This is a genomic window from Pseudomonas sp. B6(2017), assembly GCF_002112765.1.
Classification (GTDB): domain Bacteria; phylum Pseudomonadota; class Gammaproteobacteria; order Pseudomonadales; family Pseudomonadaceae; genus Aquipseudomonas; species Aquipseudomonas piscis.
On record NZ_NEIQ01000005.1, the window covers coordinates 1 to 115343 of the forward strand.

The 115343-nt window shown below is 63.3% G+C and carries 103 protein-coding genes and 1 pseudogene (1 of these 104 running past the window's edge); 29 read left to right on the forward strand and 75 right to left on the reverse strand.

Going from position 1 to position 115343, the window contains the following annotated elements:
- The 11 genes and pseudogenes from CAG11_RS34025 to CAG11_RS09555 form a co-directional block, all read right to left on the reverse strand.
- Window positions 1-156: pseudogene (locus tag CAG11_RS34025) on the reverse strand (phage tail sheath family protein); the annotation flags it as partial.
- A gap of 256 nt (window positions 157-412) precedes the next feature.
- The gene (locus CAG11_RS09510; protein WP_085596133.1) at window positions 413-775 is read right to left on the reverse strand and encodes a tail fiber assembly protein; all 363 of its coding nucleotides are present in this window, start codon (window positions 773-775) and stop codon (window positions 413-415) included.
- Window positions 775-2862: a phage tail protein gene (locus CAG11_RS34030; RefSeq protein ID WP_256578555.1), complete on the reverse strand. Its 2088-nt coding sequence runs from the start codon at window positions 2860-2862 to the stop codon at window positions 775-777. Before CAG11_RS34030 ends, CAG11_RS09510 begins: the two co-directional genes overlap by 1 nt.
- On the reverse strand, window positions 2859-3464 hold the full coding sequence (locus CAG11_RS09520) for a phage tail protein I (RefSeq protein WP_085596134.1): 606 nt from the start codon (window positions 3462-3464) through the stop codon (window positions 2859-2861). The genes CAG11_RS34030 and CAG11_RS09520 overlap by 4 nt, the downstream gene beginning before the upstream one ends.
- A gap of 1 nt (window position 3465) precedes the next feature.
- Window positions 3466-4347: a baseplate J/gp47 family protein gene (locus CAG11_RS09525; protein WP_085596135.1), complete on the reverse strand. Its 882-nt coding sequence runs from the start codon at window positions 4345-4347 to the stop codon at window positions 3466-3468.
- Window positions 4344-4670: a GPW/gp25 family protein gene (locus CAG11_RS09530; protein ID WP_022643382.1), complete on the reverse strand. Its 327-nt coding sequence runs from the start codon at window positions 4668-4670 to the stop codon at window positions 4344-4346. The genes CAG11_RS09525 and CAG11_RS09530 overlap by 4 nt, the downstream gene beginning before the upstream one ends.
- Before the next feature lie 10 nt (window positions 4671-4680).
- Window positions 4681-4860, reverse strand: a complete 180-nt coding sequence (locus CAG11_RS09535; RefSeq protein ID WP_085596136.1) for a hypothetical protein — start codon at window positions 4858-4860, stop codon at window positions 4681-4683.
- Between the two features lie 43 nt (window positions 4861-4903).
- Window positions 4904-5494, reverse strand: a complete 591-nt coding sequence (locus CAG11_RS09540; protein WP_085596137.1) for a phage baseplate assembly protein V — start codon at window positions 5492-5494, stop codon at window positions 4904-4906.
- On the reverse strand, window positions 5491-6102 hold the full coding sequence (locus tag CAG11_RS09545; protein ID WP_256578556.1) for a hypothetical protein: 612 nt from the start codon (window positions 6100-6102) through the stop codon (window positions 5491-5493). Before CAG11_RS09545 ends, CAG11_RS09540 begins: the two co-directional genes overlap by 4 nt.
- Window positions 6103-6197: 95 nt before the next feature.
- Window positions 6198-6548, reverse strand: a complete 351-nt coding sequence (locus CAG11_RS09550; protein ID WP_085596139.1) for a phage holin family protein — start codon at window positions 6546-6548, stop codon at window positions 6198-6200.
- A 520-nt stretch (window positions 6549-7068) separates the two neighbouring features.
- A complete protein-coding gene (locus CAG11_RS09555) occupies window positions 7069-7812 on the reverse strand; it encodes an XRE family transcriptional regulator (RefSeq protein ID WP_083456938.1) in 744 nt (247 codons plus the stop codon).
- Between the two features lie 185 nt (window positions 7813-7997).
- On the opposite strand from CAG11_RS09555, the gene mutS reads away from it, so the two are divergent.
- Together mutS and fdxA are read left to right on the forward strand one after the other, a co-directional pair.
- Complete coding sequence (gene mutS / locus CAG11_RS09560; protein ID WP_085596140.1) at window positions 7998-10577, forward strand: DNA mismatch repair protein MutS; 2580 nt, start codon at window positions 7998-8000, stop codon at window positions 10575-10577.
- Window positions 10578-10720: 143 nt separating this feature from the next.
- On the forward strand, window positions 10721-11044 hold the full coding sequence (fdxA, locus tag CAG11_RS09565; protein ID WP_038442978.1) for a ferredoxin FdxA: 324 nt from the start codon (window positions 10721-10723) through the stop codon (window positions 11042-11044).
- A gap of 514 nt (window positions 11045-11558) precedes the next feature.
- On the opposite strand, the gene rpoS is transcribed toward fdxA, so the two are convergent.
- From rpoS to CAG11_RS09605, 8 genes are all read right to left on the reverse strand, one after another.
- Window positions 11559-12566, reverse strand: a complete 1008-nt coding sequence (gene rpoS, locus CAG11_RS09570) for an RNA polymerase sigma factor RpoS (RefSeq protein WP_031320993.1) — start codon at window positions 12564-12566, stop codon at window positions 11559-11561.
- A gap of 110 nt (window positions 12567-12676) precedes the next feature.
- Window positions 12677-13552, reverse strand: coding sequence for a peptidoglycan DD-metalloendopeptidase family protein (locus CAG11_RS09575; protein ID WP_085596141.1), 876 nt, complete (start codon window positions 13550-13552; stop codon window positions 12677-12679).
- Between the two features lie 208 nt (window positions 13553-13760).
- Entirely contained in the window at window positions 13761-14396 is a 636-nt protein-coding gene (locus tag CAG11_RS09580) for a protein-L-isoaspartate(D-aspartate) O-methyltransferase (RefSeq protein ID WP_172681667.1), read from the reverse strand.
- 41 nt (window positions 14397-14437) lie between these two features.
- Window positions 14438-15187, reverse strand: a complete 750-nt coding sequence (gene surE, locus CAG11_RS09585) for a 5'/3'-nucleotidase SurE (RefSeq protein WP_085596142.1) — start codon at window positions 15185-15187, stop codon at window positions 14438-14440.
- Window positions 15175-16233, reverse strand: a complete 1059-nt coding sequence (gene truD / locus CAG11_RS09590) for a tRNA pseudouridine(13) synthase TruD (protein ID WP_085596143.1) — start codon at window positions 16231-16233, stop codon at window positions 15175-15177. The genes surE and truD overlap by 13 nt, the downstream gene beginning before the upstream one ends.
- Window positions 16230-16703 (reverse strand): 2-C-methyl-D-erythritol 2,4-cyclodiphosphate synthase, encoded by a 474-nt coding sequence (ispF, locus tag CAG11_RS09595; protein WP_053134494.1) that lies wholly within the window; start codon window positions 16701-16703, stop codon window positions 16230-16232. Before ispF ends, truD begins: the two co-directional genes overlap by 4 nt.
- A 102-nt stretch (window positions 16704-16805) precedes the next feature.
- The gene (gene fghA, locus CAG11_RS09600) at window positions 16806-17651 is read right to left on the reverse strand and encodes an S-formylglutathione hydrolase (RefSeq protein WP_085596144.1); all 846 of its coding nucleotides are present in this window, start codon (window positions 17649-17651) and stop codon (window positions 16806-16808) included.
- Window positions 17652-17742: 91 nt separating this feature from the next.
- The gene (locus CAG11_RS09605; protein ID WP_022642596.1) at window positions 17743-18855 is read right to left on the reverse strand and encodes an S-(hydroxymethyl)glutathione dehydrogenase/class III alcohol dehydrogenase; all 1113 of its coding nucleotides are present in this window, start codon (window positions 18853-18855) and stop codon (window positions 17743-17745) included.
- 106 nt (window positions 18856-18961) lie between these two features.
- Between CAG11_RS09605 and CAG11_RS09610 the strand changes: the two genes are divergently transcribed.
- Window positions 18962-19861 carry a LysR family transcriptional regulator gene (locus CAG11_RS09610; RefSeq protein WP_022642595.1) on the forward strand — a complete coding sequence of 300 codons (900 nt, stop codon included), beginning with the start codon at window positions 18962-18964 and terminating at the stop codon, window positions 19859-19861.
- 37 nt (window positions 19862-19898) lie between these two features.
- Here the strand turns inward: CAG11_RS09610 and ispD are convergent, their stop codons facing one another.
- From ispD to rpsB, 23 genes are all read right to left on the reverse strand, one after another.
- A complete protein-coding gene (gene ispD, locus CAG11_RS09615) occupies window positions 19899-20606 on the reverse strand; it encodes a 2-C-methyl-D-erythritol 4-phosphate cytidylyltransferase (protein ID WP_085596145.1) in 708 nt (235 codons plus the stop codon).
- Complete coding sequence (ftsB, locus tag CAG11_RS09620) at window positions 20603-20881, reverse strand: cell division protein FtsB (protein ID WP_022642593.1); 279 nt, start codon at window positions 20879-20881, stop codon at window positions 20603-20605. The genes ispD and ftsB overlap by 4 nt, the downstream gene beginning before the upstream one ends.
- Before the next feature lie 172 nt (window positions 20882-21053).
- Complete coding sequence (gene eno, locus CAG11_RS09625) at window positions 21054-22343, reverse strand: phosphopyruvate hydratase (RefSeq protein ID WP_022642592.1); 1290 nt, start codon at window positions 22341-22343, stop codon at window positions 21054-21056.
- 155 nt (window positions 22344-22498) lie between these two features.
- Window positions 22499-23344: a 3-deoxy-8-phosphooctulonate synthase gene (gene kdsA / locus CAG11_RS09630; RefSeq protein WP_031320992.1), complete on the reverse strand. Its 846-nt coding sequence runs from the start codon at window positions 23342-23344 to the stop codon at window positions 22499-22501.
- Between the two features lie 5 nt (window positions 23345-23349).
- Window positions 23350-24981 (reverse strand): CTP synthase, encoded by a 1632-nt coding sequence (locus tag CAG11_RS09635; RefSeq protein ID WP_031320990.1) that lies wholly within the window; start codon window positions 24979-24981, stop codon window positions 23350-23352.
- Window positions 24982-25255: 274 nt separating this feature from the next.
- On the reverse strand, window positions 25256-26572 hold the full coding sequence (gene tilS / locus CAG11_RS09640) for a tRNA lysidine(34) synthetase TilS (RefSeq protein WP_085596352.1): 1317 nt from the start codon (window positions 26570-26572) through the stop codon (window positions 25256-25258).
- A gap of 132 nt (window positions 26573-26704) precedes the next feature.
- Entirely contained in the window at window positions 26705-27652 is a 948-nt protein-coding gene (locus tag CAG11_RS09645) for an acetyl-CoA carboxylase carboxyltransferase subunit alpha (RefSeq protein WP_022642588.1), read from the reverse strand.
- A 137-nt stretch (window positions 27653-27789) separates the two neighbouring features.
- Window positions 27790-31317 (reverse strand): DNA polymerase III subunit alpha, encoded by a 3528-nt coding sequence (dnaE, locus tag CAG11_RS09650; protein ID WP_085596146.1) that lies wholly within the window; start codon window positions 31315-31317, stop codon window positions 27790-27792.
- Window positions 31318-31524: 207 nt separating this feature from the next.
- On the reverse strand, window positions 31525-32172 hold the full coding sequence (gene rnhB / locus CAG11_RS09655) for a ribonuclease HII (protein WP_177409104.1): 648 nt from the start codon (window positions 32170-32172) through the stop codon (window positions 31525-31527).
- Window positions 32169-33299 (reverse strand): lipid-A-disaccharide synthase, encoded by a 1131-nt coding sequence (lpxB, locus tag CAG11_RS09660; RefSeq protein ID WP_085596147.1) that lies wholly within the window; start codon window positions 33297-33299, stop codon window positions 32169-32171. Before lpxB ends, rnhB begins: the two co-directional genes overlap by 4 nt.
- Before the next feature lie 2 nt (window positions 33300-33301).
- Window positions 33302-34078: an acyl-ACP--UDP-N-acetylglucosamine O-acyltransferase gene (lpxA, locus tag CAG11_RS09665; protein WP_085596148.1), complete on the reverse strand. Its 777-nt coding sequence runs from the start codon at window positions 34076-34078 to the stop codon at window positions 33302-33304.
- Window positions 34075-34515: a 3-hydroxyacyl-ACP dehydratase FabZ gene (gene fabZ, locus CAG11_RS09670; RefSeq protein WP_007924058.1), complete on the reverse strand. Its 441-nt coding sequence runs from the start codon at window positions 34513-34515 to the stop codon at window positions 34075-34077. Before fabZ ends, lpxA begins: the two co-directional genes overlap by 4 nt.
- Before the next feature lie 113 nt (window positions 34516-34628).
- A complete protein-coding gene (gene lpxD / locus CAG11_RS09675; RefSeq protein ID WP_085596149.1) occupies window positions 34629-35684 on the reverse strand; it encodes a UDP-3-O-(3-hydroxymyristoyl)glucosamine N-acyltransferase in 1056 nt (351 codons plus the stop codon).
- Between the two features lie 3 nt (window positions 35685-35687).
- Window positions 35688-36191, reverse strand: a complete 504-nt coding sequence (locus CAG11_RS09680; RefSeq protein ID WP_031320985.1) for an OmpH family outer membrane protein — start codon at window positions 36189-36191, stop codon at window positions 35688-35690.
- Window positions 36192-36236: 45 nt separating this feature from the next.
- Window positions 36237-38627 (reverse strand): outer membrane protein assembly factor BamA, encoded by a 2391-nt coding sequence (gene bamA / locus CAG11_RS09685; protein ID WP_031320983.1) that lies wholly within the window; start codon window positions 38625-38627, stop codon window positions 36237-36239.
- A gap of 74 nt (window positions 38628-38701) precedes the next feature.
- Window positions 38702-40054, reverse strand: coding sequence for a sigma E protease regulator RseP (rseP, locus tag CAG11_RS09690; RefSeq protein WP_085596150.1), 1353 nt, complete (start codon window positions 40052-40054; stop codon window positions 38702-38704).
- Between the two features lie 49 nt (window positions 40055-40103).
- Entirely contained in the window at window positions 40104-41294 is a 1191-nt protein-coding gene (gene ispC, locus CAG11_RS09695) for a 1-deoxy-D-xylulose-5-phosphate reductoisomerase (protein ID WP_085596151.1), read from the reverse strand.
- Complete coding sequence (locus tag CAG11_RS09700; protein WP_085596152.1) at window positions 41291-42097, reverse strand: phosphatidate cytidylyltransferase; 807 nt, start codon at window positions 42095-42097, stop codon at window positions 41291-41293. The genes ispC and CAG11_RS09700 overlap by 4 nt, the downstream gene beginning before the upstream one ends.
- Entirely contained in the window at window positions 42097-42852 is a 756-nt protein-coding gene (uppS, locus tag CAG11_RS09705; RefSeq protein WP_085596153.1) for a polyprenyl diphosphate synthase, read from the reverse strand. Before uppS ends, CAG11_RS09700 begins: the two co-directional genes overlap by 1 nt.
- Window positions 42853-42868: 16 nt before the next feature.
- Window positions 42869-43426, reverse strand: a complete 558-nt coding sequence (gene frr / locus CAG11_RS09710; protein WP_022642578.1) for a ribosome recycling factor — start codon at window positions 43424-43426, stop codon at window positions 42869-42871.
- Window positions 43423-44166, reverse strand: coding sequence for a UMP kinase (pyrH, locus tag CAG11_RS09715; RefSeq protein ID WP_007924076.1), 744 nt, complete (start codon window positions 44164-44166; stop codon window positions 43423-43425). The genes frr and pyrH overlap by 4 nt, the downstream gene beginning before the upstream one ends.
- 207 nt (window positions 44167-44373) lie before the next feature.
- Complete coding sequence (gene tsf / locus CAG11_RS09720; protein ID WP_022642576.1) at window positions 44374-45240, reverse strand: translation elongation factor Ts; 867 nt, start codon at window positions 45238-45240, stop codon at window positions 44374-44376.
- 202 nt (window positions 45241-45442) lie between these two features.
- A complete protein-coding gene (gene rpsB / locus CAG11_RS09725) occupies window positions 45443-46180 on the reverse strand; it encodes a 30S ribosomal protein S2 (RefSeq protein WP_011059524.1) in 738 nt (245 codons plus the stop codon).
- Window positions 46181-46588: 408 nt separating this feature from the next.
- On the opposite strand from rpsB, the gene map reads away from it, so the two are divergent.
- The 3 genes from map to dapC are packed head-to-tail and all read left to right on the forward strand — an operon-like array spanning window position 46589 to window position 51360.
- Window positions 46589-47371, forward strand: coding sequence for a type I methionyl aminopeptidase (map, locus tag CAG11_RS09730; RefSeq protein ID WP_022642573.1), 783 nt, complete (start codon window positions 46589-46591; stop codon window positions 47369-47371).
- Window positions 47372-47418: 47 nt separating this feature from the next.
- A complete protein-coding gene (locus tag CAG11_RS09735) occupies window positions 47419-50121 on the forward strand; it encodes a [protein-PII] uridylyltransferase (protein WP_085596154.1) in 2703 nt (900 codons plus the stop codon).
- 39 nt (window positions 50122-50160) lie between these two features.
- Complete coding sequence (gene dapC / locus CAG11_RS09740; protein WP_085596155.1) at window positions 50161-51360, forward strand: succinyldiaminopimelate transaminase; 1200 nt, start codon at window positions 50161-50163, stop codon at window positions 51358-51360.
- 121 nt (window positions 51361-51481) lie between these two features.
- Here dapC and CAG11_RS09745 read toward each other — a convergent pair whose 3' ends face one another.
- On the reverse strand, window positions 51482-53128 hold the full coding sequence (locus tag CAG11_RS09745; RefSeq protein ID WP_085596156.1) for a Na+/H+ antiporter: 1647 nt from the start codon (window positions 53126-53128) through the stop codon (window positions 51482-51484).
- A 288-nt stretch (window positions 53129-53416) separates the two neighbouring features.
- Here CAG11_RS09745 and CAG11_RS09750 point away from each other — a divergent pair, with 288 nt between their 5' ends.
- The 4 genes from CAG11_RS09750 to CAG11_RS09765 all read left to right on the forward strand — a co-directional run bounded on the left by CAG11_RS09750 (window position 53417) and on the right by CAG11_RS09765 (window position 56484).
- The gene (locus CAG11_RS09750; RefSeq protein ID WP_235777349.1) at window positions 53417-53725 is read left to right on the forward strand and encodes an arsenate reductase; all 309 of its coding nucleotides are present in this window, start codon (window positions 53417-53419) and stop codon (window positions 53723-53725) included.
- 33 nt (window positions 53726-53758) lie between these two features.
- Window positions 53759-54793, forward strand: coding sequence for a 2,3,4,5-tetrahydropyridine-2,6-dicarboxylate N-succinyltransferase (gene dapD, locus CAG11_RS09755; RefSeq protein ID WP_085596157.1), 1035 nt, complete (start codon window positions 53759-53761; stop codon window positions 54791-54793).
- 81 nt (window positions 54794-54874) lie between these two features.
- Window positions 54875-56080, forward strand: a complete 1206-nt coding sequence (locus CAG11_RS09760) for an aminotransferase class V-fold PLP-dependent enzyme (RefSeq protein WP_022642568.1) — start codon at window positions 54875-54877, stop codon at window positions 56078-56080.
- Window positions 56077-56484, forward strand: a complete 408-nt coding sequence (locus CAG11_RS09765) for a SufE family protein (RefSeq protein WP_085596158.1) — start codon at window positions 56077-56079, stop codon at window positions 56482-56484. The genes CAG11_RS09760 and CAG11_RS09765 overlap by 4 nt, the downstream gene beginning before the upstream one ends.
- 126 nt (window positions 56485-56610) lie before the next feature.
- Here the strand turns inward: CAG11_RS09765 and tcdA are convergent, their stop codons facing one another.
- Window positions 56611-57420 carry a tRNA cyclic N6-threonylcarbamoyladenosine(37) synthase TcdA gene (gene tcdA / locus CAG11_RS09770; protein WP_177409105.1) on the reverse strand — a complete coding sequence of 270 codons (810 nt, stop codon included), beginning with the start codon at window positions 57418-57420 and terminating at the stop codon, window positions 56611-56613.
- 225 nt (window positions 57421-57645) lie between these two features.
- Between tcdA and CAG11_RS09775 the strand changes: the two genes are divergently transcribed.
- From CAG11_RS09775 to CAG11_RS09790, 4 genes are all read left to right on the forward strand, one after another.
- Complete coding sequence (locus tag CAG11_RS09775) at window positions 57646-60237, forward strand: glycosyltransferase (RefSeq protein WP_085596160.1); 2592 nt, start codon at window positions 57646-57648, stop codon at window positions 60235-60237.
- A 196-nt stretch (window positions 60238-60433) separates the two neighbouring features.
- Window positions 60434-61585 (forward strand): succinyl-diaminopimelate desuccinylase, encoded by a 1152-nt coding sequence (dapE, locus tag CAG11_RS09780; RefSeq protein WP_053134448.1) that lies wholly within the window; start codon window positions 60434-60436, stop codon window positions 61583-61585.
- Window positions 61585-62394 carry a putative RNA methyltransferase gene (locus CAG11_RS09785; RefSeq protein WP_085596161.1) on the forward strand — a complete coding sequence of 270 codons (810 nt, stop codon included), beginning with the start codon at window positions 61585-61587 and terminating at the stop codon, window positions 62392-62394. Before dapE ends, CAG11_RS09785 begins: the two co-directional genes overlap by 1 nt.
- Window positions 62395-62479: 85 nt before the next feature.
- Window positions 62480-62857 carry a hypothetical protein gene (locus CAG11_RS09790; RefSeq protein WP_085596162.1) on the forward strand — a complete coding sequence of 126 codons (378 nt, stop codon included), beginning with the start codon at window positions 62480-62482 and terminating at the stop codon, window positions 62855-62857.
- 110 nt (window positions 62858-62967) lie between these two features.
- On the opposite strand, the gene CAG11_RS09795 is transcribed toward CAG11_RS09790, so the two are convergent.
- Window positions 62968-63177, reverse strand: coding sequence for a cold-shock protein (locus tag CAG11_RS09795; protein ID WP_022642562.1), 210 nt, complete (start codon window positions 63175-63177; stop codon window positions 62968-62970).
- A gap of 387 nt (window positions 63178-63564) precedes the next feature.
- Between CAG11_RS09795 and plsB the strand changes: the two genes are divergently transcribed.
- Genes plsB through CAG11_RS09810 form a run of 3 tightly spaced genes read left to right on the forward strand, consistent with a single transcriptional unit; the run spans window position 63565 to window position 67234 of the window.
- Window positions 63565-66069, forward strand: coding sequence for a glycerol-3-phosphate 1-O-acyltransferase PlsB (gene plsB / locus CAG11_RS09800; RefSeq protein ID WP_085596163.1), 2505 nt, complete (start codon window positions 63565-63567; stop codon window positions 66067-66069).
- Window positions 66070-66121: 52 nt separating this feature from the next.
- Window positions 66122-66520: a YbaY family lipoprotein gene (locus CAG11_RS09805; RefSeq protein ID WP_022642561.1), complete on the forward strand. Its 399-nt coding sequence runs from the start codon at window positions 66122-66124 to the stop codon at window positions 66518-66520.
- A gap of 24 nt (window positions 66521-66544) precedes the next feature.
- Window positions 66545-67234 carry a DUF4197 domain-containing protein gene (locus tag CAG11_RS09810; RefSeq protein WP_085596164.1) on the forward strand — a complete coding sequence of 230 codons (690 nt, stop codon included), beginning with the start codon at window positions 66545-66547 and terminating at the stop codon, window positions 67232-67234.
- Window positions 67235-67289: 55 nt separating this feature from the next.
- Here the strand turns inward: CAG11_RS09810 and CAG11_RS09815 are convergent, their stop codons facing one another.
- Window positions 67290-70346, reverse strand: a complete 3057-nt coding sequence (locus tag CAG11_RS09815; RefSeq protein WP_085596165.1) for an efflux RND transporter permease subunit — start codon at window positions 70344-70346, stop codon at window positions 67290-67292.
- 6 nt (window positions 70347-70352) lie between these two features.
- Window positions 70353-71441, reverse strand: coding sequence for an efflux RND transporter periplasmic adaptor subunit (locus CAG11_RS09820; protein ID WP_053134433.1), 1089 nt, complete (start codon window positions 71439-71441; stop codon window positions 70353-70355).
- 94 nt (window positions 71442-71535) lie between these two features.
- Here CAG11_RS09820 and CAG11_RS09825 point away from each other — a divergent pair, with 94 nt between their 5' ends.
- A complete protein-coding gene (locus CAG11_RS09825) occupies window positions 71536-72180 on the forward strand; it encodes a TetR/AcrR family transcriptional regulator (protein WP_085596166.1) in 645 nt (214 codons plus the stop codon).
- A 16-nt stretch (window positions 72181-72196) separates the two neighbouring features.
- Here the strand turns inward: CAG11_RS09825 and CAG11_RS09830 are convergent, their stop codons facing one another.
- Entirely contained in the window at window positions 72197-72979 is a 783-nt protein-coding gene (locus tag CAG11_RS09830; RefSeq protein WP_022642556.1) for a class I SAM-dependent methyltransferase, read from the reverse strand.
- 93 nt (window positions 72980-73072) lie between these two features.
- Here CAG11_RS09830 and CAG11_RS09835 point away from each other — a divergent pair, with 93 nt between their 5' ends.
- On the forward strand, window positions 73073-73690 hold the full coding sequence (locus tag CAG11_RS09835) for an energy transducer TonB (RefSeq protein ID WP_085596167.1): 618 nt from the start codon (window positions 73073-73075) through the stop codon (window positions 73688-73690).
- Between the two features lie 9 nt (window positions 73691-73699).
- On the opposite strand, the gene CAG11_RS09840 is transcribed toward CAG11_RS09835, so the two are convergent.
- From CAG11_RS09840 to ppc, 7 genes are all read right to left on the reverse strand, one after another.
- On the reverse strand, window positions 73700-74380 hold the full coding sequence (locus tag CAG11_RS09840) for an extensin family protein (RefSeq protein ID WP_371857887.1): 681 nt from the start codon (window positions 74378-74380) through the stop codon (window positions 73700-73702).
- 30 nt (window positions 74381-74410) lie between these two features.
- Complete coding sequence (locus CAG11_RS09845) at window positions 74411-75244, reverse strand: oxaloacetate decarboxylase (protein WP_085596169.1); 834 nt, start codon at window positions 75242-75244, stop codon at window positions 74411-74413.
- 30 nt (window positions 75245-75274) lie between these two features.
- Window positions 75275-76135: a DUF72 domain-containing protein gene (locus CAG11_RS09850; protein ID WP_177409109.1), complete on the reverse strand. Its 861-nt coding sequence runs from the start codon at window positions 76133-76135 to the stop codon at window positions 75275-75277.
- On the reverse strand, window positions 76132-76431 hold the full coding sequence (locus CAG11_RS09855) for a hypothetical protein (protein ID WP_085596171.1): 300 nt from the start codon (window positions 76429-76431) through the stop codon (window positions 76132-76134). The genes CAG11_RS09850 and CAG11_RS09855 overlap by 4 nt, the downstream gene beginning before the upstream one ends.
- A gap of 187 nt (window positions 76432-76618) precedes the next feature.
- Window positions 76619-77293 carry a tRNA (adenosine(37)-N6)-threonylcarbamoyltransferase complex dimerization subunit type 1 TsaB gene (tsaB, locus tag CAG11_RS09860; RefSeq protein ID WP_085596172.1) on the reverse strand — a complete coding sequence of 225 codons (675 nt, stop codon included), beginning with the start codon at window positions 77291-77293 and terminating at the stop codon, window positions 76619-76621.
- Between the two features lie 89 nt (window positions 77294-77382).
- Window positions 77383-78030 carry an adenylate kinase gene (gene adk / locus CAG11_RS09865; protein WP_085596173.1) on the reverse strand — a complete coding sequence of 216 codons (648 nt, stop codon included), beginning with the start codon at window positions 78028-78030 and terminating at the stop codon, window positions 77383-77385.
- Between the two features lie 289 nt (window positions 78031-78319).
- Complete coding sequence (gene ppc / locus CAG11_RS09870) at window positions 78320-80950, reverse strand: phosphoenolpyruvate carboxylase (RefSeq protein WP_085596354.1); 2631 nt, start codon at window positions 80948-80950, stop codon at window positions 78320-78322.
- A gap of 203 nt (window positions 80951-81153) precedes the next feature.
- Between ppc and CAG11_RS09875 the strand changes: the two genes are divergently transcribed.
- From CAG11_RS09875 to CAG11_RS09885, 3 genes are all read left to right on the forward strand, one after another.
- Entirely contained in the window at window positions 81154-81498 is a 345-nt protein-coding gene (locus CAG11_RS09875; protein WP_022642548.1) for a hypothetical protein, read from the forward strand.
- 262 nt (window positions 81499-81760) lie between these two features.
- Window positions 81761-82174, forward strand: a complete 414-nt coding sequence (locus CAG11_RS09880; RefSeq protein ID WP_022642547.1) for a DUF4398 domain-containing protein — start codon at window positions 81761-81763, stop codon at window positions 82172-82174.
- Window positions 82175-82223: 49 nt separating this feature from the next.
- The gene (locus tag CAG11_RS09885) at window positions 82224-83006 is read left to right on the forward strand and encodes an OmpA family protein (protein WP_085596174.1); all 783 of its coding nucleotides are present in this window, start codon (window positions 82224-82226) and stop codon (window positions 83004-83006) included.
- A 103-nt stretch (window positions 83007-83109) separates the two neighbouring features.
- Here CAG11_RS09885 and CAG11_RS09890 read toward each other — a convergent pair whose 3' ends face one another.
- From CAG11_RS09890 to prfB, 6 genes are all read right to left on the reverse strand, one after another.
- Window positions 83110-83436, reverse strand: a complete 327-nt coding sequence (locus tag CAG11_RS09890) for a hypothetical protein (protein WP_031320969.1) — start codon at window positions 83434-83436, stop codon at window positions 83110-83112.
- Window positions 83433-84359 (reverse strand): alpha/beta hydrolase, encoded by a 927-nt coding sequence (locus tag CAG11_RS09895; RefSeq protein ID WP_256578557.1) that lies wholly within the window; start codon window positions 84357-84359, stop codon window positions 83433-83435. Before CAG11_RS09895 ends, CAG11_RS09890 begins: the two co-directional genes overlap by 4 nt.
- Before the next feature lie 123 nt (window positions 84360-84482).
- Window positions 84483-85760, reverse strand: a complete 1278-nt coding sequence (locus CAG11_RS09900) for a flavohemoglobin expression-modulating QEGLA motif protein (protein ID WP_053134418.1) — start codon at window positions 85758-85760, stop codon at window positions 84483-84485.
- Window positions 85761-85894: 134 nt separating this feature from the next.
- Window positions 85895-86611: a TetR/AcrR family transcriptional regulator gene (locus CAG11_RS09905; RefSeq protein WP_085596176.1), complete on the reverse strand. Its 717-nt coding sequence runs from the start codon at window positions 86609-86611 to the stop codon at window positions 85895-85897.
- Window positions 86612-86716: 105 nt separating this feature from the next.
- A complete protein-coding gene (gene lysS, locus CAG11_RS09910; RefSeq protein WP_022642542.1) occupies window positions 86717-88219 on the reverse strand; it encodes a lysine--tRNA ligase in 1503 nt (500 codons plus the stop codon).
- A gap of 91 nt (window positions 88220-88310) precedes the next feature.
- A protein-coding gene (gene prfB, locus CAG11_RS33135; protein WP_103324112.1) for a peptide chain release factor 2 occupies window positions 88311-89406 on the reverse strand; the annotation gives its coding sequence in 2 pieces (ribosomal slippage) (window positions 88311-89333 and window positions 89335-89406; 1095 coding nt in all).
- Between the two features lie 186 nt (window positions 89407-89592).
- Here prfB and CAG11_RS09915 point away from each other — a divergent pair.
- A complete protein-coding gene (locus CAG11_RS09915) occupies window positions 89593-90096 on the forward strand; it encodes a hypothetical protein (RefSeq protein WP_085596177.1) in 504 nt (167 codons plus the stop codon).
- A 5-nt stretch (window positions 90097-90101) separates the two neighbouring features.
- Here CAG11_RS09915 and CAG11_RS09920 read toward each other — a convergent pair whose 3' ends face one another.
- The 8 genes from CAG11_RS09920 to CAG11_RS09955 all read right to left on the reverse strand — a co-directional run bounded on the left by CAG11_RS09920 (window position 90102) and on the right by CAG11_RS09955 (window position 99534).
- Window positions 90102-91103: a PleD family two-component system response regulator gene (locus tag CAG11_RS09920; protein ID WP_085596178.1), complete on the reverse strand. Its 1002-nt coding sequence runs from the start codon at window positions 91101-91103 to the stop codon at window positions 90102-90104.
- 48 nt (window positions 91104-91151) lie between these two features.
- Window positions 91152-92162: a chemotaxis response regulator protein-glutamate methylesterase gene (locus CAG11_RS09925; RefSeq protein WP_085596179.1), complete on the reverse strand. Its 1011-nt coding sequence runs from the start codon at window positions 92160-92162 to the stop codon at window positions 91152-91154.
- Window positions 92159-94501, reverse strand: coding sequence for a hybrid sensor histidine kinase/response regulator (locus CAG11_RS09930; protein ID WP_085596180.1), 2343 nt, complete (start codon window positions 94499-94501; stop codon window positions 92159-92161). The genes CAG11_RS09925 and CAG11_RS09930 overlap by 4 nt, the downstream gene beginning before the upstream one ends.
- Entirely contained in the window at window positions 94498-95184 is a 687-nt protein-coding gene (locus CAG11_RS09935; RefSeq protein WP_085596181.1) for a chemotaxis protein CheW, read from the reverse strand. Before CAG11_RS09935 ends, CAG11_RS09930 begins: the two co-directional genes overlap by 4 nt.
- The gene (locus CAG11_RS09940; RefSeq protein ID WP_085596182.1) at window positions 95181-96449 is read right to left on the reverse strand and encodes a protein-glutamate O-methyltransferase CheR; all 1269 of its coding nucleotides are present in this window, start codon (window positions 96447-96449) and stop codon (window positions 95181-95183) included. Before CAG11_RS09940 ends, CAG11_RS09935 begins: the two co-directional genes overlap by 4 nt.
- Entirely contained in the window at window positions 96446-96982 is a 537-nt protein-coding gene (locus CAG11_RS09945; RefSeq protein WP_085596183.1) for a chemotaxis protein CheW, read from the reverse strand. The genes CAG11_RS09940 and CAG11_RS09945 overlap by 4 nt, the downstream gene beginning before the upstream one ends.
- Window positions 96982-98604 carry a methyl-accepting chemotaxis protein gene (locus tag CAG11_RS09950; RefSeq protein WP_085596184.1) on the reverse strand — a complete coding sequence of 541 codons (1623 nt, stop codon included), beginning with the start codon at window positions 98602-98604 and terminating at the stop codon, window positions 96982-96984. The genes CAG11_RS09945 and CAG11_RS09950 overlap by 1 nt, the downstream gene beginning before the upstream one ends.
- Window positions 98605-98808: 204 nt before the next feature.
- Window positions 98809-99534 (reverse strand): tellurite resistance TerB family protein, encoded by a 726-nt coding sequence (locus CAG11_RS09955; RefSeq protein WP_085596185.1) that lies wholly within the window; start codon window positions 99532-99534, stop codon window positions 98809-98811.
- A gap of 232 nt (window positions 99535-99766) precedes the next feature.
- Between CAG11_RS09955 and CAG11_RS09960 the strand changes: the two genes are divergently transcribed.
- The 4 genes from CAG11_RS09960 to CAG11_RS09975 all read left to right on the forward strand — a co-directional run bounded on the left by CAG11_RS09960 (window position 99767) and on the right by CAG11_RS09975 (window position 103152).
- Window positions 99767-100216, forward strand: a complete 450-nt coding sequence (locus CAG11_RS09960) for a hypothetical protein (RefSeq protein ID WP_256578558.1) — start codon at window positions 99767-99769, stop codon at window positions 100214-100216.
- On the forward strand, window positions 100209-101225 hold the full coding sequence (locus CAG11_RS09965; RefSeq protein ID WP_085596186.1) for a hypothetical protein: 1017 nt from the start codon (window positions 100209-100211) through the stop codon (window positions 101223-101225). The genes CAG11_RS09960 and CAG11_RS09965 overlap by 8 nt, the downstream gene beginning before the upstream one ends.
- A 134-nt stretch (window positions 101226-101359) precedes the next feature.
- Complete coding sequence (locus tag CAG11_RS09970) at window positions 101360-101956, forward strand: TetR/AcrR family transcriptional regulator (RefSeq protein ID WP_085596187.1); 597 nt, start codon at window positions 101360-101362, stop codon at window positions 101954-101956.
- Window positions 101957-101958: 2 nt separating this feature from the next.
- Entirely contained in the window at window positions 101959-103152 is a 1194-nt protein-coding gene (locus CAG11_RS09975) for a DUF418 domain-containing protein (protein ID WP_085596188.1), read from the forward strand.
- Here the strand turns inward: CAG11_RS09975 and CAG11_RS09980 are convergent.
- Window positions 103149-103682 (reverse strand): GNAT family N-acetyltransferase, encoded by a 534-nt coding sequence (locus CAG11_RS09980; protein WP_085596189.1) that lies wholly within the window; start codon window positions 103680-103682, stop codon window positions 103149-103151. The genes CAG11_RS09975 and CAG11_RS09980 overlap by 4 nt on opposite strands.
- Window positions 103683-103882: 200 nt before the next feature.
- Here CAG11_RS09980 and CAG11_RS09985 point away from each other — a divergent pair, with 200 nt between their 5' ends.
- Window positions 103883-105508 (forward strand): glucan biosynthesis protein D, encoded by a 1626-nt coding sequence (locus CAG11_RS09985; protein ID WP_085596190.1) that lies wholly within the window; start codon window positions 103883-103885, stop codon window positions 105506-105508.
- Between the two features lie 66 nt (window positions 105509-105574).
- Here the strand turns inward: CAG11_RS09985 and CAG11_RS09990 are convergent, their stop codons facing one another.
- The 3 genes from CAG11_RS09990 to CAG11_RS10000 form a co-directional block, all read right to left on the reverse strand.
- Complete coding sequence (locus tag CAG11_RS09990; RefSeq protein WP_085596191.1) at window positions 105575-106681, reverse strand: NADH:flavin oxidoreductase/NADH oxidase; 1107 nt, start codon at window positions 106679-106681, stop codon at window positions 105575-105577.
- A 314-nt stretch (window positions 106682-106995) separates the two neighbouring features.
- The gene (gene recJ, locus CAG11_RS09995; protein WP_022642524.1) at window positions 106996-108705 is read right to left on the reverse strand and encodes a single-stranded-DNA-specific exonuclease RecJ; all 1710 of its coding nucleotides are present in this window, start codon (window positions 108703-108705) and stop codon (window positions 106996-106998) included.
- A gap of 217 nt (window positions 108706-108922) precedes the next feature.
- The gene (locus CAG11_RS10000; RefSeq protein WP_085596192.1) at window positions 108923-109465 is read right to left on the reverse strand and encodes a YaeQ family protein; all 543 of its coding nucleotides are present in this window, start codon (window positions 109463-109465) and stop codon (window positions 108923-108925) included.
- Window positions 109466-109687: 222 nt separating this feature from the next.
- Here CAG11_RS10000 and CAG11_RS10005 point away from each other — a divergent pair, with 222 nt between their 5' ends.
- Window positions 109688-111421 carry a hypothetical protein gene (locus CAG11_RS10005; RefSeq protein ID WP_085596193.1) on the forward strand — a complete coding sequence of 578 codons (1734 nt, stop codon included), beginning with the start codon at window positions 109688-109690 and terminating at the stop codon, window positions 111419-111421.
- A 24-nt stretch (window positions 111422-111445) separates the two neighbouring features.
- Here the strand turns inward: CAG11_RS10005 and CAG11_RS10010 are convergent, their stop codons facing one another.
- Both CAG11_RS10010 and CAG11_RS10015 read right to left on the reverse strand, forming a co-directional pair.
- Complete coding sequence (locus tag CAG11_RS10010) at window positions 111446-112135, reverse strand: phospholipase D-like domain-containing protein (protein ID WP_085596194.1); 690 nt, start codon at window positions 112133-112135, stop codon at window positions 111446-111448.
- A 45-nt stretch (window positions 112136-112180) separates the two neighbouring features.
- Window positions 112181-115343, reverse strand: the 3' portion of a protein-coding gene (locus CAG11_RS10015) for a DNA repair ATPase (protein WP_085596195.1). The gene runs 1985 nt beyond the window's last position; only the last 3163 of its 5148 coding nucleotides appear in the window; the start codon falls outside the window, past its right edge; it ends in the stop codon at window positions 112181-112183.

Here is a 115343-nt window from a genome sequence, read left to right on the forward strand (position 1 = left end):
GCTGGTGATCAACAACAGGTCGTTGGCCTTGGCGCTGACGCCCGGCCCCTCGGTGAAGGTGTCCACCAGGCCGATGATCGAGGACGTGGGCAGCGCGATGGTGCGTGCGCCGGTGTCCACGTTGGTGACGGTGACGCCGTGGAAAAAACCACTCATGGATAAGCTCCAGACATGAAAAAGCCCCGGGTGGCGGGGCTGGAAGAGAAGACGGTGCGCTAAGGCGCGGATATGAAAACGCCCCGGATGGCGGGGCGTTTAGGCGAGCAGGCCGGATAGCTACTCGGGGGCCGGTGGTCGATGTTGGCTCAGTGATGATGCCGAGCGCGATAAATCGACACCGTAATGTGAGATAAATGGCTTCAGAATTTTTTGCAGCTACTGCAACAGAATATCCAAATAGACTGAATCGACTTCAGGGGGCTGACGGCCATTCAATCGATGTCGGGAATCCTTTCTGCTGCTCGATGCGACCCAGATCAATTCGGTAATCCTTCCATCGATTGAGCAGATCAACCTCGGCCGCCGTGGCCTTCTTGCGGTCTACCGCGTCTTGCAGCGGATCTATGCGCAGGGTCGCAATTTTTAGAAGGTCATCCCGCGTAGCTTTCGCCAGGGTCAGCACCTCGGCTTCTGATGGCATCGGCAGCGGCGGCTGCTCAACTGAATAGACTTCAAAGTCGGGGTCCGGAAAGCTCTTACTCGGGTCCAACTTGTCAGGTTTCGGCCCGTCAACTGCTCGCCAGGCACTGCCATCTTTTCGCAATGCATATCCCATTACAGATTATCCTCAAAACCAAGACATATTAAAAAGGCTCGCGCCGTGTTATTTGCCCAATAGATATTGGACGATTCAATCGTCATTAGCGTCGAAGTTGCATAAGCGCCGCCCGACACACTGACGGACTGCGTAATCTGCGGAGGATTAGTTCGATGATCGTAACCGCCACAGTACGGGTTAGGGTGTGCTATCAAAAAAGCCGCAGTTGTCAGAGAGTTAGCAATAACGAATATCTGGCTGGCTGTCGGTGGTACAGCGTGAGAAATTGAAACCGCAACTAGAGTCGGTACATGAGGATCACCTGCGACGCCTGCCGCAAGGGTTGGAGCGACTGCGTTATCCTTATTCCCGAACGACTTATACCGCCAGCTATTGCCCGTTTGAGTGTAACTAACAATGTTCCTGTTTCCGTCAGTTCGCACCCACCCTACCCTGGCCAAATGCGTATAACCGCCCGGCAAAGTGGGGGCCGTGGCATCAAGGGAAAACAGACCCGCCGCCCCGCTCCCATTCCAAATTACCCAGACGCTGTACCAGGCGTTAGGCACCGATACGCCAACGTCTAGGCCATTCGCACCAGCCCCCGCAAGCGACGGCGAAACGTTTACCGGGCGGAGCGTTCGATAAGTGCCGGCCGCGTTTCCGACGATCAGTTCATCAGCGGTATAAGTTGCAACTGTATTTGTACCGTTCGCCCTCCCGATCAGGTTTTTGGATGCGCCCTGAATACCGACCCGACCTTGGTAGGTGTTCGGGTCAAAGTTTCCCGAGTGAAAAATAGTATGAGCAACAGCCCCCATCGATCCGCCACCGATTTTGAGCTGGTTGTCTGTATCAAGGCCCAAGTACGTTATAAAACGACTCGGCCGATGCAGGGCGAGTACCGCCGCGCCGCTTCCGCTTCCACGAGCCTCAAGCCCGCCAGAGTAATTCGGTGTTGCACTAATCGAGCCCGTATCAGAGTTCATGAATACAGGACTACCCCCAGGCTCCAGCACCTGGCCTTTTTTTACGCATGTTGTCAGCTCGGCCTTGTCTGCCTTGTCGCCGGGATTGAAATTCCCGGCGTGCCAAGCATTGTTTCCAAAAATAGAAACAGATCTATTTAGTACATCGAGCACTAGCGGAAAGGTTGTTACTCCATCATTAACTGCGAAGAACCTTAAGCCCTTGCCCACGGCATCAGCACGGATGTCAAATCCCGGTGTTTGCCATGAAATTTCGGGGGAATCTGTACTCCCATTGTTAAGAACTATTGAGCCTGAGACCGTCCCGCCAGCCTTGGGCAACAAGTTGCTGACAGCGGTGTTCAGTTCGCCTTTGCTCGCTTTCGTCGCGATGGCGTTGGTCATGGTGGTAGCAAAATTCGGGTCATTGCCCAGCGCGTCGGCAAGCTCCTTCAGGGTATCGAGAGCGCCAGGAGCGGACGCAACCAGCGCAGCCACCGCCTCCTGAATCGCCGCCGTAGTTTCCGGCTTGGTGTACGCATCGGTAATGCCATAACCGGCCACTGTCGTCGGGTTGGTCCCGCTGAGTACGACACCGCGTTTATCGATGGTGACCTGCCGATAAGTGCCTGCTGCTTTGTTCGCTGGCAGCGCTGTGGCCAACGAGTCATCCACATATTGCCGGGTGGCCAGCACCACCGACGGATCGATCTTGAGTACGATCTGCGCGGTGTTCGACACGATGAAGTTCATGCGGATGATCTGGGTCTTGCCGGTGCCCTGGGCCAGCAAGGGCTTGAAGGTGGGAGCGCAGTTGGCCACCGCCACCAGGTCACCGTCGGCATCGAACAGGCCGATTTCACGAATCCAATGCCCACCGACATCAGGGGGGATCACCTGCTCGGTGATGATGACATTCGGGTTGGCGGGGTCGGTTCGCACTTGGTTGACCGGCGCCCGACGCCATTCGTTGATCAGCTTGGTCTGCGTCTTGTCCGGTACGGGGTCGGTGCCATTGGCATCCCCCACCGCCATCTCCTTGAAGGTCCAGGGAATGCCCAGGGCGGTGGCGTTGGCCTGCTTCGCCTCGCCCACCGCGGTGAGGGTGGCGAAGAACTGACTGTTGGAATCGATCATGGGTACACATCCAGGGTGTCTATTTCGTCAATGCACACGACCGGCGCCAAACGGCCGATCACTTCGATATCGCGAGATGCCGGGGGATACACGTCGAGCTCTTCGCCCTGCTCCAGGAAGACGCCGTAACCGATAGTCCCGGCGGTTTCCAGGCTGATGGCCAAGCCACTCATATGGCGGCTGACCGGCTTGGCGTCGTCGATCAGTTGAGTCAGCTCCTGGTAGGTCGCGTCGGAGATACCGGTCTGCATCACTCCAATTTTCAGGGCGAAGGTGCCCGGCTCGCCTTGGGGCACCATCTGCCACCACTCGACCACTTCGATCAGGTAACCCAGAGGTTCCACCACCCGGCGCAGCGCACCGATGGTGCCTTTGCGGGCATGGATGAAGAACGAGGCCTTGATGGCGTTGCGCTTGACCGTCTCGGACCAGCTCGGGTCCCAGCGATCCACCGACCAGGCCCAGGCCAGTTGCGAGAGCAGGTGCGCCGGGCAGGTGTCGGGGTTGTACAAGGTGCGCAGGACGACGGCGGTGTCGCCGGTACTGGCGGCGGCCAGGGCGCGCTCCAGCGGGGTGGCGTTGATCGGCAGCAGGCTGCTCATGTCAGCCTCCCAGCGTGATGCTGTAGCCGGTGCAGTAGGCTGCCTGGGCCGGGGTCGGGGCGATGTCCTGCCAGTTGGCCAGGTCGACCCTGGAGACCCCGGCGACGTGCAACTGGGCATCGATGGCCGAGCGCGGCACTTCCAGCCCGAGGCGCCGGCGCGGATTGATCCAGGCCGCCAGCTTGCGCCGGGCCTCGGTCAGCGCGGCATCGCTTTCCGGCCCGGGGCCTTTCATGTGCAACACCGCATCGATGCGGTAGGGCAGCACCTGGGCGCTCTGTACCGTGACCCTATCGCCCAGGGGCCGCACGTCCTCGTCATTGAGGGCGGTGGCCACCGTCGCCAGTAGTTCGGGGGCGACACTGCCATCGCCCTCCAGCCCCAGTACGGTAACGGTGACGCAGGCCGGCGACGGGCTCTGGGCCGCGGCATCGGCCACCAGGGCCGAAGCGTTGCGGGCATGCAGGATGTAGCTGTTGCGCGGGCCGGCGGTGGTCAGGCCTTCGTAGGCCAGCTGGATGCGTTCGCGCAGGGCGTCGTCGGTCTCCTTGACCTCCGGCGTGGGCGGCAGCGCCTGCGGGTCGGCCGGGCGGATGACCAGGCGCTTGAGCTTGACGTTGGCCGCCAGCTGGTCGAGGTCGCTGCCCTGGGCGTGGGCCAGCAGCAGGGCCTTGGCCGCATCGTTGACCCGGGCGCGCAATTGCAGGTCGCGGTAGGCCGCCAGTTCCAGCAGCTTGACCACCGGGTCGCTCTCCAGGGCGGCGCTCCAGTTGCCGCCCATGTGCTGGCGGAAGGTCGCCAGCTTGTCTTGGTACAGCGCTTCGAAATCCAGGGCTTCCAGCACCTGTGGCGCCGGTAGCGCCGATAAATCCAGGGTGCTCATGCCGTCACCTCCAAAATCGCACTATTGCCCAGGTATTGGCCCGTCAGTTGAAAGGTGATCTGGCCCGCCACCACCGAAACCACCTGCACGTGCTCCAGCTTCAGCCGCGGCTCCCAGCGCAACAGCGCCCGGGCGACTTCGGCCTGTACCGCGCTTTTCCAGCCACCGGTCACTGGCAGGTCGACGAAGCGCCGCAGGTTGCTGCCGTATTCCGGGCGCATGCGCCGGCTGCCCAGGGGCGTGCTCAGGATGTCCTCGATGGACTGGCGCACATGGGCGATGCCCGACAACGACTGGCCGGTGCGGCGATCCATTCCGATCATCGCGTCACTCCTACGCTTGCAGATCCGGGTGCTGGCCCAGGTAATCCCGGGCGAGGTTGTCGCTGGCCTCGACCGCGACCTGGCCATTGGCGACGTTCAGCATCCGCTCATCGGGCAGGACCAGGACGCGGGAGGTGTAGACCGTGTCGCGGAACACGACCGGGCCGGTGTTCTTTTTCTTGCTGCTCATGGTTGCTCCAGGCATAAAAAAGCCCGCGGTGGCGGGCGGGTGGTCATTGCGGCGTGGCAGTCGAGCCACCGCCGGGCATCACGCCCGGATGGGTATGGGTGGAACCGACGTTCACCCCGTTGTGCTGCAAGCTGGCGCCGTTGACCTGCACATCACCGTTCAAGGTGATCTGCCCGGTCAGGCTGATGGTGTCGGCCTTGGCCGTGATCGCGCTATCGGTGATCACCGCCGAGCTGCCGGCCACCTGGATGGTCACGGTGCCGCTGGGCAGGCTGATGCTGTAGCTCTTGGCCTGCCAGTCGTAGACCAGCGAGCCACCATCGTCGAAGCGCCAGACTTCGACGTGGTCGCGGTTGTCCGGCTGGGTCCCGGCGTTGCCATACAGCCCCGGGACGAAGGTGCCCTGGGCCGGCTCGCCGCTGGGGCTGATCAAGGCCCCCTGCTCGCCCAGGCTCGGCGCCCGCCAGTGCCGGGCCTTGCCGGCGGCCTGGCTGTGCCAGCGCACCCAGGCGCTGGTCCAGCCGGCGCCGTCGGATACGCGCACCATGGCGGCGGCCAGGTCGACCCCGACCACGCTGCAGGGAATGATCAGGCCGGCGAGCATGCGGTCATGGGTAGCGGCGACAAAGCTCATGCCAGCTGCTCCGGGGAGAAGTAGCCGTCTTCGTGGCCAGCCCCGGTATCAGGAGCGAAACCGAGCAGCAGCGACCCCGGGCCCTGGTTGGCCCAGGGCCACTGTTCCTGGCCGAGGTACACCAACTGCTGCCATTGCACGGTCCAGGCCTTCTTGCGCCACGACTCGCTGGTGGCGTCGGCAGGCTTGGCCCGCACGCTGCTGGTGCCCTCGACGAAATCGAGCTTCCAGTGCTGGCAATGCAGCAGGTCGGCCATTTGGGCCGCCAGTTCGACCGCTTGCAAAGCTGCCCCTGGCAGGTTGGCGTCCACCAGCATGCTGGCCTCGAACGTCGCCCTCACACAGCTGCGACCATCGCCCGGATCGACAGCTGGATCCATGGCGGTGATGGCAAAGACGATCGCCGGCCTGGCCAGGCCATCGGGTGTCTCGGGAAACGCCTCCACCGCTCGGACAGCGGGCATCGCCGCCTTGATCGTGGCGGCGATAGCGTCGTGCAATATCGTCAGTTCGCTCATTGTCCAGTCCTGGAATCGGGTCGGCGGCGATACCAGCGAGGCCCTGGCCCGCAGGCCGGCGCGCTGGTACCACTGTCGATCAAGACGCATGAAAAGCGCTGGCCAGCGCTCCACCGGCCAGGCACAGGCAAGGTGCACCCGCCCGGCCTTGCCGGCAGGTGCAAATGGGGTTGATGAAAGGCCGTTCAGGATCGATCGGAGTGCGAGTCACGCTCGGGCACCTCGCACACACCGATGCGCTTGGCCGCCCAGCGCTCGTAGAGGCCGATGGCGACGTCGGCGCCGGCCATGGCGGTCAGGCAACCGAAGGCGCAGGCGGTCCAGATCGAGACGCCGGCGGCATACAGCAGCATGATCGCCGAGACACCGCAGACCACACAGGCCCCGGAGCGCAGCGCCAGGCGTCGCAGCAGTGCCCAGCCACGGGCGCCCTCCTTGTCGGCACGCCACATTTCACCGGACACGCCGCCCAGCAGCGCCAGGACGATGACCATCCAGATCGGCATATCCAGCAACGCTTGTTGCTCGTTTGTCATTCAGGTCTCCCGTGTGGATTGGGGCCAAAGAAGCGGCCGGTTGATGAAAAACTCGAAACGATGATTCAAGGGGTCCCTGTCTATTGGCGGCCCACGTTAGGCAGGCATTCCAAAAAGCCCGGTCGCCCGGGCTTTTCAGTAATGCAATCCTTGGTCTTTCGGCACTACTGGTGCGGTACGGACCCATTCAAATTGTTCCTCCGACCGCGACCCCTGTCCGCCGGATAACTGCTTCTGGTGCTTTACGCTGCACACCTGGGTCAGTTGCCAACCCTCTGAACCGTCGAGGCCGATTCATCGCTGCCTTTTGCTTGTGCCACTAAAGAGCGGTGTTGCAGCCGTTTTCGAACGGCTTGAGACGAATATTATGCATTCATGCATATGTAGTCAATGCGTTAATGCATTTATTTATGCGCATTTTTTGCTCCCGTGCATGGAGGCCGCATAGGCGCTGGGGGTGAAGGGGTTTTGCAGGACAAAAAAAGCCCGCTCAGGGCGGGCTTGGTTTGCGGGTGGCGGGTTAGCGGGCGTACATGCCCCACCAGAAGACGTGACCGAGGATGCTGATCTGCTCTTCCTGGATGTCCTGGAAGCTGTAGTCCTCGTCAGGATGCTCATCGCGGTTGAAGCTGCGCAGGCGGATACCGGTGGGCAGGCGGTACAACTGCTTCACCCGCAACTGGCCATTGTGGTTAATGGCGTACAGGTCGCCATCGACGATATCGCCAATGGCGCACTTGCCGGCATTGACCCCGACCGTGGCGCCATCACGCAGTACCGGCAACATGCTGTTGCCGCGCACCGTGACGCACTTGGCCTGGTCGAACTGCACGCCGTTATGCCGCAGGCTGCGCTTGCCGAAGCGCAGGCTGGCGCGCTCGCTCTCCTCGATGACGAATCTTCCTGATCCAGCAGCCAATTCAACCTCACGCAGAAAGGGAACCGACACCTCGTCGTCATCGACGGGGGTATCGTCGTCCCACAGGCTTATGTCCTTGAGTTCCGAATGAATCTCGTCGCGCACGGCACTGCGGGCCGGGGCGATATCCACGCGCCCGCGCAGTTGGTCGGTGCTCACCTGGAAGTACTCGGCGATCTTGGAAATGTGCTTGTCCGAAGGATCGACGATCTTCCCGCTGAGGATCCGCGAGAGGGTGGATTGAGGCACACCGGTGCGACGGTGAAGCTCCGTGGGGGAGATTCCATCGCGATCCAGCAGCTCTCTTAAGACGGTAGAAACGTTGCGTATTTGCATAAAGCGCATATTGCTCGAACTTTATCGGGATGACAAATGCTGTTTTGCATATTTAATGCATTTGCCCGACAAGCATAGCTTCCCCTGGCGCCTGCGAGGCCGCGGGAACCCGTGGTAACCTTGCCGCCATCAGCAAGAAGCCGGGCCTGTGCGCCCCTTTGCATCAGCCATTCAACGAATCCGCCTATATATCAATGAGTAAAAATACCTCCGATCTGTCTTCCCATACGCCGATGATGCAGCAGTACTGGCGGCTCAAGAACCAACACCCCGACCAGCTGATGTTCTATCGCATGGGCGACTTCTACGAGATCTTCTACGAAGACGCGAAGAAGGCCGCCAAGCTGCTGGACATCACCCTGACCGCACGGGGACAGTCGGCAGGCCAGGCCATTCCCATGTGCGGCATCCCCTACCATGCCGCCGAGGGCTACCTGGCCAAGCTGGTCAAGCTTGGCGAGTCGGTGGTGATCTGCGAACAGGTGGGCGACCCGGCCACCAGCAAGGGCCCGGTGGAACGCCAGGTCGTGCGGATCATCACGCCTGGGACCGTGAGTGACGAGGCGTTGCTGGACGAGCGTCGGGACAACCTGATCGCTGCGGTACTGGGTGACGAGCGCCTGTTCGGCCTGGCCGTGCTGGATATCACCAGCGGCAACTTCAGCGTCCTGGAGATCAAGGGCTGGGAAAACCTGCTGGCGGAGCTGGAGCGCATCAATCCGGTTGAGTTGCTGATCCCGGATGACTGGCCACAGGGCCTGCCAGCGGAAAAGCGCCGTGGCACAAGGCGGCGAGCCCCCTGGGACTTCGAGCGCGACTCGGCGCACAAGAGCCTGTGCCAGCAATTCTCCACCCAGGACCTCAAGGGTTTCGGCTGCGAAACCCTGACCCTGGCCATCGGCGCCGCCGGCTGCCTGCTCAGCTATGCCAAGGAAACCCAGCGCACCGCCTTGCCCCATTTGCGCAGCCTGCGCCACGAACGCCTGGACGATACCGTGGTGCTGGACGGCGCCAGCCGACGCAACCTGGAGCTGGACACCAACCTGGCGGGCGGTCGCGACAATACCCTGCAATCGGTGGTCGATCGCTGCCAGACCGCCATGGGCAGCCGTTTGCTTACCCGCTGGCTGAACCGACCGCTGCGTGACCTGAAGGTCCTGGAGGCACGCCAGTCCTCCATTACCTGCCTGCTCGACGGCTACCGCTTCGAACGCCTGCAACCGCAATTGAAGGAAATCGGCGACATCGAGCGGATCCTCGCGCGGATCGGCTTGCGCAACGCCCGGCCACGGGACCTGGCACGCCTGCGGGACGCCCTGGCGGCATTGCCTGAACTGCAAGTGGCGATGACCGAGCTGGAAGCGCCGCACCTCAAACAGCTGGCCATCACCACCGCTACCTATCCGGAACTGGCGGCGCTGCTGGAGAAAGCCATCATCGACAACCCGCCAGCGGTGATCCGCGACGGCGGTGTGCTCAAGACCGGCTACGACAGCGAACTCGACGAGCTGCAATCGCTGAGCGAGAACGCCGGCCAGTTCCTGATCGACCTGGAAGCGCGGGAAAAAGCCCGGACCGGACTGTCCAACCTCAAGGTCGGCTACAACCGCATCCACGGTTACTTCATCGAATTGCCTAGCAAGCAGGCCGAACAGGCCCCTGCGGACTACATCCGGCGCCAGACCCTCAAGGGTGCCGAGCGCTTCATCACTCCTGAGCTCAAGGCTTTCGAAGACAAGGCACTGTCGGCCAAAAGCCGTGCCCTGGCCCGCGAGAAGATGCTCTACGATGCGCTACTGGAAACCCTGATCAGCCACTTGCCTCCCTTGCAGGACACCGCAGGGGCCCTGGCCGAGCTGGATGTGCTGAGCAACCTGGCCGAACGGGCGCTGAACCTGGATCTCAACTGCCCGCGCTTCGTCAGCGAGCCTTGCATGCGCATCAGCCAGGGCCGTCATCCGGTGGTGGAACAAGTGCTGACCACGCCGTTCGTGGCCAACGACCTGAGCCTGGACGACAGCACCCGGATGCTGGTGATCACGGGGCCGAACATGGGCGGTAAATCCACCTACATGCGACAAACCGCGCTGATCGTGCTGCTGGCCCATATCGGCAGCTTCGTGCCGGCGGCAAGCTGCGAGCTGTCCCTGGTGGACCGGATCTTCACCCGGATCGGCTCCAGCGACGACCTGGCCGGCGGGCGCTCGACCTTCATGGTGGAAATGAGCGAAACCGCGAACATCTTGCACAACGCCACCGAGCGCAGCCTGGTACTGATGGACGAAGTGGGGCGTGGCACCAGCACTTTCGACGGTCTTTCCCTGGCCTGGGCTGCGGCAGAACGTCTCGCCCACCTGCGGGCCTATACCCTGTTCGCCACCCACTACTTCGAACTGACGGTACTGCCGGAAAGCGAACCGCTGGTGGCCAACGTGCATCTCAATGCCACCGAGCACAATGAACGGATCGTCTTCCTGCACCATGTCCTGCCCGGGCCTGCCAGCCAGAGCTATGGCCTGGCCGTAGCCCAGCTGGCCGGGGTTCCGAGCGCTGTGATCGTCCGCGCACGGGAGCATTTGAGCCGCCTGGAAACCACCAGCCTGCCCCATGAAGCAGCCAAACCGGCACCGGGAAAAACCTCGGTTCCGCAGCAAAGCGACCTGTTCGCCAGCCTGCCACACCCGGTTCTGGACGAGTTGGCCAAGCTGGAACTGGACGACATGACCCCTCGTCGGGCACTGGAAATGCTTTACACATTGAAGACACGCATCTAACGCGAACGCCTTCAAGCTGTTAGAATCTCGCGCGGTTTGGGATGCTGTGGACTATTAGCCTGGTCCACAGACTATCGCTCCCAAACCTGGCGACCCCAATCCTGTAGGGGCTCCGCTGCCGCCGCCTGAGGAGAAAATTAGAAATGACCTTCGTCGTCACCGACAACTGCATCAAGTGCAAGTACACCGACTGCGTAGAAGTCTGTCCGGTGGACTGCTTTTACGAAGGCCCGAACTTCCTGGTAATTCACCCGGATGAGTGCATCGATTGCGCGCTGTGCGAGCCTGAATGCCCTGCTGTAGCCATTTTCTCCGAGGATGAAGTCCCGGACGAGATGCAAGAATTCATTCAGTTGAACGTCGAGCTGGCAGAAATCTGGCCGAACATCACTGAAAAGAAAGATTCGTTGCCCGATGCCGCAGAGTGGGATGGCGTCAAAGGCAAGATCAAGGATCTCGAACGCTGATACTTCGGCGTTCCTTGAAAAGGCCCCTTGCGGGCCTTTTTGCGTTTATGGACTCAGGGACTTGCGACTGCACTTTTCGACAGGCAAAAAAAGGGGCGGTATGACCCGCCCACATTTTTTCCCTAGTCCCTGTGTTCCTTGTCATCATCCTGATGAATCGCTTCTTGCGATGTCCTGACCATCATCCTTGATGGCTGTGTCTATCCGTCGACACAGAGTTGATATTAGAGATTTCCCAGATAACGGCAATCGCACTATCAGCGGGAAATTCTGTCCAACCTAATCCAGCAATAAATAAAAAACCTTTTAAATCAGTTAGATAAAAAATTACCTAAGCTGATTTAGGCAACTCAGAAGTCATCGGGCCCCAATAGATTACGAAAAAGTAATCTTTGGCTTACATGGGAATTAAGAACAGTTCCGCTTCTCCTACGTGCCCCTCCAAATCAAGACTTTTCGTCCCCCCATGAAAAAGCCCCGAACCAGTCGGGGCTTTTTATAGGCAGGTCAGCGGCTACTGAAACAGCGACTCACTGGACAAGCCATTCTTCTCGAGGATCTCCCGCAGGCGCTTGAGGCCCTCAACCTGGATCTGCCGCACCCGCTCACGGGTCAGGCCAATTTCCAGGCCAACGTCTTCCAGGGTGCTGCTCTCATGCCCTCGCAGGCCAAACCGGCGTACGACCACCTCACGCTGTTTTTCGGTCAGCTCGGAAAGCCATTGATCGATGCTTTGCGAAAGGTCGTCGTCCTGCAACAGTTCACAAGGATCCGTCGGACGCTCATCGGTCAGGGTGTCCAGCAGAGTCTTGTCCGAATCCGGGCCCAGCGAGACATCCACCGAAGAAACGCGCTCGTTCAGGCCGAGCATGCGTTTGACTTCCGCCACCGGCTTCTCGAGCAGGTTGGCGATTTCCTCGGGAGAGGGTTCATGATCGAGTTTCTGCGTCAGTTCGCGGGCAGCGCGCAAGTAGACGTTGAGTTCCTTGACCACATGGATCGGCAACCGGATGGTCCGGGTCTGATTCATGATTGCACGCTCGATGGTCTGGCGGATCCACCAGGTAGCGTAGGTCGAGAAACGGAAACCACGTTCGGGATCGAATTTTTCCACCGCTCGGATCAAGCCGAGGTTGCCCTCTTCGATCAGGTCCAGCAGCGATAACCCACGATTGACATAGCGTCGGGCGATTTTCACCACCAGCCGCAAGTTGCTTTCAATCATGCGTTTACGCCCAGCCGGGTCGCCACTTTGCGATAGACGCGCAAAGTGCACTTCCTCTTCGGGAGAGAGCAATGGAGAAAAACCGATTTCATTGAGGTACAACTGCGTCGCATCGAGCGCGCGAGTGTAGTCAATGTACTTGTGTTGCTTGATCGCAGCGGAGCTTTTGGATTTGGTGCGAACGGAAGGTGGAGTTGCCCCCTCATTATTCGACATCGAATCCATATCGATTCCGCTCTCCATAAGGAGAACTTCATCGTCGATGTCAAACTCCGGCACTTCTTTACTGAGAGCCATTGTTATAGTCCTTTGGTGAGTTCGACCTCAGGCTCGAGCGTCGCCTATATCCCTGGCAACACTGGAACCTGTTCCCTCTACGTGAGCGAGTGGAACAGGTTGGTAACGGATCAACGACGTGGCAGGAATTGCAGCGGATCTACAGGTTTACCTTGTCGGCGAATCTCAAAGTGCAGTTTCACCCGGTCTGTACCAGTTGATCCCATCTCGGCAATTGTCTGTCCGACTTTGACCTGCTGCCCCTCCCGAACCAGAAGCTTACGGTTGTGACCATAAGCGCTGACGTAGGTTTCGCTGTGTTTGATGATGACTAATTCGCCGTAGCCCCTTAAGCCACTCCCGGCGTAAACCACCGTCCCATCAGACGCAGCTAAAACAGGCTGTCCCAAATCCCCGGCGATATCAATGCCTTTATTCAAACTACCGTTTGAAGAAAATTTTCCAATGAGAACACCGTTGGAAGGCCAGCCCCAACCGGTCGGCGCAGGGCCTGCCGGAGTGGCTGGAACCGGCGCCGGAGCTGGGCTCGGCTTGTTCGCCGGGCTGGTTGCGGCACCTGTTGCCGGAGATGTAGTGGTCGTCATCGGGCGACGAATGACCGTGGTTTTGCTCGAGGAGGAAGCACCGGAGGACTGGGTACTGGTCACCACGGTAGCCGGAGCGGTACCGGTGCGGCCATCGAAACGAATGGTTTGCCCCGGATGGATGGTATAGGGCTCGCTGATATTGTTGCGGGCGGCCAATGCCTTGTAATCCCAGCCATAACGGAAGGCGATGGAGAACAGCGTATCCCCGCGGCGCACGGCGTACTGGCCGGTGGTGACGGTCGGGCGTTGCGGTGCCGCATTGCTGTTGCGATCAACCACTCCGACGCTGCTGGACCTGGTGCTGGAGCAACCAACCAACAAGGAACTCAAGACAAGGCCAATCATCAGTCGCTGAAAGCTTGTTGTACCCATACGCTGCGCAATGACTGTGAGACTCACCCGCCGCTCCCTTTCTGATGGTTGACGATATAGATTGCCTGGCTCAGGCATGAAATGACGCAAGTATAACCGGACGCCGGCGCTTTACCGCCGGCACGGCACAGGGGACGACCAGGGTTTGTCACGGGTCGTCGCCCCACAGGTTGACGATCGATACGCCACTAAGACACAGCCTGACGGACAGAATTCACCCAGCTCGCAGAAATGCTCAGGCCAGGGGGCCATTGAGCAGGGGTACAAACCGCACCGCTCCCAGGACATGCCGGGCAAAGCCGTGTTCTTCGCGGACGATCAACATCAGCTGTTGCACCTCACCGGCGCCAACCGGAATCACCATGCGCCCGCCCGGTGCCAGCTGGTCGAGCAGCGCCTGAGGAATATCGGTGGCCACCGCGGTGACGATGATGCCGTTGTAAGGCGCCAATGCCGGCCAGCCCTCCCAGCCATCCCCCCAACGGAACACCACATTACGCAGGTTCAACTCCTGCAGGCGCTCCTTGGCCCGATCTTGCAGGACCTTGATCCGCTCCACCGAGAACACCCGCTCAACCAGCTGCGACAGCACCGCGGTCTGGTAGCCGGAGCCGGTACCGATCTCCAGCACCTTGTCCAGAGGGCCAGCCTCCAGCAGCAGCTCGCTCATGCGGGCCACCATATAAGGCTGGGAAATGGTCTGGTTATGGCCGATGGGCAACGCTGTGTCTTCATAGGCCCGATGGGCCAGTGCTTCATCGACAAACAGGTGCCGGGGCGTGCGCCGGATGACTTCCAGCACCTGAGGGTTGGACAAGCCTTCATCGTAGAGCCGCTGGATCAGGCGTTCACGGGTGCGCTGGGAGGTCATGCCGATTCCCCGGCGCAGCAGATCGTCTTGCTCACGGGCCATCAGCGCAGCCCCTCCAGCCAGCCGTCCAGGCTCCTGAACGCATCATTGAAGGTGCGATCCAGCTGCAGCGGGGTCACGGATACGTAGCCCTGCATGACCGCATGGAAATCGGTGCCAGGACCGCCATCCTCGGCGTCCCCGGCGGCGGCGATCCAGTAGCCGGCCTTGCCGCGGGGGTCCACCACCTTCATGGGAGCCGCGGCACGGGCGCGGTGGCCCAGGCGGGTCAGCTGGATACCGCGGACGCGATCGAGCGGCAGGTTGGGAATGTTCACGTTCAGCACCGTCCGTGGTGGTAGATCCAGCAAGCCTTGCGCCTCGACCAGCTTGCGCGCGAAATGAGCCGCGGTGGCGAGGTTCTCCACCTGCCGCGAGACCAGCGAGAAGGCAATCGCCGGACGTTGCAGGAAACGCCCTTCCAGGGCGGCCGCGACAGTCCCGGAATACAGGACGTCATCCCCGAGGTTGGCCCCCAGGTTGATGCCCGAGACCACCATGTCCGGTTCGTGCTCCAGAAGGCCATTGAGCCCCAGATGCACACAATCGGTCGGCGTGCCGTTGATGCTTATATAGCCGTTGCCGAGAGTATGCGGATGCAACGGACGGTCGAGCGTCAGCGAGCTGCTGGCGCCGCTTTTGTCTTGATCCGGCGCGATAACCACGCACTCGGCATGATCGGCCAGCGCAGCATGCAGCGCGGCGATACCAGGTGCGGTTACCCCATCATCGTTAGAAATCAGAATACGCATGGGCTGTCCGTCTGCCCCACCGGCACCAGATCGACGAGTTCGCGCACCAATGCGGTGGCGAAACATCCGGCCGGCAGGACGAATTCCAATTGCAGAATGTCAGGCACGGGATAATGCCACGTCAAACCGCCAATGGGCAGCCGCAGGATGCGTCGTTCGTGCTCCATGCCGGCTTTTACCAACCAATCGCACAGCGCCGGTTCACGGGTAGCGACGCCCTGCTCCAGGATCTGGGTAGCACCGGCGGCAGGCGAGTCGCCTTTGCCCCACAAGGGCCCGGTGGGATGCAGGTCGAGAATGGCCAGGCGCGGATCGTGGCACTCCTCAGCTCCAGCCATGAAAAAACTGCGGCTGTCGGTGAAGGCCAGCAGATCGCCCACCTGGGCCTGCTGCCAACTGCCGTCGGCCACCCGTGCGCCCAGGACCTGGTTGAACAAGTAGCTACGGGCGGCGGACAGCAAGCGCGAACGCACGTTGCGCTGTTCCGGCAACGCCTGGCGTGCCGCCCAGTCCCGGGCATCCACCAGGTTGCCGCCGTCATGGCCAAAACGCTGGGCACCGAAGTAATTGGGAATGCCTTGCCGGGCGATCAATTGCAGGCGGGCATCGATCGCCGCGTGATCCGCCCGCAGCTCGGTCAAGCGCAAGGTGAAGCCATTGGCTGCATGGGCGCCGCGTTGCAGCTTGCGCCTGTGGCGACTGGCCTTGAGGATCTTCAGGGTGTGGTTTTCGGCTGCCGCCAGGTCTGGATCGGCCTTGCCCGGCAGTTGCACGCTGAACCATTGGCGAGTCAGGGCCTGGCGGTCCTTGAGTCCGGCATAGCTCACCGTACGCAGCGGGACCCCGGCGGCCTTGGCGATCCGCCGGGCAGCTTCCTCGGTATTCAGGCCGCGCTTTTCCACCCACAGCCATAAATGCTCGCCATCGCCGCTCAGAGGAATGTCCAGGACCTCATCGACCTGGAAATCCTCGGCCGTGGCCTTGAGCACCGCGCTGCCCAAGGCATCGCCATAGGCCCGCGGGCCCAACAGTTGCAGTTCGTTCATGCGCGCAGCAACAAGGCTACGGAATGCACCGCAATACCTTCCTCGCGTCCGGTGAAACCAAGCTTCTCGGTGGTGGTGGCCTTGACGTTCACCTGATCGAGCTCGACCTGCAGGTCCTCGGCGATCAGCGCCCGCATGGTGGCGATATGCGGCGCCATCTTCGGCGCCTGGGCGACGATGGTGTTGTCGACGTTACCGACCTTCCAGCCCTTGGCATGGATCAACGCGACAACGTGACGCAGCAGTACGCGGCTATCGACGCCCTTGAATTGCGGATCGGTGTCAGGGAAATGCTTGCCGATATCACCCAGCCCCGCGGCCCCCAACAGGGCATCGCTGAGTGCGTGCAGCAGCACGTCGCCATCGGAATGGGCCAGCAGCCCGGAGTGGTGGGCGATACGCACACCACCCAAGGTGATGAAGTCGCCCTCAGCGAAACGGTGCACATCGTAGCCGTGGCCAATACGCATAAAAAAACGCCCCGAAAAAGTCAGGGCGTGATTCTACCTGCTTTGCTGGCCCTTAGGGCTGGTACGAGCGTCCCCGCGGACGGACGCCAAGGCTCGTACGACCTAGCCGTTCAGTGCCCGCGCATGATGGCGCAGGTGGTCATCGATGAAGCTGGCGATGAAGAAATAGCTATGGTCGTAGCCCGGCTGCAGGCGCAGGGTCAATTCATGGCCGGCCTGCCTGGCCGCCAACTGCAGGGCTTCAGGCTTGAGCTGAGTGGCGAGGAAATCATCGCGGTCGCCCTGATCCACCAGCAATGGCAGTTTTTCGCTGGCCTCGGCGATCAGGACACTGGCATCCCATTCACGCCAACGAGAGCGCTCTTCCCCCAGGTAACGGGAAAACGCCTTCTGCCCCCAGGGGCAATCCATGGGGTTGTTGATGGGCGCGAACGCCGACACCGAGCGGTAGCGCCCGGGATTGCGCAAGGCACAAACCAGGGCTCCGTGCCCACCCATGGAATGGCCGCTGACGCCACGCTTGTCGGAAGCCGGGAAATGCGCCTCCACCAGCGCCGGCAACTCATGGACTACATAGTCGTGCATCCGATAGTGCTGGGCCCAAGGCTCCTGGGTCGCATTGAGGTAGAACCCCGCCCCCAGGCCGAAATCCCAGGCGCCATCCGGGTCACCGGGTACCCCGGCACCACGCGGGCTGGTGTCCGGCGCGATGATGATCAGCCCCAACTCGGCAGCCATGCGCTGGGCACCGGCCTTGTGCATGAAGTTCTCGTCGGTGCAGGTCAGGCCGGACAACCAGTACAGCACCGGCAGCTTGCCGCCCTGCTCGGCCTGGGGCGGCAGGTAGACGGCGAACACCATGTCGCAGCCCAGTACCTGGGAATGATGTTTGTAGCGTTTATGCCAGCCGCCGAAGCTTTTCTGGCAGGAAAGGTTTTCCAGACTCATGGCGGACCTCCAGCGCACATACAGCAAGCCTCATGCTGCGAGAGCGGTTGCCCCTACTCGCAGCCTGTGGCTTGCAGTTTGTCGCTGCTCCTTAGAAATGAATGACCGAACGGATGCTCTTGCCTTCGTGCATCAGGTCGAAGGCCTTGTTGATGTCCTCCAATCCCATGGTGTGGGTGATGAAGGTGTCCAGCGGGATCTCGCCCTTCTCGGACATCTCCACATAGCTCGGCAGTTCGCTGCGGCCACGCACGCCGCCGAAGGCCGAACCGCGCCAGACACGGCCGGTCACCAGCTGGAACGGACGGGTGGCGATTTCCTGGCCGGCACCGGCCACGCCGATGATCACCGACTCGCCCCAGCCCTTGTGGCAGCACTCCAGAGCGGCGCGCATCAGTTGCACGTTGCCGATGCACTCGAAGGAGAAGTCCACACCTCCGTCGGTGAGATCGACGATCACTTCCTGGATCGGGCGATCGTAGTCTTTGGGGTTGATGCAATCGGTGGCGCCCAGCTGGCGGGCAATCTCGAACTTGGCCGGGTTGATATCGATGGCGATGATCCGCGAAGCCTTGGCCTTGACTGCGCCGATCACCGCGGACAGGCCAATGCCACCCAGGCCGAAGATCGCCACGGTGTCACCCGGCTTGACCTTGGCGGTATTGAGCACCGCGCCAATACCAGTGGTCACGCCGCAGCCCAGCAGGCAGACCTTCTCCAGCGGTGCATCCTTCTGGATCTTGGCCACGGAGATTTCCGGCAGCACGGTGTACTCGGAGAAGGTCGAGGTGCCCATGTAGTGGAACAGCTGCTGGCCCTTGTAGGAGAAGCGTGTGGTGCCGTCCGGCATCAGGCCCTTGCCCTGGGTGGCACGGATGGCCTGGCAGAGGTTGGTCTTGCCCGACAGGCAGAATTTGCACTGGCCGCATTCGGGGGTGTACAGCGGAATCACGTGGTCACCCACGGCCACCGACGTCACGCCCTCGCCCACCGCTTCCACTACTGCGCCACCTTCATGGCCGAGAATCGACGGGAAGATGCCTTCCGGGTCGGCGCCCGACAGGGTGTAGGCGTCGGTGTGGCAGACACCGGAGGCCACCACCCGCAACAACACCTCGCCAGCCTTGGGCATGGCGACATCGACTTCAACGATCTCGAGGGGTTTCTTGGCCTCGAAGGCTACGGCAGCGCGCGACTTGATCATCCTGGGTCTCCAGCGAATAAAAACGAGACAGGGAGTGTAAAACAGCGCACTACGATGAATAATTCGATCAAAAGCAAAACATTATTGCTGTACAGGGATAATACTCATGAGTGAAAACCGCTGGGAAGGCATCGACGAGTTCGTCGCCGTGGCCGAATGCAGCCAGTTCACCGCTGCCGCAGAACGCCTCGGTGTCTCTTCTTCTCATATCAGCCGGCAGATCGCCCGCCTGGAAGAACGCCTGCAGACTCGCTTGCTGTACCGCAGTACCCGCCGAGTAACCCTGACCGAAGCCGGCCAGACCTTCCTCCAGCATTGCCAGCGCTTGCAGGATGGCCGGGAAGAGGCGTTGCGCGCCGTGGGCGACCTGGCCAGCGAGCCCAAGGGCATGCTGCGCATGACCTGCGCGGTGGCCTACGGCGAGCGCTTCATCGTGCCGCTGGTGACCAGCTTCATGGGCCTGTATCCGCAGTTGCGGGTGGATATCGAATTGAGCAATCGGCCCCTGGACCTGGTGCACGAGGGGCTGGACCTGGCCGTGCGCCTGGGACGCCTGCAAGACTCGCGACTGGTGGCGACCCGCCTGGCTCCCCGGCGCATGTACCTGTGTGCATCGCCGTCGTACCTGGAGCGCTACGGTCGCCCCCATAGCCTTTCGGAGTTGAGCCGCCACAACTGCCTGATCGGCAGTTCGGATATCTGGCAACTGGAACAGGATGGCCGTGAGTTCGCCCAGCGGGTTCAAGGCAACTGGCGCTGCAACAGCGGACAGGCGGTGCTGGATGCGGCATTGCAGGGAGTGGGCCTGTGCCAACTGCCGGACTACTACGTGCTGGAGCATCTGCAGAGCGGCGCGCTGGCCTCACTGCTCGAAGCCCATCAGCCGCCGAACACTGCAGTATGGGCGCTTTACCCGCAACAACGACACTTGTCGCCCAAGGTGCGCAAGCTGGTGGACTATCTCAAGGAAGGCCTGGCCCGGCGCCCGGAGTACCAGGAGCGGTAGCTGCAGGCTTATCGCAGCCTGCGGCTACAGCGGTGGGTCAGCGACGGTTGGCCCAGCGCTGGCGCAACCACTCCAGGTCTTCCGGGCGGGTGACCTTGAGGTTGTCGGAACGCCCTTCGATCAAGCGTGGGGCCTGGCCGGCCCATTCCATGGCCGAGGCCTCGTCGGTGATCGCGACATCAGCCACCAGGCTGTCGGCCAGGGCCCGGTGCAAGGCGCCAAGGCGGAACATCTGCGGGGTATAGGCTTGCCAGATCAGGCTGCGATCCACGGTTTCCAGGACCCGCCCCCGCGAGTCGATACGCTTGAGGGTGTCCCGGGCCGGCACCGCGAGCAGGCCACCCACAGGGTCGTCCGCCAACTCGGCCAGCAGTTTGTCCAGGTCATCCCGGGCGAGGTTAGGTCGCGCGGCATCGTGCACCAGCACCCAATCATCATCCGCAGCGCCTTGGGCATGCAGGTGGAGCAAGGCGTTGAGCACTGAGTCGGAGCGTTCCGCACCGCCGTCGACCCGCTGGATTCGTCCATCCTGGGCACAGGCCAGGGTCGGCCAGTAGGGGTCGTCGGGAGCAACGCTGACCACCAGGCCCTTGAGACCGGGGTGGTCGAGGAAACAGCCAAGGCTGTGTTCGAGAATAGTGCGGCCGCCCAGTTGCAGATACTGCTTGGGACGGTCCGCGGCCATGCGGGCACCAACGCCCGCGGCAGGAATCACGGCCCAGAAGGCCGGCAGCAGATCGCTCATTGGGCCAACTGGTAGAGGGTCTCGCCCTCCTTGACCATGCCCAGTTCATGGCGAGCCCGTTCTTCGACGGTCTCCATGCCCTTCTTCAATTCCATGACTTCCGCATCGAGTACGCGATTGCGCTCCAGCAGGCGCTCGTTTTCAGCCTGCTGGTCGGCAATTTGCTGGGTCAGGTCGGCGACCTGGGCCAAGCTGCCATTTCCCACCCAAAGGCGGTACTGCAAGCCAGCCAGCAGCAAGAGCAAGACCAGGAACAACCAATTGGGACTGCGCATCGAATATCGGGTATCCAGTGAAAAAAGACAGCCATGCCTGCAACTTCGGACCTACTGATAGCACGAAGCCTGGAAAAACCAGGCTTGTGCTCTTAAGGCATCAGATTAGTGGCAAAAAATTCGCTGTAGCGACTTTTCCGACACAATCCGGTGTCTTTTTACCATCTACAGCTTAACCGCGAAACTCGCTGCGGCCGTTGTACTTGGCCTTGCCGTTCAGTTGCTCTTCGATACGCAGCAACTGGTTGTACTTGGATACGCGGTCGGAGCGGCACAGCGAGCCAGTCTTGATCTGGCCAGCCGCGGTACCCACGGCCAGGTCGGCGATGGTGGAGTCTTCGGTTTCACCGGAACGGTGGGAGATCACCGCGGTGTAGCCGGCGGCCTTGGCCATCTGGATGGCTTCCAGGGTTTCGGTCAGGCTGCCGATCTGGTTGAACTTGATCAGGATGGAGTTGGCGATCTTCTTGTCGATGCCTTCCTTCAGGATCTTGGTGTTGGTCACGAACAGGTCGTCACCCACCAGTTGTACCTTGTCGCCGATCTTGTCGGTCAGGATCTTCCAGCCAGCCCAGTCGGACTCGTCCAGGCCATCTTCGATGGAGATGATCGGGTAGCGCTGGGTCAGGCCCTTGAGGTACTCAGCGAAACCTTCGTTGGTGAACACTTGGCCTTCACCAGCCAGGTTGTACTTGCCGTCTTCGTAGAACTCGCTGGCTGCGCAGTCCAGGGCCAGGGTCACATCGGTGCCCAGGGTGTAGCCGGCGTTGGCCACGGCTTCGGAGATCACCTTCAGGGCGTCTTCGTTGGAAGCCAGGTTCGGGGCGAAACCACCTTCGTCACCCACTGCGGTGTTCAGGCCACGGGCCTTCAGCACAGCCTTGAGGTGATGGAAAATCTCGGTACCCATGCGCAGACCTTCCGAGAAGGACTTGGCGCCGACCGGCTGCACCATGAATTCCTGGATGTCGACGTTGTTATCGGCGTGCTCGCCACCGTTGATGATGTTCATCATCGGCACCGGCATCGAGTAGACGCCAGGAGTGCCATTGAGGTTCGCGATGTGCGCGTACAGCGGCAGGTCCTGGTCCTGGGCGGCGGCCTTGGCAGCGGCCAGGGACACGGCCAGGATCGCGTTGGCGCCCAGGTTGGCCTTGTTCTCGGTACCGTCCAGCTTGATCATCGCCTGATCCAGCGCCTTCTGGTCGATTGGGTCTTTACCCAGCAACAGGTCGCGGATCGGACCGTTGATGTTGGCTACCGCCTTGAGCACACCCTTGCCCAGGTAACGGGTCTTGTCGCCATCACGCAGTTCCAGTGCTTCACGGGAACCGGTGGAAGCACCGGACGGAGCGCAGGCGCTGCCGATGATGCCGTTGTCGAGAAGCACGTCCGCTTCGACAGTGGGGTTGCCACGGGAGTCGAGGACTTCACGACCTTTGATGTCGACGATTTTTGCCATTGTTGTAAACACTCCAAAGTTGACGAAAACGACGCAGCTGTAGGAAATCTTCTACCGTCGGCAAGGCGGGGAAAACAGGCAGTCTTGCAGACGATAAGGCTCAGGCCCGAAGGCCCGAGCAATAATCGTGCGGTACTTTACCGGAGAAACTGGTCTTACGCGGTTTCTACCGTCGGAAAACTCTTGACCAGTTCGTCCAGGGCCTTGAGCTGGGACAGGAACGGTTCGAGCTTGTCCAGGCGCAGTGCGCAAGGACCGTCGCACTTGGCATTGTCCGGATCAGGATGGGCTTCCAGGAACAGGCCGGCCAGGGACTGGCTCATGCCCGCCTTGGCCAGGTCGGTGACCTGGGCGCGGCGACCACCGGCCGAGTCGGCCCGGCCGCCCGGCATCTGCAGGGCGTGGGTCACATCGAAGAACACCGGATACTCGAACTGCTTCATGATGCCGAAGCCGAGCATGTCCACTACCAGGTTGTTGTAGCCGAAGCTGGAACCACGCTCGCAGAGGATCAACTGGTCATTACCGGCTTCCACGCATTTGTTCAGGATGTGCTTCATTTCCTGGGGCGCGAGGAACTGGGCTTTCTTGATGTTGATCACTGCGCCGGTCTTGGCCATCGCCACGACCAGGTCGGTCTGGCGCGACAGGAAGGCCGGCAGCTGGATGATGTCGCATACCTTGGCCACCGGTTCGCACTGGTAGGGCTCGTGCACGTCGGTGATCACCGGCACGTTGAAGGTCCGCTTGATCTCCTCGAAGATCTTCAGCCCTTCCTCCATGCCTGGACCACGGTACGAGGTCACCGACGAACGGTTGGCCTTGTCGAAGCTGGCCTTGAACACATAGGGGATACCGAGCTTCTCGGTAACCCGTACGTACTCTTCGCAGACCTTCAGCGCCATGTCGCGGCTTTCCAGCACGTTCATGCCGCCGAACAGCACCATCGGCTTGTCGTTGGCGATTTCGATGTTGCCTACGCGGATGATCTTCTGCGCCATCAGGTTCACGCCTTCTTCTGGTGTTGAGCCAGTGCCGCCTTGACGAAACCGCTGAACAGCGGGTGACCGTCACGTGGAGTGGAGGTGAACTCGGGGTGGAACTGGCAAGCCACGAACCATGGATGATCCTGGCTCTCGACCACTTCCACCAGCGCGCCGTCTTCGGAACGACCGGACACCAGCAGGCCGGCCTCCATCAGTTGCGGCAGCAGGTTGTTGTTCACTTCGTAGCGATGACGGTGACGCTCGGTGATCACGTCGCTGCCGTAGCAGTCGTGGACCTTGGAGCCCGCGACGATCTGGCAATCCTGGGCGCCCAGGCGCATGGTACCGCCCAGGTCCGAAGCTTCGGTACGAGTCTCGACCGCGCCGGTGGAATCGGCCCACTCGGTGATCAGGCCCACGACCGGATGGCCGCTGGTGCGATCGAACTCGGTGGAGTTGGCGTCTTTCCAGCCCATGACGTTACGAGCGAACTCGATGACCGCCACTTGCATGCCGAGGCAGATACCCAGGTACGGGACCTTGTTCTCACGGGCGTATTGCACCGCGGTGATCTTGCCTTCCACACCGCGCAGGCCGAAACCGCCTGGAACCAGGATGGCGTCGGCGCCTTCCAGCAGGCCGGTGCCCTGGTTCTCGATGTCTTCGGAGTCGATGTAGCGCAGGTTGACCTTGGTACGGTTCTGGATGCCGGCGTGGCTCATCGCTTCGATCAGCGACTTGTACGCGTCCAGCAGCTCCATGTATTTGCCGACCATGGCGATGGTGACTTCTTTCTCGGGGTTCAGCTTGGCGTCCACGACCTTGTCCCACTCGGACAGGTCGGCGCTGCTGCACTGCAGGCCGAAACGCTCGACGACGAAATCGTCCAGGCCCTGGGCATGCAGCACACCCGGGATCTTGTAGATGGTGTCGACGTCTTCCAGGGAGATCACCGCACGCTCTTCAACGTTGGTGAACAGGGCGATCTTGCGACGCGACGAGGCGTCCACCGGATGGTCGGAACGGCAGATCAGCACGTCAGGCTGCAGGCCGATGGAGCGCAGTTCCTTCACCGAGTGCTGGGTCGGCTTGGTCTTGGTCTCGCCAGCGGTGGCGATGTAAGGAACCAGGGTCAGGTGCATCAGCATCGCCCGCTTGGAGCCGACTTCGACGCGCAGTTGGCGAATGGCCTCGAGGAACGGTTGCGACTCGATGTCACCCACGGTGCCGCCGATTTCGACCAGGGCCACGTCGGCATCGCCGGCGCCCTTGATGATACGGCGCTTGATTTCGTCGGTGATGTGCGGGATCACCTGGATAGTGGCACCCAGGTAGTCACCACGGCGCTCTTTGCGCAGCACGTGCTCGTAGACACGACCGGTGGTGAAGTTGTTGTTCTGGGTCATGGTCGTGCGGATGAACCGCTCGTAGTGGCCCAGGTCCAGGTCGGTCTCGGCGCCATCATGGGTGACGAATACTTCACCGTGCTGGAACGGGCTCATGGTGCCCGGGTCGACGTTGATGTACGGGTCCAGCTTGAGCATGGTGACCTTGAGCCCCCGCGCCTCCAGGATGGCCGCCAATGAAGCCGAGGCAATGCCTTTCCCCAATGAAGAAACAACACCGCCCGTGACGAATATGTAGCGCGTCATGAAAAACCCTAGAAGTCTGCGTTAAAGCGGTCAGTGCCGCCGGGGAAAGCGAAGGAAGGCCGAAGCCCCCGATCACCTGCATTAATCACAGTGCATGTTTCAAAAAAACCGCCGCGTTGTGACAGACCGGATGCAAAAACACCGGTACGTTGCTCGCTACACATTTTTTGGAATCGCCCAGCAAAGACTGCTTGGTAATCGGCAACTCCTGCAATTCAGGCGAATCCACAGAAGTTGTATCAAGAAGGGAGCGTAGTCTACCGGAAAGCCCCTTTCAGCTCAAACCTTGATCGCTGGTCGGTGGTCGCCAATGCAATTGCCAGGCGCCCCGGGCGTTTGTGCCGGCCATTGGCAGGTTCGCCACGGCCAACAGTTGTTCCTGGCGATATAGCAGCGGCAATCTGCCACGGACGAAAGCCGGCACCCCGGCCTCGTTCAACAGCCGCTTGAGATCGCGATGGCCGCGATCGACCAGGTGCATCACCTCGCCGCCAAGACGATATCGGATGCTCAGCGGGCCATCGGGCACCGAGCCGCTGAAAGCCACATGGCCGTTATCCGGCAAGCACAGCGGTTGCTGCGGATCGTGCCACTCAGCTCCCTGCCCGACCGGCCGCAGCCAGGCTCCGGACAACCACCACAGGTACGCCCCCCTACGATGCAGCTCGCCATCGGCCAGGCGCCAGATCGGCAGGGCTGCATCCTTGGCATCGCGCAGGTTTTCCCAACCCGCCCAGTGATCGGTGTCCGGCAAGCGAGTGAACCTGGCCAACCAATGGCTGAGGGCGTTGCGCTGGCGCGCAGCGGATAACTCTCGCAGGGGCGCCAAGGCCAGGGTTGGCAAGGGCAGCCAGGGCGGGTTCCGGTCCTGTTCGGCGGCGCGCAGATCCATCGAAGCCAGCTCGCCGAGCAAGCCCTGGGCCTCACCAAGATGCGCGGCACTGCGAGCGATACTGGCCGCGGCCTGGGGCCAGCGCGACTGCAACACCGGCATGACCTGGTGTCGCAGGTAATTACGCGAATAGTGGTGATCGCTATTGGAAGGGTCATCGACCCAGTCCAGCCGATGCTCGGCGGCATAACGTTCCAGCTCGGCGCGAGGCACGTCAAGCAAGGGTCGTAGCAAATGCCCACGCCCCAGGGGACGGCACTGGGGCATCGCCGCCAAACCCCGCACCCCGGCACCGCGCAATAGGCGAAACAGCAGGGTTTCCGCCTGGTCGTCACGATGCTGGGCCAGCAGCAACAGCTCGTCGCTCGCCAGCGACTGCTCGAAGATGCTGTAGCGCGCATCCCGGGCGGCGCGTTCGAGGCTGGCGCCAGCCGGCACCTGGACCCTGGCTACCTGCAGCGGCACGCCCAGGGCATCGCAGACTTGCTGACAGTACTGCGGCCAGGCATCCGCCGCCTGTTGCAGGCCATGATGGACGTGAATCGCCGAAAGCGCCGGGAGGCAATGCTGGCGCGCCAGATTGGCAAGCAGGTGCAGCAGGACGGTGGAGTCCAGCCCCCCGGAGAAGGCCACGCGCCACGCGCTGGCCTGGCGCCAGGGAGCCAGGATTTGCAGCAAAGAGTCGGCGAGAGGAGTCATGCGTTCAGGACCTGCAGCAGCGATCAGCTGGCCTTGCGGTTGCCCCAGAATGAACAAGACGCCGTGATCGGAACGATCGACGGCGCCAGGTTCGCGAGCTGGCCTGCTCCGGTAAGCCGGAGCGGCGGGCGGTCAGAGACCGTAGCTCATCAGGCGGTCATAACGACGGGCCAGCAGGGTGTCGTTATCCATTTCCTTGAGCATCGCCAGTTGCGAGCTGAGCTCGGCACGAATCAGCGCGGAAGCGGCGGCCGGATCGCGGTGGGCGCCGCCCAGCGGCTCGGCGATGACTTTGTCGACGATCCCCAGGCCCTTGAGGCGCTCGGCGGTGATACCCATGGCTTCGGCGGCGTCGGCGGCCTTTTCCGCGGTTTTCCACAGGATCGAGGCGCAACCTTCCGGCGAGATCACCGCATAGGTGGAGTACTGCAGCATGTTCAGCTGGTCGCACACGCCAATGGCCAGGGCGCCGCCCGAACCACCCTCACCGATCACGGTGGCGATGATCGGGGTCTTCAGGCGTGCCATGACCCGCAGGTTCCAGGCAATGGCTTCGCTCTGGTTGCGCTCTTCGGCGTCGATGCCCGGGTAGGCGCCCGGGGTGTCGATGAAGGTCAGGATCGGCATCTTGAAGCGTTCGGCCATTTCCATCAGGCGGCAGGCCTTGCGGTAGCCTTCCGGACGCGGCATGCCGAAGTTGCGGCGAACCTTCTCGCGCACTTCGCGGCCCTTCTGGTGGCCGATGATCATCACGGGTTGCTCGTCCAGACGAGCGACGCCGCCCACGATCGCCGCGTCATCGGAGAAGTGGCGATCGCCATGCAGCTCGTCGAACTCGGTGAAGATGTGCTGGATGTAGTCCAGGGTGTAAGGACGACGCGGGTGACGCGCCAGACGAGCGATCTGCCAGCTGGTGAGCTTGCCGAAGATATCCTCGGTCAAGGTCTTGCTCTTGTCCTGCAGGCGGGAGATCTCATCGCCGATATTCAGCGAATTGTCATTACCGACCAAGCGCAACTCTTCGATCTTGGCTTGCAGGTCGGCGATCGGCTGTTCGAAATCAAGAAAATTCGGGTTCATAGGCGTCCGTCTGGGCTCGACATCCAGGAAAGCTGGGGCCGGCCGGTTGTCTGTTCGCGCCCTACCTTAAGGGACGGGCGCGATGAGGTCGATAGTAAAGTCAAGTGACGACAAGGCGTAATGCTGGCGCCTGACCGTCAACGGTATTGCAGGAAGACGTTGTCTTTGCCGAACTGGTCACGCAGGGCCTGAATCAAGCTGTCCGCCGGATCGATGCGCCAGGCCTCGCCGAACTGCAGCAGGGTCTTGGCATCGTCGCGACTGTACTCCATGGAAATCGGGCACGCGCCGCGGTGGCGCTTGAGCAGATCGCCCAGCCAGCGTAGCTGATCGCCCTTGAGCGCATCGCTGTGGACTTTCAAGCGCAGGCTTTCGGCCAAGTTGGTCCGCGCATCCTCCATGCTCATCACTCGCTTGACCCGCAGGCGCAGGCCGCCGGAGAAGTCATCGTTGCTGACCTCGCCCTCCACCACCACCATGGCGTCGGTCTGCAACAGGGCCTGGGCAGCCATGAAAGAGTCGGCGAACAACGAGGCCTCGATCCGCCCGGAGCGGTCGTCGAGGGTGATGAAACCCATCTTGTCGCCCTTCTTGTTCTTCATCACCCGCAGGGCAATGATCATCCCGGCCACGGTCTGGGTGTCGCGCGCCGGCTTCAGATCGATGATGCGCTGGCGGGCGAAACGACGAATCTCGCCCTCGTACTCATCGATGGGGTGGCCGGTCAGGTACAGGCCCAGGGTGTCCTTCTCGCCCCGCAGGCGTTCCTTGAGCGTCAGTTCACGAGCCTTGCGGTGGTTGCCATAGACGTCCGCATCCTCCTCGACGAACAACCCGCCGAACAGGTCGGCGTGGCCGCTATCGGCGGTCCGGGCGGTCTGTTCGGCCGCCTTGATCGCCTCTTCCAGGGCCGACAGCAATACGGCGCGGTTGCGGTCGATATTGGCCTGGTAGGCCTTGAGCTCGTCATGGAAGTAAGGCCCCAGGCGGTCCAGGGCGCCACTGCGGATCAGCGCATCCAGGGTGCGCTTGTTGATGCGCTTGAGGTCGACCCGGCTGCAGAAGTCGAACAGGTCCTTGAACGGGCCGCCTTCGGCCCGGGCCTCGACGATCGCTTCCACCGGGCCTTCGCCCACGCCCTTGATCGCCCCCAGGCCATAGACGATGCGGCCATCGTCGTTGACCGTGAACTTGAAGTCGGAGCTGTTCACGTCCGGCGCATCGAGGCGCAGCTTCATGCTGCGTACTTCCTCGATCAGCACCACCACCTTGTCGGTGTTGTGCATATCCGCCGACAGTACCGCAGCCATGAAAGGCGCCGGGTAGTGGGTCTTGAGCCAGGCGGTCTGGTAGGACACTAGCCCATAGGCCGCCGAGTGGGATTTGTTGAAGCCGTAACCGGCGAACTTTTCCACCAGGTCGAAGATGTTACCGGCCAGGTCCGCTTCGATATTGTTGGCAACGCAACCCTCGATGAAACCACCGCGCTGCTTGGCCATCTCCTCGGGTTTCTTCTTACCCATGGCCCGGCGCAGCATGTCCGCACCACCCAGGGTGTAGCCGGCCATGACCTGGGCGATCTGCATCACCTGTTCCTGGTACAGGATGATGCCGTAGGTCGGCGCCAGCACAGGCTTGAGGCCTTCGTACTGATAGTCCGAGTGCGGATACGCCAGCTCGGCACGGCCGTGCTTGCGGTTGATGAAGTCGTCCACCATGCCCGATTGCAGCGGGCCCGGGCGGAACAGCGCCACCAGTGCGATGAGGTCTTCCAGGCAGTCGGGCTTGAGCTTCTTGATCAGCTCCTTCATGCCGCGGGATTCGAGCTGGAACACGGCCGTGGTCTCGGCCTTCTGCAACAGCTCGTAGGTTTTCTTGTCATCCAGCGGGATGAAGTCGATGTTGACGTCGGGCAGGTTGTTCTTGGCCTGCTCGCGGTTGATGGTCTCCATCGCCCACTTGATGATGGTCAGGGTCCGCAGGCCCAGGAAGTCGAACTTCACCAGGCCCGCCGCCTCGACATCGTCCTTGTCGAACTGGGTCACCAGGCCGCCGCCCTCTTCGTCACAGGCGATCGGCGAGAAGTCGGTGAGCTTGGTCGGCGCGATCACCACGCCACCGGCGTGCTTGCCAGTGCCGCGGGTGACCCCTTCGAGCTTCAAGGCCATGTCCCAGATTTCGCGGCCATCCTCATCGGTCTTGAGGAAGTCGCGCAGCATCTCCTCCTGCTCGTAGGCCTTCTCCAGGGTCATGCCGACCTCGAAGGGGATCATCTTCGACAGGCGGTCGGCCAGGCCGTAGGACTTGCCTTGCACCCGCGCCACGTCGCGCACCACCGCCTTGGCGGCCATGGTACCGAAGGTGATGATCTGGCTTACCGCGTTACGCCCGTAGGCCTCGGCCACGTAGTCGATCACCCGGTCACGACCGTCCATGCAGAAGTCGACGTCGAAGTCGGGCATGGAAATACGTTCGGGGTTGAGGAAACGTTCGAACAGCAGGTCATAGGCCAGCGGATCGAGGTCGGTGATCTTCAGCACATAGGCCACCAGGGAACCGGCACCCGACCCCCGGCCCGGACCGACGGGGACGCCGTTGTTCTTGGCCCACTTGATGAAGTCCATAACGATCAGGAAGTAACCGGGGAAGCCCATCTGGATGATGATATCCAGCTCGAACTTCAGGCGATCCAGGTAGACCTGGCGCTTCTCTTCATAGTTGGGCGTGGTGTCCTTGGGCCAGAGCACCGCCAGGCGCTCCTCCAGCCCCTCATGGGACACATGGCGCAGGTAATCATCGATACCCATGCCGTTGGGCGTCGGGAAGTCAGGGAGGAAGTACTTGCCCAACTGCACCGTGATATTGCAGCGTTTGGCAATCTCCACGGTGTTTTCCAGCGCCTCGGGCAGGTCGCTGAACAGCTCGGCCATCTCCTGGGCACTCTTGAGGTACTGCTGGTCGCTGTAGTTCTTCGAGCGGCGCGGATCGTCCAGGGCGCGGCCTTCGCCGATGCAAACCCGAGTCTCGTGGGCCTCGAAGTCGTCCTGCTTGATGAAGCGCACATCGTTGGTCGCCACCAACGGCGCACCGATCTTGTCGGCCAGGGCCACCGCACCATGCAGTTGCTCTTCGTCGTTGGGGCGATTGGTACGCTGGACTTCCAGGTAGAAGCGATCCGGGAACACTCCCATCCACTCCAGGGCCAGGGCCTCGGCCAGCGCAAGATCGCCCGCCACCAGGGCCATGCCGATCTCCCCCTCCTTGGCCGCCGAGAGCATGATCAGGCCTTCGGCAGCCTGCACCACCCAATCGCGCTCGATGATAGTCAGCCCGTTGCGCTGGCCTTCGGTAAAGCCACGGGAGATCAGCTCGGTGAGGTTGCGATAGCCCACGGCATTCATCGCCAGCAGGCTGATGCGACTCAGGGGGCCGTCCGCATCGTCCTTGTTCGCCAGCCACAGGTCGGCACCGCAGATCGGCTTGATCCCGGCGCCCATGCTGGTCTTGTAGAACTTGACCAGGGAGCACATGTTGCTCTGGTCGGTAACCGCTACCGCCGGCATGCCCATGCCGGTCAGGGCCTTGACCAGCGGTTTGATCCGCACCAGACCGTCGACCAGGGAAAATTCAGTGTGCAGGCGCAGGTGAACGAATGAAGCCGGCATAGTGATCCTGTAAATAGCGCGAAAACAACGAGGCCCGGACATCGGGCGATTTAAAGACTCGAACTCGGCGTTACAGCGCAAGGCAGCCAAGGCCTGCGCGCGGCGACCATCGATAGTGGTTCATCGCCACTGCAGGCAGGCCATTGCCGTCGTTCGTGGAGCTTTAAAGCAGCCGGATTGTACCGGGCCTTGGTTAAAACATCAGCCTCAAGACTGAACCAGGCCCAGCGCTTCACGCGCTTCATAGGCCAGGCGTACCGGCGCGAAAGAGCGCCGGTGGATCGGGGTCGGGCCCAGGCGCGCCAGGGCTTCCAGGTGGACTGGAGTCGGATACCCCTTGTGCCCGCCGATACCGTAACCGGGATAGATGAGCTCGAAGGCGGCCATCTCGCGGTCGCGGCTGACCTTGGCCAGGATCGACGCCGCGGCGATCGCCGGAACCTTGCTATCACCCTTGACCACCGCTTCGGCCGGCACCGCCAGCTTGGGGCAGCGGTTACCATCGATCATCGCCAGCCTCGGGGTCACGCTCAAGCCTTCCACCGCCCGCTGCATGGCCAGCATGGTGGCGTGCAAGATGTTCAGCTCGTCGATCTCCTGGACTTCCGCCCGGGCGATGCACCAGCTCAGGGCCTTCTCGCAGATCTCGTCGAACAGCTGTTCGCGACGGGCCTCGGTGAGTTTCTTGGAATCGTTCAGGCCGAGGATCGGCCGGTTCGGATCGAGAATCACCGCAGCGGTGACCACCGCACCGCACAAGGGGCCACGGCCGACCTCGTCGACACCCGCCACCAGGTCGCCAGCATCGGCCACCAGGGTGAAGTCCAGGCCCATCTGCTTCTTGGAGTTGCTCATTGGGCTTTACCTATCAGTTCCAGCACCGCCTGGGCGGCCTGGTTGGATGCGTCGCGACGCAAGGTGCGATGGATCTGGTCGAAACCGCTGGTCTGCTCCTCGCCACCCTCGATCAGCGGCGACAGGGTCTTGGCCAGGGCCTCGGCAGTCGCGGCATCCTGCAGCAACTCGGGCACCAGCAAGCGCTGGGCCAACAGGTTGGGCAGGGAAATATACGGACTCTTGACCATGCGCTTGAGAATCCAGAACGTCAGCGGCGCCAGGCGGTAGGCCACCACCATTGGCCGCTTGTACAACAGGGCTTCCAGGGTCGCCGTACCCGAGGCGATCAATACCGCGTCGCAGGCCGCCAGTGCTTTATGCGACTGGCCATCGAGCAAGGTCAGCGGCAGGTCGCGACCGGCCAGCAGCTCTTCCACCTGGGCTCGCCGCTGCGCATTGGCGCAAGGCAGGATGAAACGCACACCCGGGCGCATGGCCCGCAAGCACTCGGCGGCATCCAGGAACAGGCCGCCCAGGCGTCCTACTTCGCCGCCACGACTGCCTGGCATCAGCGCCACCAGCGGGCCCTCGGGCAAACCGAGCTCGGCGCGAGCCGCTGCTCGATCAGCTTGCAAGGGGATGGCATCGGCCAGGGAGTGGCCGACGAACTTCACCGGAACGCCCTTTTCCTCGTAGAACCTGGCTTCGAAAGGAAACAGGGTCAGCATCAGGTCGCAGCCTTCGCGGATCTTCAGCACACGCTTCTGGCGCCAGGCCCATACCGATGGACTGACGTAGTGCACGGTCTTGATCCCGGCCTGGCGCAACTTGAGCTCGATATTCAGGGTGAAGTCCGGGGCATCGATACCGATGAATACATCCGGCTTCTCGGCGATCAGGGTCTGCACCAGCTTCTTGCGTCGGGCCAGCAGCTCACGCAGGCGCCCGAGAACCTCGACCAGCCCCATGACCGCCAGGCGCTCCATGGGAAAGTAGGAGACCAGGCCCTCGGCCTCCATCAATGGCCCACCGACACCGATGAACTCCACCGCCGGATGCTGGGCCTTGAGGGCGCGCATCAGACCGGCGCCAAGAATGTCGCCGGAGGCTTCGCCAGCCACCAGCGCAATACGCAGAGTGTTCATGATTAGCGGGTGATGCCGCGGGTCGAAGACTGGATCGAGTCGCGAAACAGTGCGACTTCAGGATACTGCTCGGCGGCTTCGGCCAATTCGGCCAGGGCCTGGTCTACCGTCAGCCCCTGGCGATAGACCACCTTGTAGGCTCGGCGCAGGGCGTGGATCGAATCATCGCTGAAACCACGACGGCGCATGCCTTCGAAGTTCATGCTACGAGCTTCGGCAGGGTTGCCGAACACGGTGACGAACGCCGGGACATCCTTGCCGATGGCGGTACCCATGCCGGAAAAACTGTGGGCACCGATGTGGCAGTACTGATGCACCAGGGTGAAACCGGAAAGAATCGCCCAGTCATCCACATGCACGTGGCCGGCCAACGCGGTGTTGTTGACCAGGATGCAATGGTTGCCGATCACACTGTCGTGGCCGATATGGGCATAGGCCATGATCAGGTTATGGTCGCCCAGGGTGGTCTCGCAACGGTCCTGGATGGTGCCACGGTGAATGGTCACGCCTTCGCGGATCACATTGTGATCACCGATTAACAGGCGGGTTTCTTCACCCTTGTATTTCAGATCGGGCGTGTCTTCGCCTACCGAGGAAAACTGGTAGATGCGGTTGTGCTTGCCGATCCGGGTCGGGCCCTTGAGGATCACATGGGGCCCGATCACTGTACCCTCGCCGATTTCCACACCAGCGCCGACGATCGACCACGGGCCAACCTCAACGTCGTCGGCCAGGACGGCCGTCGGATCGATGATTGCGCGAGGGTCAATCAAACTCATAGTTTGCGTTCCGCGCAGATGATCTCGGCGGAGCACACTGGCTTGCCGTCGACCGATGCCTGGCACTCGAACTTCCAGATCTGGCGCTTGCAACTGATGAACTTGGCTTCAAGGATCAGTTGGTCGCCCGGCAGCACCGGCTGGCGGAAGCGCAGCTTGTCGGAGCCGACGAAGTAGTAGAGGGTGCCGTCGGCAGGCTTCACGTCGAGCATCTTGAAACCCAGAATGCCCGCAGCCTGGGCCATGGCTTCGATGATCAGCACGCCTGGCATGATCGGATGCGCAGGGAAGTGGCCATTGAAGAACGGCTCGTTGATGCTGACATTCTTGTAGGCACGAATGCACTTGCCCTCGACATCCAGATCCACCACCCGATCCACTAGCAGGAAAGGGTAACGGTGAGGCAAGTATTCGCGAATCTCGTTGATGTCCATCATTTCGGGGGGAAGCCTGTAGTAAAGATTGGGAGCATGCGGTCAACGCACGCCCCTCTAGCAAATCAAGGAAGCAGGCAGTCTAGCGGCTGTGCACACTTGATGTGGAAATGGTATCAGCCATCTGATGAAGCATTGTCGCCGGGGGTCACGTCCCCAACGCGCTTTTCCAACTGGCGCAAACGCCGCGCGAGATCATCGAGCTGGCGGATGCGGGCCGCGCTTTTGCGCCACTCGGCAGCCGGTTGCATGGCAGTACCGGAAGAATAGGCGCCCGGCTCGGTGATCGAGTGGGTCACCATGGTCATCCCGGTGAGGAAAACGTTGTCACAAATCTCGATATGCCCCACCAGGCCGACACCGCCGGCGAGCATGCAGTGCTTGCCGATCTTGGTGCTGCCGGAGATCCCCACGCAAGCGGCCATCGCGGTGTGATCACCGACCTGGACGTTGTGGGCGATCTGGATCTGGTTGTCGAGCTTCACACCGTTGCCGATGATGGTGTCGGCCAGGGCACCACGATCGATGGCCGTGTTGACACCGATCTCCACATCATCGCCGATGGTCACGCCGCCCACCTGGGCAATCTTGTTCCAGATACCCTTCGAGTTGGCGAAACCGAAACCTTCGCCGCCCAGCACCGCACCCGACTGGATCACCACGCGTTTGCCGATGCGCACATCGTGGTACAGGGTCACCCGTGGTGCCAACCAGCCACCCTCGCCCACCACGCTACGGGCACCGATGACGCAATGGGCGCCAACGGTTACGCCGGCGTCGATCCGGGCTCCGCTTTCGATCACGGCAAAGGCGCCGATACTGGCCGTTGGGTCGACCTGGGCATCATCGGCGATTACCGCGGACGGATGGATACCGACCGGCGCCTTGGGCTTGGGATCGAAGAAGTGGGAAACACGGGCATAGGATAGGTAAGGGTCGGCCACTACCAGTGCGTCACCGGCATAGGCTTCGGCTTCGGCGGCTTTCAACAACACCGCGCCAGCCTGACTATCGACCAGGTACTTGCGATATTGGGGATTTGCCAAAAAGCTCAACTGAGTTGGGCCAGCCTCCTGCAAGGTGGCCAGCCCAGTGATTTCCTTCTCCGCGTCGCCACGCAAGGTGGCGCCGAGGAACTCGGCCAACTGGCCGAGTTTCATAATTGCGGTCATGGCTTACTTCAGCTGATTCATGCGCTCGATAACCTGGCGCGTGATGTCGTACTGAGGTTTGACATCGATCACTGCGCCACGCTCGAAGACCAGGTCGAAACCGCCTTTCTTGATGACTTCTTCAACTGCGCCGTCCAGCTTGGGCTTGAGCTGCTTGAGCATTTCGCGATCGGCCACGGCCTTGGCTTCGTTCAGTTCTTTGGACTGGAACTGGAAGTCGCGAGCTTTCTGCTTGAACTCGAGCTCCAGACGCTCACGCTCGCCTTGCTGCATCTTGTCGCCACCGGCAACCAGGCGGTCCTGGATACCCTTGGCGCTGCTTTCCAGGGTCTTGAGCTTGTTCAGCTGCGGGCCGAACTTTTTCTCGGCGTCCACGGCGTACTTCTTGGCCGCGTCCGACTCCAGCAGAGCCATCTGATAGTTCAGGACGGCGATTTTCATTTCGGCAAATGCCGGGCTCGCGACCAGAACGGAGGCCAGGAGAACCAATTGAGTCAACTTACGCACGATGCACTCCTACAAAATCCATTGTCGTTGTCTTGGGCCAGACGGTTAGAAAGTCTGGCCGAGAGAGAATTGGAACACCTGGGTTTCAGCGTCATCCGGTTTCTTGATCGGCATCGCCAGGGCGAAGCTCAATGGACCCAGAGCAGTTACCCACGTCACGCCGACACCCACCGAACTGGCCAGGTTGCTGAAGCTGACATCATTGCACTCGGGCTTCACGTTCGACGCCGCGATAGTGTTGGATGTCTTTTCACAACGAGAGCTGAAGACGTTACCCACATCCCAGAACAGGGAAGTGCGCAGGGAACGCTGGTCCTTGACGAATGGCAGAGGGAACAGCAACTCCGCACCGCCCTGGATTAACACGTTACCGCCGAATGGCAGCGGGTCTTGATCCGGATCGCGAACGGTACCGGCGTTACCGGTCACACCCACGCCACGGCTAGGCGTACTGCGAGGGCCCAGGGTGCTGTCCTTGAAACCACGAACCGAGTTGAAACCACCGGCATAGTAGTTCTCGTAGAACGGCAAGCCCTTGGTATCGCCAAAGCCATCGCCATAACCCAGCTCGGTATGGAAACGCATGGTGTAGTTGTCGGTCAGCGGCGTGAACAACTGGCCACGGTAGTCGAGCTTGAAGAAGGACAGGTCGCTACCCGGGGTAGTGGTTTCCAGCACCAGGCTTTGCGAGTGACCGCGGGTCGCCAATACACCTTTGTTCAGGGTCGACTCGGACCAGCCGGCAGAGGCCTTGAAGTTCAGGTAGCTCTTGCCCTGCTTGTTCACGAAGTCGAAGATTTCGTCGACGGTGTAGCGTCCGGTCTTGATCTTGTCCTGCTGGGCCGTCAGGCCGAAGGTCAAGCGCGAAGTCTCGCTGATCGGGTAGCCCACGCTGACGCCGGCACCCAGGCTATCCACCGCATAGCTGGCTACATCGACATCGAGGTCCTTGTAGTCAGTGGTGCGATAGAAAGCGTTGTAGCCCAGGCTCACGCCATCGGCGGTCCAGTAGGGGTCCACGTAGCCGAAGTTGTAGCGGCTCTGGTACTCGCTTCGGGTCAGGCCGATGCTGACCTTGTTACCGGTACCCAGGAAGTTGTTCTGGGTAATCGAACCACCGAGGATCAGGCCCGCACTCTGGGCGAAACCAACGCTGGCGGTAATCGAACCCGAAGCCTGCTCTTCCACGGCGTAGTTGACGTCGACCTGGTCATCGACACCCGGCACGGCCGGAGTCTCGACGTTGACTTCCTTGAAGAAGCCCAGGCGCTCGAGGCGAGTCTTGGACTGGTCGATGAGGTAGGTCGAAGCCCAGCCGCCTTCCATCTGGCGCATCTCGCGACGTAGTACTTCGTCTTCGGACTTGGTGTTGCCACGGAAGTTGATGCGGTTGACGTAGGCGCGCTTGCCCGGATCCACCACGAAGGTAATGTCGACGGTGTGGTCGTCATCGTGGGGTTGTGGCACGCCGTTGACGTTGGCGAAGGTATAGCCATCGTTACCCAGGCGACGGGTTATCAGCTCGGAAGTGGTGGTCATCAGCTTGCGCGAGAACACCTGGCCCTTCTCCACCAGCAGCAATGCCTTGACCTGGTCTTCAGGTACCTTCAGGTCGCCGCTGAGCTTGACGTCACGAACGCTGTACTTCTCGCCTTCATTGATGTTGACGGTGATATAGACGTGTTTCTTGTCCGGAGTGATGGACACCTGGGTCGAAGCGATATCCATGTTGATATAGCCGCGGTCCAGGTAGTAGGAACGCAGGCGCTCCAGGTCACCGGAGAGTTTTTCACGGGCGTACTTGTCATCGTTCTTGAAGAACGACAGCCAGTTGGTGGTCTTGAGCTCGAACAGGCCGATCAGGTCGTCGTCGGGGAAGACCGTATTGCCTACTACGTTGATGTGCTGGATGGCCGCGACGGTACCTTCGTTGATCTTCACCTTCAGGCCGACACGGTTACGCGGCTGCGGAACCACTTCGGTCTCGACGGTGGCCGAGTAACGACCCTGAGCAACATATTGACGTTGCAGTTCGTTACGCACCCCTTCGAGGGTCGCACGCTGGAAGATTTCGCCTTCGGCCAGGCCGGACTGCTTGAGGCCCTTCATCAGGTCGTCGGTGGAGATCGCCTTGTTGCCTTCGATCTCGATGCTGGCAACCGAAGGCCGCTCGACTACCGTGATGACCAGGACGTTGCCATCGCGCCCCAGCTGGATGTCTTGAAAGAAACCGGTTTTGAACAGCGCACGAGTGGATTCCACCAGGCGACGGTCGTCCGCCTGCTCGCCGACGTTCAACGGCAAGGCACCAAAGACGCTACCCGCGGAAACGCGCTGGAGGCCGTTGACGCGAATATCGGAGATAGTGAAGGACTCGGCGTGAACTTCGGCGATCATCAATACGGAGAGAACCGCAGTTAGCAGCAGACGTTTCATGAAGTCCTTTCTTATTCCAACTGGCAATAAACAAACTGCCGCAAAATGCGGCAGATTCGCAATTCAGCGAAGCGTTACAGACGACCCAGATCGTTGACCAGAGCAAGCAGCATGACTCCGACCACCAAGCTGATACCGATCTGTATCCCCCAACCTTGCACCCGATCCGACAAGGGGCGACCACGCACCCACTCGATCAGATAAAACAACAAATGCCCCCCATCCAGTACCGGGATGGGCAACAAATTCAGAACCCCCAGGCTAATACTCAGATAAGCAAGGAAATTCAAGAAATCGGCAATGCCCGACTGGGCAGAAGCGCCCGCCACTTTAGCAATGGTTATCGGTCCGCTCAAGTTTTTTACCGAGAGCTCGCCGAACAACATTTTCTTCAGTGATTCAAGGGTCAGGACGCTCATCGTCCAAGTGCGCCGGGCGCCTTCGCCAATCGCCTCCAGCGGGCCATAACTGACTTCGCGCAACATCTGCGGCGGCCAGTCGACGGCCTTCACACCGGCCCCCAGGTAACCGCTCGGGGCCTTGCTGTCACCTCGACTGGCCAGGGTCACGGGAACCTCGATTCGGGCGCCATCACGCTCGACGTGCAGGACGATCCTGGCCGCAGGATGCACACGCACCCAGTCGACCACCTGCTGCCAGTCATCGACCGCCTGGCCATCGAGAGCCAGCAAGCGATCACCGGTTTTCAGGCCGCCAGCCTGGGCTGGACCTTTCGGATCGAGTTCAGCCAGCACCGCAGGCAAGGCCGGGCGCCAGGGGCGGATACCCAGGGAACGAATAGGATCGGGCTCATCGGCGCCCTTGAGCCATTTATCCAGCACCAACTGGCGTGGCGAATCGACCGTGGCGCCCTGCTCACGAACCAGCAGTTGCAACGTGCCGCTTTCACCAAGGCGGCGCACCAACTGCAGGTTCACCGCTGCCCAGCCAGTGGTCGGCTCGCCGTCGATGGCGATGATTTCCTGACCCGAGCTCAGTCCGGCCTTGGCGGCGATGCTACCGGCCTCGATTTCACCGATGACCGGTCGCACCTGCTGACTGCCCAGCATCGCCAGGGCCCAGAAAAACACCAGGGCCAGCAGGAAGTTGGCAATCGGGCCCGCCGCGACGATGGCAATACGCTGACGAACGGACTTGCGATTGAAGGATTGATCGAGCTCCGCAAGCGCCACCTCGCCTTCGCGCTCGTCGAGCATCTTCACGTAACCGCCCAGGGGAATGGCGGCGATCACGAACTCGGTGCCATGGCGATCATGCCAACGCACCAGGGGCATGCCGAAACCCACCGAGAAGCGCAGCACCTTGACGCCACAGCGGCGGGCGACCCAGAAATGACCGAATTCGTGAAAGGTGACCAGCACGCCCAGGGCTACCAGGGTGCCGACAATCATATAGAGCGCGCTCATCTACTTTCTCCGCAATCCTATTCGCCGTCACTCGCGCGGGTCGCGAATCCTATCGCCCGTTACGCTGCAACCATTGGTCAGCCAGCAACCGGGCCTGGGCATCCGCTGCGAATACGGCATCCAGCTCGTTGACCGCAACCACCGGCTCACGATTCAAAACCTCGTCGATGATACTCGCGATCTCCAGGTAGCGGATGCGCCGCTCGAGAAATGCCGAGACCGCCACTTCGTTGGCCGCATTCAACATCGCCGGGGCGCTGCCGCCTGCCTCGGCCGCCTGACGAGCCAGGCGCAGGCATGGGAATCGCTGCTCATCGGGCGCCTGGAAGTCCAGGCGGGCAATGGCGAAAAGGTCGAGTGGCGCCACACCGGAGTCGATTCGCTCCGGCCAGGCCAGGGCGTTGGCGATCGGGGTACGCATATCCGGGTTCCCCAGCTGCGCCAGCACCGAGCCGTCGACGTAGTCCACCAGCGAGTGGATCACACTTTGCGGGTGCACTACCACCTCGACCTGCGCCGGCCTGGCATCGAACAGCCAGCAAGCTTCGATGAGCTCCAGGCCCTTGTTCATCATGCTCGCCGAGTCGACCGAGATCTTGCGCCCCATGGACCAGTTCGGATGAGCGCAAGCCTGTTCCGGCGAGACATCTTCCAGCTCGGCCAGCGGTGTCTGCCGGAACGGGCCACCCGAGGCGGTCAAGAGGATGCGTCGCACCCCAACCTGGCCGAGACCACGAGAGAAGTCCCTCGGCATGCACTGGAAAATCGCATTGTGCTCGCTATCGATAGGCAGCAACACCGAACCGCTACGCCCCACCGCCTCCATGAACAACGCACCGGACATCACCAGCGCTTCCTTGTTGGCCAGGAGAATCTTCTTGCCGGCCTGCACCGCCGCCAAAGTCGGACGCAGGCCGGCCGCACCGACGATCGCCGCCATCACCGCATCGACCTCAGGAGCCGAGGCGACTTCGCACAACCCCTGCTCCCCCACCAGCACGCGGGTCGACAACCCGGCAGCCCGCAGATCTTCCTGCAAGCGCCTGGCGGCCGCCTCTTGTGGCACCACGGCGAAACGCGGCACATGGCGCACGCACAAGGCCAACAACTCGGCCAGGCGACTGAAACCGGTGAGAGCGAATACCTGGTAGCGATCCGGGTGGCGAGCGATGACATCCAAGGTACTCAGGCCGATGGAGCCAGTAGCTCCCAGGACCGTGATTTGCTGAGCGCCGCTCACGATGCGGTCATCCACAGCAGCACTGCGAACACCGGAATCGCTGCAGTCAGGCTGTCGATCCGGTCCAGCACGCCGCCATGACCTGGCAGCAGGTTACTGCTGTCCTTGATGCCGGCCTGGCGCTTGAACATGCTTTCGGTCAGGTCGCCCACCACCGAGATGAAGACCACGATGGCCGCCCCCAGCAGGCCCACGACCATCTGGCCAAAGCCCCACCCACGAACCAGCCCCACCACCGCGGTGATAACCAGGCTCAGGGCCAGGCCGCCGTATACGCCCTCCCAGCTCTTGCCAGGGCTGACCTGGGGTGCCAGCTTGCGCTTGCCAAAGGCCCGGCCCGAGAAATAGGCGCCGATATCCGCACCCCAGACCAACACCATTACCGCCATGATCAGCCAATTGCCCAGCGGCAGTTGCTTGATGAACACCAAGCCCTGCCAGGCCGGCAGCAGGATCAGCAGGCCGATCAATAGCTTGGGGGCTGCCCCGGACCATTGTTCGCTGCTACGCGGATAGGTGAGCACCAGGAATGTCGCCAAGCCCCACCACAGCACCGCAGCTCCCAAGACCCATGGAGCGACACCTGGAACCAGGTGCATCATGAACAACAGTGCCGCCACCGCCACGGCATAGGCGATTCGCGCCGGCTGCGCACTGAAACCTGCCAGCCGCGCCCACTCCCAACCACCCAGTGCGACCACCAGGCCGATGAACAGGGCGAAGTTCGAGCCTTCGAGCAGGAAAAAACCACCCAAGGCGATCGGCAGCAGGATCAACGCAGTAATGATTCGTTGTTTGAGCATTAAACCCGGGCTCCAGCCTCGACCTGCTCGCTCGTCTTACCGAAGCGCCGCTGGCGAGATGCGTAATCGGCCAGCGCATGGCGCATGGCATCGTGTTTGAAGTCCGGCCAGAACAGGTCGGAGAAATACAGCTCGGCATAAGCCAGCTGCCACAGCAGGAAATTGCTGATGCGATGCTCGCCACCGGTGCGGATGCACAGGTCGGGCAACGGCAAATCGCCGGTGGCAAGGCAAGCCTGCAGCAAGTCCGGAGTGATGTCGTCGGGGCGCAAATGGCCGGCCTGCACCTCACGCGCCAGGCGTTGGGCGGCCTGGGCGATATCCCACTGGCCGCCGTAGTTGGCGGCGATCTGCAGGATGAAACGATCGCTGCCGGCGGTAATGGCTTCGGCCTCGCGCATCGCCGCCTGCAATTCGGGATGGAAACGCGAACGATCGCCAATGATCCGCAGGCTGATGTTGTTGTCGTTGAGGCGCTTGGCCTCACGACGTAGCGCCTTGAAGAACAGGTCCATCAAGGCGCTGACCTCATCGGCCGGGCGCTGCCAGTTCTCACTGGAAAAGGCAAACAGGGTCAGAACCTCGACCTTGGCCTCGGCGCACACCTCGATGACTGCACGTACCGCATCAACGCCCGCCTTATGCCCGGCCACACCCGGCATGAAGCGTTTTTTTGCCCAGCGGTTGTTTCCGTCCATGATGATCGCGACATGGCGTGGCACTGAAGACGGCACAGGCTGTTTGGTCTTTTCCATGAAAACGTCCTGATCCTTATACGGCCATCAGGTCTTTTTCTTTTTCCTCGGTCGCCTTGGCGATCTGGCCCTCGAACTCCTTGATCAGCTTGTCGATTTCAGCACCGGCACGGCGCTCCTCGTCTTCACTGATGGCCTTGTCCTTGGACAGCTTCTTCAGCTCGCCCAGAGCGTCACGACGAATGTTGCGTACCGCAACCCGTGCGTCCTCGGCAGCGGCGCGTGCTTGCTTGGTGAAGCCCTTGCGGGTTTCCTCGGTCAGCGGCGCCATCTTGATCAGCAGCAACTCACCCAGGTTGGTTGGATTGAGGTTCAGGCCGGCGCTGCCGATGGCCTTGTCGATGGCCCCCAGCATGTTGCGCTCGAACGGCACGACCTGCAGGGTCTGGGAATCCTTCACGGTCACGTTGGCGACGCCGCTCAACGGAGTGTCGGCGCCGTAGTAAGGCACCATCACGCTGCCCAGGATGCTGGGGTGCGCCTTGCCAGTGCGGATCTGGCCGAACGCATGGGCCAGGGACTCCAGGCTCTTCTTCATGCGCTCCTGGGCGTCTTTCTTGATTTCGTTGATCATTGTTCGCCTTCCTCGATCAGGGTTCCTTCAGCGCCACCATGCACGATGTTCAGCAGGGCGCCGGGCTTGTTCATGTTAAATACCCGCAGCGGCATCTTGTGGTCGCGGCACAGGCAGATAGCCGTCAGGTCCATCACTCCCAGCTTGCGATCCAGCACTTCATCGTAGGTCAGATGATCGAACTTCTCGGCATGCGGGTCCTTGAACGGATCTGCAGTGTAAACACCATCGACCTTGGTCGCCTTGAGCACGACGTCAGCGTCGATCTCAATGGCCCGCAGGCATGCTGCAGAGTCGGTAGTGAAGAACGGGTTACCGGTACCGGCCGCGAAGATCACCACCTCTTTGGAGTTCAGGTGGCGCATGGCCTTGCGACGGTCATAGTGATCGGTCACGCCGACCATGGAAATAGCCGACATCACGATGGCCGAAATATTGGCACGTTCCAGCGCGTCACGCATCGCCAGGCCGTTCATCACGGTGGCCAGCATGCCCATGTGGTCGCCAGTGACCCGATCCATGCCGGCGGCACTCAGGGCGGCGCCACGGAACAGGTTGCCACCACCGATCACCAAGCCCACCTGGACACCGATGCCGACCAGCTGGCCGACTTCCAGCGCCATGCGGTCCAGCACCTTGGGATCGATCCCGAACTCTTCCGAGCCCATCAGGGCCTCGCCGCTAAGCTTGAGTAGAATGCGTTTATAGCGAGCTTGATAACCACTGCCCTGCTGAGCCATTGCGAATCTCTCCTGCGGCGTATTTAAAAATTCTTTGCGAGCTGTTTGCAGCTTGCGTTCACTCTAGCTTGACGCTGTCACAGCGCCATCAGAACACGGCTTTGTAAGCCGGTTCCGGGAGCGGACAACAAAATTGCCCTACCCATTTGAAAAGAGGCTGCGCGCGTGAGCGGGCAGCCTCTTTCGGGCGACAGTTGTAAAACCGTCTTACTGTTGCTTGGCAGCAGCCAGTTGTGCAGCAACTTCTTCAGCGAAGTTGTCTTCTTTCTTCTCGATACCTTCGCCTACGGCGAAACGAGTGAAGGAAACGATTTCAGCGCCGCCTTTCTTGGCCAGAGCACCAACGGTGACTTCTGGGTCCTTGACGAAAGCTTGCTCAACCAGGCTGGCCTCGGCCAGGAACTTGCTGATACGACCAGCGATCATTTTTTCAACGATGTCAGCTGGCTTGCCTTTCATCTTGTCTTCGTTCAGCTGCAGGAAGACGCCTTTTTCGCGCTCGATGGCTTCGGCGGAAACTTGCGATGGCAGCAGGAACTCAGGGTTGCTGGCAGCTACGTGCATGGCGATGTCCTTGGCCAGTTCTACGGAACCGCCTTTCAGGACAACCGCAACACCGATCTTGTTACCGTGCAGGTAAGTACCGACCACGTCACCTTCAACGCGAGCCAGACGACGGATGTTGACGTTTTCGCCAGTCTTGCCAACCAGGATCAGGCGGTCAGCTTCTTGAGCTTCGATCAGCGGAGCTGCGTCGGTCAGCTTGTCAGCGAAAGCTTTTTCCACGCTGGCAGCAACGAACGCCTTGAAGTCGTCCTGCAGAGCCAGGAAGTCGGTCTGCGAGTTCACTTCCAGCAGAACGGCGGCTTTACCGTCGTCCTTGATGGCGATAGCGCCTTCAGCGGCAACGTTGCCAGCTTTCTTGGCAGCCTTGATCGCGCCGGAGGCACGCATGTCATCAATGGCTTTCTCGATGTCGCCGCCGGCCTTGGTCAGGGCCTTCTTGCAGTCCATCATGCCTTCGCCAGTACGCTCGCGCAGTTCTTTGACCAGCGCTGCAGTAATCTCTGCCATTTTCAAAATCCTCTTGGATAGGTTATCAACCATTCCACCCGACTGAACGGGCGCTCAATTCTTGGGCACTACCCCGACCCCACTTCATAGCAGCCACGCATTACAGAAACTGTCGGGGCCCGCTACGAAATGATTTTCGAGTTGGCAAAAAGGGGGCCAAGCCCCCTTTTTGCGTACTGAGTAAACGCTAAGCGTCAGTTACTCAGGCTTCAGCCGCCGGTGCTGCAGCTTCTTCGAACACTTCGGTACCGCCAGCAACGTTGTTGCGGCCACGGATCACGGCATCAGCCATCGAACCCATGTACAGCTGGATGGCGCGAATGGCGTCATCGTTGCCTGGGATGATGTAGTCAACGCCTTCCGGGCTGCTGTTGGTATCGACAACGCCGATGACCGGGATGCCCAGCTTGTTGGCTTCGGTGATCGCGATGCGCTCGTGGTCAACGTCGATCACGAACAGCGCGTCAGGCAGACCGCCCATGTCCTTGATACCACCCAGGGAACGATCCAGCTTTTCCAGATCGCGAGTGCGCATCAGCGCCTCTTTCTTGGTCAGCTTGGCGAAGGTACCGTCTTCAGCCTGGACTTCGAGGTCACGCAGACGCTTGATGGAAGCACGGATGGTCTTGTAGTTGGTCAGCATGCCGCCCAACCAGCGGTGATCGACGTACGGCGAACCGCAACGTGCTGCTTCTTCAGCAACGATCTTGCCGGCGGAACGCTTGGTGCCAACGAACAGAATCTTGTTCTTGCCCTGGGCCAGACGCTCTACGAAGGTCAGAGCCTCGTTGAACATTGGCAGGGTTTTTTCCAGGTTGATGATGTGAATCTTGTTACGCGCGCCGAAAATGTACTTGCCCATTTTCGGATTCCAGTAACGGGTTTGGTGACCGAAGTGCACACCGGCCTTCAGCATATCGCGCATGTTGACTTGGGACATGATAGTTCCTTAATAAGTCGGGTTAGGCCTCCACGTATCCCAATGACCAACCAACAGCTTGAGCTGAGGGCACCCAGGTCATCGTGTCGACACGTGTGTGGGTTTGGGCTTTTCAGGGACATCCCCGGAAAGCGGCGCATTTTATATCACAGCAAGGGCAAAAACGGAACCCGGTTTCACATCCGCCGATCTGCGCGGTTTTTTGCCCTGCCCCTGGAATCGGTCCAGAATGCACCCTTGGATAAGGGCAAGCACCGGCACAACCGCGGATTTGCGCCGAGCCTCTGTTAGAATCGCACCTTTGCGGCTTCCGAAAACCTCGCGGCCCTATCGCAGGCCAAGCCTGGCGAGCGCGGTTTTCTGGCCATCCCGTGTTTATCGCTCCCCCTGAGCGTCAAGAGAGCCTGTATGACCGTCACCCTCAAAACCCCCGAGGACATCGCAAAAATGCGTGTCGCCGGCAAACTGGCCGCCGAAGTGCTGGAAATGATTGCCGAGCATGTCAAACCCGGTGTCACCACCGAAGAACTGGATCGCATCTGCCATGACTACATCGTCAACGTGCAAGGCGCCATCCCGGCCCCGCTGAACTACAAGGGCTTCCCCAAGTCCATCTGCACCTCGATCAACCACGTGGTGTGCCACGGCATTCCCAACGACAAGCCGTTGAAGAATGGCGACACCCTGAACATCGACGTGACCGTCATCAAGGACGGCTACCACGGCGATACCAGCCGCATGTTCCACGTCGGCACCGTGCCGGTCTGGGCCGAGCGCCTGTCGCAGATCACCCAGGAATGCATGTACAAGGCCATCGAACTGGTGAAACCGGGATGCCGCCTGGGCGATATCGGCGAAGTGATCCAGAAGCACGCCGAAAAGAACGGCTTCTCGGTGGTCCGTGAATTCTGCGGCCATGGCATTGGCAAGGTGTTCCACGAAGAACCGCAGATCCTGCACTACGGCCGCGCTGGCACCGGCATGGAGCTCAAGGCCGGCATGACCTTCACCATCGAGCCGATGATCAACCAGGGCAAGGCCGACACCAAGGTCCTGGGCGACGGCTGGACCGCCATCACCAAGGACCGCAAGTTGTCGGCGCAATGGGAACATACCCTGCTGGTGACCGAGACCGGCTACGAGATCTTCACCCTGCGCAGCGACGACACCATCGCCCGGGTATCGCCCTGATCCACACCGCCGCGCCCCGACCTTATAGATAGAAAGGAAAGCAATCGATGCCGCAGGTGGATCCCGAACTCTTCGACCGCGGCCAGTTCCAGGCGGAACTGGCATTGAAGGCCAGCCCCATCGCAGCCTTCAAGAAAGCCATCCGCCAGGCACGGGAAGTGCTCGACAACCGCTTTCGCAGCGGACGGGAGATCCGCCGGCTCATCGAAGACCGCGCCTGGTTCATCGACAACATCCTGCAAAAGGCCTGGGACCAGTTCAGCTGGAGCGCCGAAGCCGATATCGCCCTGGTGGCGGTCGGCGGCTATGGGCGCGGCGAGCTCCACCCCTACTCCGACATCGACCTGCTGATCCTGCTGGACAGCGCCGACCACGAGATCTTTCGCGACTCCATCGAACGCTTCCTCACCCTGCTCTGGGATATCGGCCTGGAGGTGGGGCAAAGCGTGCGCTCGGTGGATGAGTGCGCAGAACAGGCCCGGGCCGACCTGACGGTGATCACCAACCTAATGGAAAGCCGCACCATCGCCGGCCCCGAGCACCTGCGCCAGCGCATGCTGGAAGTCACCAGCACCGAACACATGTGGCCGAGCAAGGACTTCTTCCTGGCCAAGCACACCGAACAAAAGGCTCGCCACCACAAGTACAACGATACCGAGTACAACCTGGAGCCCAACGTCAAGGGCTCGCCCGGCGGCCTGCGGGATATCCAGACCATTCTCTGGGTCGCCCGCCGCCAGTACGGCACCCTGAACCTGCGGGCCCTGGCCGGCGAAGGGTTCCTGCTGGAAAGCGAGAACGCCTTGCTGGCGTCCTCCCAGGAGTTCCTCTGGCGTGTGCGCTACGCCCTGCACATGCTCGCCGGACGCGCCGAAGACCGCCTGCTGCTCGACCACCAGCGCTCCATCGCCACCCTGCTGGGCTTCGAGGGCGAAGACGCCAAGCAGAGCATCGAAAGCTTCATGCAGCAGTACTACCGCGTGGTGATGAGCATCGCCCAACTGAGCGACCTGATCATCCAGCACTTCGAAGAGGTGATCCTCGCGCCCGAGGATGAAGCCCCGCCCCAGCCGATCAACGCCCGCTTCCAGCTGCACGACGGCTATATCGAAGCGATCAACGACAAGGTGTTCAAGCGCACCCCGTTCGCGATGCTGGAGATCTTCGTGCTGATGGCCCAGCACCCTGAGATCAAGGGCGTGCGCGCCGACACCATCCGCCTGTTGCGCGAGCACCGGCACCTGATCGACGACGATTTCCGCCACGACATCCGCAACACCAGCCTGTTCATCGAGCTGTTCAAGTGCGAGATCGGCATCCACCGCAACCTGCGGCGGATGAACCGCTACGGCATTCTCGGACGCTACCTGCCCGAGTTCGGCTTCATCGTCGGACAGATGCAGCACGACCTGTTCCACATCTATACCGTGGACGCCCACACGCTGAACCTGATCAAGCACCTGCGCAAACTGCAGTACACGCCCATTTCCGAGAAATTCCCGCTGGCCAGCAAGCTCATGGGCAAGCTGCCCAAGCCGGAGCTGATCTACATGGCCGGCCTCTACCACGACATCGGCAAGGGCCGGCAAGGCGACCACTCGGAAATCGGCGCAGTGGACGCCGAGGCCTTCTGCATCCGCCACCAACTGCCGCTATGGGACACCCGGCTGATCGTCTGGCTGGTGCAGAACCACCTGGTGATGTCCACCACAGCCCAGCGCAAGGACCTCTCCGACCCGCAAGTGATCCACGACTTCGCCCAGGTCGTGGTGGACCAGACCCGCCTGGACTACCTCTACGTGATGACCGTGGCCGACATCTATGCCACCAACCCCAGCCTGTGGAACTCCTGGCGCGCCAGCCTGCTGCGCCAGCTCTACACCGAGACCAAGCGCGCCCTGCGCCGCGGCCTGGAGAACCCGGTGGATCGCGAGGAGCAGATCCGCCAGACCCAGAGCGCGGCCCTGGATATTCTGGTGCGCAATGGCACCGATCCGGACGAGGTCGAGCAACTCTGGTCACAGCTGGGGGACGACTACTTCCTGCGCCACACCGCCGGCGACGTGGCCTGGCACAGCGACGCCATCCTCCAGCAGCCGGTCGATGGCGGCTCGCTGGTGCTGATCAAGGAAATCACCCAGCGCGAATTCGAGGGTGGCACGCAGATCTTCATCTATGCCCCCGACCAGCACGATTTCTTCGCCGTGACCGTGGCCGCCATGGACCAGCTCAACCTGAACATCCATGACGCCCGGATCATCACCTCCAGCAGCCAGTTCACCCTCGACACCTATATCGTCCTGGACAACGACGGCGAATCCATCGGCAACAACCCCGAGCGGGTCGAGCAGATCCGCAAGGGCCTGACCGATGCCCTGCGCAATCCCGACGACTACCCGACCATCATCCAGCGCCGGGTACCGCGCCAGCTCAAGCACTTCGCCTTCGCCCCCGAGGTGACCATCCACAACGACGCCCAGCGCCCGGTCACCGTGCTGGAGCTCAGCGCTCCCGACCGCCCGGGCCTGCTGGCGCGCATTGGCAAGATCTTCCTGGAGTTCGACCTGTCGCTGCAGAACGCCAAGATCGCCACCCTGGGCGAGCGCGTGGAAGACGTGTTCTTCATAACCGACGCGAACAACCAGCCCCTTTCCGACCCCCAGCTGTGCAGTCGCCTGCAGGATGCGATCGTCAGCCAGTTGAGCGTCAGCCATGAACCGACTATCGAAATGACCCGCCTGAGCATCTGACAGGTCATGACCCGACGCTTTGATCGAGACCCCGCACCGATGAACAACGCTCTGAACCAGCTGCAGCCCTACCCGTTCGAAAAGCTCCGCGCCTTGCTCGGCGGCGTCGCCCCCAACCCTGACAAGCGGCCCATTGCCCTGTCCATCGGCGAACCCAAGCACCGTTCACCGAGCTTCGTCGCCGAGGCCCTGGCCAACAACCTCGACCAGATGGCTGTGTACCCCACTACCCTGGGCATCCCGGCCCTGCGCGAGGCCATCGGTGCCTGGTGCGAGCGGCGCTTCGGCGTGCCGGAAGGCTGGATCGACCCGGCGCGTAACGTGTTGCCGGTGAACGGCACCCGCGAGGCGCTGTTCGCCTTCACCCAGACCGTGGTCAATCGCGGCGAGGACGCCCTGGTGGTCAGCCCCAACCCGTTCTACCAGATCTACGAGGGCGCAGCGTTCCTGGCCGGGGCCAAGCCGCACTACCTGCCCTGCCTGGACGAAAACGGCTTCAACCCGGACTTCGACGCAGTACCGGCCGAGATCTGGCAGCGCTGCCAGATCCTGTTCCTGTGCTCGCCGGGCAACCCCACTGGTGCACTGATTCCGCTGGCGACCTTGAAGAAGCTGATCGCCCTGGCGGACGAGCACGACTTCGTGATCGCCGCCGACGAATGCTATAGCGAGCTGTATTTCGACGAACAATCGCCGCCACCCGGCCTGCTCAGTGCCTGTGCCGAGCTGGGCCGCAAGGACTTCAAGCGCTGCGTGGTGTTCCACAGCCTGTCCAAGCGCTCCAACCTGCCGGGCCTGCGCTCGGGCTTCGTCGCCGGCGATGCCGAGATCCTCAAGGGCTTCTTGCTGTACCGCACCTACCACGGCTGCGCCATGCCGGTGCAGACCCAACTGGCCAGCGTCGCCGCCTGGAACGATGAAGTCCATGTACGGGCCAACCGTGCGCTGTACCGCGAGAAATTCGATGCGGTATTGGCGATTCTCGCACCGGTCATGGACGTGCAGCGCCCGGACGGCAGTTTCTACCTGTGGCCGAACGTGGCCGGTGATGACGCAGCGTTCTGCCGCGACCTGTTCGAGCAGGAACACGTGACCGTGGTCCCGGGCTCCTATCTTTCCCGTGATGTGGACGGCACCAACCCCGGCGCCGGCCGCGTGCGCATGGCCCTGGTGGCGCCATTGGCCGAATGCGTCGAGGCCGCCGAGCGGATTCGCGATTTCGTATTGCGCCGTAAATAATCTCGCGAACCTACAGCAACGAAGCTTGTTCGCGATGGACGACAACGCAGTGCATCAGGTGCACTGCGTCGTCTGAATCGCGGGCAAGCCGGATCGCCGCCCGCTCGCTCCTACACCAGCGTCACTTCACCTGCCCCAGGTTCGCCTCGCTCAAATCCAGTTCCGCCAGCACTTCACGCAGCACATCGTCGCCGATCTGATGCTGGCGGCTCAGGCGATACAGCTCCAACCGTTGCGCGCGCAGGGCCTTGAGCCGCAGGCGCCGCTCCAGCAGGTCCATCTGCTGGGCCAGGGCCTGGGCCTCGGCAGAATCGTTGTAGACCTCCAGCTGGTGCCGATACTCGGCCATCAACCGGCCCTTGAGCTCGCTGCTCAGGGCGGCCTGGGCAGCATCCGGAGCCTCGCCGGACTCGGCGACCTCCTCGGCTTCAAGTGCGTGGATCGCTGCCTCGGCGGTCTTGCGCCAGGCATCGCGCACTTCGCCCCGGCGCTTGTCGTCAGGGCTCTTGACGATGCCCCGCAGCAACAGCGGCAGGGCGATGCACGCCGCTATCAGGGACAGCAGGATCACCCCGGCGGCAATGAAAATCAGCAGGTCACGTTCGGGAAAGGCTTCGCCCGCGCCCAGGAATAGAGGCACCGACATCACACCGGCCAGGGTCACCGCCCCACGCACCCCGCCCACGGTCAGCAGCCAGCAGGAACGCGCGGTGGGCACCAGGGTCAGCTCGCCCTTGCCGCGCCAGCGCCGCAGCAGGCCCGACAAGCGCCAGATGCTCTGCACCCAGATGAAGCGCAGCACCAGCAACACCAGGAAGATCGCCACCACATCCAGGCAGCGGTAGGCCAGGGTCGGCCAGAGTGAAGCCTCGTGGCTGACCACCGCCTTGATGATGTCCGGCAACTGCAGGCCCAGCAGCAGGAAGATCAGGCCGTTGAAGGCGAACTCCAGCAACGACCAGACACTGCGGTTGAGCAAGCGGGTGCTGGTTTGGCGCGGCAGCAGGTCGAGCCAGCTCTGCATCATCCCCGCCGCCACCGCCGAAAGGATGCCCGAGGCTCCCAGGCGCTCGGCCAGCACATAGGCGGCGAACGGCAGCAGCAACATGAACACCACGTGGGTCGCCGGATCGTCCCAGCCACGGGCGATCATCCAGGCCCGCAGGCGTCCCACTAGCCAGCTCAGCGCCACGCCCACCGCCAGGCCACCCACCGCCACCAGGACGAAGGTCAGGCTGGCATTGGCCAGGGAAAACACCCCGGTGACCGCCGCCACCAGGGCGAACTTGAAGGTCACCAGGCCCGAGGCGTCATTCATCAACGCCTCGCCCTGGAGCATGTGCATCAACGGCGTCGGCAGGCGATTCTGGGAAATCGCCGAGACCGCCACGGCGTCGGTAGGCGACAACACCGCCGCCAGGGCGAAGGCCACCGGCAAAGGGATGGTCGGCAGCAGCCAGTGGATGAAGTAACCGGCGCCGACCACGGTGAACAGCACCAACCCCACGGCCAGGGTCAGGATCGGGCCACGCAAGCGCCAGAATTCGCGCTTGGGCATGCGCCAGCCATCGGAAAACAACAGCGGCGGCAGGAACAGGAACAGGAACAGCTCCGGGTCCAGGGCCACGTGCAGGCCCAGGGTCGGCCAGGCCAGCAGGGCCCCGGCACTGATCTGCACCAGGGGCAGTGGCAGTGGAATCACCCGCCCGACAAGACGCGAGAGGCTCACCAGCATCAGCATGATGAGGACGGTATAGGCGGTTTGCATAAAGCGGGGTTCCTGGTTCGGACTTTCAGAACAGACACACAAACGCGGCAACAATTCGCCGCAGAAGTGCCATATTAGCCGCTTAAGCTGCGCTCACGCCGCTGCACGAAAGTCGCAACGCCCAGGTCCGCGCAACACAATGCGACAAAGCCCCGCAGCCGCCGACGCCTAAGCGACGCCGTCGTGGCATAATCCCGGACCTTTGATTACCAGCACTCCAGAGGGGGCAATTCCTTGACCGCTTCAAGCAAAACGTTGCACCTTTTCGGCATCAAGGCCTGCGACACCATGAAAAAGGCGCGCACCTGGCTCGATGAACACGCTGTCAGCTATGACTTCCACGACTACAAGACCTCCGGCATCGATCGCGAGCACCTGAACCAGTGGTGCGCCGAGCACGGCTGGGAAGTGGTGCTGAACCGCGCGGGTACTACCTTCCGCAAGCTCGATGAGGCCAGCAAGGCCGACCTCGACCAGGCCAAGGCCGTCGAACTGATGCTCGCGCAACCGTCGATGATCAAGCGTCCGGTGCTCGACCTCGGAAACAGAACCCTGATTGGCTTCAAGCCAGACCTTTACGCAGCGGCGCTCAAGTAAGCCTGCTCAATCAATTTCGCAAGAGGTAACTGCATGTCCACTACCCTGTTCAGCCTGGCATTCGGTGTCGGCACCCAGAACCGCCAAGGTGCTTGGCTGGAAGTGTTTTACGCAGCGCCGCTGCTCAAGCCAGCCGCTGAAATCGTCGCCGCCGTAGCGCCGATCCTCGGCTACAGCGAAGGCAACCAGGCCATCACCTTCAGCACCACCCAGGCCGCGCAGATGGCCGACGCCCTCAAGGGCATCGACGCCACCCAGGCCGCCCTGCTGACCCGCCTGGCCGAAAGCCACAAGCCCCTGGTCGCCACCCTGCTGGCCGAAGACGCCCAACTGACCAGCACCCCAGAGGCCTACCTCAAGCTGCACCTGCTGTCCCATCGCCTGGTCAAGCCCCATGGCCTGAGCCTGGCCGGCGTGTTCCCGCTGCTGCCGAACGTCGCCTGGACCAGCCAGGGCGCCATCGACCTGGCCGAACTGGCCGAGCGCCAACTCGAAGCACGCCTGCGCGGCGAACTGCTGGAAGTGTTCTCGGTGGACAAGTTCCCGAAAATGACCGACTACGTCGTGCCGAGCGGCGTGCGTATCGCTGACAGCGCACGGATCCGCCTGGGCGCCTACATCGGCGAAGGCACCACCGTGATGCACGAAGGCTTCGTCAACTTCAACGCTGGCACCGAAGGCCCGGGCATGATCGAAGGCCGCGTATCGGCTGGCGTGTTCGTCGGCAAGGGTTCGGACCTGGGCGGCGGCTGCTCCACCATGGGTACCCTGTCGGGTGGCGGCAACATCGTGATCAAGGTCGGCGAAGGCTGCCTGATCGGCGCCAACGCCGGCATCGGCATCCCGCTGGGCGATCGCAACACCGTGGAATCGGGCCTGTACGTGACCGCCGGGACCAAGGTGGCGCTGCTGGACGAGAACAACCAACTGGTCAAGATCCTCAAGGCCCGGGAACTGGCCGGCCAGCCTGACCTGCTGTTCCGTCGCAACTCGGAAACCGGCGCCGTGGAGTGCAAGACCCACAAGTCGGCCATCGAGCTGAACGAAGCGCTGCACGCTCACAACTAAGCGAGCCCAGCACGCGGTTCCACCGGAACCCGCCGGGCGCTTATCATCAGCGCCCGGCCTGTTCGAACGAGTTTCGCCATCATGCTTTTACCCTCCCCCTGGCGCGCCGACTTCCCGGCCATCGCCGCCCTGCAACGCCAGGACCAGACCTACCTGGACAACGCCGCCACCACCCAGAAGCCCCAGGCCCTGCTGGACGCCCTGGCGCACTACTACGCCAATGGCGCGGCCAACGTGCATCGCGCCCAGCACCTGCCCGGCGCCCACGCCACCCAGGCTTTCGAGGACAGCCGCAGCAAGGTCGGGCAATGGCTGAATGTCGGCGACAGCGGGCAGATCGTCTTCACCCACGGCGCGACTTCCGCGCTGAACCTCCTGGCCTATGGCCTGGAGCATCGATTCGAGGCTGGCGATGAAATCGTCGTCAGCGCCCTGGAACATCACGCCAACCTGCTGCCTTGGCAGCAACTGGCCCAGCGCCGCGGGCTGAGCCTGGTGGTCCTGCCGCTGGATGCCGACGGGCTGGTGGATATCGACGCCGCGAGCCGCCTGATCGGCCCGCGTACCCGATTGCTGGCAGTCAGCCAGCTGTCCAACGTGCTCGGCGCCTGGCAACCCTTGACCCCGCTGCTGGCCATGGCCAGGGCCCAGGGCGCGCTGACCGTGGTCGACGGCGCCCAGGGGGTAGTCCACGGCCGACATGACGTTCAGGCCCTGGGCTGCGACTTCTATGTGTTTTCCAGCCACAAGCTGTACGGCCCGGAAGGCGTCGGCGTGCTCTTCGGCCGCCATGGGGCGCTCAAGGAGCTGCGCCATTGGCAATTCGGAGGCGAGATGGTCCAGGACGCCGATTACCAGCACGCCAGGTTCCGTCCCGCGCCCCTGGGTTTCGAGGCAGGAACGCCAGCGATCGCCGGGGTCATCGGCCTTGGCGCCACCCTGGACTACCTCGCTGGCCTGGACCAGCAAGCCGTGGCCGAACATGAAGCAAAACTGCATGCCTACCTGCTGCATGGGCTGCAGGCGCGCAACGGCATCCGCCTGCTAGGCACGCCGCAGCTGGCGCTGGTCAGCTTCGTGGTCGACGGCGTACACAGCGCCGACCTGGCACACCTGTTGACCGAACAGGGCATCGCCGTGCGGGCCGGCCATCACTGCGCTATGCCCTTGCTCAAGAGCCTCGGCCTGCACGGAGCGATCCGCGTGTCCCTGGCGCTATACAACGACTCCGAGGACCTGGAGCGCTTCTTCGAAGCCCTGGACCAGGCCCTGGAACTGCTGCGATGAGCCTGCCGGAAGACGCCAGTACAGCCCTGCAAGTGTTCCAGGAAGCCGCAGGCTGGGAGCAGCGGGCGCGCCTGTTGATGCAATGGGGCGAGCGCCTGCCGGCCCTGGACGACAGCGCCAGGGTCGAGGCCAATCGGGTGCACGGTTGTGAGAGCCAGGTGTGGCTGGTGGCAAGCCTGGATCAAGGCCGCTGGCAATTCGCCGCGGCCACCGATGCGCGGCTGATCCGTGGCCTGGTGGCGCTGCTGCTGGCGCGGGTCAACGGTTTGTCGGCACAAGAGCTACGCGAGGTGGACCTGGCGGACTGGTTCAACCAGTTGGGGTTGTCGCGCCAGCTCTCGCCATCACGCGCCAACGGCCTGAATGCCGTGTTGCAACGGATGGGCGAACTGGCCAGCGTGTAGCCGCTGACGAGCCCGCGAGGCTGCGACAAGAGCCAAAGGACCTTCAGCGGATTCAAGACCCAGCGCCCGTACGCAGCCTGCGGTAGCGGCTACACGGGCCAGTCCGTGAATGCCTAGGCCGCAAGGCTACACCGCCTTGTTGCGCTCGGACGGACGGCGCACGCCGGCTACCAGCTTGTCCACCGCCTTGGTCGCCGCGACCATGCCGAACGTCGCGGTCACCATCATCACCGCACCGAAACCGCCGGCACAATCGAGCTTGACCCCATCCCCGACGAAGCTCTTCTGCAGGCAGATACCGCCGTCGGGCTTGGGATAGCGCAGTTGCTCGGTGGAAAACACGCAGGGCACGCTGTAGTGCCGGTTCATGGTGCGCGAGAACCCGTAGTCGCGGCGCAAGGTCGAACGCACCTTGGATGCCAGCGGGTCATTGAAGGTGCGGTTCAGGTCGCAGACCTGGATCTGGGTCGGATCGATCTGCCCGCCAGCCCCACCGGTGGTGATGATCTGGATCTTGCGGCGCTTGCACCAGGCGATCAGGGCCGCCTTGGCATTCACGCTGTCGATGCAGTCGATCACGCAGTCGATATCGGGAGTGATGTATTCGGCCATGGTATCGCGGGTAACGAAGTCCGTGACCGGGTGCACCGTGCAGTGCGGATTGATGCCTTGCAGGCGCTCGGCCATGACCTCGACCTTGGGCCGACCCACGGTGCTGTCCAGGGCGTGCAGTTGGCGGTTGCTGTTGCTGACGCAGACATCGTCGAGGTCGAACAGCGAGATTTCCCCCACTCCGCAACGGGCAATGGCTTCCGCCGCCCAGGAACCGACCCCGCCGATACCGACGATCGCCACGTGGGCCGCCCGCAGCCGTTCCAGGCCCTCGATGCCGTACAAGCGGGCGACGCCGGCAAACCGTGGATCTTCTGTACTCATGACCATCACCTAAAAAACCGGCGCGCATTATAGGGCTTCGCCGCGACAAGTTTTAAGCTGCAAGCTACAAGTAAAGAACTTAAACCCAATTACGGTGCCCAAGGTCCCGCTGTCCCCTGTGCGCTGTACGCTGTACGCTCAGTTGAGGGCCAGTGTAGGATGCGCGCCGTTTTGGCGCCTGCCGCCCCTTCCCTCGTTCCACACTTCTTGGAACCCGAAATAGCCATGTCATCGCGTAAATTTGGACTCAACCTGGTGGTAGTGCTGGCCATCGCCGCACTGTTCACCGGTTTCTGGGCGCTGATCAATCGCCCGGTCTCGGCCCCCGACTGGCCGGAACAGATCTCCGGTTTTTCCTACTCGCCCTTCCAGCTGGGTCAGTTCCCGCAAAAGGACCAGTACCCGTCCGACGATGAAATGCGTCGCGACCTGGAGATCATGAGCAAGCTGACCGACAACATTCGTACCTATTCGGTGGATGGCAGCCTGGGAGACATTCCCCGGTTGGCAGAAGAATTCGGCCTGCGCGTGACCTTGGGGATCTGGATCAGCCCGGACCTGGAGCGCAACGAGCGCGAGATCATGCGCGCCATCGAACTGGCCAACACCTCTCGCAGCGTGGTCCGGGTGGTGGTGGGTAACGAGGCGATCTTCCGCAAGGAAATCAGCGCCGACCAACTGTCCGTGGTCCTGGACCGGGTACGTGCCGCAGTGAAGGTGCCGGTCACCACTTCCGAGCAGTGGCACGTCTGGGAAGAACATCCGGAACTGGCCCAGCACGTCGACCTGATCGCCGCGCACATCCTGCCTTACTGGGAATTCATCCCGGTGGACAAGGCCGAACAGTTCGTCCTCGACCGGGCTCGCGACCTGAAGAAGATGTTCCCGAAAAAACCGCTGCTGCTGTCCGAAGTGGGCTGGCCGAGCAATGGCCGGATGCGCGGTGGCGCCGACGCCAGCCCGGCGGACCAGGCGATCTACCTGCGGACCCTGGTCAACCAGCTCAACCGCCAGGGCTACAACTACTTCGTCATCGAAGCCTTCGACCAACCGTGGAAGGCCAGCGACGAAGGCTCGGTGGGCGCCTACTGGGGCGTGTTCAACGCTGCGCGCCAGCAGAAATTCAACTTCGAAGGCCCGGTGGTGGCGATCCCGCAATGGCGGGTACTGGCCATTGGCTCGGTGGTCCTGGCGATGCTGTCCCTGGCGATCCTGCTGATCGACGGCTCGGCCCTGCGCCAGCGTGGGCGGACGTTCCTGACCTTCATCGCCTTCCTCTGCGGTTCGGTGCTGGTGTGGATCGGCTATGACTACAGCCAGCAGTACAGCACCTGGTTCAGCCTGACCGTGGGCTTCCTCCTGGCCCTGGGCGCCCTGGGGGTGTTCATCGTCCTGCTCACCGAGGCCCACGAACTGGCCGAGGCGGTGTGGGTGCGCAAGCGCCGGCGCGAGTTCCTGCCGGTGGAAGGCGATTCCGGCTACCGGCCGAAAGTCTCGATCCACGTGCCCTGCTACAACGAACCACCGGAGATGGTGAAGCAGACGCTCGATGCCCTGGCCAACCTCGATTACCCGGACTACGAAGTCCTGATCATCGACAACAACACCAAGGACCCGGCCGTCTGGGAGCCGGTCCAGGCCTATTGCCAGACCCTGGGCCCGCGCTTTCGCTTCTTCCATGTCTCGCCGCTGGCCGGCTTCAAGGGCGGCGCGCTGAACTACCTGATCCCGCACACCGCCAAGGACGCCGAGGTGATCGCGGTCATCGACTCCGACTACTGCGTGGAGCGCAACTGGCTCAAGCACATGGTGCCGCACTTCGCCGACCCGAAGATCGCCATCGTGCAGTCACCCCAGGATTACCGCGACCAGGACGAAAGCACCTTCAAGAAGCTCTGCTACGCGGAGTACAAGGGCTTCTTCCATATCGGCATGGTCACCCGCAACGACCGCGACGCCATCATCCAACACGGCACCATGACCATGACCCGGCGCTCGGTGCTCGAAGAGCTGGGCTGGGCCGACTGGTGCATCTGCGAGGACGCCGAGCTGGGCCTGCGGGTGTTCGAGAAGGGCCTGTCGGCCGCCTACCACCACGAAAGCTACGGCAAGGGCCTGATGCCCGACACCTTCATCGACTTCAAGAAGCAGCGTTTCCGCTGGGCCTACGGTGCGATCCAGATCATCAAGCGCCATACCGCCAGCCTGCTGCGCGGCAAGGACACCGAGCTGACCCGCGGCCAGCGCTACCACTTCCTGGCAGGCTGGCTACCGTGGGTGGCCGACGGCATGAACATTTTCTTCACCATCGGCGCGCTGTTGTGGTCGGCGGCGATGATCATCGTGCCCAGGCAGGTGGACCCGCCGCTGCTGATCTTCGCCATCCCGCCCCTGGCGCTGTTCGTGTTCAAGGTCGGCAAGATCATCTTCCTCTACCGCCGTGCGGTGGGCGTGAACCTCAAGGACGCCTTCTGCGCGGCCCTGGCCGGCCTGGCCCTGTCCCATACCATCGCCAAGGCGGTGCTGTACGGTTTCTTCACCAGCAGCATTCCGTTCTTCCGCACGCCGAAGAACGCCAACAGCCATGGTTTCTGGGTGGCGATCTCCGAGGCTCGGGAAGAGCTGTTCATCATGCTGCTGCTGTGGGGCGCGGCGCTGGGGATCTTCCTGGTCCAGGGCCTGCCGAGCAACGACATGCGCTTCTGGGTGACCATGCTCCTGGTGCAGTCGCTGCCCTACATGGCGGCACTGGTCATGGCCTTCCTGTCGTCGTTGCCCAAGCCGGCCCCGGAGCCTGAACCGGCCGCTGCGGGCTGAATCGACGCAAAGCACTAAACGGCGGCCTGAGGCTGCCGTTTTGCTTTAAGATATCCGCCATTTTGCGCGCCTTGCCCCCCATTACAGTAGGAGCCAGGCTTACCTGCGATGAAACCTTTGCGGTGCTTTGGGCAAACCGCATAGCGACCATCGCGGGCCAGCCTCGCTCCTACCTATAACGTCTCCGGAGTTTCCCATGACGGCCCATGCCGAGCTTTCGCCGACCCTGCAACTTGCCTGTGACCTGATCCGTCGCCCCTCGGTGACCCCGGTCGATGCCGACTGCCAGAAGCTGATGATGCAGCGCTTGGGCGATGCCGGTTTCCAGCTGGAACCGATGCGCATCGAGGACGTGGACAACTTCTGGGCCACCCATGGCAAGCATGAGGGCCCGGTGCTGTGCTTCGCCGGCCACACCGACGTGGTGCCCACCGGTCCGGTCCAGGCCTGGCAGAACGATCCGTTCGAGGCCCTGATCGACGAACACGGCATGCTCTGCGGCCGTGGCGCGGCGGACATGAAAGGCAGCCTGGCGGCGATGCTGGTGGCCGCCGAGCGCTTCGTCGGCGATTACCCGGACCACAAGGGTTCGGTGGCGTTCCTGATCACCAGCGATGAAGAAGGTCCGGCGCACCATGGTACCAAGGCCGTGGTCGAACGCCTGGCGGCACGCAAGGAGCGCCTGGACTGGTGCATCGTCGGCGAGCCGTCGAGCACCAGCCTGGTGGGCGATGTGGTCAAGAACGGCCGTCGCGGCTCCCTGGGCGCCAAGCTCACGGTCCGTGGGGTCCAGGGCCACGTGGCCTATCCGCACCTGGCCAAGAACCCGATCCACCTGGCCGCTGCGGCCCTGGCGGAACTGGCGGCCGAGCACTGGGACGACGGCAACGCCTTCTTCCCGCCCACCAGTTTCCAGATCTCCAACCTCAACTCCGGCACCGGCGCCACCAACGTGATCCCCGGTGAACTGGTGGCCCTGTTCAACTTCCGCTTCTCCACCGAGTCCACCGTCGAAGGCCTGCAGCAGCGGGTCGCGGCGATCCTCGACAAGCACGAACTGGACTGGCATGTGGAATGGGCGTTGTCCGGCCTGCCGTTCCTCACCGAGCCAGGCGCCCTGCTGGACGCGGTATCGGCCAGCATCAAGCAGGTCACCGGCCGCCAGACCAAGGCCTCCACCAGCGGCGGTACATCCGATGGTCGCTTCATCGCCACCCTGGGCACCCAGGTCGTGGAGTTGGGGCCGGTCAACGCCACCATCCACCAGGTCAACGAGCGGATCCTGGCCAGCGACCTCGACGTGCTGACCGAGATCTACTACCAGACCCTGGTCCGGTTGCTCGCCTGATGCTCGCCTGTCCTCTTTGCAGCGCCCCGCTGAACACCCAGGACAACGGCGTGGTGTGCCCGGCCGGGCATCGCTTCGACCGTGCCCGCCAGGGCTACCTGAACCTGCTGCCGGTGCAACACAAGAACAGCCGCGACCCGGGCGACAACCAGGCCATGGTCGAGGCCCGCCGCGACTTCCTCAACGCCGGGCACTACGCCCCGGTGGCCGCGCGCCTGGCCGAGCTTGCAGCCGAGCGGGCACCACAGCGCTGGGTCGATATCGGCTGCGGCGAGGGTTACTACACCGCGCAATTGGCCCAGGCCCTGCCCGACGCCGATGGCTACGCCCTGGATATTTCCCGGGAAGCGGTCAAGCGCGCCTGTCGCCGGGCGCCGCAACTGACGTGGATGGTCGCCAGCATGGCGCGTGTTCCCCTGGCCGAGGGCAGTTGCCAGTTCCTGGCCAGTGTCTTCAGTCCTCTGGACTGGCAGGAAGCCAAGCGCCTGTTGAGCCCTGGCGGCGGCCTGATGAAGGTCGGGCCTACCAGCGGCCACCTGATGGAGCTGCGCGAACGCCTGTACGACGAGGTCCGGGAATACACCGACGACAAGCACCTGGCCCTGGTGCCACAGGGCATGGCCCTGGACCATAGCGAGGTCCTGGAATTCAAGCTGCGACTGGATCGCCCGGAAGATCGCGCCAACCTGCTGGCCATGACGCCCCATGGCTGGCGTGCCAGCGCCGAGCGCCGAGCCGCGGTGATCGAGCAAGAGCAGCCGTTCGAGGTCAGCGTATCGATGCGCTACGATTATTTCGTACTGCAGTGACCCCACTTCAACCACGACCCCGGGCATGGGCCCGGGGTCGGATAAATCCGCGAATGGATTTTTCAGACCGGCAATGAGGACATCCATGCGCCAGCCCGATATCGAGATTTACCTGAAAGACGCCGACGTCGACCACAAGGCCATCGCCGCCTGGCTCGGCGCCGTGCTGGGTCCTTGCAGCCAATGGGTACAGAAAGGCCAGACCTACAAATGCACCGCTGGCGAGGTTCCGGTGACGTGGTTGCCCAAGGCCGTGGGCAAATGGAACAGCCTGTACCTGGAAAGCGACCAGACGCCCTGGGATGACGACATCGCCTGCGCCCGCGCCGCGTTCGCCGCGCTCAACGTCGAGGTGCGCTGCGCACCGGGTAGCTGGGTCGAGGAGGAAGGTGAAGAGTCCGCCGATCGCTGGATTCGCATCAGCACCGACGGTGAAGAAGAGATTACCTGGCGCACCGCCTGATTTCGCTTGCACCTGATTCCAATTGCGGTAGGAGCGAGGCTTGCTCGCGATAGCGTTGTGCCTGGTAGCACGTTATCGCGGGCAAGGCTCGCGCCTATCGGGCAGGGCCTTTACAAGCCGACGACGTCCTCGGCCTGCAGGCCTTTCTGGCCTTCGACCACGGCGTACTCCACCTGCTGGCCTTCGGTCAGGGAACGGTGGCCTTCGCCACGGATCGCCCGGTAGTGAACGAACACGTCCGCCCCACCTTCACGTTGGATAAAGCCGTAGCCCTTGGCGTCGTTGAACCACTTCACGCTGCCGGTCTCACGAGTAGTCATGAATCCATCCCTCAATTTTTTATTATTGGCTCGGCGCTCTGCCGCCAAACCTGGAGAACTTTCCCTGGGCCTGCTTCTCTATGAATGGAAGCGATACGACTGCGGGAGAGTTGGCCGAGTATATGACAGGTGGAAAAACTCTCAACTCAATCTTGTTTAGTGGCGTTTTTGCCGATTTTCGACGAATCCGGCACACTAGCGCCCACTACTGCCAGGTAAAGAGCCGCGTTGCCGGAGACGTTGCCGACTACCGGGCTGGAGCGAGCAAACCGCACTTCTTGCGCCTTTTTCCGCAACAAGCGAGCTGCCGTCGCGACCTGTCCCAGCGACCACGGCTCCTCCCCCCAGGCTTGCGCTTGGTTTTTTATTCACTCACGTAGAAACCGTATGACCCGCTCCCCGATCCGCCGTCTCGTGTTTGGCACCTTGCGCCGCCTGCTGTATCTCTGGGTGCGCTCGGAAACCATCAACCAGTCGTCCTTCACTCTTGACCTGGACCGCAGCCGACCGGTGTTCTACGTCCTGCAAAACCCATCCTTGAGCGACCTGGCGGTGGTGGACACCGAGTGCACCAAGGCCGGCCTGCCACGCCCGGTGCTGCCGGTGTCGGTGGGCAACCTGCTGGAGCCTGCGGCGTTCTTCTACCTGACCCCGGAGCCGGACTGGCTCGGCCGCCAGGACAAGCGCGGCGCACCGCCGACCTTGACCCGCCTGGTCAGCGCCCTGACCCAGAACGCCGCCGAAGATGCGCAGATCATCCCGGTCAGCGTGTTCTGGGGCCAGTCCCCGGACAGCGAGTCCAGCCCCTGGAAACTGTTGTTCGCCGACAGCTGGGCGGTCACCGGGCGCCTGCGTCGCCTGTTGAGCATCATGATCCTGGGACGCAAGACCCGGGTGCAGTTCTCGGCGCCGATCCACCTGCGCGAGCTGATCGAGCACAACAAGGGCCACGAGCGCACCGTGCGCATGGCCCAGCGCATCCTGCGGGTGCACTTTCGCAACCTCAAGGCCGCCGTCATCGGCCCGGACATCTCCCACCGGCGCAACCTGGTCAAGGGCCTGCTCAACCAGCCCCTGGTCAAGCAGGCGATCCTGGATGAAGCCGAACGCGAGAAGATCTCCCCGGAAAAGGCCAAGGCCCAGGCCCTGCGCTATGGCAACGAGATCGCCTCGGACTACACCTACACCGCGATCCGCTTCCTGGAAGTGGTGCTGAGCTGGTTCTGGAACAAGATCTACGACGGGATCAAGGTCAACCACCTCGAGGGCGTGCAGAAGATCGCCCAGGGCCACGAAGTCATCTACGTGCCCTGCCATCGCAGCCATATCGACTACCTGCTGCTGTCCTACCTGCTGTTTCGCAACGGCCTGACCCCACCCCACATCGCCGCCGGGATCAACCTCAACATGCCGCTGATCGGCGGCCTGCTGCGACGCGGCGGGGCCTTCTTCATGCGCCGCACCTTCAAGGGCAACCCGCTCTACACTTCGGTGTTCAACGAGTACCTGCACACCCTATTCACCAAGGGCTTCCCCGTGGAGTACTTCGTCGAGGGCGGGCGCTCGCGCACCGGGCGCATGCTGCAACCCAAGACCGGCATGCTGGCCATCACCTTGCGCAGCTTCCTGCGCTCCTCGCGCATGCCCATCGTCTTCGTACCGGTGTACATCGGCTACGAGCGGGTACTGGAAGGCCGCACCTACCTGGGCGAACTGCGTGGTGCGAGCAAGAAGAAGGAGTCGATCTTCGACATCTTCAAGGTCATCGGCGCCCTCAAGCAGCGTTTCGGCCAAGTGGCGGTGAACTTCGGCGAGCCCATCAAGCTGGCGGAATTCCTCGACCAGGAACAACCGGACTGGCGCACCCAGGAACTGGGCCCGCAGTACCGTCCGGCCTGGCTCAACGAAACCACCAATCGCCTGGGCGAGCGGGTGGCCCAGCACCTCAATGAAGCCGCGGCGATCAACCCGGTGAACCTGGTGGCCCTGGCCCTGCTCTCCACCAGCCGCCTGGCCCTGGACGACCGCGCCATGGCCCGGGTACTGGATCTGTACCTGGCCCTGCTGCGCAGCGTGCCCTATTCGCCCCACACCACCTTGCCGGAAGGCGATGGCCAGGCGCTGATCCAGCACGTCAAGGACATGGACCTGCTGGCCGAGCAGAGCGACGCCCTGGGCAAGATCCTCTACCTGGACGAGCAGAACGCCGTCCTGATGACCTACTACCGCAACAACGTGCTGCACATCTTTGCCTTGCCGGCACTGCTGGCGAGCTTCTTCCAGAGCTCCTCGCGCATGAGCCGCGAGCAGATCCTGCGCTACACCCGGGCCCTGTATCCGTACCTGCAAGCCGAGCTGTTCATCCGCTGGCCCCTGGAGGAACTGGACGCCGTGGTGGACCAGTGGCTGCAAGCCTTCGTCGAGCAAGGCCTGCTGCGCTTCGAGAAAGAGATGTACCAGCGCCCGGCGCCCAGCTCGCGGCACTTCGTCCTGCTGACCCTGCTGTCCAAGAGCATCGCCCAGACCCTGCAGCGCTTCTACATGGCCATTTCGCTGTTGCTCAACAGCGGCCAGAACAGCATCAGCGCCGAAGAGCTGGAAGACCTCTGCACGGTCATGGCCCAGCGCCTGTCGATCCTGCATGGCCTCAATGCCCCGGAGTTCTTCGACAAGAGCCTGTTCCGCCATTTCATCCAGACCTTGCTGGACCAGGGCGTGCTGCGGCGCGACGACGCCGGCAAGTTGAGCTACCACGAGTTGCTCGGGGAACTGGCCGAGGGCGCCGCCAAGCGCGTACTCCCGGCGGAGATTCGCCTGTCGATCCGCCAGGTCGCCCTGCATCGCAGCGAAGACGCCGCCGAGCAAGTCGCGACTGCGGCGCAAAGCGAGTAGATTCTCATGGGCGCCGCGGCTCGTGCGGCGCCCCCAGATACGGAGATCCGCCATGAAGAAGTTCATCCTGCTGGCCGCCGCCGCGCTGCTCGGGGCTTGCCAATCCACCGCGCCTGCGGCCAAGGCCAGCCTCGAAGGTGAAGTCTTCTATCTGCAACGCATCGCCCTGCCAGCGACCGCCACCTTGAGCGTGAGCCTGCAGGACGTATCCCTGGCCGATGCGCCGGCGGTGGTCCTGGCCGAGCAGCGCGGGCCCGTCAAGGGCCAGGTGCCGCTGCCCTTCCATCTCGATTACGATCCGGCCCAGGTCAAGCCTGGCCACACCTATTCGCTCAGCGCGCGCATCGAAGTCGATGGCCGGCTGATCTTCATCACCACCGAACACAACGGGGTCAAACTCGACGGCAGCGATCCGCGGCCGTTCAAGCTCCGTGTCGACGCTGTCCGTTAATCCCCACTGCACAAGGAAGCCGCCATGCTCCGTACCTCGCTTCGTTTCACCAGCCTGTGCGCTGGCCTGATGATCTCCGCCAGCGCCCTGGCCCTGTCCCTGAGCGACCTGTCCCAGGGTGATGCCAGCGGCGGTCTCAAGGATGCCCTGACCCAGGGGGCGCAAATAGCCGTCAAGCAGCTGGGCACCCCCGGCGGCTTCAGCAACAACCCGGACGTACGCATCGAGCTGCCGGGCAACCTGGGCAAGGTCGCCAAGAAGATGAAGCAGTTCGGCATGGGCGAGCAGGTCGAACAGCTGGAAACCAGCATGAACAAGGCCGCCGAGGCGGCAGTCCCGCAGGCCCAGGCGCTGCTGGTGGATGCAGTGAAGAAGATGACCGTGGCCGATGCCAAGGGCATCCTGGCCGGCGGCAAGGATTCGGCCACCCAGTACCTGGACAAGAGCAGCCGTGAGCAGATCCGCGCCAAGTTCCTGCCGATCGTCAAGCAGGCCACCGACCAGGTCGGCCTGGCCAAGCAATACAACTCCTTCGCCGGACAGGCTGCGACCCTCGGCGTGCTGGATGCCAAGAGCGCCAATATCGAGGGTTACGTGACCGAGCAGGCGCTCAACGGCCTGTTCGAGATGATCGGCAAGCAGGAAGAAACCATTCGCCAGAACCCGGGCGCCGCAGCCACCAGCCTGGCCAAGAAAGTCTTCGGCACCCTGTAAGCCCTGCCCTCACCCACAGGAGCCGGTCGCCCGGCTCCTGCTTCGCGCAATCGCCTCAGTCCTTCTTGACCCTGAACCATGCCGCATACAGTGCCGGCAGGAACAAGAGGGTCAGCACCGTAGCGACAATCAGCCCGCCCATGATCGCCACCGCCATCGGCCCGAAGAACACGCTGCGCGACAGCGGGATCATCGCCAGCACCGCCGCCAGGGCGGTCAGCACGATAGGCCGGAAGCGCCGTACCGTGGCCTCGATGATCGCATCCCAGGGTTTCTGCCCGGCCCTGATGTCCTGCTCGATCTGGTCCACCAGGATCACCGAGTTGCGCATGATCATCCCCGACAGGGCGATGGTCCCCAACATCGCCACGAAGCCGAAAGGCTGGCGGAACACCAGGAGGAACAGCGTCACGCCGATCAGCCCCAGGGGCGCGGTGAGGAACACCATGGCCGTGCGCGAGAAGCTGCGCAGCTGGACCATCAGCAAGGTCAGCACCACCACGATGAACAGCGGCACGCCGGCCTTCACCGAGTTCTGGCCACGGGCCGAGTCCTCGACGGTGCCACCGACTTCCAGCAGGTAGCCATCGGGCAACTCGGCACGCACCGGTTCCAGGGTCGGGAGGATCTGCTGGACCAGGGTCGCCGGCTGCTCCTTGCCATAGATATCGCCCCGCACGGTCACCGTAGGCAGGCGATTGCGATGCCAGATCACCCCTTCCTCGAAGCCGTACTCCACGGTCGCCACCTGGGACAGCGACACGCTCTGGCCGTTGTCGGTGGGTACCGCAAGACTCGGCAACAGCGATAGCTCGGTGCGTTCCTCGCGGGTGCCACGCAGGAGGATCTCGATCAGCTCGTTGTCCTCGCGATACTGGCTGACGGTGGAACCGATCAACGAGCTCTGGAGGAACTTCGACAGGTTGGCGGTGCTCACGCCCAGGGCCCTGGCACGATCCTGGTCGATGTTCAGGTAGACCACCTTGCTCGGCTCTTCCCAGTCCAGGTGGACGTTGGCCACATGGGGGTTTTCACGCACCTTGGTCGCCACCTTGCGGGCCAGGGCACGCACCTCCTCGATGTGCTCGCCAGTGACCCGGAACTGCACCGGATAACCTACCGGCGGGCCGTTCTCCAGGCGCGTGACCCGCGAACGCAAGGCCGGGAACTGCTGGTTGAGGGTATCGAGCAACCAGCTGCGCAGGCCCTCGCGATCCTCGATGCTTTTGGCCAGGACCACGAACTGGGCAAAGCTGGTGGCCGGCAGCTGCTGGTCCAGGGGCAGGTAGAAACGCGGTGAACCGGTGCCGACGTAGGCCACGTAGTTGTCGATGCCCGGGTGATCCTTGAGCATCGCTTCCAGGCGCTTGACCTCCTCGGCGGTGTTGCTCAGGGAGGCGCCTTCGGCCAGTTTCAGGTCGACCATCAGTTCCAGGCGGCCCGAAGCCGGGAAGAACTGCTGCGGGACGAAGCGGAACAACAGCACCGAGCCGACGAACGCCAGGATGGTCAGGACGATCACCGTCTTGCGCCGCTCCACGCACCAGCCCACCACCCGGCGTACCCGCTGGTAGAACGGCGTACCGTGGGGATTGGACTCGGCGCCGTGCTTGGCGGCATGGAGCTTGGCCAGGTCTGGCAGCAACTTCTCGCCCAGGTACGGCACGAACACCACTGCGGCGATCCAGGAGGTCACCAGGGCGATGGTCACTACCTGGAAGATCGAACGGGTGTACTCACCCGTGCCCGACTGGGCCGTGGCGATCGGCAGGAAGCCGGCCGCCGTGATCAGGGTGCCGGTCAGCATCGGGAACGCGGTGCTGGTCCAGGCATAGCTGGCGGCCTTGATCCGGTCGAACCCCTGTTCCATCTTGATCGCCATCATCTCCACCGCGATGATCGCGTCGTCCACCAGCAGGCCGAGGGCCAGGACCAGGGCGCCGAGGGAAATCTTGTGCAAGCCGATGCCCAGGTAATACATGGTGGCGAAGGTCATCGCCAGCACCAGGGGAATGGCCAGGGCCACCACCATCCCGGTGCGGATACCCAGGGAAAAGAAGCTCACCAGCAGTACGATGATCAGCGCCTCGGCCAGTACCCGGACGAACTCGCCGACCCCGGTCTTCACCGCCGCCGGCTGGTCGGAGACCTTGCGCAGCTCCATGCCCGCCGGCAGGGTTTTCTGCAGCCGCGCGAACTCGCCCTCCAGGGCCTTGCCCAGCACCAGGATGTCACCGCCTTCCTTCATGGCCACGGCCAGGCCGATGGCGTCCTCGCCCATGAAGCGCATGCGTGGCGCGGGCGGATCGTTGAAGCCGCGGCGCACATCGGCGACATCGCCGATACGGAAGGTGCGCCCGGCGACGCGGATCGGGAAGCTGCGGATCTGCTCCACAGTCTGGAAATTACCGGACACGCGCAATTGCACCCGCTCGCTGGAAGTCTCGAAGAACCCTGCGGTGGATACCGCGTTCTGCTCCTCCAGGGCCTGTTGCACTGCCGCCAGAGGCAGGTCCAGGGTCGCCAGCTTGACGTTGGACAGTTCGATCCAGATCTTTTCGTCCTGCAGGCCCAGCAGCTCGACCTTGCCCACGTCCTTGACCCGTTGCAGCTGGATCTGGATGCGGTCGGCGTAGTCCTTGAGCACCGCGTAGTCGAAACCTTGCCCGGTCAATGCATAGATGTTGCCGAAGGTGGTGCCGAACTCGTCGTTGAAGAACGGCCCCTGGATGCCTGGCGGCAGGGTGTGGCGGATATCGCTGAGCTTCTTGCGAACCTGGTACCAGAGCTCGGGAATCTGGTTGGAGTGCATCGAGTCCCGGGCGATGAAGGTCACCTGGGACTCACCGGGCCGCGAGAAGGACACGATACGGTCGTACTCGCCGGTCTCCATCAGCTTCTTCTCGATGCGCTCGGTGACCTGGCGCGACACTTCCTGGGCCGTGGCTCCCGGCCAGTTGGTGCGGATCACCATGGCCTTGAACGTGAAGGGGGGATCTTCGCTCTGACCCAGCTTGGTGTAGGACAGCGCCCCGACAATGGCCAGCAACAACATCAGGAACAGGACGATCTGGCGATTGCGCAACGCCCAGGCGGAAAGGTTGAAACCCATCGGGGATTACTCCTTGGCCGCCAGGTTGACCACACGGTTGGAGCGATCCACCGGGCGCACTTGCAAGCCCTCATGGAGCACATGCACGCCTGCCGCCACCACCCAGTCGGATGGGCTCAGGCCTTCGAGCACCGGCACGGTCTTTTCATTGAAGGCACCGACCCGTACCGGGGTCTTGTGCAGGGTGTTATTGGCGTCGATCCGCCAGACGTAGGTGGCCCCGCCTTCGGCGGTCAAGGCCGATAGCGGTACCGACAGCGCCACTTGCTCGCCGTTCTGGACGAACACCCGGGCACTCTGGCCCAGTTCCGCCGGGACCTTGCCAGCGTTGAAGGCGATGCGCGCGGCGAAGGTCCGCGAACGTGGATCGGCGGCTGGCGACAGCTCACGGATATGTCCGGCAAAGCGCTGGCCCGGCTGGGTCCAGAGCTCCACCGATACCGGCTGGCCGACCTTGAAGCGACCGAAATTCTGTTCCGGGACGCTGATCAGTACCTCCCGCTCGCCATCGGTAGCCAGGGTGAAGACCGTCTGCCCGGCGGCCACGACCTGCCCCACTTCCACTGCCCGCTTGGCCACCACGCCATTCTGGGGCGCTCGCAGCACGGCGTAGCCGGCCTGGTTATTGGCGACATCGAACTCAGCCTTGATCTGCTTCAGCCGCGCTTCGCCGGAACGATAGAGGTTCTCGGCGTTGTCGTATTGCGAATGGCTGACCATCTGCCGGTCCAGCAGGGCCTTGTAGCGATCGCGCTCGGCACGCACCAGGTTGAGGTTGGCGCTGGCGGCGGTGACCTGGGCCCGGGTGGCCTCCAGTTGCAGACGCACGTCCTGGGGGTCGAGCTCGGCCAGCGGCTGGTCGGCCTTGACTCGCTCGCCCTCCTCTACCAGCCGTCGGCTGACCTTGCCGCCGATGCGGAACGCCAGGTCCGGTTCGTAGCGGGCCCGTACTTCGCCGGGGTAGCTGTCCGAAGCCCGTGCCGAAGGCTCTGGCTGTACCACCATGGCCGGCCGGACGCCGATCTGGACGGGCTCTTCGTGCCCACAAGCAGACAGAAAAAAAGCCAGGCTGACTGGCAGGGCATAGCGGAACATGGCGGCGACCTTTCGCTAATGGGGCTTGGAATAATTATACTGGCCAGTATGTTATTAATAGCAAACTCACCAGTCCAGTATTAACAACGAAAAAATGTCCGACAATCACGCCGCACACGTTGGGCCAGGCAGGCCCAAGGATCTGGCAAAACGCCAAGCCATTCTCGACGCAGCCAAGAGCCTGTTCTTGAGCAATGGCTACGCCAATACCAGCATGGATGCGGTCGCCGCCGAAGCCGGGGTTTCCAAGCTCACGGTGTACAGCCACTTCAACGACAAGGAGACGCTGTTCTCCGCCGCCGTGGTGGCCAAGTGCGAGGAACAACTGCCTACGCTGATCTACGAGCTGACGCCCGGCACGTCGGTGGAAAGCCTGCTGCTGGCCATCGGCCGGGGGTTTCATCACCTGGTCAACAGCGACGAGTCGGTCAACCTGCACCGCCTGATCATGACCCTGGGCAGCCAGGACCCCAAGCTCTCGCAGGTGTTCTTCGAAGCCGGTCCCGAACGTGTCCTGCAGGGCATGGAACGGCTCCTGGGCAAGATCCACCAGCAGGGCACCCTGAGCATCGACAAGCCGCGCAACGCCGCCGAACACTTCTTCTGCATGCTCAAGGGCGGGGCGAATTTCCGCTTGCTCTACGGCTGCGGCAAGCCCCTGGCCGGGGCCGCCGCAGAGGAGCACGTGCGGGAAGTGGTGGGGCTGTTCATGCGCGCCTATCGTCCGGAGCCGGACTGAACGCGCCGGCCAGGGTTCAGGCCTTGAGCGCCTTCTTGGGGTAGATGTCGTAGCGGCTGGACTTGCCTTCCAGGCCATGGCTGGGCTTGGGCCCGTCGATGCACGGCGCCTTGCGCGGACGCTTGACCACCACCCGGTGGCTGGCCAGGGCCAGGGCCGCTTCCAACAATGCCGGAGCGTCGTTGTCGTCGCCCACCAGAGGCCGGAACAGGCGCATTTCCTTCTTTACCAGGGCGCTTTTCTCCCGGTGGGGGAACATCGGGTCGAGGTAGATCACCTGGGGCGGTTCGCCTTGCCAGTTGCGCATCAGCTCGATGGAGTTGCCCTTGAGCAGTTGCATCCGCGCAACGATGGGCGCCACCTCGGCATCCTGTGCCGCACGGGCCAGGCCATCCTCCAGCAAGGCGCCGATCAGCGGCTGGCGCTCGATCAGGCTCATCTGGCAACCCAGGGTCGCCAGCACGAAGCCATCCTTGCCCAGGCCCGCCGTGGCATCCAGCACCCGTGGCCGCACGCCCTGGGCCACGCCCACGGCCTTGGCGATCATCTGGCCGCTGCCCCCGCCGTACAAGCGCCGATGGGCCGCGCCGCCTTCGACGAAGTCCACCCGTACCGGCCCCGGGGCGTCAGGCCCCAGTTGCTGCAGCTGCAACCCCTGCTCGCCCACCTGCAGGGCGAACTCGGCGTCCTCGATCTGCAACGGCAGGCCCAGGCGCTCGGCCCACTGCCGGGCCTCGGACTCGAACCCGGCATCCAGGGCCTCGACGTTGATGCGGCAGGCCGCAGGTTGCTCACTCATCTGAAAACACACTCAAAAAATTAATGATCGGCAAAAACTGCCGATAACAGGACTATCGGCCATTTTGCCAGAGCTCAGCGTCGACCGAGAGCAATGTCAGACATTCAACGCACATCGATAGGTTATATCTCGCCCCATGGCGACTATGGCCTGCGCAACTCCCAGGCACTCAGTGGCGTCAGCCACCTGTGGCAGGACTTCTTTGCCCAGGCCCTGGCCGAGCAAAGAGGTGATGGCGCCGGCGTTGAAACCATGCCCAAGGTGGCCGTCGATGGCCCGGTGGAACCTGCCGGTGGCAGCGAGATACTGGCGCAGATCGTCAACCAGCGCGGTTGCGAGGTCCAGGACACCGAAGTCCGTCCGCCCGAGCCACTGTTCCTGCCCATCGCCGAGTTCGAGATGGAACTGCTGGACAAGCCAGCCCCGCCCTTCCCGCCGGAAGAAATCATCGCCCAGCAACGCCAGCAAGATTTCGAGAACGGCTGGGTACGCCCGATCGTGCTCAATGCCGGCCAGCCCCTGCCAGAGCCCGGCCCGGCCCCGGCCCCGCGCCCGCTGCACCTGCCGATCGCCGAATTCGAGATGGATCTGCTGGACAAGCCGGCCGAACCGTTCCCGCCACAAGAGCTTATCGAGCAACAGCGGCAGATGGACTTCGACATGGGCTGGGCCCGTCCGCTGATCCTGCAGAACCTGCGCATCGCCGCCTGACCCTGTCCCTCAGCGACAACGCCAGAGCGGCCCCAGGTCCAGGTGGAAATGGTTGCGATGGGCGCTGTTGAAGTCCGGCCCCAGCACCACGTTGAATGCGTCGCAGGCACCATCCCGGGCCAGGCGCAGAAACCGTCCCTCGGCACTGTCCTTCGGCCAATCCTTGAGCACGCTGATATTGCGTCCGTCACTCAGGCGAAAGCCGGCGATATCCAGGGCGTTGGCGCTGGCATGCTCGCTGCGCCAGCCAATCTTGCGGTGATACATGTTGCGACAGGCAAAACTGCCCAGGTGATCGACGCGCGCCACCCGCTGGCCAAACACCTGCTGCGCCGCCGGCTGCAAGCCATGGCGCTGGTACAGGGCAAAGGCCACGGCCAGCGGACAACTGGCGAGAAAGCTGCTGCTCAGGGCGATATCGCCGCCCTGCACCCGCACCGTATTGCTCAAGGGACAGTCCACATCGGCACGGCTGTCGGGTTGGCGACTGGTGCGCAAGCCCGAGGTCGCCAGGGCCTGGTCGCACAGCTGCGGGTCATCCTGCAGTCGTGACAGCTTGAAGCGGGTCAACAGATTGGGCTTGGCCCGCACATCCAGCGGCGCCCAGGGATTCCAGGCATCGGCCAGCGGCAGCCAGCCCAACCGCACACCAATCAACAACAGGGCGCCCAGCAATACCAGGGCACCCACAACCGTCCTCGCCCTCACGCCGATTCCTTTTTACGACTGCTTGAACAATTGATTGATCTGCCCGAAGGGAATCGCCCGCTCGGCGAAATCGAAGCGGCCCTGGTCACGGATCTCCTGCGCCGCCTGGTAGAACGCGCCATAGGCCGCCCGGGCCAGGGCCGAACCGACACTGATGCGCTTGACGCCCAGTTCCGCCAGTTGCGCCACGCTCAGGTCCAGGCCGCCGGACATCAGCACGTTCACCGGTTTGGGCGCCACCGCCCGCACCACTTGGCTGATCTCCTGCGCACTGCGCAGCGCCGGGGCGTAGAGCACGTCGGCGCCGGCCTCGGCATAGGCCTGCAAGCGGCGGATGGTGTCCGCCAGATCATTGCAGCCGTGCAGCTGGTTCTCCGCCCGGGCAGTCAGAGTGAAGGAGAACGGCAGGCTACGCACCGCCGCGACGCAAGCCTCGATGCGCTCCACCGCCAGCTGGAAATCGTAGATGGGGTCCTCGGCGCGGCCGCTGGCGTCCTCGATCGAGCCACCCACCGCGCCGCAGGCAGCCGCTTGCAACAGGGCCTGGACGCACTCCCCTGGGCTGTCGGCAAAACCGTTCTCCAGGTCGACGGCCACCGGCAGCTCGCTGGCGCCGACGATGCCGCGCACATTGGCCAGGGTATCGGCCAGGCTCAAGGCGCCTTCGGCATCCGGGCGCGCAAGGGAAAACGCATAGCCGGCACTGGTGGTGGCCAGGGCCTCGAAGCCCAGGCCGGCCAGCATCCTGGCGGAGCCGGCATCCCAGGGATTGGGAATGACAAAAGCCCCGGCACGTTCATGCAGGGCCCTGAAGGCATTGGCACGAAGGGTTTGCGCGTGATCCATTACTCGCTCCTCGAAGGCTGCAAAAGCACCTCAGAGCAAACCAAGCTGCTCCGCGGCGGGCTCCCTGTATAACTCAGGCAAGGCGGGCAAACCAGGCAAACGTTGCATCAGGCGCGCATGAAAACGCCGGGCCAGTTCAGCGGCCATGCGGTTGTCGGAGGTGTGCAGGAAAACATAGGGCGTACGCCCCTCTTCGATCCAGCCGGCAACCTTGTCGAGCCAGGGCACCAGGAACGGATCGTTGGCCGCAAGCTCGGGATGGCCGATGAAACGCACCTGGGGAAACTGGGTGAATGCCGCAGGGCGCGGCGGCACCTTGGGTTTCTTCGACTGCGCATGCAGCACCGCTGGCGCCGTCGAAGTGCAGCTGAACAGGGCTCGTGGGTCGAGGCAGATACGCTCCACACCGCGTTCGCGCAGCAAGCGGTTGAGCATCCGCTCGGCGTCGCCCTTGGCGAAGAACTCCGGATGCCGGACCTCCACCGCCAGCGGTCGCTGCAGGCCATCGATGAATTCCATCAGTTCGCCCAGGCGCTGTGGCGCGAAAGTGGCCGGCAACTGCAGCCACAACGGCGACACCCGCTCACCCAGTGGGCTGAGCAACTGGATGAAACTCTCGGCAGCCGGCAGTTGTTCGCGCAGGTCGCCGCCATGGCTGATATCGCCCGGGAACTTGGCGGTGAAGCGAAAATGCCCGGGCATGATCTGTGCCCAACGCTCCACCGTGGCTGGCGCGGGCCGGGCATAGAAGGTGGTATTGCCCTCGACGGCGTTGAACACCTGGCAGTACAGGCCGAGGAAATCGTTGGGTCGCGCATCCTCCGGGTACAGGTACTCGCGCCAGGCGTTTTCGCTCCAGGAAGGACAGCCGAGAAAATAGGGCAGCATCAGATGTGCAGGTCGAGCCCCACCACTTCCATATCCCAATCGACGAAACCAGCGGTGGTCAGGTAGCTGGCCAGGGCATTGGCCACGCTTCTTTTCATTGCGCGCTGGAAGATCATGTCCTGGGGACGGGCGGGAAGATTGCTGGTACGGGAGGCTGACTGGGAACGGCCCTGGGATGCGGGCTCGGGTTGGACATCGACCACCTCGATATCGTCCAGGGACTCATCTACCTGCGCCCGGCCTTTGCGAGGCTTGCGCTTGATGGGGTAGGAGTGCGAGGAGATGCCGTCTATACGCATACTGAAAAGCCCGGGGTCGATGATGGCAATTTAGCGGCACCGCTTCGACTTAGCAAATGCCCGAGTGATAACTAGAACACAGAAAAGCCAAAAGGTTTGAATCCGGGCAGGATTCGCGTCAAAAACCGGACGATTGGCGTCAGTCTTGGAGGTTGCCCATTCCATCCGCCAATCGGCACGGGATTATTCAACGAGCCTTGGGCGTGGCTACCTTGTCCCGCAGGTAGACCGGCTGGGCATCGTCGGCACGGATCGATTCGCCGCGCTCCCAGGCGAACCGCGCAAGCGCCAGCAGGTCTTCGGCATGGGGCAGCATGCCCGCGTCCTGGCCGCTGAGGCTGAGCGCAATGCGCTCGCCGTAACCCCATCCGGTGCCGGCACCGAACCAGTCGCCGCTGCTGCCCTCGGGCAACGCGGCAACCTCGGGGGGCAGGACCGCCTCCTTGCCCACCAGGCGCATCTCGCCGGCGACTTCCCGATAGCAGCCCCAATAGACTTCATCCATCCGCGCATCGATGGCCGCCGCGACCTGGGTCGCACCGTGCTCGCGCAGGGCCCGCTGAGCCAGGACCGCCAGGTTGGACACCGGCAGCACCGGGCGGTCCAGGGCAAAGGCCAGGCCCTGCACCACGCCGATCGCGATCCGCACCCCAGTGAAGGCGCCCGGGCCACGACCGAAGGCAATGGCGTCCACCGCCTGCAAGGTAGTCCCGGCGTTGGCCAGCAGCTCCTTGATCATCGGCAAGAGCTTCTGCGCATGCAGGCGCGGGATCACCTCGTAATGGCTCGTGACCTTGCCGTCATGCAGCAAAGCAACGGAGCAGGCTTCAGTCGCGGTGTCCAGGGCCAGCAAGGTGCTCATCGGGGGTTCCATAGCATTGAAAAAAGTGGCGCATTATAAACAGCAACGGCCCGCAAGCGGGCCGTTGTGCGATCAAACGATCAGGTTATTCAGCTCAGGGCTTCGAGCACCTTGGCGGTGATCACTTCCACCGAGCCCACGCCAGGGATATGGCTGTATTTCGGCTTGCCCTGGGACGCGGCCAAGTGCTGGTAGAACTCAACCAGCGGCTTGGTCTGGGAGTGGTAGACCGACAGGCGATGGCGCACGGTTTCCTCGGTGTCGTCCTTGCGCTGCACCAGGTCTTCACCGGTGATGTCGTCCTTGCCGGCGATCTTCGGCGGGTTGTAGACGGTGTGGTACACACGACCCGAAGCCTCGTGCACACGACGACCGGCGATGCGCTGGACGATCTCTTCATCGTCGACGGCGATTTCCACCACGTGGTCCAGTTCGACGCCAGCCTTCACCAGCGCCTCGGCCTGGGGAATGGTGCGCGGGAAGCCATCGAACAGGAAGCCGTTGGCGCAATCAGGCTGGCTGATGCGTTCCTTGACCAGGTTGATGATCAGGTCATCGGAAACCAGGCCGCCGCTGTCCATCACGCTCTTGGCCTTCAGGCCCAGCTCGGTGCCCGCCTTGACCGCAGCACGCAGCATGTCGCCGGTGGAGATCTGTGGAATGCCGAACTTCTCGGTGATGAACTTTGCCTGAGTACCTTTACCGGCCCCGGGAGCTCCCAGCAGAATTACGCGCATCGATGTGCTCCTCAATTTTTTATTTAGAAACGCTCGGATTCGCCTCGTCGGGCCAATCTCAAAAATCAGGTTAAAGCCGCCCAAACGGCCAAAGGCTGATCAAGATACACAGCCGACACAGCGCACACAAGCAGTCGAAAGTCGGAGGAACCCGGCCTTTTCGTGCCCTGTTGGCGAGGTATGACAAGTCGCAACCCCGTAACAAAGTGTCGCCAGATAGATCTGAGCGACACTCAGGATTTGTCTCAATCAGGGCTGCGCCAATTCCGTCCGACGCTACCCGCCGACCTCAACCCGTATTGCGCAGGCCAGCGGCGATACCCGCCACGGAGACCAGCAACGCCTGTTCCACGGGGCTTCCTTGGGGCGCCTCCTGCTTGCGCGAACGAGCCAGCAGTTCGGCCTGCAACAAGTGCAGCGGGTCGAGATAGGTGTTGCGCAAGCGAATGAACTCCAGGGTCTCGGGACTGTGGGCCAGCAGTTGCGACTGCCCGGTCAGCCCCAGGACCACCGCGCAGGCCTGCGACAATAGGTCGCGTAAATGCGCACCCAATGGCAGCAGCTCCGGCTCCACCAGGCGCTCGTCATAAGACCGGGCGATCTCGGCATCGGCCTTGGCCAGGACCATCTCCAGCATGTCGATACGGGTGCGGAAGAATGGCCATTGCTCCCGCATCTGTCCCAGCAGTTCGCCCTCGCCCCGAGCCAGCGCCTTGCTCAGCGCCGCCTCCCAGCCCAGCCAGGCCGGCAGCATCAGGCGGGTCTGGGTCCAGCCGAAGATCCACGGGATCGCCCGCAGGCTTTCGATGCCCCCGGCCCGGCGCTTGGCCGGCCGGCTGCCCAGGGGCAGGCGCCCCAGTTCCTGCTCCGGGGTGGACTGGCGGAAATACTCGACGAACTGCGGGTTGTCCCGCACCACCGCCCGATAAGCCTGGACCCCGTCGCTGGCCAACTCGTCCATCAGATGGCGCCAGGCCGGCTCGGGCGGTGGCGGCGGCAGCACAGTGGCCTCCAGGACCGCTGCCAGGTAGAGGTTGAGGTTCTGCTCGGCGATATCCGGCAGGCCGAACTTGAAGCGAATCATCTCGCCCTGCTCGGTGGTACGGAAACGCCCCGCCACCGAGCCCGGCGGCTGCGACAGGATCGCCGCGTGGGCCGGACCGCCGCCACGCCCCACGGTGCCGCCACGGCCGTGGAACAACAGCAGTTCCACCTGCTGTTCACGGCAGATATCCACCAGCCGCTCCTGGGCCCGGTACTGGGCCCAGGCCGCAGCCGTGGTGCCGGCGTCCTTGGCCGAGTCGGAGTAACCGATCATCACTTCCTGCGGGCCCTGCAAGCGTGCGCGATAGCCCGGCAGGTGCAGCAGCTTCTCCATCACCGGGCCGGCGTTGTCCAGGTCCGCCAGGGTTTCGAACAGCGGCACCACGCGCATCGGCCGCAATACCCCGGACTCCTTGAGCAAAAGCTGTACCGCCAGCACGTCGGAGGCGGCGCCAGCCATGGAGATTACATAGGACCCAAGCGACGCCGCCGGGGCCACGGCGATCTCGCGACAAGTAGCCAGCACCTCGGCGGTGTCCGCCGAGGGCTTGAAGTAGCCTGGCAACAGCGGGCGCCGGCTGCCCAGCTCGCGCATCAGGAAGGTGATGCGGTCTTCCTCGCTCCAGTCCTCATAGCGGCCCAGGCCCAGGTAATCGGTGATCTCGGTCATGGCCGCGGTGTGCCGGGCAGAATCCTGGCGCACGTCCAGCCGTACCAGGAACAGGCCGAAGGTCACCGCCCGGCGCAGGCAATCGAGCAGCGGCCCATCGGCGATCACGCCCATGCCGCACTCGTGCAGCGACTGGTAGCACAGTTGCAGCGGCTCCAGCAGCTCGCGGTTGTGCTGCAACACCTCGGGACCGGCCGGCACCGCCGCCCCGAGTGCCGCATGGGCCCAGTTGCGAGTCGCCCGCAAACGCTCGCGCAGTTGCTTGAGCAAGGCCCGGTAAGGCTCGGCGCTATCTCCGGCCTTGGCCAGCAAAGCGGCGCTGGCCTGCTGCATGGACAGCTCGGCGGCCAGGTGATCGACGTCCCGCAGGTACAGGTCGGCGGCCATCCAGCGCGCCAGCAACAGCACCTCACGGGTCACCGTAGCCGTGACATTGGGGTTGCCATCGCGGTCGCCGCCCATCCAGGAGGCGAAGCGGATCGGCGCCGACTCCAGCGGCAGGCGCAGCCCGGTGGCGTCGAACAAAGCCTTGTCGGCCTTGCGCAGGTAGTTGGGAATGGCCTGCCACAGCGAATGCTCGATCACCGCGAACCCCCACTTGGCCTCGTCCACCGGGGTCGGGCGGGTACGGCGGATTTCCTCGGTGTGCCAGGCCTCGGCGATCAGGCGCTGCAAGCGCTCCTGGATCTGCGCGCGCTCGGCGCTGGTCAGGTCGCGGTGGTCCTGGGCGGCCAGTTGCCCGGCGATGGCATCGTATTTCTGGATCAAGGTGCGGCGCGCCACTTCCGTGGGATGCGCGGTCAGTACCAGTTCGATTTCCAGGCGCCCCAACTGCCGGGCCAGGGCATCGGCCGAATGCCCCTCGGCCCGCAGGCGCTCCAGCAACTGCGGCAAGACCCGGGCCTCGAACGGCGCCGGCTGTGCCTCGTCGCGTCGGTGGATCAACTGGTACTGCTCGGCGATGTTGGCCAGGTTGAGGAACTGGTTGAAGGCCCGGGCCACCGGCAGCAGTTCATCCTCGGCCAGCGGATCGAGGCTGGCGCTCAGCTCGGCTCCGGTGGAACTGCGGCGATCGGCCTTGGCCGCCTTGCGAATCTGCTCGATCTTGTCGAGAAACCCCTCCCCGTACTGATCGCGGATGGTGTTGCCCAGCAGCTCCCCCAGGAGGTGGACGTCTTCGCGCAGGCGCGCATCAATATCGGTCATCGAGGTGTTCTCCAGCAGGCTATGAGGCAGCACGGAAGGCTCAAGAGTGCCGCCTGCATGCGCTCCTTAGCAAGCATGGGACGAACCGGGCACCGTCCTTCGGCGATGAAGCTAGTCTCAAGGATAGGCCGCACAACGGCCGCTCACCGGCATCGTCCGGTCAACCCACTGCCCTGCCACGAGCAGGTGTCATCGAGGCCAGCATGAAAATCCGTGAACTCGCGCAACACTGGGAAGAGAACGCCAAGGGTCGCCTGACCCGCACCAGCTACCGGATCCACCTGGACATGGAGGCCGCCGCGCGCCTGGCCGCCCTGTCCGAGATGTACCCCAAGCGCCAGACCGAGGAGCTTTTGGGCGAACTGATCGGCGCCGCCCTGGAAGAGCTCGAGGCGAGCTTCCCCTATGTCCAGGGCCAACATGTGGTAGCCACCGACGAGGAAGGCGATCCACTGTATGAGGACGTCGGCCCTACTCCGCGCTTCCTGGCGCTGTCGCGCCAGCATCTGCACCTGATGTCGAGCCAGGTGGACAAACCCAAGCACTGAGTCGCCCCCCGTTCCCGGCTGCGCAAGCGGCCGGGATTACCTCTGCAAGCGGCAAAAGTTCCCGGTTTCCGGGGGTTTTCGGGGCGCCGAATTTTTTTTGGCCAATCGCCAGCTTTCGCTGAACTATTCAAAAACGCCTCAGGTCACACCCATTAGCCATCACTGGAACGGCCGTTTCAAATTTTGCCATCAGCGCTTGTAGTCACTCAGCGTCACGGCGCCAGGACCGGGGTGGATTTTGATGTTTCCCAGGAGTTACCCAATGGAGTTGAAGACCATGAAGATCAGCACTGCCAAATCCTCGTTCACCTCTCTGCGCGGACTGAAACTGGCCGCGCTGGCCCTCGGTAGCAGCATGGTACTGGCCGGTTGTGCCGGGAATCCGCCTTCCGAGCAGTACGCGGTTACCCAATCTGCGGTCAATAGCGCAGTGACCGCAGGCGGCACCGAATTCGCCGCAGTGGAAATGAAGGCTGCACAGGACAAGCTCAAGCAAGCGGAAATCGCCATGCACGACAAGAACTACGACGAGGCTCGGCGCCTGGCTGAACAGGCCGAGTGGGACGCCCGGGTAGCCGAGCGCAAGGCACAGGCCGCCAAGGCCGAGCAGGCGCTGAAGGACTCCCAGAAAGGCGTTCAGGAACTGCGTCAGGAAGGTATGCGCAGCGTGCAGTAAGCCGCCGCCGATTCCCACGTACTCGTAATCGATTGAAAGGACGAACACTATGCGCAAACAACTGATGATCCCTGCCCTGTTGGCCATGAGCGTAGCCCTGGCGGCCTGCTCCACCCCGCCTAACGCCAACCTGGAAAACGCCCGGACCAACTTCTCGGCCCTGCAAGCCAACCCGCAGGCCAGCAAGCTCGCCGCCCTGGAAACCAAGGACGCCTCCGACTGGATGAACAAGGCCGACCAGGCCTACCTGGACAAGGAGAACGAGAAGAAGGTCGACCAGTTGGCCTACCTGACCAACCAGCGGGTTGAAGTAGCCAAGGAAACCATCGCCCTGCGTACCGCCGAGATCAAGCTCAAGGACGCCGGCGACCAGCGTGCCCGCGCCATCCTCGATGCCCGCGATGCGCAGATCAAGCAACTGCAGGCCAGCCTCAACGCCAAGCAGACCGACCGCGGCACCCTGGTGACCTTCGGCGATGTGTTGTTTGCCCTCAACAAGTCCGACCTCAAGCCCGCCGGCCTGGCCAACATCAACAAGCTGGCGCAATTCCTCCAGCAGAACCCGGACCGCAAGGTGATCGTCGAGGGCTACACCGACAGCACCGGTAGCGACTCCTACAACCAGTCGCTGTCCGAGCGCCGTGCCGGCTCGGTACAGATGGCCCTGATCCGCATGGGTATCGACCCGGCGCGCATCGTCTCCCAGGGTTATGGCAAGGAATACCCGGTAGCCGATAACGGCAGCGTTTCCGGCCGGGCCATGAACCGTCGCGTGGAAGTGACCATTTCCAACGACAACCAGCCAGTGGCTCCTCGCTCCACGATCCGCTGATGCCGGTCCCCGGCCTTGACCGGCCGGGAAAACAAAACGCCGCGGAACTGGGTCCGCGGCGTTTTTTCATGCCTGGCTGAAACAGCCCCGAAGCCTGGGGAACCTACTGCACCAGTTGCGGGGTTTCCTGGCCCATGCAGCGCACCGCCTGCTTCTTGTTGTCGACCAGCACCCCGGTCAGGCCCTTCTGCTCGGTATCGAACAGCACCAGCACGCCATCGACGCACTGGGCCACCTGGGCTGCCGGCTTGAGGGAGATCTTGTAGTCCTCCCCGGGAATGGTCTTGAGCATGGTGAAGTCGTTGAGCAGCAACGCATCCTCCGGCTTGGCGAAATGCAGGTAGCCGTAGTACCACAGGCAGGCCACGGTACCGATGATGCTGCAGATACCGGTGATGATCATTGGCAGGACGTTACGTTCTTCACTCATTGCGGGCTCTCTGGAGGTTCAACTGCTGAATTGGGGGTCGTCGGGTAGTTGGGGATTTCCCCCAGGCGGCGCAACCCGTCGAAATGCCGTGGGTCGTCGAGGTAGCGCAGCATCACGCTGCGCCAGGTCGGATCGGCGAAGGTCTGCACATGGTCGCCGCGGGTCAGTTGCAGGACCCGCGGCGGCGGCGCAGCTTGATACAGGCGGATGCCATTGGACAAGGGGACGAGCTGGTCGTCGAGGCTGTGGTAGATCAGCTTCGGCACCCCGGTCAGGCGCGCCATGGAATGGATCGCGCTGTCGCCATCCGGCACCAGCCAGGACAGCGGCACTTGCAAGGGCCAGGTCAGCCAGGAAGTGCTCAGGGCGTAGCGCCCGACATCGCGATAACTGGCCGGCACGCCATCGAAAACGATGGCCTTGAGCCGGGCCTGGCGTTCGGGATGCTCCACCAGGTAGTGGATGGCCAGGGCACCGCCCAGGCTCTGGCCGAGGACCACCAATGGCTTGCCCTGGACCTCGGGGGCCCGGTCCAGCCAGGCGAAGGCGCTGTCCAGGTCCTGGTAGATCGCCGGCAGGGACGGTTCGCCCTCGGACAAGCCGTAGCCGCGATAGTCCAGCAACAACACCTGGTAGCCCTGCTCCGGCAGCCACCAACTGCCGCCCAGGTGCCAGGCCAGGTTGCCGCCGTTGCCATGCAGGTGCAGCACCGTACCCTTGACCGGCACCCCGGCCTTGGCCGGCAGCCACCAGGCATGGAGCTTGAGGCCATCGGCGGTGGTCAGGGTGACGTCACGGTATTCGAGCTTGGCCCGCTCCGGGGTGAAGGGCAGGCCCGGCTCAGGATAGAACAGCAGCGAACTGCAACCGTGCAGGCCCAGCAACAGGGCAAGAACCGCGCAACACTTGAGTAGCTTGCTCACCTGCAACTCCCCGCGCGCCATGGCGCCGGGGCGCGGTCCGCAGTCGATGGCACCGCCTGCTGAAGCAGCCCGTGGCAGCTGCGGATATCTGTGGATACGTCCATGTGCGCCCCCCGGCTGCAGTCAAAGGATGTTGGAGTAGTCGGCCTCGATCCGGTCCAGGCTCAGGTGGTTGAGGAAGTTGGAGAAGCACATCCATGCCGACAGGGCGTTCATGTCGCGGAACTGGTCGGGCAGGTACTTGGGCGCTACCACCATCCCTTCGTCCACCAGTTGGCGCAGGGTACGCATGTCTTCCAGGGTGGTCTTGCCGCAGAACAGCAGCGGCACCTGCTCCAGCTTGCCCTTGCGCACGGCGAGCTGAATGTAGTTGTAAACCATGATGAAGCCCTTGAGGTAGGACAAGTCCTTGGTAAAAGGCAGCCCCGTGGGCACCGAACCGCGGAACACCCGGCTGGCGTTGCCATAGCTCTCGGCCATCTCGAAACCCTGTTCTCGGAAGAACTCGAACACCTGCAGGAAATCCGCTCCCTCCTCCACCATGTGGATGGCCCGGGTCCGGTTGGTCAGCTTGCGCAGGCGGCTGGGGTAGGAGGCGAAGGTGATGATCTCCATGAGGATCGCCAGGCCTTCCTGGGTCACCGTCGACGAGGGGGGGCCCTTGGCCAGGAAGGTGCAGATCGGCTGGTTCAGGCCATTCAGGGTGGTGCCTACATGCACCAGCCCTTCGTGGACTTCCAGGGCCCTTACATCACGGTCGTTGAACATCGCATCGCTGCGGATCTTGATGTAGTCGGCACCCGCCGCCGCATCGGCGACGATACCGTCGGACTCGAAGACCCGGATGGTCTCCTCGGCCTCGCCGAAGACCTTGTTCAGCCGGCCCTGCAGCAGGCTCACCGCATCCTTGGCGCTCAGGGTCTTGGGCTCGTCCTTGAGGTCGCCACGACCGTCGATGTTGTTCAGGTAATCGGACATCATCAGCCCGAGGTCGGCCAGGGTCGGGTCGCCGGCATGGAAGGCATCCGAAGCGGCGCCGTACAGCTCCTGGGAAATCAGGCCGAAGTCGCCGGTGCCGCGGGCCTCGAGCATGCGCACCACCATGCGGTATTCCTTGCACATGCGGCGCATGATCTGCCCCACCGGGTTGAACTGGCCCAGCTGGCGAGTGATGTCGCGCTCGATGTTCTGGAATTCCAGCTTCACCGCGCCGGAGTCGAAGGACAGCGGGCGACCTTCGTAGTAGGCGCGGTCCACCGCCGGCATTTCCTTGCCCTTGGCCTTGAGAAAACCCTTGCGGATGCTCTCGTCCCACTTCACCGCATCCAGCACGCGGATCGGTGTCTGCGCCAGCACTATGCGATCGGACAAGGTGCGTATCGTCTGCTGGTAATCGTCCACCGGAAATTCCCTCTGTTGAATCGCTCGAACCTGTTACTGGGCGGCCCGCTGGACGCGTACCGCTGCGGCGAAGAGCTCGTCGCTCCTGAATTGACCTGGTGCTCGGTTGATCCGTTCCCGGCCGGGCCGCTACCTCATACGGAGGCCAGCACCAGGTGCATGTAGCGGGTCAGGATGCCGAGCATTTCCTCGTCGGCCAGAGGCTCGGCATCGTTGAGCAGGCCCTGATACTCCATTCGGCCGATTATAGACGTCAACACCTTGGCATCCTGCTGTGGCTCCCGCGATCCCAGGACCTGGAAGAACTGGCAAGTGCCCTGCAGCAGGATCTGCTGGTGCGAGCGCACCAACTGCGCCAGGCGCGGATTGAGCAGCGCCTCCTGGCGGAACGCCTGCTCGGCCATCAGGTGCTCGCGCCGGGTGCTGAGCTGGCGCCGCACGTAGTCGGCGGTCATCCGCGCGATATCGTCGGCCAGTTGCGAACGACATGCCGGGCTGCCGTCGCCATAGGCGACCATCTCTCGCAGCAGCCCTTCATTGCTGGTCCACAGCTTGGCCATGAACGCCGCGCTGCGTTCGACGTATTGGGCGAAGGTATCGGTGAGCAGGTCATCGATATCCTTGAAATAGTAGGTGGTGGCCGATAGCGGCACACCGGCCTCGGCGGCTACCGCCCGATGGCGCACGGCCCGCACGCCATCACGTACGACGATGCGCATGGCGGCATCGAGAATCTCCTGTCGGCGTTGTTCACTGCCCTGGCGACTGGCCTTGCGGCCTTGGTACTGAACGCTTTCAGCCACCGCGGTGGCGATGCCAGCTGCACCCTCTTGAGCAATTGCGCGGTTCACGACAGGTATTCCTCTTATCAGTCACACGGAATCAGAAGCGGTACGTCAGTTCCACCCAGACAATAAAAAGCCGCCTGGTGAAGGCGGCTTCTCATTCACGACATGTCAGGCCTGGGGCCGCATGTGCGGGAACAGGATCACGTCGCGGATCGACGGCGAGTTGGTCAGCAGCATCACCAGGCGGTCGATGCCGATGCCTTCACCGGCGGTGGGCGGCATGCCGTATTCCAGGGCCCGCACGAAGTCGGCGTCGTAGTGCATGGCTTCGTCGTCACCAGCGTCCTTCTCGGCCACCTGGGCCAGGAAGCGCTCGGCCTGGTCCTCGGCATCGTTGAGCTCGGAATAGGCGTTGGCGATCTCGCGGCCACCGATGAACAGCTCGAAGCGGTCGGTCACGGCCGGGTTGTCGTCGTTGCGACGGGCCAGTGGCGAAACTTCGAACGGGTACTCGGTGATGAAGTGCGGCTGCTCAAGCTTGTGCTCCACCAACTCCTCGAAAATCATCACCTGCAGCTTGCCCAGGCCTTCGTGGCCCAGCACCTTGGCGCCAGCCTTCTTGGCGATCTCGCGGGCGCGGTCGACATCCTGCAGGTCGGCGGCGGTCAGCTCCGGGTTGTACTTGAGGATCGAGTCGAACACCGACAGGCGCACGAACGGCTCGCCGAAGTGGAACACCTTGTCGCCGTACGGCACGTCGGTGCTGCCCAGGACCAGCTGCGCCAGCTCGCGGAACAGTTCCTCGGTGAGGTCCATGTTGTCGTTGTAGTCGGCGTAGGCCTGGTAGAACTCGAGCATGGTGAATTCAGGGTTGTGACGAGTCGAGACGCCTTCGTTACGGAAGTTGCGGTTGATCTCGAACACTTTCTCAAACCCGCCGACAACCAGGCGCTTGAGGTACAGCTCCGGCGCGATACGCAGGAACATGGCCATGTCCAGGGCATTGTGGTGGGTTTCGAACGGCTTGGCCGCCGCGCCGCCAGGGATGGTCTGCAGCATCGGCGTCTCGACTTCGAGGAAGTCGCGCTTGGCCAGGAAGCTACGGATGTGGGCGATGACCTGGGAGCGCACGCGGAAGGTGTGGCGCGTTTCCTCGTTGACCATCAGGTCGACGTAGCGCTGGCGGTAGCGCTGCTCGGTGTCGGTCAGGCCATGGTGCTTGTCCGGCAGCGGGCGCAGCGACTTGGTCAGCAGGCGCACGTTGGTCATCTCGACGTACAGGTCGCCCTTGCCGGAACGGGCCAGGGTGCCTTCGGCGCTGATGATGTCGCCCAGGTCCCAGGTTTTCACCGCGGCCAGGGTTTCTTCCGCCAGGGTCTTGCGGTTGACGTAGACCTGGATGCGGCCGGTCATGTCCTGGATCACCATGAACGAGCCACGGTTGAGCATGATGCGACCTGCCACCTTGACCGGGATCGCCGCTGCTTCCAGCTCTTCCTTGGTCTTGTCCGCGTACTGTTTCTGCAGGTCGTTGCAGTAGCTGTCGCGACGGAAGTCGTTGGGGAAGGCATTGCCTTTGGCACGCTCTGCGGCAAGTTTTTCCTTGCGCAGGGCGATCAGGGCGTTTTCTTCCTGTTGCAGGTCTTGCGCTTCGGTCTTGAGGTCGCTCATGTCGTCATTCTTTCCATCAGGTGTTCATTGCCCCTGTCGGGCAGGGCACGCGATACCGGCAATGGCCGGTATCGCGGCGGTGGTGTGCGGTTTACAGCCCCTGCTTGAGGCTCGCTTCCAGGTATTGGTCGAGGTCGCCGTCCAGGACCTTCTGGCAGTCGCTGCGCTCGACGCCGGTGCGCAGGTCCTTGATGCGCGAGTCATCCAGTACGTAGGAACGGATCTGGTGGCCCCAGCCGATGTCCGACTTGGTGTCTTCCAAGGCCTGCGAAGCGGCGTTGCGCTTCTGCATTTCCTGCTCGTACAACTTGGCCCGCAGCATCTTCATGGCGGTGTCCTTGTTGGCGTGCTGGGAACGTTCGTTCTGGCAGCTGACCACGGTGTTGGTCGGCACGTGGGTGATCCGCACCGCCGAGTCGGTGGTGTTCACGTGCTGGCCGCCGGCGCCGGAGGAGCGGTAGGTATCGATGCGCAGGTCGGACGGGTTGATCTCGATCTCGACCTTGTCGTCGATCTCGGGCGAGACGAATACCGCCGAGAACGAAGTGTGGCGACGGGCGCCGGAGTCGAACGGGCTCTTGCGCACCAGGCGGTGCACGCCGATTTCGGTACGCAGCCAGCCGAAGGCGTACTCGCCCTTGATATGCACGGTGGCGCCCTTGATGCCGGCGACGTCACCCTCGGACAGTTCCATGATGGTGGCGTCGAAACCGCGCTTGTCGGCCCAGCGCAGGTACATGCGCAGCAGGATGTTGGCCCAGTCCTGGGCCTCGGTGCCACCGGAGCCGGCCTGGATGTCCAGGTAGGCGTTGTTCATGTCCATCTCGCCACTGAACATGCGACGGAACTCAAGCTGGGCCAGGGCTTCTTCCAGGCCCTGCAGCTCGGTCTCGACGTCGCTCACGGCGCCTTCGTCATTCTCTTCGACGGCCATGTCGAGCAAGTCCTTGCAGTCCGCGAGGCCACCGGACAGCTTGTCCAGGGTCTCGACGACCTGTGCCAGCATGGAGCGCTCACGCCCCAGTGCCTGGGCGTACTCGGGCTTGTTCCAGACGTTGGGGTCTTCCAGCTCGCGGTTGACTTCGATCAGGCGGTCATGCTTTTGATCGTAGTCAAAGATACCCCCGAATGGACTGGGAACGCTCGGTCAGGTCCTTGATGGTATTCAGGATCGGGTTGATTTCCATGGATGGCAGCACTCGTTGGCGAACTTTTGAAAGCCGGCGATTATAACGGAATCACCGAATGGCGGCAGCCCGCTTGGCGGCTTTAACAACGAATAGCCACGCCAACCGGCATATCGGGAGCTCTATAATCCGGCTCAGGCTTCATTGCCTATTTCCCACTACCAGCAGAAACCGCAAGCGCCCCTCATGGAAAGAACCCTCACTGATGCAGAGATCCGCTACATCCTTGCCCGGGAAAGGCGCAACCTGAGGGGCTCGCGGGCAGTGGTGTACTTCATCCTCAGCCTGTTCGCCGCCATACCGCTGCTGGGCCTCGGCCTGTTCCTCCACCCGCTGCTGGCCTGGGCCCTGGCCGTGCTTCTGGCGGTGTTTCTCTGGTGGTGGATCTACTACCGCACCCGCGCCATGGAAAACACCGTGGGCCCGCGAACCCGATGGCTGCAGGCGCAGTTCAGCGCCACCTGGGTCAACGCCCACAGAAATGGCCACTGGCGCTACGCCTTCGGTGACTATCCCATCGCCGCAAGCAACCTGATCGGCAATCTGTTCAGCGCTGGAAAACTCAACACCCATGTCCAGTACAGAGTCGAAGCCGTGCTGCTGACCTGCTCGCAAACCTCGAGCCATTGCTATTACCTGTTCCCCGATACCTTTATCGAAGTACCCAGGGACCAACAGCCCGGCAACTGAAGCGGTTATTCGATCCCCACCTGATTGCGCCCATTGTTCTTGGCCAGATAGAGGCCCTTGTCCGCCGCTGAAATCAATTGCCGGCAATGGCTGTTGGGCTGCGGGGTGATGGTCGACAGGCCGATGCTGATGGTCAGGCTAGCCCCTTCCACCGGCGCGATATGGGGGATTTTCAGGGCCTCGACGGTCTGGCGCAGCTTCTCGGCCACCAGGCGCGCACCACCCGGCGAGGTATTGGGCAGCACCAGCACGAACTCCTCGCCGCCGTAGCGCGCCGGCAGGTCGGATGGCCGGCTGCTGGCCTCGCGGATCGCCGCGGCCACCTTGCGCAGGGCTTCGTCGCCCTCCAGGTGGCCGAAGGTATCGTTGTAGGTCTTGAAGTAGTCGACGTCGATCATCAGCAGCGACAGCTGGGTCTGCTCACGCATGGCCCGGCGCCATTCCAGCTCCAGGTACTCGTCGAAGTGCCGGCGGTTGGACAGCCCGGTCAGGCCGTCGGAGTTCATCAGCCGCTGCAGCACCAGGTTGGTGTCCAGCAGCTGTTGCTGGCTGACCCGCAGCGCCCGGTAGGCGGCGTCCCGCTGCAACAGGGTCATGTAGGAACGCGAGTGATAGCGGATGCGTGCCACCAGCTCGATGTTGTCCGGCAGCTTGACCAGGTAGTCGTTGGCCCCGGCGGCGAAGGCCGCGCTCTTGATCAGCGGGTCTTCCTTGGTGGACAGGACGATGATCGGGATGTTCTGGGTCGCCGGATGGTTGCGGTACTCGCGCACCAGGGTCAGGCCGTCCAGGCCCGGCATCACCAGGTCCTGGAGAATCACCGTGGGCTTGATGCGAATGGCCTGGGCAATGGCCTGGTGCGGATCGGCGCAGAAGTGGAAGTCGATGTTTTCCTCGTTCGCCAACCCACGCCGAACCGCCTCGCCGATCATGGCCTGGTCGTCCACCAGCAACACCATGGCGGCGTTTTCGTCGGTCTTGAATTCGTCGAGCTGTAAATCATTCATGGGTTGTCACCTGAAGTGCTACCTGGCCAGGACAGCTGCGTTTATCAGTCATTTGGCGAATATCTCCAGCAAACGTGGAGCGATCTTGTCCAGTGGGCGAATCTCTGCGGCGGCGCCGATGGCAGCGGCCGCCTTGGGCATGCCATACACCGCGCTGCTGTTCTGGTCCTGAGCGATGGTCAGATAACCCTGATCGCGCATCAGCTTCAAGCCCTGGGCGCCATCTCGGCCCATGCCCGTCAGCAACACGCCCACCGCATCGCCATTCCAGTAACTGGCGACACTTTCAAAAAATACGTCGATGGAGGGTCGGTATATCTCGTTCACCGGCTCGGCGGTATAGGCCAGCGTGCCGTTCTTCAACAGGCGGATGTGATGGTTGGTGCCCGCCAGCAGCACCGTGCCGCTTTGTGGCGGTTCCCCTTCCCGGGCCAGGCGCACTGGCAACCCCGATGCACTGCTGAGCCACTCGGCCATGCCCGCGGCGAACACCTGGTCGACATGCTGGACCAGCACGATGGCGGCGGGAAAGTCCTTTGGCAAGCCCTTGAGCAACACTTCCAGGGCTGCCGGCCCGCCGGCCGAGGAACCGATGGCCACCAGGCTGCGGCGTGCCACACCGTTGCGCAGGGGTTGCGGCGCGGAACGCACGCGACTGCCACTCTGGCCGATCAGCCAGCCGATATTGAGGATCTTGCGCAGCAACGGCGCCGCCGCCTCCTGGGCGTTGCCCGCCCCCACCGCCGGCGTATCGACCACATCCAGGGCGCCGTGGCCCATGGCCTCGAACACCCGGTGCACGTTCTGCTGGCGGTCGACGGTGACAATGACGATGGCGCAGGGCGACTCGGCCATGATCCGCCGCGTGGCCTCGACCCCGTCCATCACCGGCATGATCAGGTCCATCAGGATCAGGTCCGGGGTCAGCTCGGCGCAGTACTGCACCGCTTCCGCCCCGTTGGTGGCGACCCAGACCACCTCATGGCTGGGGTCGAAGGCCAGCGCCCGGCGCAGCGCCTCCACCGCCATGGGCATGTCATTGACTATCGCTATCTTCACGCCCGCGCTCCTCCAATCAGTTCCACCACCGCATCCAGCAGGGCGTCGTCATGGAAACTGGCCTTGGCTAGATAATAGTCGGCACCGGCATCCAGTCCACGACGCCGGTCTTCCTCACGATCCTTGTAGGACACCACCATCACCGGCAACGACTGCAGGCGATTGTCACGACGCAGCAGCGTGACCAGTTCGATCCCATCCATGCGCGGCATATCGATGTCGGTGATCAGCAGGTCGAAGCTTTCCGAACGCAGGGCATTCCAGCCGTCCATGCCGTCCACGGCCACGGCCACGTCGTAGCCGCGATTGATCAGCAGCTTGCGCTGCAGTTCGCGCACCGTCAGCGAGTCGTCGACCACCAGGATCCGCTTGCGCGCAGCCTGGGCATGTTGCTGGTGATGCCGGGCGATGCGCTCCAGGCGACCGGTGTCGAGCAGCTTGTCCACCGAGCGCAGCATGTCCTCGACATCGACGATCAACGCCACCCGGCCGTCATCCAGCAGGGCACCGGCGGAAATGTCCTGGATCTTGCCCAGGCGCTCGTCCAGCGGCAGCACCACCAGGGTCCGCTCGCCGATGAAGCGCTCCACGGCGATGCCGTACACCGCCTCGCGCTCGCGGATCACCACCACCTTCAAGGTAGCCGCGCCATCCTGGGTCGCCGGCCGCTGCAACAGTTGGCTGGCGGCCACCAGGCCGACATGCCGGCCCTCGTGCCAGAAATGCTGGCGCCCTTCCACCTGGACGATGTCCTCCGGCTCCAGGTCGCGCATGCGCTCGATATGGGCCAGCGGGAAGGCATAGGCTTCGCCCCCCACCTCCACCACCAGGCTGCGCACCACCGACAGGGTCAACGGCACCTCTAGGTGGAAGCGACTGCCTTGGCCGCTGACCTGCTCCAGCACCACCGCCCCACGCAGCTGGCGCACCATGTGCTGCACCGCATCCAGGCCGACGCCCCGGCCGGAAACCTCCGTGACCTTGTCCCGCAGGCTGAAACCCGGCAGGAACAGGAACGTCAGCAACTCCTCCTCGCTGAGCTGGGCGGCAGTTTCGGCCGGCGATAGATGACGCTCGACGATGCTCAGGCGCAAGCGCTCCAGGTCCACGCCATGTCCGTCGTCGCTCAACTCCAGCACGAGCAACCCGGCCTGGTGCGAGGCCCGCAGGCGAATCACCCCCTCGGCCGGTTTACCCGCCAGCAAGCGCTGCTCGGGCAGTTCGATGCCGTGGTCGACGGCATTGCGCAACAAATGGGTCAGCGGTGCCTCGAGCTTTTCCAGCACGTCGCGGTCGACCTGGGTCTTTTCACCCTCGATCTCCAGGCGCACCTGCTTGCCCAGGCTGCGCCCCAGGTCCCGGACCATGCGGACCTGGCCGCCCAGCACATCGGCGAAGGGCCGCATCCGGCAGGCCAGGGCCGTGTCGTAGAGCACCTGGGCGCGCTGGCTCGCCTGCCAGCCGAACTCATCGAGCTCGGCGGTCTTTTCCGCCAGCAGCTGCTGGGACTCGGCCAGCAACCGCCGCGCATCCGCCAGCGCCTCCTGGGCCTCAAGGCCCAGGGCATGCTCCTTCAGATGCAGGTTGAGGTTCTCCAGGGCCGCCAGGCTGTTGTTCTGGATCCGCTTGAGACGCTGCAGGGTGGCCAGGTAGGGCTTGAGCCGCTGGGTTTCCACCAGGGACTTGCTGGACAGATCCAGCAAGCTGTTGAGCCGTTCGGCGGTGACCCGCAGCACCCGCTCACCGCCATCGGTGACCCGCCGGCCACGGCGCAGGCCCGGGACCGGTTCCTGGGCTGGCTCGTCAGGTGCCTGCGCTTCAGGCTCGAGGTCGGCCAGCGTCGGCGCAGGCTCCGGCATCTGCAGCCTGGGCTCGAGCAACAATTCCGGCAGGCCCACCGCAACAGGCGCCGGCACGCCTGGCGCTGCCAGCTGCGGCGCGCCAGGCCCCTGGGTCAACAAGCGCTCCATCAGCGCCACATAGGCCTGGATATCCGGGGCCACCAGTTCGGCACCGCCTGGAGTGGCGACGCGCATCAGCAGGTCGGTGCCCTGGAGCAAGGCGTCGATGTGCTCGGGTTGCAGATAAAGGCGCCCTTCCTGGGCACTGACCAGGCAATCCTCCATGACATGGGCGACGCTGACACCGGCATCGATCCCGACGATCCGGGCCGCGCCCTTGAGGGAGTGGGCCGCACGCATGCAAGCCTCCAGCTGGTCGGCCTGGGTCGGGTTACGCTCCAGGGCCAGCAACCCGGCGCTGAGCACTTGGGTCTGGGCCTCGGCTTCCAGGCTGAACAGCTCCAGCAGCGAGGCGTCGCGCATTTGATCGGGGGTCATGTCAGGCTCCGGGTCACGGCCGAGAGCAATTGCTCTTCATCCAGCAAGCGCAAGCTGCGTCCTTGCCATTGCAACACGCCACGGGTGTATTTGGCATTGGCCTGGTCGCCGGACGCCGAAGCGTTGTCGAGGATGCGTTCCTCGATGGCATGGATGCCATGCACCTCGTCCACCGGAACCACCACCGGGCCGCCTTCGGCACCGATGATCAGCATCCGCGGCATCACCCGGGCACTGGAGGCTATCGCCGGTGAGCTGTCGAGCCCCAGCAACTCGGTCAACGACAGGCAGGCCACCAACGCCCCGCGGACATTGGCCACCCCCAGCAAGGCTCGTGAACGCTGGTGCGGCAGGGAATGGATCGCCTGTTGCGGCGCCACTTCCAACAGACAGCGGGTAGGCAACCCCAGCCATTCCTCGCCAAGACGGAACATCAGCAGCGAGCGGCTGGCCACATCGCTGTCGGTTTCCTCGGCCACCGAGCGCTCACGGTCCTGCTGGCGCAACGAATAACGGTCCAGCAGGCGCGTGGCGGCAGCCGAATACACCGAACAGTTGCGGCAATGGATGTGCTCGGCCAACAGAGGACAGGACTTGTCGCCATGGATACCGATGCGGTTCCAGCAGTCATCGATGACCTGCGCATCTTCACGGGTCACGTCCAATGAATAGGGATGGCTCATCGTTTCAACTCACTGTCGGCGGTGCGCGAACTACGGGCCGCGCGTTCCTGCAAGCGTTGGGCGCCAGCCGCATCGCCCTGGGAGGCCAGCAACGCCGCCAGGTGGGCCAGGGCCTCGGGATGCTGCGGCTCCAGGTACAAGGCCTTGCGATAGAAACCCTGGGCCTCCATGGCGTTGCCGGAAACATCGCTGAGCAGGCCCAGCCAGTAGAACACCTGGGCCGCCGGCTCATGCTCGCGCAGATAGCGCTCGCAAGCGGCGCGGGCCTCGGCGCTCTTGCCCTCGTTGGCCAGCGTGGCGATGCTGGCCAGCAGGCTGGCGGCATCGCTGGCGGGCGGCGCGGGCTCCACCGCCGGCAAGGACGCCAGGCGGCTGGCGAAAGGACGGTGGCGCGGCGCCGGCGGCACGACATTGCGAGACGGAATCGGCAGTGGCGGCGGCATGGGTTGCGCCAGCACCGGCTCGGGCTCGTTGTGGCGCCGGAAGGCGAAGGACTGGGGAATGCCGATCGAGCGCATGCCCAGGCGCCCCAGCAGGCTGCCCTCGGCCGGTCCGATGAACAGCACGCCCTCCTCGTGGGTGAGGCGCTTGAGCACCTCGAACACCTGGCGCTGGGTCGGCTGGTCGAAATAGATCAGCAGGTTGCGGCAAAAGACGAAGTCGAAGGCCGGCTCGGCGGCCAGCAACCCTGGCTCCATCACGTTGCCCACTTGCAGGCGCACCTGCTCGCGCACCCGCTCGCTCAGGCGATAGCGCTCGTCCTCGGCGACGAAATGCCGCTCACGAAAGCCGATGTCCTGGCCACGGAAGGAGTTCTTGCCGTAGACCGCGTTCCTGGCGCGCTCCACCGACAACGGACTGACGTCCAGGCCATCGACCTTGAACTGATGGGGCGCCAGGCCGCCGTCCAGCAGGGCCATGGCGATCGAATAGGGCTCCTCGCCGGTGGAACAGGGCAGGCTCAACAGGCGCAGGGCACGCATGCCCTTGAGCTGCGCCAGGCGCGCGGTGGCCAGCTTGACCAGGGTGGAGAAGGATTCCGGGTAACGGAAGAACCAGGTCTCGGGAACGATAACCGCCTCGATCAGGGCCTGCTGTTCTTCCCGCGAGCCCTGCAACCGCTGCCAGTACTCGTCGCTGCCATGGATATGCAAGGCGTTGCAGCGCTGGCGCAACGCCCGCTCGATGATCGCCGGCCCCACGGAGGCGACATCCAGGCCGATACGTTCCTTGAGGAAATCGAAGAACCGTTGTTCGCCGCTCATCGAAGCTCCTCGAGTGCGGCCGGGTCCGGCGGCGGATCGGGAAACAGCAAGTCGCGGACCGGCGCTCCCAGCAGGTCGTCGACTCGTACCCACTGCAACAGGCCCTGCTCATCCTCCAGCACCGGCCCCAGGTAGGGCGCCTGGGAGTTGTCCAGGCCATAGGGCTGGAACCGCGCCGGGTCGCAGCGCAGGGTGTCGTTGGCCTGCTCCAGCAACAGCCCCAGCACCCGGGCCGGCTGCCCGGCATCGCCGTGATAGTGCACCAGCACCAACCGCGTGCTGGTGCGCTGCTGCGCCGGACGGCCGAAGGTCAGCTGGCATAAATCGACGACCGGGACCACCACGCCACGATAGGCGAAGACACCCGCCACCCAGGCCGGGGCCTGGGCAATGGGCTTGAGCTGCAGGCGCGGCAATACCTCCACCACGTCCACGGCACGCAGCGCATAACGCTCGTCGCCGATGCGAAAGACCAGGAACAAGACGCTCTTGGCCCCGGCAGCGCCATGGCGCTTGTGCGCGAGTTCGTCCATCAGACTTTGAAACGCGACACGCCGCCACGCAGGCCCACGGCCACCTGGCTCAGCTCATCGATGGCGAAGCTGGCCTGGCGCAGGGACTCGACGGTCTGGCTGCTGGCATCGCCCAACTGCACCAGCGCGTGGTTGATCTGCTCGGCGCCGGTGGCCTGGGCCTGCATGCCCTCGTTGACCATCAGCACCCGCGGCGCCAGGGCCTGGACCTGGTGGATGATCTGCGACAGTTGCTCGCCCACCTGCTGCACTTCGGCCATGCCGCGCCGGACCTCTTCGGAGAACTTGTCCATGCCCATGACACCCGCCGACACCGCCGACTGGATCTCGCGGACCATCTGCTCGATGTCATAGGTCGCGACCGCCGTCTGGTCCGCCAGGCGCCGCACTTCGGTGGCCACCACGGCAAAACCGCGCCCGTACTCGCCGGCCTTCTCCGCTTCGATCGCGGCGTTGAGCGAGAGCAAGTTGGTCTGGTCGGCGACCTTGACGATGGTCACCACCACCTGGTTGATGTTGCCGGCCTTCTCGTTGAGGATCGCCAGCTTGGCATTCACCAGGTCCGCCGCGCCCATCACCGAGTGCATGGTGTCTTCCATCCGCGCCAACCCCTGCTGGCCCGAGCCGGCGAGCACCGAGGCCTGGTCGGCGGCGCTGGAGACTTCGGTCATGGTGCGCACCAGGTCCCGCGAGGTGGCGGCGATTTCCCTCGAGGTGGCGCCAATCTCGGTGGTAGTTGCCGCGGTCTCGGTGGCCGTGGCTTGTTGCTGCTTGGACGTGGCGGCGATCTCGGTCACCGAGGTGGTGACCTGCACCGACGAACGCTGGGCCTGGGATACCAGGGTCGCAAGTTCGCTCATCATGTCGTTGAAGCCGGTTTCCACCACGCCGAATTCGTCCTTGCGCTCCAGGTTCAAACGCCTGCTCAAGTCGCCGGTGCGCATGATTTCCAGGATATCGACGATACGGTTCATCGGCGACAATATCGCGCGCATCAGCAACAGGCCGCACAGGCCGGCCACCAGGATCGCCACCAGCAGCGAAACGCCCATGCTGATCTTGGCGGCGAGCACCGCGTCGTCGATCTGCGCAGCGGCCGAATCGGCCACGCCCTTGTTCTCTTCGATGATGTCGTTGAGCTTCATCCGACCGGCGACCCAGGTGGGGGTCATTTGTTCATTGAACAGGCGAATGGCTTCGGCATTCTGGTTATGCCGATGCAGGTCCAGGATCGTGGCCAGGGTCTTGAGCAGGCTCTGGTGATAGTTCTCGAAATCGTTGAACTCCCTCAGGTCGCTCTCTCCACGAAGGGTTTCCTTGTAGCTGGCCATGTACTTCTGCAGGCGCTGTTCGAAACCCTGGAAGTCGGCCTCGTCCTGCGCCGTAACTTCCTTGCCCTCGTCCAGGCCGAGAATGGCCTGGGTACGCAAGTAGCTGTCGACCCACGAGCCACGGATCATCGAACTGAAATAGACCCCCGGGATGGCATCGGAACGCATGCGCTCCTCTCCGGCCTCGATTTTCAATAGCCGCGAGTACGAGACGACGACCATCAGCAGCATGATGGTGATGATCACCGCAAAGCTCGCCAAAATGCGTTGGCGCAACGTCCAGTTCTTCACAGCCAGCCCTCGAACCCATTCAAAAATGGGGGGAGTATAGCCGAGGACGATCCGGGTTTTATGGGTGGTTTAACGACACAGGCAGGACTTTTGCTCAATGGGTTCAGCCGCTCTGGATAGCGGCATTGCGCAGCCCCATCCACCCTGACCGGGCATTTTGGCAAATTCCCCAGGCAGAACCGCCATCCATGGCCGCTCGCTGCCTCAGGCCATGCCTTGGCGTGCCTGTCGCTCCAGCTCGGCCTTGAGCCCAGGTGCCAACTGCAGTTGGCGCGCCAGCTCCTCCAGGTAGGCCTTTTCCATGAAGTGCTGGTCATCCACCAGCAGCAGGCTGGCCAGGTACATCTCGGCGGCCATTTCCGGAGTGCTGGCAGCCCGAGCCACATCCGCCGGGTCCAGCGGCTTGTTCAGTTCAGCATGCAGCCAGCGCTGCAACTGCGGATCGTCGTCCAGCTTGCTGAACTCGCCTTCGATCAGCGACCGCTCGCGCTCATCCACATGGCCATCGGCCTTGGCCGCCGCCACCAGGGCCTTGAGGATCGCCTGGCTATGCTGTTCGGCCTGCTGCGCCGGCAAGCGATCGAGGGTCTGCGGCTCATTGCCCGGCGCGCCAGCCTGTTGTGCCTGCCAATTGCCGTAGGCCCTATAGGCCAGCACCCCGAGCGCGGCCAGGCCACCATAGGCCAGCGCCTTGCCGCCGAAGTGGCGGGCCTTCTTGTTGCCTAGCAACAAGCCCATGGCCCCAGCGGCCAGCGCACCGCCACCAGCCCCGGAAAGCAGGCCGCCCAGGTTGCCGGTCTTGCCGCCAAGCAAGGCGCCCAGGCCCACCGGATCGCCCTGGGGCTTGGCCTGCGGGCTCGCCCCCGCCTTGTTCTGCAAAAGCTCCTGGCCCGACTTCAAGAGTTGGTCGAGCAAGCCGCGGGTATTCATCTGCCACCTCCCAAGAAAAACGAGTGCACGTCGACACCTAAGGTTGCAAGCCTAGAGAGAAGTGCCCGGACCCAGGGGGCGATAATGCTTCTGGATGTTGCGTGCGCCAGGTCTTGCCAGCAGCGCTTTGCCGCGCTGGATTAGCGCCTGGAGTTACGGCACTATCCGCCGCCATGAACCTTTGGTGCCCTTGAGCGGCCCTCCCAGACACCTCCGGCAGTAAGGACGTGCCATGTCTCGTCACACCCCCATCAAGGCCTCGCTGGACCGCCAGCGAGCCCGTCGCCTGAACCACGACCAGGGCAACCGCGACCAGGTCGTACGCATCGGCCTCGGCCTGGCGGTCCACTCGCTGCCGGTACTGTTGTTCTACCTGGCCCATGCCTGGGGCATCCCGTTGTACCGCAAGCTGGTCAATCCGGCGGTGGTGGAGCCGATGGCGCAATTCTCGTTCTTCCTGCTGATCCTGGTCAGCGCCCTGCTGGCCCTGCTGCCCAGCCGGAAGTTCAAGCTGGGCCTGGTGGCCGCCCTGGTGCTGTTCAATATCTGGGCGATGTTTCCCGACAACCCGGTACGCGGCTACGTCTACTGCTTCCTGAGCTCAGTGCCACCGCTGCTGGCCATCTGGCTGACCCAAAGGTTGTGCCAACGCTTCGAGCGCCTGGAGCTGGCCCATGCTTGAGCACAAATACAGCCTGGCCGCCTTGGGCCTGGTGCTCGCCTGCGCTGCCCAAGGCCTTCGCGCCGAACCGGTGGCGTGCCCATCCGCGGACCTGCCGACTTTCGCCCAGGCCTTTGCCAGCAGCCCCGAGCTGCAGCAAGCGTTCAGCCGCTCGCCCATGGTCGAGCAACGCGTGGTCTATGACGAACGGGGCCGGGCAATCACCATCCGACACAAGCGCGAAGGCGCCGAGCGTCCGCAACTGACCCTGCTCGCCCCCCAGGCCCAGGCCTGGAGCGGCCTGCAAACCTTCTGGGAGGGCGAGACCCTGGTCGTGCATGACGCCCAGGGCGATGTGGTCCAGGCCTTCGTGTTCGAGAAGGACAGCTGCTGGCAACTGGTCCGGGTGGAGCAATGGTCCATGGGCGACCTGCTGGACCAGAAGGCAACGCCCGGCGAGACCGAGGTCCAGCGCCAGGTACGCAAGGCCGAGCTGTTCCTGGACTACGGTGCCCGCGAGCAGTATCCGCTGACCACTTATTTCTTCGAACTGGGCCAGCGCATCTTGCTGGATGCCGCCCGCCACGGTTCGGCCAATGCCGCAGTACAAGCTGTAAGCCTGGGATATTCGGGCATGGCCCCGGAACTCAAGCCAGGGGAGCCGGAGAAGTTGCTGCTGCCCTACGCCCAGAGCGACGCCGAGGCCGCCTTGATGCTGTCCATGTACTACTGCGACCCGCACGCCAATGGCCCGGAAGAAGGCTGCCAGGACCCGGTCAAGGCCGAAGCGGTGGTCATGCAGGCACTGCGCAAGCTGGATGCAGGCGTGCTCTACAACACCCTCGCCAGCGCACTGGCCAGCGGACGCTGGGGCACCAGGGACCCGGACCGGGCCGTGGCCTGCTACCAGCAAGCGCTGCAACGCGACTACCTGCCCAGCCTCTCCCCCCTGACTTGGAGCACCAGCCAGGGCCAACTGCCCAAGCAGCCGGTCCAGTGCCTGCCGGAACCGGCCCGGCAGCAAGGCTGAACGACTTCGAAACCGGGATCAGGCCGATGCCGGTGTCGACCCTCATTGACGCTTTTTAACAAGAATTGCATTGCCCGGATCCTGCGTGCCTGAGTTAATTGAGTGACTGCTCAATTAACTAAAAAGGCCATTGGATGCGTCCTGCCAACCTTGCGCAACGCGAAGCCCGGTGCAACGCCCTGCTCGATGCCGCCGCCCGCTGTTTCGCCGAAAGCGGCTATGCCGCCACCCGCACCGCGGACATCTGCCTGCGGGCCGATATGAGTGCCGGCAACCTGTTTCACTACTTCCCCAGCAAGCAAGCGCTGCTATTGGCGTTGATCACCCGTGAAGGCCAGGAAATCCAGCAGGCCATGGACCAGCTGCTGCTGGAACAGGCACCGCTCTCGGCCCTGCTGGGGTTTCTCCAGCATGTCTGCCAGCTGGCCGAAGATCCGCACTACACCGGCCTGGCCCTGGAAATCGCCGCCCTCAGCCATCGCGACCTGGACATCGCATGGCACGCACGGCAAAACGACCTGGTGCTGCGCGACGGCCTGGCGGCGCTGGTACGCCAGGCCAGCGCACAAGGCCTGACCCGGCCTCAACTGTGCCCCGAGCAGGCCGCCACCTGGCTGGCCGCGCTGATCGACGGGCTGTTCACCCGCATTGCCGTCGACCCGCAGTTCTCGCCCCAGGCCCAGGCTCCGGTCTTGAGGCAACTGGCCCTACACCTGTTGCAGGGAGATTGAACATGGCCCAACCCCAGAGCCTGGCACCGACCCGCCTGCAACATGTGGACGCCCTGCGTGGATTCGCCCTGCTGGGCATCCTGGCGGTGAACATCTGGTCCTTCGCCGACCCCTACTACGCTTCGCCGACCAGCAACCCGGCCTACTCCAGCGCCCTTGATCACCTGGTGCGCTGGCTGGTGTCGGTCCTCTTCGAGGCCAAGTTCTACCTGCTGTTCTCCTTCCTGTTCGGCTACAGCTTCACCTTGCAGATGAGCTCCGCCGAACGTTCTGGGGCGTCCTTCGTGCCACGCATGTTGCGCCGGCAACTGGCCCTGCTGGTCATCGGCCTGGTGCACGGTGCGCTGCTGTTCTATGGCGAGATCCTTTCGCTGTATGCCTTGCTCGGGTTGATCCTGCTGGCGCTGCGCGGGCTATCGGCCAGGTGGGCGGCGGTACTGGCGCTGCTGCTGGTCATCGCCAGCACGCTGATGTTCCTGCTGCTGGGGGCCGAACTGCTGGAAATCGGCCTCTACACCGGCAAGGCCGACGGCGAATCGCTGCTCAAGGACATGGCCTTGGGCGGCACTGCGCTGGAGACCCTGGCCTACAACGCTTCGCACCTGCTGGAAACCGCCTCGGCCCTGTGGCTGCTGCAAGGGCCCAGCACCCTGGCGATGTTCCTGCTGGGCTACGTGGCCGGGCGCAAGGAACTGCTGGTGGCGCCCTATCGCTTTGCGTCCCGGCTGCCATGGCTGCTGGCGTGCACCCTGCCCCTGGGCCTGGGCGGCGCCATGCTCTATGGCTACTGGGCCGCCTATGCCCCCGGTGGTGGCCTGGAATTGATCGGCTATGGCCTCAGCCAGTTGACCGCGCCGCTGCTCTCGGCCAGCTACGCCATGCTGCTGCTCAAGGCCTTCGACTCACCCCTGGGCCAGCGCCTGTGCCGGCGCCTGGCGCCCCTGGGGCGCATGTCCCTGAGCAACTACCTGCTGCAATCAGTGATCCTCTGCCTGCTGTTCACCGGTTACGGGCTGGGGCTGGTCAACCATTTGCCACCGCTGGCCTTGCCGCTGGTGGTGATCGCCATCTACCTGGCGCAGATGCAACTCAGTGCCCTGTGGCTGCGCCACCACCAGTACGGCCCTTGCGAATGGCTGCTGCGCGCGGTGACCATCGGCGCCTGGCCGAACTGGAGCAAACCCCGCCAGGCCTAGGCCAGGCGCAGGTACAGGTGAATGTCCTCGGGCTCCAGGCGCAACAGCTCCGGGTCCGGGACGTCCAGCAACTGGCAACCCAGGCCCTGGTAGAAATCCACCGTATGCCGCGACGGCGTGGCCGACACGTACAGGCCCTGGCCGCCCATGGCCAGGGCCTGCTCCCGGGCCAGGGCGAACAACTGCCGGCCCAGGCCACGACCGCGCCAGCCCTGGCTCACATGCAGGAACTTGAGCTGGCGCAGGTCCAGTCCGGCGTTGGCGATCGGCAGGCAATCCACCACCGCCGCCGCCACCAGCCGCGTGTCGTCGAAGGCCCCGTGCAGCCAGCCGCCGCGCTGATGACACTGCTGCAAAATCACCTCGTCATGCTCGGCTTCCCCGGCCGGCCAACCGGTCACCACTTCATGCTGGGCATAACGCACCAGCTCTCCATCCTGCAGGCGGTAGAACGATTCGATGATCTCGGCACGGTCGATGGTCTTGAGCAAGGCGATTTCGTCTTCGACAAGTGGTCGCAGGCGCAGCATGGGGCAATTTCCTAGGGCTGGTTAAGTCGTTACCTATGGACACAAGCTAATCATTTTTCTGCCCCGGGCGAACCGATTATTCTACGCAGCATCTGTTTAAGGTCATACGGGTTCGGCCAACGGCTTGGCCGGACCTCATCCACGCGATCCCCCGAGCGGCCAAGAACGGCTGCGGATCTTTCCCTGTACAAGGCTTAACCATGCATCGTAGGAATCTCCTCAAAGCGTCCATGGCCCTGGCGGCCTATACCGGCCTTTCGGCCAGCGGCCTGCTGGCCGCCCGAGCCTGGGCCGGTACCGGTGCCGCCGATGGCGAGGCACAGGCATTCGACTTCGAGCGCCTCAAGGCCCAGGCCAGGCAACTGGCCGCCAAGCAGTACGTGGACACCAAGCAGGTGCTGCCGCCGACCTTGGCGCAGATGACCCCGCAGGACTTCAACGCTATCCAGTACGACGCCAAGCATTCGCTGTGGAATGACCTGAACGGCCAGCTGGATGTGCAGTTCTTCCATGTAGGCATGGGCTTTCGCCAGCCGGTGCGCATGCACAGCGTCGACCCCAAGACCCGCCTGTCGCGGGAGGTGCATTTCCGTCCGCCGCTGTTCAACTACCAGAACACCCGCGTCGACACCGCGCAGCTCAAGGGCGACCTGGGTTTCGCCGGGTTCAAGCTGTTCAAGGCGCCGGAGCTGGATAAACACGACGTGGTGTCGTTCCTCGGCGCCAGCTACTTCCGCGCAGTGGACGCCACCGGCCAGTACGGCCTCTCGGCCCGGGGCCTGGCCATCGATACCTACGCCAAGCATCGCGAGGAATTCCCCGACTTCACCCAGTTCTGGTTCGAGACCCCGGACAAGGACAGCACCCGCTTCGTGGTCTATGCCCTGCTGGACTCGCCGAGCGCCACCGGCGCCTATCGCTTCGACATCGACTGCCAGGCCGAGCGCGTGGTGATGGAAGTCGATGCCCACATCAATGCGCGTACCGCCATCGAGCAACTGGGCATCGCACCGATGACCAGCATGTTCAGCTGCGGCACCCACGAGCGGCGCATGTGCGACACCATCCACCCGCAGATCCACGACTCCGACCGCCTGGCCATGTGGCGCGGCAACGGCGAATGGATCTGCCGGCCGCTGAACAACCCGGCGACCCTGCAATTCAACGCCTTCGCCGACAAGGACCCGAAAGGCTTCGGCCTGGTGCAGACCGACCATGACTTTGCCAGCTACCAGGACACCGTGGACTGGTACAGCCGTCGCCCGAGCCTGTGGGTCGAACCCACCACCGCCTGGGGCGAGGGCAGCGTCGACCTCTTGGAGATCCCCACCACCGGCGAGACCATGGACAACATCGTGGCCTTCTGGACGCCGAAGAAACCGGTGGCCGCCGGCGACTCGCTGAACTACGGCTACAAGCTCTACTGGAGCGCCCTACCGCCGGTGGGCACGCCCCTGGCGCGGGTCCACGCCACCCGTTCGGGTATGGGCGGCTTCGTCGAGGGTTGGGCTCCGGGCGAACACTATCCGCCTGTCTGGGCGCGGCGCTTCGCCGTGGACTTCACCGGCGGCGGCCTCGATCGCCTGCCGGCGGGCACCGGCATCGAGCCGGTGGTCACCGCCTCCAACGGCCAGGTCAAGGACTTCAGCGTACTGGTGCTGGACGAGATCAAGGGCTACCGCATCCTCTTCGACTGGTACCCCACCAACGACAGCGTGGACCCGGTGGAACTGCGGCTGTTCATCCGCACCAACGACCGCACCCTGAGCGAGACCTGGCTGTACCAGTACTTCCCGCCGGCCCCGGAGAAACGCAAGTACCCTTGATGCCCTACCGGTGAGGCGACCCCGTACCACTTCCTTGACTGGCCGGTTTTTCTTGCCTGCAAACGGTCAGTCCCGCAGGTCCGATTCATGGATCGGCTGGTCCCTGTGGGTCGCCCGCTGGTACTGCGCCGGCCAGGTGGCGTTGCGCCCGCCCAAGTCGTCGTCGGCATGCAGCGGCCAGTAGGGATCGCGCAGCAGCTCCCGGGCCAGCAGGATGATGTCCGCCTGGCAGGTACGCAGGATGTGCTCGGCCTGGGCCGGCTCGGTGATCATGCCCACGGTGCCGGTGGCGATTCCCGACTCCTTGCGCACCCGCTCGGCGAAGCGCGTCTGGTAGCCGGGGCCGGTGGGGATCTCGGCATTGGCCGCCGTACCGCCGGACGACACGTCGATCAGGTCCACCCCCAGGTCCTTGAGGCGCCTGGCCAGTTCCACGGTTTCGTCGGGGTTCCAGCCGTCTTCCACCCAATCGGTGGCCGAGACCCGCACGAACAGCGGCAGCTCCTGCGGCCAGACCTGGCGCACCGCTTCGGTCACCTCCAGTACCAGGCGGATGCGGTTCTCGAACGAACCACCATAGCGGTCCTGGCGCTGGTTGCTCAGGGGCGAAAGAAACTGGTGCAGCAGATAGCCGTGGGCGGCGTGCACTTCCACCACCTTGAAGCCGGCCTCCAGGGCCCGCTTGGCAGCGGCGACGAAGGCCTGGACGACGTCGGCGATCTGGTGCTCGTCCAGTGGCGCCGGTGGCGTGTGCTGCGGGTCGAAGGCGATCCGCGACGGCCCTACCGGCACCCAGCCCCCGTCTTCGGGCTTGACGCTGCCGGACTTGCCGAGCCAGGGCCGGTGAGTGCTGGCCTTGCGCCCGGCATGGGCCAGCTGGATGCCGGCGACGGCGCCCTGGGCACTGATGAAACGAGTGATGCGGCGCAAGGGTTCGATCTGGTCGTCGTTCCACAGCCCCAGGTCCTGGGCGGTGATCCGGCCGTCGGCGGTGACCGCCGTGGCCTCGGTGAAGATCAGCCCGGCGCCGCCCACGGCACGGCTGCCCAGGTGCACCAGATGCCAGTCATTGGCCAGCCCGTCCACCGACGAGTACTGGCACATGGGCGACACGGCAATGCGGTTGATCAAGGTCAGTTGACGCAGGGTATAGGGTTCAAGCAGCAGACTCATGGGGCACCTCTCGGTCAGTGGTCAGGCTCCAGGGATCTGTTTGAACGGTCGACGAGTGACTGCGAAGTTGAAGCGCCCGCCCCCGCGGGAAGAGAAAAGGACAAAACGTCACAAGGCCAATCAGACAGTCCTAACAGACTAGTCGACAACATTGGCCGAAGCAGGGTTCCTGATCACTCGCCGAGCGAAAACCCCAGGCAGCGCTCCATCTAGCCCCTGCCGCAGGCTGCGCATCACCGTGCAGCGGGGCTATCTGCGACCGCTGCGCGACCGGTCGCAGCCTCGCAGGTTCGACAGCAGCGGCTACAGGTGCGTCAGCGGGGCTCGATGTGGGCGATCATCAGTTGCACGGTTTCCTGGCCACGGAACTCGTTGAGGTCGAGCTTGTAGGCCAGCTCCACCCAGCGGATGGTCGGGTTGGGCCAGACTTCGCGATCGATGCCGAAGGCGATGCCGTCCAGCTTCAGCGAACCGCATTCACTGCGCAGCACCACCTTCAGGTGGCGTTCGCCGACGATACGCTGCTCCACCAGCTCGAACACCCCATGGAACATCGGCTCGGGGAAGTGCTGGCCCCAGGGTCCGGCGTGGCGCAGGGCGCGGGCCAGTTCCAGGTGGAATTCCTCCACGGCCAGGGTGCCGTCCGAGAGCAGGCGCCCGGTGAGGTCTTCCTCGTTGAGCTGGCGCCGCACCTCATCATCGAAAGCCTCGGCGAAGGCCGGGAAGTTCTGCTCCGGCAGCGACAGGCCGGCGGCCATGGCGTGGCCACCGAACTTGCTGATCAGTTGTGGATGACGGGCGGCCACCGCGTCCAGGGCGTCACGGATATGGAAGCCCGGCACCGAACGCGCAGAGCCCTTGAGCATGCCGTCGCCAGCGTCGGCAAAAGCGATGGTCGGCCGGTGGTAACGCTCCTTCAGGCGCGAGGCGAGGATCCCGATCACCCCCTGGTGCCAGTCGGCATCGAACAGGCACAGGCCGAACGGCATCGATTCCACCGGCAGCTCCTTGAGCTGGGCCAGGGCTTCGCGCTGCATGCCCTGCTCGATGGACTTGCGGTCCTGGTTCAGCTCATCGAGCTGGGCGGCCATGGCCCGCGCCGCCGACGCATCGTCGCTGAGCAGGCACTCGATACCCAGGCTCATGTCGTCCAAGCGCCCGGCGGCGTTCAGCCGAGGCCCGAGGATGAACCCCAGGTCGGTGGAGGTGATGCGCGAATGGTCGCGCTTGGCCACTTCCAGGATCGCCTTGAGCCCCGGCCGGGCGCGACCGGCGCGAATCCGCTCCAGGCCCTGGTGCACCAGGATGCGGTTGTTGGCATCCAGCGGCACCACGTCCGCCACGCTGCCCAGGGCCACCAGGTCCAGCAGCTCGCCGATATTCGGCTGCGGCCGGCTCTCGTAGCGGCCCAGGCTGCGCAGGCGCGCACGCAGCGCCATCAGCACATAGAAGATCACCCCGACCCCGGCCAGGGCCTTGCTGGGAAACTCGCAGCCCGGCTGGTTGGGGTTGACGATGGCGTCCGCCGCCGGCAACTCCGGGCCCGGCAAGTGGTGGTCGGTGACCAATACCTGCAAGCCCGCGGCCTTGGCCGCAGCCACGCCGTCGACGCTGGAGATGCCGTTGTCCACGGTGATCAGCAACTGCGGCTGGCGCTGCAGGGCCACCGCGACGATTTCCGGGGTCAGGCCGTAGCCGTACTCGAAGCGGTTGGGCACCAGGTAGTCGACATGGGCCGCGCCCAGCAGGCGCAGGCCCAGCAAGCCGACGGTACTGGCGGTAGCGCCGTCGGCGTCGAAGTCGCCGACGATGAGGATGCGCTGGCGCAGGTCCAGGGCGGTCACCAGCAGGTCCACCGCGGCGTCGATGCCCTTGAGCTGCTGGAACGGGATCAGCCGCGCCAGGCTCTTGTCCAGCTCATCCACCGTCTGCACGCCTCGGGCGGCGTAGAGACGGGTCAGCAACGGCGGCAGGTCGCCGAGAAAGGGCAGGACGGCGGGCAACTCACGGGGTTCGATACGCATGGGCTAACGACAGCTTCTCTTGGATACGGTGGATCGATCAGGAACGGGGACGCAGGCTTAGCAGGCCGTTGAAAAACGTAGGCGAGGCAGCCAGCGCAAGGCAAAAACAGGCGAAAAAGCGCAGTTCACGAGTGGTAAATGAGCATTTTGACCAGGCTGGCGCACCAGCTTGTTTTTAACGCAGCGATGGCAACGCAGATAGTTTTTCAACGGTCTGTTAGCCGCGATCGCCCAATAGCCACTCCAACTGCACTTCATGCTGGCCGCGATCGTCGGTGACGAAGAGGGTGCCTTCGCTGATCATCACGTCCCACTTGATCACCCGTGGCATGTCCTTGGCCAGGGTCTCCAGCACGTCCTGGGGCACACCGGCGATGTTGAGGTTCTTCAGGTTCTTCACCGCGTCCACCACCCGGGTCTGCCAGACCCGCAGGCTGCCGTAGGCCAGGAGGCTGGTGCGCTCGGTACGACGCGAGCACCAGGTCAGGCGCTCGGCGTCCGGCTGGCCGACTTCGATCCAGTGCAGCACGCGGTCATCCAGGCTCTTTTCCCACAGCGCCGGCTCATCCACATCCGACAGGCCGCGCCCGAACGACAGCTGCTCGTTGTACCAGAAGGCATAGGCCAGCAGGCGCACGGTCATGCGCTCTTCGGTTTCCGAAGGGTGGCGGGCGATGGTCTGCTTGACGCTTTCGTAGACCCCGCGGTCGAGGTCGGTCAGGTTCAGTTCGAATTTGTAGGTGGTGGACGGCTGGGCCATGTGCGGGCTTCTTGAGTATGCGAAAAGGCGGCAAGTCTAACCCGAAACCCGCCGCCCTGCCCGACCGCTGGCCGGTCAGCGGCCCTCGCGTTGAAATCCACTGCAACGCATTGCCTGGGTAAAGTCGATTGCCAGCCTGCCATCAGGGTTTTATAACCCCCGCGCGAATCGGCCGGCGCGCACCGCGCCAACGCCGCAGTTCAATAGAAGAAAAGGACGTCCATGACCCTCTTTGTCACCCTGCTTGTCATCATGCTGCTGTTCATCGCACTGATTCTGTACTCCCGCCAGAAAATGGCTGAACAGAACGAGGACCTGCCAACGGCCAGCGACGTTACCTCGCAGATCAACCAGACCCTGCTACTGAGCAAATCCGAGCCGCTGCTGGCGCTGAAACTGGCCGAGCGGTTGAGCGGCGAGCTTCGGGAACTGGCGCTGCAATTGGTGACCGCCGAACTCTACCTCGCGGGGCACAAGGCCAAGGCCCTGGAAATGGGCAGGCAATTGCCGCCCATGGCTCGGGACTATGTCCTCAACACGCTGATCGAGTCGCTGCTCGACACCAACGACACCCAGACCTGCCTGGAACTGCTGGAGCAATGGGGCGAACCACTGCCCAGCTGGCCACTGCTGCAGGTGCGCATTCTCCAGGCCCGCGGCGAGCAGGATCGGGCCCTGGCCGTGCTGGGCGAGCTGAGCGACCCCGAAAACCCCGCAGCCCAGGAAGAGCAAAGCATCAGCAATTGCCTGATCCTCTCTCGCCTGCAATTTCAGGCGGGAATGGAAGACCAGGCGCTGCTCAGCCTGGAACGGGCCTGGGCGCAATTCCAGGACCCCGCCGCGGGGCGCTATCTGACGGAGTGGCGCAGCCTGTTCGATGAGTGCGCGGCCCAGGGCCGGTTTGAACGGGTCCTCGCCCGGATGCCGGCACTGGCTGCCGAAGAACAGGTCCAGGCCATCCTCGCCCTGTTCGAGGCCGGCCAAACGGAGCCGGCCTTTAACCTGATGGCAGACAACAACACCCTCTATTACTCGACCTACAGCGACCTGATGGACGCGGCACTGAAGCGCCAGCAACTTGATCTTGCCCTGCGCCTGCTGGAGCAAATCCCCGACCTGCATCAGCACGGCATGCTCCTGCACCTGCTGAACCACCTGGCGACACAAGGCCGCACCGCTGAAGCCGAGGCCCTGCTGCAGGAGCGGGTAAGCGAGCCGTCCCAGCGTCCGAGCCTGATGCTCAGCCTCTGCGAAGAGCACCACCAGGCGCAGCCGCAATGGACTGCCGCGCTGCTGGCTCAGGCCCTGCGACTGATCGACGGCTACAAGCACGAGTCGGAACTCTGGAGTGGCATGCGCCTGCACGCTCTGAAGGTCCAGTTGCAAGTCCAGAGCCGCCTGCCTGCCCATCGCCGGGACAGCTGGCTGGTGCGTAGCAGCCTTGAAGAAATGCACAACCTGCGCCAGCAGCAAGATACCGAGCAGCAACTGCTGTACCTCTGCCAGCAAGCGCGGCTATTGCATGATCTGGACCAGACCGCCCAGGCCAAGACGCTGCTGGAGCAGGCGATTGAATTGCTGGACAGCGCCGCAGAGACAGAGATCGAAGAAGACCTGAAAACCCTCTACCTGGAGGACATCGCCAGCGCCTACCTGCACCTCGACGAGGCAGAAACGGCCCAGGCGCTGCAGGCTCAGTTGCACGCCCTGGAAGCCGGCAGTCACATCCTGGAAGAGGACCTGCTGCTGCACCACATCCAGCACCAGCGCTTTGCCCAGGCCATCGAGGCGCTGAACCTGAGCACCCTGCTCAGCGAAAAGAAGCCGCTGTCACGCCTGTATCAAGCCCTGGAGGAGATGCATCAGCGTGCCCCCGAGCGCGCCGCCGAGTTTCAGCAGCAACTGCTGGACCGGCTGATCAGCGGCGAAGCCATGCGCGCCTCCCGACCCGCCTGACCGCCCCCGCCCCGCTGCGCGCCTTCAACGAGGCGCGTAGCGCTCCCAGAGCTCGTTGAACTCCTTGAGGTAGCTGGCCACCAGGTGCGGGTGGTCGATCACCAGCAGGTTTTCCTCATTGCCGGTGGTGGCGCTGCGGGTCCAGTTGAAGCTGCCATTGAGCAAGGTGCGGCCATCGAACAGGGCGAACTTGTGGTGCATGTGGAACGGCGTATCGTCGATTCGCACCGGCACTCCGGCCTCCCGTAGCGCGGCGATATCGCTGCCGACATCGAACTGCTTTTCACTGTCGCTGATCACCCGCACCGCCACGCCGCGCTGGTGGCAGGCGCGAATCTCGTCGCTCAGTTGGTCATCGGAAATGGTGAACACGCAGATATCCACCGAGCTGCGGGCCTGGCGACACAGCTCGCGGATCTTGCGCCGGCAATCCTCGCCGGGGCTGAAGTGGGCGCTGGCCATGTCACGTACCGGCGCGACGCTGATATCCAGGGTCTTGACCACCTGCTCCAGCCATTTCAGGGCCGGCAGCACGTTGGCGCTGTCCGCCAGGCTCAGCTCGCGCACCAGGTCGAAGGCGCGATTGCGCAGATAGCGCACCTGGTCGGCGCTGAGCTCGCTGCCCAGTTGGCGCAGCTCATCGCGCTCCTCGTTGCTCAGTTTCAAGTCCAGCAGGCTGTCGCGCAGTTGCCGGTCCAGATGGGCGAAATCCATGTCGTTTTCCTTGGGCCGCCACCAGCGAGCCGGTGGCTGGGCAGGCTAGGGTTGAGGGTCCTTGAGCGTCGGTACTTCACCATTGCTGAGCATGCGGCTCAGCTCATCGAGGCGCTGGGCGATATCGCCGATGCGCTGGTGGCTATGCAGGTCGACATCGATCTTCTTGTGCATCACCTGGACCAGCGGCAGGAAGCTGCTCTGCAACTGCTCGGAGAGATTCTCCAGCACCTCGCGCACACTGTGCTGCTCCGTGGGCCGGGCCAGGCCACGAACCCCATCCACCAGGTCGTTGAGCTGGGCCACCACGCGGGTGCCGACATCGCTGTCGCTGCCGCCCATGGAGCGGTTGCGCACGAAGTCGCGCTTGATCTGCGTCCAGCGCTCGCCCTGCTCGGGGGTCTGGTTGCCACGCAGTTCGGCGAGCTTGAGCAGGTTCTCCTCGGCGCCGGTAGTCAGCAGCTGGGATTCGCCCTGGTAGTGGTCGGCGATCAGTTGCAGGAGTTCGGCATCGTTCATCACCGCCGAGATCTTCTCCGCCATCTTGTTCATGTTGCGGTAGCTGCCTTGCAGCTTGAACGGCGGCTCGGTGCGGTACTGGTCGGCCTGGGCAGCGCTGGCGATGTACTGCTGGTTGACCCGCAGCACCACGTCGCGCACCTGCATCAGGCGTTGCAGGGTGGTGGTGATCTCGTTGATCTCGGCACCGCTGTAGCTGTGGCTCAGCTCGTTGCTGGAGAAAGCCTTGCCCTCGGCCTTGGCGACGAAACGGTAGACGTCGGCCATGTCGCGGGTGGCCAGCGGCGCCAGCACCGGGTTGGAGGTCAGGCCGTTCTCGATGTAGCTCAGGGAGAAGGCCTCCTGCATGCCGCCCAGGGTGTCGCCGAGGTTATAGATGTCGGCACGGTTGGCCAGCATGTCGGGGATCTTGAACACCTCGCCGGACTCGGTGTACGGGTTGCCCGACATCACCACGCAGAACTTCTTGCCGCGCATGTCGTAGGTCTTGGTCCCGCCCTTCCATACGCCTTCGATGCGCCGGGTGCCGTCGCACAGCGAGATGAATTTCTGCAGGAACTCGGGATGGGTGTGCTGGATGTCGTCGACATAGAGCATCACGTTGTTGCCCATCTCCAGGGCCAGGTTGAGCTTCTCCAGCTCCTGGCGCGAAGTGGCGTCCGGCGCCTGGGCCGGGTCCAGGGAGCGCACCTGGTGGCCCAGGGCCGGGCCGTTGATCTTCATGAAGATCAGGCCCAGGCGGTGGGCCACGTACTCCATCAGGGTGGTCTTGCCGTAGCCCGGAGGCGAAATCAGCATCAACAGGCCCATCAGGTCGGTGCGCTTGTTCTCGCCCACGGTGCCCATCTGCTTGGCCAGGTTGTCACCGATGAAGCCCAGGTAGACGTCGTTGATCAGCTTGTTGCGCACGAACGAGCTCAGTGGCCGTGGCTTGAACTCGCTCAAGCGCAGGGCCGAACGCTCACGAACGACGATGCCCTGGCGCAGGTTCTGGTAACGCTGCAGGCCTGGCAGGAAGGTTTCGCGATGAGCGCGCAGGCGGGCGAAGAAACCGTCCACCGTCAGCGCCAGGCTGCGCTCCTCGATGCGCGGGTGCTCGCCCATCAGGTTGTCCACGGTGAAACGCAGGTCGACCTCGGTGAGCCGTCGGGCAAAGCCCTCGCCCAGCAGCGACAGCGCCACGGCCTCGGGCACGTAGCCGGCCAGCGGGGCGAACTCGCCCTCGGCGCACAAGGCCGCCAGCCAGTTGCCGGTCAACGCCCACTGCGCTGCGGGGCGCTCGGCCAGGCGCGCCAGGGCCTGTTGGTAGTCATCCCACATCCGCGCGCCTTGCAGGCGCAGGGCCAGGGCCTCCTGCAATTGCCGGGCGTACTTGCTGAAGGTGAACTCCACGCGGTCCGCAGCCAGCTCCTGTACCAGGTATTCGGCGGCCTCGGGCAACAGCTCGGTGGCCACGGCGAAGCCCTGTATCCGGTGCCAGTCTTCGAGGGCCACGAGGATTTCCGCCTGCAATTGCAGCAACCCCTCGCGCCGACCGAACAGCTGCTGGATGTGCCGGCTGGTACGGGCACGCTCCACCCATTGCCGGGGTTGCGGCTCGGCCTGCTGGCGGTCCCAGTAGAGGGCGGCAAAGGCCCGGGCCGCCGGGCCATAGGCCAACAGTCCGGCACTGTCGCGCAGGGGCAGCAATTGCAGGAGGATCGCCGCCGCATCGTGGTCGTGGATGCCCTTCTCGTAGCCTTCCTTGTAGCGTGGCGCCGCGAAGTCGCGGATCACCCGGGCCAGTTCCTCAGGGTGGGCCAGCAGTGGCTTGAGGTTTTCCAGGCTCAGGCCTTCCTGGCCACGGTCCGCTGCGTCCAGCACCTGTCCGGCCAGGTACTCGGCGCGATACAGCTGTGGCGATTCCGACTCCAGGGCCACCTGCCAGAAGTCGCGCAGGGCTTCCAGCTCGGGGTCCTGCAGGGGTTCGAGAAAATCGGTGCCGGTCAGGTGCAGGTAGAGCTCGTCGCCCCGGGGCATCAGCGTCAGGTCCAGCTCCTGGGTGTTGACGCTGAAACGATGGCGCGGCCCCAGCTTGATGACATTGCCGCCTTCCTCGAACAGCTCGGTCTTGTCCCGCAGGGCGCGCACGGCCTGGTCCCGGGCGCCCTTGAGGCGCGCCTCGACGTCATCGGCCTTGACGCTGTCCTTGAGCTCGCGCAGGCGCTCGGCCAACTCCCGCAGCTTGAGGATCAGCGGGTCGGCGGCGAAGAACGCGTTGAGCTCCTCGGCCTGGGTGAAGCGGGCGGTGCGCCGGCCCAGGCTGTCGAGAATCCGTCGCGCCGCGTCCAGCAGGCCCTGGGCCTTGCGCTGGCGCTCATCGAGCAGCGACTGCTTGTGGGCTTCGAAGGTTTCCAGCAACTCCTCGCGCTTGCCGAGGATGTCGCCGAGGAATTGCTCATGGTCGCCGAAGCGGCTTTCCAGCTCCTCCAGCTGCACCAGCAACCGTGACAGTTGCTCGTCGCAACGCTCGGGGTCCTGGGCCTGGGCCAGGGCATTGGTGATGCCCTGGCTGAAGAGTTTGAACTGGGCGCCGAACTGCGCCACGGTCTCGGTCGAGCCCAGGCCCTTGCGCCGCTGTTCGGCGCGGGCCTTGGCCTGGTTCAGCCGGGCGTAGATCTGCGAGATGGATTCGATGATCCGGGTGCGC

Bases quoted from the DNA above. Each gene is read 5' to 3' on its own strand.
- CAG11_RS09510 (WP_085596133.1), bottom strand. From the start codon at position 775: ATGGGATATGCATTGCGAAAAGATGGCAGTGCCTGGCGAGCAGTTGAC.
- CAG11_RS34030 (WP_256578555.1), bottom strand. From the start codon at position 2,862: ATGATCGATTCCAACAGTCAGTTCTTCGCCACCCTCACCGCGGTGGGC.
- CAG11_RS09520 (WP_085596134.1), bottom strand. From the start codon at position 3,464: ATGAGCAGCCTGCTGCCGATCAACGCCACCCCGCTGGAGCGCGCCCTG.
- CAG11_RS09525 (WP_085596135.1), bottom strand. From the start codon at position 4,347: ATGAGCACCCTGGATTTATCGGCGCTACCGGCGCCACAGGTGCTGGAA.
- CAG11_RS09530 (WP_022643382.1), bottom strand. From the start codon at position 4,670: ATGATCGGAATGGATCGCCGCACCGGCCAGTCGTTGTCGGGCATCGCC.
- CAG11_RS09535 (WP_085596136.1), bottom strand. From the start codon at position 4,860: ATGAGCAGCAAGAAAAAGAACACCGGCCCGGTCGTGTTCCGCGACACG.
- CAG11_RS09540 (WP_085596137.1), bottom strand. From the start codon at position 5,494: ATGAGCTTTGTCGCCGCTACCCATGACCGCATGCTCGCCGGCCTGATC.
- CAG11_RS09545 (WP_256578556.1), bottom strand. From the start codon at position 6,102: ATGCGTCTTGATCGACAGTGGTACCAGCGCGCCGGCCTGCGGGCCAGG.
- CAG11_RS09550 (WP_085596139.1), bottom strand. From the start codon at position 6,548: ATGACAAACGAGCAACAAGCGTTGCTGGATATGCCGATCTGGATGGTC.
- CAG11_RS09555 (WP_083456938.1), bottom strand. From the start codon at position 7,812: ATGCGCTTTATGCAAATACGCAACGTTTCTACCGTCTTAAGAGAGCTG.
- mutS (WP_085596140.1), top strand. From the start codon at position 7,998: ATGAGTAAAAATACCTCCGATCTGTCTTCCCATACGCCGATGATGCAG.
- fdxA (WP_038442978.1), top strand. From the start codon at position 10,721: ATGACCTTCGTCGTCACCGACAACTGCATCAAGTGCAAGTACACCGAC.
- rpoS (WP_031320993.1), bottom strand. From the start codon at position 12,566: ATGGCTCTCAGTAAAGAAGTGCCGGAGTTTGACATCGACGATGAAGTT.
- CAG11_RS09580 (WP_172681667.1), bottom strand. From the start codon at position 14,396: ATGACCTCCCAGCGCACCCGTGAACGCCTGATCCAGCGGCTCTACGAT.
- surE (WP_085596142.1), bottom strand. From the start codon at position 15,187: ATGCGTATTCTGATTTCTAACGATGATGGGGTAACCGCACCTGGTATC.
- truD (WP_085596143.1), bottom strand. From the start codon at position 16,233: ATGAACGAACTGCAACTGTTGGGCCCGCGGGCCTATGGCGATGCCTTG.
- ispF (WP_053134494.1), bottom strand. From the start codon at position 16,703: ATGCGTATTGGCCACGGCTACGATGTGCACCGTTTCGCTGAGGGCGAC.
- fghA (WP_085596144.1), bottom strand. From the start codon at position 17,651: ATGAGTCTGGAAAACCTTTCCTGCCAGAAAAGCTTCGGCGGCTGGCAT.
- CAG11_RS09605 (WP_022642596.1), bottom strand. From the start codon at position 18,855: ATGATCAAGTCGCGCGCTGCCGTAGCCTTCGAGGCCAAGAAACCCCTC.
- CAG11_RS09610 (WP_022642595.1), top strand. From the start codon at position 18,962: ATGAGTGAAAACCGCTGGGAAGGCATCGACGAGTTCGTCGCCGTGGCC.
- ispD (WP_085596145.1), bottom strand. From the start codon at position 20,606: ATGAGCGATCTGCTGCCGGCCTTCTGGGCCGTGATTCCTGCCGCGGGC.
- ftsB (WP_022642593.1), bottom strand. From the start codon at position 20,881: ATGCGCAGTCCCAATTGGTTGTTCCTGGTCTTGCTCTTGCTGCTGGCT.
- eno (WP_022642592.1), bottom strand. From the start codon at position 22,343: ATGGCAAAAATCGTCGACATCAAAGGTCGTGAAGTCCTCGACTCCCGT.
- kdsA (WP_031320992.1), bottom strand. From the start codon at position 23,344: ATGGCGCAGAAGATCATCCGCGTAGGCAACATCGAAATCGCCAACGAC.
- CAG11_RS09635 (WP_031320990.1), bottom strand. From the start codon at position 24,981: ATGACGCGCTACATATTCGTCACGGGCGGTGTTGTTTCTTCATTGGGG.
- tilS (WP_085596352.1), bottom strand. From the start codon at position 26,572: ATGACTCCTCTCGCCGACTCTTTGCTGCAAATCCTGGCTCCCTGGCGC.
- CAG11_RS09645 (WP_022642588.1), bottom strand. From the start codon at position 27,652: ATGAACCCGAATTTTCTTGATTTCGAACAGCCGATCGCCGACCTGCAA.
- dnaE (WP_085596146.1), bottom strand. From the start codon at position 31,317: ATGCCGGCTTCATTCGTTCACCTGCGCCTGCACACTGAATTTTCCCTG.
- rnhB (WP_177409104.1), bottom strand. From the start codon at position 32,172: ATGAGCAACTCCAAGAAGCAGATGGGCCTGGACTTCACCCTGGTGGCC.
- lpxB (WP_085596147.1), bottom strand. From the start codon at position 33,299: ATGAACACTCTGCGTATTGCGCTGGTGGCTGGCGAAGCCTCCGGCGAC.
- lpxA (WP_085596148.1), bottom strand. From the start codon at position 34,078: ATGAGTTTGATTGACCCTCGCGCAATCATCGATCCGACGGCCGTCCTG.
- fabZ (WP_007924058.1), bottom strand. From the start codon at position 34,515: ATGATGGACATCAACGAGATTCGCGAATACTTGCCTCACCGTTACCCT.
- lpxD (WP_085596149.1), bottom strand. From the start codon at position 35,684: ATGACCGCAATTATGAAACTCGGCCAGTTGGCCGAGTTCCTCGGCGCC.
- bamA (WP_031320983.1), bottom strand. From the start codon at position 38,627: ATGAAACGTCTGCTGCTAACTGCGGTTCTCTCCGTATTGATGATCGCC.
- rseP (WP_085596150.1), bottom strand. From the start codon at position 40,054: ATGAGCGCGCTCTATATGATTGTCGGCACCCTGGTAGCCCTGGGCGTG.
- CAG11_RS09700 (WP_085596152.1), bottom strand. From the start codon at position 42,097: ATGCTCAAACAACGAATCATTACTGCGTTGATCCTGCTGCCGATCGCC.
- uppS (WP_085596153.1), bottom strand. From the start codon at position 42,852: ATGGAAAAGACCAAACAGCCTGTGCCGTCTTCAGTGCCACGCCATGTC.
- frr (WP_022642578.1), bottom strand. From the start codon at position 43,426: ATGATCAACGAAATCAAGAAAGACGCCCAGGAGCGCATGAAGAAGAGC.
- pyrH (WP_007924076.1), bottom strand. From the start codon at position 44,166: ATGGCTCAGCAGGGCAGTGGTTATCAAGCTCGCTATAAACGCATTCTA.
- tsf (WP_022642576.1), bottom strand. From the start codon at position 45,240: ATGGCAGAGATTACTGCAGCGCTGGTCAAAGAACTGCGCGAGCGTACT.
- rpsB (WP_011059524.1), bottom strand. From the start codon at position 46,180: ATGTCCCAAGTCAACATGCGCGATATGCTGAAGGCCGGTGTGCACTTC.
- map (WP_022642573.1), top strand. From the start codon at position 46,589: ATGACCGTCACCCTCAAAACCCCCGAGGACATCGCAAAAATGCGTGTC.
- CAG11_RS09735 (WP_085596154.1), top strand. From the start codon at position 47,419: ATGCCGCAGGTGGATCCCGAACTCTTCGACCGCGGCCAGTTCCAGGCG.
- dapC (WP_085596155.1), top strand. From the start codon at position 50,161: ATGAACAACGCTCTGAACCAGCTGCAGCCCTACCCGTTCGAAAAGCTC.
- CAG11_RS09745 (WP_085596156.1), bottom strand. From the start codon at position 53,128: ATGCAAACCGCCTATACCGTCCTCATCATGCTGATGCTGGTGAGCCTC.
- CAG11_RS09750 (WP_235777349.1), top strand. From the start codon at position 53,417: ATGAAAAAGGCGCGCACCTGGCTCGATGAACACGCTGTCAGCTATGAC.
- dapD (WP_085596157.1), top strand. From the start codon at position 53,759: ATGTCCACTACCCTGTTCAGCCTGGCATTCGGTGTCGGCACCCAGAAC.
- CAG11_RS09760 (WP_022642568.1), top strand. From the start codon at position 54,875: ATGCTTTTACCCTCCCCCTGGCGCGCCGACTTCCCGGCCATCGCCGCC.
- CAG11_RS09765 (WP_085596158.1), top strand. From the start codon at position 56,077: ATGAGCCTGCCGGAAGACGCCAGTACAGCCCTGCAAGTGTTCCAGGAA.
- tcdA (WP_177409105.1), bottom strand. From the start codon at position 57,420: ATGAGTACAGAAGATCCACGGTTTGCCGGCGTCGCCCGCTTGTACGGC.
- CAG11_RS09775 (WP_085596160.1), top strand. From the start codon at position 57,646: ATGTCATCGCGTAAATTTGGACTCAACCTGGTGGTAGTGCTGGCCATC.
- dapE (WP_053134448.1), top strand. From the start codon at position 60,434: ATGACGGCCCATGCCGAGCTTTCGCCGACCCTGCAACTTGCCTGTGAC.
- CAG11_RS09785 (WP_085596161.1), top strand. From the start codon at position 61,585: ATGCTCGCCTGTCCTCTTTGCAGCGCCCCGCTGAACACCCAGGACAAC.
- CAG11_RS09790 (WP_085596162.1), top strand. From the start codon at position 62,480: ATGCGCCAGCCCGATATCGAGATTTACCTGAAAGACGCCGACGTCGAC.
- CAG11_RS09795 (WP_022642562.1), bottom strand. From the start codon at position 63,177: ATGACTACTCGTGAGACCGGCAGCGTGAAGTGGTTCAACGACGCCAAG.
- plsB (WP_085596163.1), top strand. From the start codon at position 63,565: ATGACCCGCTCCCCGATCCGCCGTCTCGTGTTTGGCACCTTGCGCCGC.
- CAG11_RS09805 (WP_022642561.1), top strand. From the start codon at position 66,122: ATGAAGAAGTTCATCCTGCTGGCCGCCGCCGCGCTGCTCGGGGCTTGC.
- CAG11_RS09810 (WP_085596164.1), top strand. From the start codon at position 66,545: ATGCTCCGTACCTCGCTTCGTTTCACCAGCCTGTGCGCTGGCCTGATG.
- CAG11_RS09815 (WP_085596165.1), bottom strand. From the start codon at position 70,346: ATGGGTTTCAACCTTTCCGCCTGGGCGTTGCGCAATCGCCAGATCGTC.
- CAG11_RS09820 (WP_053134433.1), bottom strand. From the start codon at position 71,441: ATGTTCCGCTATGCCCTGCCAGTCAGCCTGGCTTTTTTTCTGTCTGCT.
- CAG11_RS09825 (WP_085596166.1), top strand. From the start codon at position 71,536: ATGTCCGACAATCACGCCGCACACGTTGGGCCAGGCAGGCCCAAGGAT.
- CAG11_RS09830 (WP_022642556.1), bottom strand. From the start codon at position 72,979: ATGAGTGAGCAACCTGCGGCCTGCCGCATCAACGTCGAGGCCCTGGAT.
- CAG11_RS09835 (WP_085596167.1), top strand. From the start codon at position 73,073: ATGTCAGACATTCAACGCACATCGATAGGTTATATCTCGCCCCATGGC.
- CAG11_RS09845 (WP_085596169.1), bottom strand. From the start codon at position 75,244: ATGGATCACGCGCAAACCCTTCGTGCCAATGCCTTCAGGGCCCTGCAT.
- CAG11_RS09855 (WP_085596171.1), bottom strand. From the start codon at position 76,431: ATGCGTATAGACGGCATCTCCTCGCACTCCTACCCCATCAAGCGCAAG.
- tsaB (WP_085596172.1), bottom strand. From the start codon at position 77,293: ATGAGCACCTTGCTGGCCCTGGACACCGCGACTGAAGCCTGCTCCGTT.
- adk (WP_085596173.1), bottom strand. From the start codon at position 78,030: ATGCGCGTAATTCTGCTGGGAGCTCCCGGGGCCGGTAAAGGTACTCAG.
- ppc (WP_085596354.1), bottom strand. From the start codon at position 80,950: ATGACCGATATTGATGCGCGCCTGCGCGAAGACGTCCACCTCCTGGGG.
- CAG11_RS09875 (WP_022642548.1), top strand. From the start codon at position 81,154: ATGAAAATCCGTGAACTCGCGCAACACTGGGAAGAGAACGCCAAGGGT.
- CAG11_RS09880 (WP_022642547.1), top strand. From the start codon at position 81,761: ATGGAGTTGAAGACCATGAAGATCAGCACTGCCAAATCCTCGTTCACC.
- CAG11_RS09885 (WP_085596174.1), top strand. From the start codon at position 82,224: ATGCGCAAACAACTGATGATCCCTGCCCTGTTGGCCATGAGCGTAGCC.
- CAG11_RS09890 (WP_031320969.1), bottom strand. From the start codon at position 83,436: ATGAGTGAAGAACGTAACGTCCTGCCAATGATCATCACCGGTATCTGC.
- lysS (WP_022642542.1), bottom strand. From the start codon at position 88,219: ATGAGCGACCTCAAGACCGAAGCGCAAGACCTGCAACAGGAAGAAAAC.
- CAG11_RS09915 (WP_085596177.1), top strand. From the start codon at position 89,593: ATGGAAAGAACCCTCACTGATGCAGAGATCCGCTACATCCTTGCCCGG.
- CAG11_RS09920 (WP_085596178.1), bottom strand. From the start codon at position 91,103: ATGAATGATTTACAGCTCGACGAATTCAAGACCGACGAAAACGCCGCC.
- CAG11_RS09930 (WP_085596180.1), bottom strand. From the start codon at position 94,501: ATGACCCCCGATCAAATGCGCGACGCCTCGCTGCTGGAGCTGTTCAGC.
- CAG11_RS09935 (WP_085596181.1), bottom strand. From the start codon at position 95,184: ATGAGCCATCCCTATTCATTGGACGTGACCCGTGAAGATGCGCAGGTC.
- CAG11_RS09940 (WP_085596182.1), bottom strand. From the start codon at position 96,449: ATGAGCGGCGAACAACGGTTCTTCGATTTCCTCAAGGAACGTATCGGC.
- CAG11_RS09945 (WP_085596183.1), bottom strand. From the start codon at position 96,982: ATGGACGAACTCGCGCACAAGCGCCATGGCGCTGCCGGGGCCAAGAGC.
- CAG11_RS09955 (WP_085596185.1), bottom strand. From the start codon at position 99,534: ATGAATACCCGCGGCTTGCTCGACCAACTCTTGAAGTCGGGCCAGGAG.
- CAG11_RS09960 (WP_256578558.1), top strand. From the start codon at position 99,767: ATGTCTCGTCACACCCCCATCAAGGCCTCGCTGGACCGCCAGCGAGCC.
- CAG11_RS09965 (WP_085596186.1), top strand. From the start codon at position 100,209: ATGCTTGAGCACAAATACAGCCTGGCCGCCTTGGGCCTGGTGCTCGCC.
- CAG11_RS09970 (WP_085596187.1), top strand. From the start codon at position 101,360: ATGCGTCCTGCCAACCTTGCGCAACGCGAAGCCCGGTGCAACGCCCTG.
- CAG11_RS09975 (WP_085596188.1), top strand. From the start codon at position 101,959: ATGGCCCAACCCCAGAGCCTGGCACCGACCCGCCTGCAACATGTGGAC.
- CAG11_RS09980 (WP_085596189.1), bottom strand. From the start codon at position 103,682: ATGCTGCGCCTGCGACCACTTGTCGAAGACGAAATCGCCTTGCTCAAG.
- CAG11_RS09985 (WP_085596190.1), top strand. From the start codon at position 103,883: ATGCATCGTAGGAATCTCCTCAAAGCGTCCATGGCCCTGGCGGCCTAT.
- CAG11_RS09990 (WP_085596191.1), bottom strand. From the start codon at position 106,681: ATGAGTCTGCTGCTTGAACCCTATACCCTGCGTCAACTGACCTTGATC.
- recJ (WP_022642524.1), bottom strand. From the start codon at position 108,705: ATGCGTATCGAACCCCGTGAGTTGCCCGCCGTCCTGCCCTTTCTCGGC.
- CAG11_RS10000 (WP_085596192.1), bottom strand. From the start codon at position 109,465: ATGGCCCAGCCGTCCACCACCTACAAATTCGAACTGAACCTGACCGAC.
- CAG11_RS10005 (WP_085596193.1), top strand. From the start codon at position 109,688: ATGACCCTCTTTGTCACCCTGCTTGTCATCATGCTGCTGTTCATCGCA.
- CAG11_RS10010 (WP_085596194.1), bottom strand. From the start codon at position 112,135: ATGGATTTCGCCCATCTGGACCGGCAACTGCGCGACAGCCTGCTGGAC.